Raw genomic sequence first — 115,343 nt, 5'->3', positions numbered from 1 at the left:
TTTTAGCAGTCATCGTTGGTGATTGCTAAGTCTATATGTATTATATGCAAATTAGCACTCTCGTGTCAAGAGTGCTAATAACGCTAGGCTGCCTCTGGGTTTTGCGCCGACCTTTGATCAGGTACAACGATCGCCACGGGCAGCTGCGGATAGCTTCCGTCGGGCATTTCAGCCAAAAAAGCCCGCCAGTGGATGGGTTGCGGCGCAGATACTGCAATCAGCGTATCTGGCGGTAGCACGAATTGCTGCTGTAATCTTTTAGCAAAATCGTTCCAGGTTGGCAGTACGGCACGTTCATCGTGCAGCGCCATATCGTACACTACTGCTGGCTGCTGGATCCGTGTTTGCCAGTAATGGGCTATTTGCTGCAATAGCTCGGTTTGATGTTCGGCAGCACGAACATGCACAATCGCCGGGATAATATTGCGCTCAGCCGTTGATTCAAGGCTGCCAAGTGTCGTCATGAGGCTGATTTCTGCCTGCATATCAATCTCATCGGCGGGAGCAATAATTTCAAACGATGCCGGGTCAAAACGAAACGCATCTGGCCCGTGGACAACATCGCGCTCTGGAAAATGATTAAGAAAAGCTTCCCGGCGAGCTTGGTCTTCGGCTTCGGCGGCCATAGCCAGGGCTTCGGCTTCATCAAGACGCGCCAGTAAGTCGCTGTTATCCTGCCGGAAAGGTCCTTCAGCGCTACCAATCATACCTACTCCTTTGTGACTTTCACCATACTGTGGCGAATGACATTTTTGCCGTACATGTAGCCAGCTTGAAGTTCGGCAGCAATAACTTCTTTGTCGCCTTCGCCCTCTTCGTACTGCACTGCCTCGTGCACTTCTGGGTCAAAGGGCGTGCCGGGCTTGGCTTCAATTCGCTGTAATTGTAAGGCTTCAAGATTTTTCTCAAGCTGCTTCGATAACCCAACAATACCCTGCGCCCATTTATTATCTTTTAGTTCTTTCGGTACGTGCCCGGCAGCGCGTTCGATGGTATCGATAATTGGCAGCAGCTTCATAATTGCTGTGCTTTTACCAATTTCTTTGGCAATTTCTTTTTCGCCGTCTACCCGTTTGCGGTAATTTTCAAAGTCTGCCCTTAGTCGTTGTAGATCGCCGGTGAGCTCGTCAATTTTTTCCTGTAGTTCTTGTTCTTTTTTGGTCGGCTTTGTCTTTGGCATCTGCCCTCCTTTTTTAGCTGTTATAACACTTCTTCTAGCATGGCGCCAGCATGACGTACGAGCTGCATGGTGCGGGCATAGCTTTGACGGGTTGGCCCTAAAATACCGATATAACTGCGGTCAGAAAAAGGCGACCGGAAGCGGCTAATAATCAGCGTGGCGCCCGAAGTTTTACCAATGGGGTTTTCGCTGCCAATATAGACATTTAGCGGTTCGTTTGGTGCGGCCTCGCGTAGCCATGGTTCAAGATTATCGAGTAGTGATGCCACTGCCTGCACATGCTCACCACGAGCAAATTCTGGCTGGCTGAACAGATTGCTAATGCCGCTCATATACATTTGATCGCCAATTGTCGCCAGACCCAAGTTATGGGTGAGCTCGACCAAGCTATCGACGGCGCTTCGAATTGCACGGTCAGCGCGGTCAGCATGGGTAGAGACTCGTCGCTCAATCGCTCTCGTACTGCGATCGAGCTGTGGTTGCTCTTGCTGTAAAGTCAGGCTGTTAACGTATAACCGGTAGCCCTTATCGGTGGGGACCCGCCCGGCGCTGGTGTGCGGCTGCGCAATAAAGCCCATCTCTTCAAGGCGGGCCATTTCTGCCCGAATTGTCGCCGAACTGACACCGAACAACTTTGCCAGGGTAATAGAACCGACGGGTGCGGCAATTTCGGCATATTGCTCGATTATAGCGGCCAAGATTTGCATTTGGCGTTCTGTCATATAGTCTATTTTACTGTTTTTAGCAGTCTAAAGTCAAGAGTGCTAGCAAATGATAAAGGGGCAGAGGCGAATCTTTACTACAAGAATCGCCAGCTGCCCCATGTTTTAAGATAGTCGCCGTTCATGCTTGAACTTTGGCACCTCCTTCAGCGCAGTGCGGAGTGTCCGGATAATCGCGAACCAAGCGACAACCCGAGCACAGCACTTCGCAGCCGATCGAACGCTGCCGCGGTAAACCGCCCCTTGTAGGCAGTCAAAGAACTGCTGACCTTGACCAAAAAACCGCCAAACAGCCATCCGCCCATGCGACGGACGATCCGGCAGGTGTGCAGTGGCGAGCGCAAACTCAACCACCGTGCCATAAAGGTGCGTATCGCCGTAGAATTCGTACACCTCAACGGCAAGTCGTTGTTCTGGTGTGAAATCGAGTCGCTGCTTCAACCGTGACGGCAACCCGAATGCCGAGAGCCATAGACGGTTTTGCCTTACGGCAAAGCCGTGGTCACGGAAAGTCTTCCCCATCAGCGCGTTACGTCGTATAACCTCGTTTACCGCCGCCAGCTCCACACTGGGCCAGCGCGGGAAAAGCGTAATTGCAACGCTGCGGGTTTGACCATTGTCCCTCAAAAGCGCGACCCGATTTCTTGCAGTGTGTCGCAGAACCTCCACCGACGGCGCCGTGTACGAGTCGGTGTGCAGTTCGGTCATCTTATCACCCCAATCGCGCGCGTTGTCGACGCTACCACTATAGCTGCCCTGCTCCTTGCCGTGCAAGCATAGGCAATTACATTTGCAATTGCCAAACAGTACCCCTTAACAATCCCAACCACTTCTCGTACATCTACCCCACCGTAATTTTACGAAATCTGAATGTGTACGAAATAACGCACACGGTTGGTTTTAATTATATCACGCTTATGGTTAAATCGAAAATAACTTTACTTGGATTAAGTTTGGGTAATCAGAAGCGAAGTCACCTGATGTTACTCTATTTGCATCCTGCAGGAGCATTCCGTATACTTTACGCATGAAAGATGTAGCTTCTCACCATCACCTTAACGCCATTAAGCAGTGGCTTGGAAGTGGTGCAATAAATATTTTCGGCCTTCCGTATGCCGGCAAAGACACGCATGGCCGTTCGCTGGCACAATTGTTCGACGCCCCGCTGTTGAGTGGCGGTGAGATTTTGCGTAACAGTGTTGTTTCGCCCGAGCTAAAGCGCCAACTAGATGCCGGTATGCTTGTGCCACAGGACGAATACCTAAACACCGTCACCCCATTCTTAAGCAAGGCCGAGTTCGCCGGCAAACCCCTAATCCTAAGCTCAGTTGGCCGCTGGATTGGCGAAGAAGAAGGCGTGCTGGCCGCCACCGAAGCCAGTGGCCACCCAACCAAGGCAGTGATTTACTTACACCTTGGCGAAGCCGTTATGCGGCAACGATGGACAAAGTCGCAAGCCGAAGGCGATCGCGGTGATCGCGCCGACGATGCCGAGCACGCCATCGCCACCCGTATCCAAGAATTTAACGAAAAAACCATCCCAGTGATCGAGGCTTATCGTCAAAAGGGTTTGCTTATTGAGGTAAATAGCGATGCCGCTAAAGATGAGGTGCTCGAGAATATCCTTGCTCGATTATTCTTAAAAGCTTCACAAGACTAATCGATACGCCAGGCGACCATTCTAGTAAACGCATTAGCGTTCTATCAAACCTTATTGCGATCTGCGCAATTTTCTGATACTATCAGTTAGTCCAAATCTGGTACTTCCTGCGGAGAGTGTGGCATGAAGAACGGACGACTGGTAGCCAGTGACCTGGCGATCTTTGGCGTTTTGTGTGGGTCAACTGGCTTGACTTATGAGCAAATTGCTGTAAAGAGTAAACAGCGCGAGACTGCGGTTAGGCAATTTCGTACAGAGATGAACGAAATCTTTGGCAAAAATGCTAACGCAAGCATCTACGGACTCCAGCGGCACTGTCGCCAGCTCAGCATTTGCGAAAATTGCCAGAAGGCCGTGCCCAAGCCGAGGTTTCGCTTGAAGCAGGATCATGAGCTTGTCCGTCGACTGAACGATATCGAGATCCTGTTTATCGAGCGTTATGTCAACGATCAGGCAGACAATCTACCGGAGGAGTTGGCGACTCGACTCGCCCGTCGCATCGCTGATGCCTGGATCACGGTCGCTCACAATATCGATGAACTCGAGAGTTTCTGCCATCAAAACAACCTCTTCAACCTCTTCGTAAGGTAGCTTTCCGCCCTGGCAACCGCCAGGGCGCCCTATTTTTGCTTCAACAACACGATAAACGCTTCGGCGGGAATTTCAACTTTACCGAATTTCTTGAGGCGTTTTTTACCCTCTTTTTGCTTCGCCCAAAGCTTTTTCTTGCGCGATACGTCACCGCCATACAAATGTCCAGTGACGTTCTTTTTTAAGGCCGGCACGTTTTCTCGGGCGATAACCTTACCGCCAACTGCTGCCTGTAAGCTAACCACAAATAACTGCTTCGGGATCACTTCTTTTAAGCGGGCTGTCATTTCTCGCCCCAGTCGATCGGCCTCGGTGCGGTGCACCATAACGCTTAAAGCATCGGCTCGCTCGCCGGCAATTAAGAAGTCGAGCCGCACCAGTTGATCGGCGCGGTAATCTGCTAATTCGTAATTAAAGCTACCGTAGCCACTAGTGATGCTTTTTAGTTTGTCGTAAAAGTCAGTGAGCATATTAGCCAAGGGTGCCTCAAAGCTAATCAGCGCCAGCTCGCTATCGAGGTAGGTGATGTTCTTCTGATGACCACGGCCATTGATGATTAGCTGCAGCACCCCGCCAATATAGCTTTGCGGCGTAACGATTTCGCCCTTAATCCATGGTTCGCGAATTTCAGCAATTTTCACTACATCGGGTAGTTCGGCCGCCGATTGGATAGTTATCTCCTCACCGCTAATAAGCGTAATCTGGTAGTCGGTTGATGGGTTAGTAATAATGAGCTCAATATTATGCGATCGCTCCAGGCGTTCCTTGACAATTTCCATGTGCAAAAGACCCAAGAAACCAATACGAAAGCCGTGGCCCAGTACCTGGCTGTTTTCAAAGGTATATTGCAGTGCGGCATCGTTGAGGGTGAGCTTTTCGAGTGCATCTTTAAGGGTGGGGTAATCTTCGGCGGCACTGGGAAACACACCAGCGTAGACAAATGGCTTGACTTCTTTGTAGCCGGCGAGCGGTTCAGTTGCGGGAGCCTTGGTGGTGGTGACCGTATCACCAACCCGGGCTTCCGAAACAGATTTTAGGTTAGTGACAATATAGCCGATCTCGCCAGTTTTGAGACTGCTGGTCGGGGTCATTTTTGGCCGCAAAGCGCCCACTTCAAGCGCCAATCCATTCGAGCTTGCTGCCATCATGGTAATTTCTGCACCGGTATTGAGCTGCCCGTCAATCACTCGGACGTACAAAATCACCCCGCGGTATTCATCGTAGACAGAATCAAAAATCAGCGCCCGTGTATCTTTGTTATTCTCCGACTTCGGAGCCGGCACACGCTCGAGCACTGCATCAAGCACCGCTTCAACGCCTTCGCCGGTTTTGGCACTCACCGCCAAGATTTCGCTCGGGTCGCAGCCGAGTAAATCGACGATTTCTTTGCTTACTCGGGGCACATCGGCGGCTGGCAGATCAATTTTATTTAGCACCGGAATAATAGTCAGGTTAGCTTCCATCGCCAGGTACACATTGGCTAGCGTCTGGGCCTGAATGCCCTGAGAAGCATCCACCACCAGTAACGCGCCTTCACAGGCCTGTAAGCTACGGCTGACTTCGTAGCTAAAATCAACGTGCCCAGGTGTATCAATTAAATTAAGTTGTACGCCTTTGTACTGCATGCGCACCGGCTGCAATTTAATGGTAATCCCCTTTTCGCGCTCGAGGTCCATGCTATCAAGTAATTGCGATTTCATATCGCGCTGCTCAACTGTGCCGGTCAGCTCCATTAGCCGGTCGGCTAAGGTACTTTTGCCATGATCAATATGGGCAATAATGCAAAAATTACGGATATCAGAAAGTGTGGTGCTTGTACTCATTCGAAGTTTATTGTACCGTAGATTCCTTGTTTTCGCTACTACTCGGCTTTGAAGATAAGACCAAATCAATTGGCGCTAGTCTTTTGTTGTTGGCGGCTTGGATCGATATTCCTTAAAGAAGAACTGGCGAAGCCGCGATAAGATAGGGTTTACTTCATGCAGCTTCAGTAGTCTAGAGAAGACCACGTAAGCCCCCAGGCTGATAATGCTCACCAGGGCAAACTTCGGAAAGGCCGCCAGGAAGCTTTTATCGCCTGAGTTAAGTTCAAAAATTTTTACACTAATGTATGTCACAATCGCCATCAAGCCAGTGGCAGACATCATCCGAAGCACCGCACTCACGAAATACTTATCAAACAAGTCAGGAATGCGGCGGCTCATGACATAAAACAACACCACTACCTCAATAAATGCCACAATCGACTGCGCCCAAGCCAGGCCCTGCGGCCCCATATCAAAGTGCATAGTGAATAAAATTGCCAGTAGAATATTAAGGCCAATTGTGGCAAACGAAATATACAGCGGCGTTTTGGTATCTTGTTGCGCATAAAAACTACGGGCCGCAATGTGATAAATCGACCGGAAAAGTATAGCGATCGCCAGGACGCCCAAAATACCCGCAATAACGAGTTCGCCACCATTCTTAATAAAGTGCACCAAATAGCCGCGGGTAAAGTAGGTAATAATCGCCACCGGAAGCGCCAACCAAATAATCACTCGTAGCACTGCCTGTAGCTCTTTTTTAAACAGGTCTGGGCGCCCTTGGCTCATTCGTTCGGTCATTTTAGGGAAAGCTGCAGTTGAAATTGCCACGCCAATGAGCGTTACCGGTACCATATGTAGCGTTGTGGCCTGTTGGTAGGCGCGTACGGTTCCGGCCACCATGCGCGATGCCAGGTTGGTTTCGACGATGCTGTTTAAATAATCCATACCTTGGTCGAATGAACGCGCCGGCAGCAACCGCAGCACCTGGCGGAAGCCACGATTCTTCCAGAAAATCTTAAACCGGTAATCAAAGCCAAGGCCAATCAAGCCGATGCTACTGACAATTAACTGCATAATCGAACCAAGCACCACACCGAGCGCCACGCCCATAATGCCGCCTTCAAAAATCTGGTAGCCAAAAATGGTGATGCCGTTTGAAAAGACTGTGATACCAATAATAATACCGATGTTATAAATCGTCGGTGCCAGCGCATAAAACGTAAACCGCCCCACCGCTTGCTGCATACTGGCAATCACCGAAGCAATCGCAAACAAGAAGGGATTAATCGCGATTACCCGCATCATGCTCACCGCTAAGCCCCTACCTTGTTCATCGAGCCCAGGGCCGACCACATATTGCACCAGTGGTTCAGCAAAAATCATGATTAATACACTGGTGATCAGCGTAATAATCGCCATAAAGTTAATCAGGCTGGTGCTGAGTTCCCAGGCAGATTTCTTGTTGCCATTTACTAAGCGGTTATTAAACACCGGTATAAAAGTAACGCTTAGTGCCCCTGAAACGAGCAAAAAGAACATGAAGTCAGGGATAGTAAAGGCGACCGTATAAGCATCGATCCCGACCGGATAGGTATCGAAGTAGGTGCTATTTAATAAGCGGTCCCGAAAGAGGCCAAGGAGTGCCGAAATTAAGCTCGAACTAGCCAGCAGGGCCGCCGCGAGCTGCACCGAGAGGCGCTTATTAGCCTTAGCGACGACGCTTTTGACGCGGCCCATTCGTTTTCGTTCCGGCACGTCTGTTCCTTATGCCTTAGTAAAGTTTTGCTTCTTGTGGTAATTTGGCGTCCTTCAAGAACTTCTTGACGCCTTCTTCATCAATGGTCTCTTCAACCAGCAGGGCTTCAGCCAGCGCCTTCAGTGGGCCGGGATTAGCGCGAATGACTGCTTCAGCACGACGAGCCGCTTCTTTCACAAGCGCTTCAACTTCTTGGTCGATAAGTCGGGCGGTTTCGTCTGAATATGGTCGTTCATGCACCATGCGGTCGAACATCATGCCGCCGTTGTCTTCATGGAACACTTGATCTCGGAGCTTGTCGCCCATACCTTGTTCGAGTACCATGTTGCGGGCAATTTCGGTCGCTTTGCGCAAATCGCTGCCGGCGCCGGTGGTTACTTGATCGTCGCCGTAAATCACTTTTTCGGCAACACGGCCGCCGAGCGCACGAGCCAAGATGTCTTTAAATTCAACGACGCTGGTGTAGTTACGGTCTTCAGGTGGCAAGAACCACGTGACACCGCCGGTACCACCGCGAGGGATAATCGTCACTTTATGTACTGGGTCACTATCAGGGAGTACATGGCCAACAATTGCGTGTCCAGCTTCATGATAAGCGGTGATTTCTTTGTCTTTTTCATTCATTACCTTGGTCTTACGCTCAGGACCGATAGCCACTTTTTCAAAGGCAGCCGTAACGTCATTGTTAGTGATAGTTTTACGGTTATGGCGAGCAGCGATAATTGCCGCTTCGTTAGCAATATTGGCAAGATCAGCGCCGCTACTACCGGCAGTTTTTGCGGCTAAAGCGTCAATATTGACCGATTCATCCATTGGCTTTTTCGCAAAATGCACCTTCAGAATAGCTTCGCGGTCCTTGCGTTCCGGCAAGGTAATACCAACGCGGCGATCAAAGCGACCGGGGCGAAGCAGGGCTGGGTCAAGTACATCTGCTCGGTTGGTGGCGGCAAGAACAATCACATTTGTGCCCGTTTCAAACCCGTCCATTTCTACCAAAATTTGGTTAAGGGTTTGTTCGCGTTCATCATGGCCACCGCCCATACCACTGCCGCGACGGCGCCCAACAGCGTCGATTTCGTCGATGAAAATAATCGCCGGAGCGTTTTTCTTTGCTTTAGCAAACAAGTCGCGCACACGGCTGGCACCAACACCAACAAACATCTCAACAAATTCTGAACCAGAAATACTCATGAAGGGCACCCCAGCTTCTCCGGCGACTGCCCGGGCAAGCATGGTTTTACCGGTTCCCGGAGGCCCAACGAGTAACACACCTTTAGGAATTTTGGCACCAACTGCCTGGAACTTCTTTGGGTGCTTCAAGAAGTCAACCACTTCCTGAAGGTCTTCTTTAGCTTCATTGTTACCAGCGATATCCGAAAATACTACTTTATCTTTTTCGTTGCCATACAAGCGAGCCTTACTGCGGCCAAAGCCCATAGCTTGGTTATTTTGCCCTTGGGCCTGGCGGAACATCAAGAAGAACAAGCCGCCAATCAAAAGTACCGGCAGCAATAAGGAAATAATGTTCCAAGCAGCGGTCCCAGCCGATGAGGGTTCGATGACTTTTACTTCAGCCTTGGCATCTTGACGAAGTCCTTGTTCGTAAATGCTGCTGCCGCCTTCTTTATAAGACTTTTCAGTCGGCTCTTTTTTCCCTTGCGGGGTAATTTTAATGTTATTGCCTTCAATTTCAAGCTTTGCAATTTCACCACTGTTAGCGCGGCGAATTACTTCAGAGAACGACACATCTTTTAGTTGCTGCTGAGGGGCAAAAATGCTAAGTAAGGTCAGTACAATCAGCACCAAGATCGCCCAAAACAACGTTGTACGGACAGCATTGCTTGAGGGTTTCTTTTGAGGTAGTTTTTTCATAGTAAACTATCTAGGATCCTTCCGTTTTTCAATAAGAGAAAATTTGACTCTTATAGCTTATCACGCCTGTGCGCAGCGGACAATAAAGGTTGTGCGCGTAAAAAGTAAGTGACTGCTTGGATTAATGACGAAAGTTGCATGCGCCGAGAACGTTTTCATTGCCACCGCAATCCGATGAAGCTGTGGCCGAGGCGGCGACCAGCCTAATTCGGCCTGAAATACCGCCCGAAGCAGTTCTTCTTGCACCACACCATCGGTCATAATAAACATATAGCGGGCATACTCGCCTTCACCCACCTTTGCTTGCGCCATTAAGCGGTGACTTTCTTGCTCGATTTGAGATTTTAGACCAACCTGTGATGCATGTAGCGCGAGCAGCATATTTTTTTGCTCTAAAGATAAATGGGCTAGCTTTTGACGTAGACGGTTGCGCAAATAGCGCGGCTGGTTATTAGTTTCGTCTTCGCGCCACGTAAGGTTATATTCACGGGCATAGTCTACGAGTTCCGCCTTCCAAAATTCTAACAGTGGCCGAAAAATCGCTTCACTCCTTAGAGCGGCAATACCCCGCCAACCAGTGCCGCGCACGACATTAATGGCCATAGTTTCAAGCACATCGTCGGCATGATGGGCGGTGACAATCTGGGCAGCGTGAGTTTTTGCCACTTCCTGCAAAAAATCGTAACGAGCTTTTCGGGCAATTTCTTCGCTCGCGTTAGCCCCGAGTTCAAAACGCCGTGAAATAAACGGCAGCCCCGCGCTTTTAGCGGCCGCTTCGACAAACTGTGCATCGCGATGAGAGGCCTCTCGAATGCCATGATCGACATGAGCCACAATTACTGTAACCTTCGGGGTTTGCTGTTTTTTAAAGATATCAAGCAACACCATTGAATCCACCCCGCCCGATACAGCCAGCACGTAATTCCCGGGTGGCACCGTTACGGTAATCGGCCTAGTCACCAACCACCACGCCATGCCAAAAAGCGACGTAATTACTAAAGTCTTTGCCAACCCGCCTTATGGCATCCGGGCTTGGCGCCGGGTAGTACCAAGCGGCGTCTTGGTTTTTCTGCCCATCAACCACCACCGTGTAGTAGCTGGCCTCACCCTTCCAAAAACAAGTAGTGTGCGTTTCACTTGGCGTAAAATACTCTTTTTTAATGGTAGCCGGCGGAAAGTACCAGTTGCCCTCAATAAGGATCAGTTCGCTTTTTGGTGCTTCGGCGATTAACTGCCCGTTCCATGTTGCTTTCATTATTACTCCTTCAGGGCTCATATTATAGCGCTTTTTGACAGTCCTTGCAGTAACCTTGCAGTTCAAGCTGATGGGTTTCGAGGGAAAATCCGGCTTCATCAGCCATGGCCTGGATTGTCTGTTCAAGAGCGGTGTTTTCTTTGATGGCCTGTAGCTTTCCACAGCGTAAACAGCAGATATGATGGTGGTGTGCCTGAAAAATTTCGCTTAATTCGAGCTTATACTTCCAGCCAATTGTGATCCGGTGGATCAAGCCGAGCTCTTCGTACAATGCCACTGTGCGGTACACGCTGACACGATCGATGCTGGCACCGACTTTTGCTAATAGCTGGCGCATAAACAGCGGCTCGCTGCCGTAAAGTGCCCGGAACACGGCGAGCCGCGGGGCAGTAACATTATGACGTTTCTCGCGTAAGATTTTCTCTAACAGTCGTTCGGACTCGGTGTGCATAGCAAAATAGTAGCACAAATTGCAACTAATTTGCAAAAATAGCCGCATTCATCTTTACTAAAAGCGTTTGTATATTTAATGAGAGAAAAAACTATGACCGAAACCTTAATCCGTCCAGAAATGCCTGCTCCAAATATTTTCTTTCACGAAGCTTCAGAATCGAGCAGTCACAACCACGACCATCATCACCACGAGAAAGAAGCGCACAACCTAACAATTACCGAACTAGGTTATGAAGAGAACCTCCTCGCCTTAGCTCATCGTACGGCGAAAGTCGCCATTCCGGCTGAATATCTGCCGCCCGAAGCGTATATTAAGAAGCTTGAAGAACGATTTAATTTAGGGACGCTGCGGCACCGGGTGGGCGATGCCTACCCTCAATTAACTCCAGAGCAAGATGCCGCGGTCGTGGTGCGGTTTGCAAATATTTACCGCGATATTGAGGAAGCCTACGGCCCGGAAACAAAGGCCACCCCACAATCTGAAGCGGTACACGATCATCATCACCACGACCACGATCACGACAACTGCGGCCATAACCACGGTATTGTTCATGAAAAACTCGGCCGTTTTGAAAGCTATGCTTTAAGTCGCATCGGTAGTGAACGCGCCAAGCAAATGGCTGCCGTGGCATTTCGAGCTACTTCTTTATTGTTTTGTCCGGGCGACGACATCGCTGCAATTGGCCTGCAAATTTATGGCTCGGTAAGCGGTGAGGCCCACGGCCATAACGAAGGGCAGCATCAGGCAATCTTACCCAATCAATCACGGGTAGTTTTGTCCCGAAGATCATATGTCCGCCCACCCTTACCAGATGAGCCCACTCCGCTCACACCACCAAAACCGTCGCTAAAAAGCCGCGCTACTGCGTTTATCGCTAGCAAAAAACGCACCCTTCGTAATTACCTGCTCGGCGCGCCCGCACCGCACCGTCGTCATCGCCTATAAGCTCGTGAGGTAATTCCAGGGAGTAATGTTAAGTTTTATGGCGTTTTTCTATGCTATTATTAAGCCAAGAAAGCATAAGGAAAACCATGAAACAGGCATATAACACCGCTAACCTACCAAAATTTAAAATCAAGGGAGCCATTTTTTGGCCAATCGTTCTTGTCGTTGCCCTAGCACTTCTGTGTGTACGGACCGTGGACGCTGGCGAAGTCGGCGTTATTACCCGCTTTGGCGAGGTCAGCCGCGAGGTGCAAAGTGGTTTGGCACTGAAACTACCGTGGCCGATTGAAACCATTCACTACATGGATACCCGTATTCAAAAAGAAGAACAAGACGCCAAGGCCGCCACAGCCGACCTTCAAGATGTTAGCGCGACGCTAGCCCTCAACTATGCCATTAACCGCGAAGAAGCTACCCAGTTGTATAAAGAAATTGGCCCGTTATACCAAGCTCGGGTGGTAACGCCAGCTTTGCAAGAATCTTTTAAAGCGGCTACTGCCGAATACACCGCCGTCCAGCTGCTGACAAAGCGGGCCGAGGTAAAACAAAAGACGCTAGCTAAAATTAAAGAGCGCGTGGAGCCGTATGGTATTCGGATTGAAGATGTCAGCATTGTGAACTTTAGCTTTAGCGAAGACTTCAGTCGAGCCATCGAAGCCAAGCAAGTTGCGGCTCAAGAAGCTGAGCGTGCTAAATTTAACCTCGAGCGCGCCAAGCTCGATGCCGAAGCGCAAAACGTGCAAAAGCAATCGCTTAGCCCTGGCCTGCTCCAAAAAATGGCCATCGATAAATGGGATGGTAAAATGCCGCAGTATTTAGGTGGTGGGGCAGTGTTTAATATTCCTCTGCAGCAGTAGAGCATAAAATAACCTTAAAAAGCGGTACTTCTTGAAATGAGCAAAAACACAACACCATCAAAATCAACCCAGTCCAAGCATCGTCGTACTATGATTGTCAGCCTGGCTATTTTATTAGTACTGCTTGTCGCTGGAGGGGTCTTCGCTTACCTCTATTCGCAGTCAAACAACAGGCAAAATAATGGCAATGGTACCCAAACTCCGACACCGCAACCCCAGAAAGAAACGGTAACGCGCGCCATATTCGCCAAAGAAGTCGCCAAAGAAATCAGTGGCGAACGTGAATTACCAGTCTATGAACTGTTTGTGCACGATGAAGGCAAAAATGACATTAGCCTCGGTAAATTTGGCGGCAAAGATAATGAGGTCTCTATTACTGAGGCAAAGCTGAGCCTTAAAGGCGATGCTGTGTATGTTCAAACGGCCAACAAACTGATCGCCGTTGATATCGCCACAAAAGAACAAACCGACATTTGGCAAGCACCTAGCGGCAACAAGGTTGTTACTTTTATCGAGAATACCGATGCCACCAAGCTATATGTCAGCGCCTCGCCCTATTTAGTAAATGGTTCGAGCGACAAGCACACAATTATTGATGAGATCACCCTGTCGGATAACTCTAAGAAAACATTTTTTGGGGGCCAGCACGACGATATCCGCTTTGAAGCCGTCCGGGCAGACGGTAAAATTGTCATAACTGATATCACTTATAGTGAAATGGGCCGCTACAGTGTCTTTGACCCAACAACTAAAAGCTTCACCCTGGCCACTGAAATTGGAGGCTGGACAGTGAGCCGTGATGGCACTAAAGTTGCTCTGCCAGGAAATACCGCTAACGATCCCTGCTCAATGACAGGCAAAGTTGCTACTTCGTTAAACGTTGCCGATCCGCTGACTAAAGCACCTATCTATAGTGCCCAGGCACCGAATGGCAAGCATCTGCTTCCTCTTAAACTTAGCAATACTGGCGACAAGCTCCTCGTTTCAATGTATTCGATAACAAGCGGAGCCGACTGCGACCCAAGCTACTCCGAGAAGCCAACCTATGCCGTTTATTCCAGTGCTAGCAACCCACCAACGCCAGTGGCAAGCATCTACGAAGGCCACCAGCAACTCTTCCCCGATAAACCTTACCTTGAAGCTGGTGAAGAAAATAAAACCTGTTTCTTGAAACTAAATGACAAATCAATCGCCACTCAAACCCAGTGTGATAACCCCTCTTACTTTGTTGCTATCGGTACTAAAAACATCGAGGTAGAAAGTCAATAATTTAAAGAGGGTGCCAGCGTATTGCCAGCACCCTCGTGGCTTGAGGGAGTACTTAATTTATCCTCCAAGCTTGCAACGATGGCGGGAACGACATAACGAACCGTTACATCGTTCTCGCAACTGCTATGGTCGCTTCAATCGCGCGACAACCAGCAGCACCAGTGGCAAGAACAACAGGGCGTTAGCGAGCATCGCCCACTGCACGCCCCAATTGCCGGCTCCATTCACGGCAATCACCACCACAATGTAGAGCAGCTGCCCGAGGCTTCCGCTCACAGAAAAAACCGTAGACTGCATGTCGTCTGGCGTGTGTCGCTGCACAATGGGCGCCATCACCGCTGCGTACCAGCCGCGAGCCAGCCCAAAAACAGCGTACAGGCCAATCGTCCAAAGGTTGGTCTGCCACGCAAGCGTGAGCATCGCCAGTAGGCTAGCCACTGCCGGTACCGCAAACAGTCGTGCGTCGCTCCACCGCTCGGCAACTTTGCCACCCAACCAGGCACCAATGCTCACCATCGCCAAGTTAACCGCCCAGGCAACCCCAATAACTTCGGCCGGCACTCCAGCCAGCAACAGTAGCGGTGTCAGCACCCAAATAATGGCATGGGTGATTTCACGGGCGGTGGCTGCAGCCACGATTGACCAGGCCAAATCTTTATGGCCATGAAGTGCGTACTTGGTAATTCGCGCCATATCACTGAATGCAGCACGAAGCTGACGCTTCAAGCCCTTGACCGGCGTACCGGTTTGCCGCTGGCGGCGTACTCCCACCTCTTTCACGCCCAAAGACAGTACTGCGCCCGCCAGAAAAGGCACCGCCGTAAGTAGCAGCGCCAAGCGCGGGTTCTGTGCACCGATAAACCCACCAGCAATCGCCGCCGCGCCCTCTACTATAGGGCGCCGGGCAGCAATCCATGCCGATTCTTGGCGGTAACTACGCTGCAAATGATCGCAGTAAGCTTTGAGCAGCCCGACGTCAGCACCATGGCTGAACGCAATGCCAATGCCAATAATCACTTCAGCAATGATTATTTCTGTAAAGTTACCCGCCAGTGCATAGAATATAAACCCCGATGCCACCGTTACGTCGCCAAACGCATTCGCTATTTTCCGGCTAAAACGGTCGGCTAGCCAACCAGTTGGAATATTAAACAGGAGCAGCACCAGTGTAAATATCGCCTGGCTGACACCGATCTGCCCTTGGTCAAGGCCAATGCTCGCAAAAAAGCTATTCATCACCGGCATCGAAATGATCGCCGTCGTAATGATCGCTTCGGCGCGTAGCAACTTGAGACTTTGCGCAACTGTCATGATTGTGGTTCTTTCTGCCCTTGGTTGTTATATTTGGCCTTTTAAGGCCAGCAAGACCTCCTTCGTGTTTGAGATTTAATTAAAAACCTCCTTTTTTTGAAGGAGGCTTAGCTTGTCTTAAAAGATGTTTGTTATTTAAGCATGAAGATAAGCCACCTCAGTTGTAATTGTTCGCTGCACGAGCGCGAAAAGATAGCCCATAATGGGTGTCGCGAATACTAACTGATGTGACTTATGTAAATTCATAATTTTATGATTATAACATAGAAGTATGCGTGAGCAAAATCATAGCTACCGGCGGTGTTTATCAACATTCCGGTCCAAGGATTCCTTGGAACATCGCCGACTTCTCTTAGGGCTAGGACCCTTGCCGATTCGCCTTACTGCGACTTCAGACCGAATCGCTTTACCGCTCGTTCATGCGCCTTGGCCGCTTCTTCTTCACGGTTACGAGGTTCGGCTTGGGTTTGTAGCGAAGTGAGTAGTCGCTTAGCCACCACTGCCGTTTCCTTAATTGCCTGATTAAAAGCAGGCTCGTTTACCTGCGACGGATGATGAAAGCCCGATAGCTTTCGCACAAATTGCAAAGCTGCCGCCTCTATTTCTTCGTCAGTAGCTGGTGGATCAAAATTGAATAATACTTTAATGTTTCGGCACATAGTTCCTCTTGTTGTTATGTTTTATTTAATTGTACAGGTAATCGACGTTAAGGTATGTCTGGATTAGAACATTCGTTCAAAGTAACCTCAGAATCATAGCATTTTAGTTAAAATCTTATCTCAACCAGGTGCTTTCAAAATACAGTCCTAGGTCGATTTTCGTCGACCTAGGACTTCATCGCTACCCGGCTTCGGTTGTTTCATCGTCACTTGCCAACTCGTCCGAGCCCACGATAAGATTTTGGCTATACCGCACCACCAAGAGCGCGCTTGGCCACAGATCATCTTGATCAAGTGTAGCCGTCAGTTTACCGGCTTCATCTAGCTGCCACGAAAAGGTCGCACCACGTACCCGAGAGTTCTTCGTTGCGATATAGATCTTATTCTTCATCATCCAACGATCTACCTCAAAGCGCACCCTCACATGGGTCGGCAAATTACAGACACAGAACCCCGTTGCAGCGTCTGGCACCTTTTGGCGACTGAGAATGTATTCGATCACCTTTTCACCACCTTAATGTACGTATAGTCTGGGATTATTATACCAATAAAATTGTAAGATTAACGACAAAGGCACCGCACAATTAGGTACGGTGCCTCAAGATTTTAACCGAGTGTGTTAGTTCTTCTTGTCTTGTTTTTGAGCCATTTCGGTGCCGTAATTAACCTGCAACTTCAATGTTTTGCCGTTTTTTAGGCTCAACTGCTCTTGCGGCAGACCGGTTTTGCCTTCAAAAGTTTTTGCGACAAGTAGGTTGTAGTCGCCTTCAGGCAGGGCAGCCTTGAAGATGCCTTCTTTATCGGCTCGCACCACCCGTACCTGAGTGCCTTGGGCATCAAAGACAAAAATTTTTACTGTGTCATAACTGGGTTTGTTTGGATCACAATCTTTTTGATCTTGGCAGTTGCGCTTGAAGTCAAGATCGACTTCGAATGAGGCGGTGGCCTTCATGTCAGAATCGACATAATTGCCCTTCGTGCCGGCTTGTCCCATGCGGGTTACTAAAAATGCTACAATTGCTACTAAAATTACAACGGCAACGACAATCAAAACCGTTCGCTGCTTTGAGGTATTTTTGACTTGAGGTCGTTTTGTCTCGTGCAGTTTACTCTGTTGTTCCATAATATCCCCTTATTACTTTATAGTTAGCACTTGATAGGCTTAGCCACACCGGAATAACGTCCTACGGGCTTATGCCTAAATTGTAAGAGATTCTACAATAAATAACAACGGTATGTGATAATTGAATCAAGATAACAATTAGTATCGGAGCGAAAAGGCATGGCACAAAAGCGCAATAGTGACAAAAATGATAGCTTAGTTTGGGGAATAATTTTAGTAGCCCTGGGGGTCATTTTTCTACTGCAAGAATTATTTAATATCGAGATTTTTAGCCAAATTTGGCAGTTCTGGCCAGTCGCCTTGATTGTTTTTGGGGTTATACTGATTGTTAATAACCGTCGATCTTGAGCCGAAGCGACAATATGACGATTCTGGTCACTGGCGGCGCAGGCTACATTGGGTCACATACTTCATTAGAGCTACTGCAGTCGGGTCATGAAGTAGTTATTGTAGATAATTTCTCGAACAGCCAGCCCGAGGCAGTGCGGCGTATTGAAGCGCTTACCGGAAAAACCATTCGCGTGTATAGAGGCGATGTTCAAAACAAACCACTGCTCACGCGCCTTTTTAACGATGCCTCGATCGATGCTGTGATTCACTTTGCCGGCCTCAAGGCCGTGGGCGAATCCGTGCAGCAGCCACTGCTGTATTACCAGGTCAATCTTGGGACAACTCTTGCTTTATGTGAGGTCATGCAAGCGCAAGGTGTTAAAAAGCTCCTATTTAGCTCTTCGGCAACCGTGTATGGCACCGCTCCCGGACTTCCCTGGACAGAAAACACACCTACCGGTCGGGGCATTAGTCACCCCTATGGCAAAACCAAGTATTTGATCGAACAGTTCCTAAGTGACCTCGTTGAAAGTGACCCTTCGTGGGCAGTCACGTGCCTAAGATACTTCAACCCGATTGGTGCTCACGAAAGCGGCGACATTGGCGAAGACCCGCGTGGTATTCCAAATAATTTGATGCCGTACATCACCCAAGTGGCGGTTGGAAAGCGCGACAAACTGCACATCTTTGGCGGCGACTACGACACGCCCGACGGCACGGCTATTCGCGATTACATTCATGTGGTTGATGTAGCAAAAGGTCACGTCGCAGCGCTTAAACACTTGCAAAAAGGTATGCACGCATACAATTTAGGCTCAGGAAAAGGCGTTTCGGTGCTTGAAGCCGTGCGAGCATTTGAAAAAGCCTCTGGGCGGGCCGTACCCTACGAGATCGTTGCCCGGCGTCCTGGAGACTTAGCGATGTTTTATGCTGACGCCTCCAAAGCCCAAAAAGAGCTTGGCTGGCGCACCGAAAAGAGTTTTGAAGACGCCTGTCGCGACGCTTGGCGCTGGCAATCGCAGAACCCTGACGGCTTTCGTCCCGTGCCGACTGCGCACTTAAATTCTCACTCAGAATAGTGATACAATAAGCTCATGCAGAAGTATTCAGCGGTGATAGCCGTTCGGCTCGTAATCGGCGGTATAACATTACTGGCGATTATTATGCAGGCGGTATTTCTGCAGCAGCAGGGTGTGTTGAACCTTGTAAACTATCTCAGCTATTTCACAAATTTAAGTAACGTTCTAGCGGCGACAATCTTTATTTTTAGCGCTTTCTATCTTGCAAGAAATCGCGCACCTTCACTGAAGGATGATCTTATCCGCGGAGCAGCTACCCTCTACATGATCATCACTGGCTTAGTCTATCTCACTTTGCTGATCAACGAGGACCTGGGCTTACTGATGCCGTGGGTAAATATTGTTACTCACATAATTATGCCGCTGGCGGCAATTAGCGACTGGCTGTACCGGCCGCCACGCAACTCACTACGCTCAAGCCAAATCTTTCTCTGGCTCATTTTTCCCTGCTTGTATCTTATCTATACACTGGTGCGCGGCGCTGTGGTTGGCTGGTATCCGTATCCGTTCTTAATTCCAAACGGAAACGACTACAGCGTGGTGGCGGTTTATTGCGCGGCGATTCTCGCTGCCTTTTTCGTGGTTGGCTGGTTACTGGTTTTAACTGGCAAGATGCGGCGCACCACGGCTTCACAAAAATAATTAAGGCTCGCCCGGAGCCTAACTGGCCAAACAAAAAAGTAACGAGCCCTGGGAGAATCTTGTTATACTGGTTAAATGCCTGTTCAGACTGTTGCGATTGTGCTCGGTGTTTGTCCGAAAGACAACCAATTGCCGCCTCAGGTGCACGCCTGCCTCGAACGTGCAATCGACCTATTTGATAATCACGAGGTAAACTCAATTGCGGTGCTTGGCGGCATGGGACATGCCGCCAAGCACCAGTCGCGCCCTGAGGCCGAGATGATGAAGGACTTTCTTATCTTGCACGGAGTCGCCAAGCAGCATATCATCACTCGCTCTACACCAGTGACCACCCCCGAAGCTTTGTGGGAAGTACGCAGTCTGCGTGGGCCAGCTGCCAGGTTGATTACTATTCCAGAGAAGCGCGAGCGTATTGCGTATCTGGCGCAGAAGATCGTTGGCGATATTCTGAAACTGAAGGTAGAAGCAATTGATTACATCTTGAAGCCAGGTGATCCCGATGACATTCGGCACGAAGAGTATTTGCTTTATGAAGCAAAAGCTATTCTTGGCGATATGACACCTGGTGATGGAGAAACTTTCAAACAGCGCTATTCATTCAAACATCATGTCTGGACAAGCGTGGTAGAAACGCTTCGGGCTGAAGGCAAGCTGTAATAATGGCCCTCTAGGTATTCACCTAGGGGGCCTAAACTAACGCCGCCAACACTAACCTTAGCGACGCGCTTATCAGCTAGACATCGGAATCAAGTTAAGCTGGTCGCCTGAATGCCACTCGGCCTTCGCTAATTACCCCTTCCAGTGCAGTGTCCCACGCTCCCTTCGTTATACTCTTTCCAGTTGCTTCTTGGATGCCAGTCATGACGTCCGTAATACGCGCCTTGTGGCCATGTTCGGCGCCAAGGTATTTGACAATTGCCGCTTGTGCTTCTGGATCTCATAAACGAACGGGGCATACTTCCTCCGTAGTTGTTGAATGATCTGCTTCATAATACGTGACTCTTTCAACAGCGTAAAGTGAACATTTTCTTTAAGCCGTACGGCATTCTTAATCACTCATTATGCTAAGGGTAAATGAGTATTGACTTTTAAATAAAAAGGTTCTATTATAATCTAGTCTATCCATCCCATCGAGGAGGAATCATGGGAGATTCGTTCGTTGCAGTAAATCAACTGTCGAAACTTAGCCCCGGGCAAGAGTTGCAGCGTGGTGGCGACCGTTACCAAGTGCATCGAATCGTCAACAGCGGCGTCAACTGTCTGGTGGTCGCAGGAAATACCGAACGGCAAATTTTCATTTTGCAGGTTGGTTCTCGAATCATCGAGCTTACGTTTGCGGGTACTGGCGTATGGAGCAAGGACGGCTTCCTCTACGAGCGCAAGCGTTACACATCGAAAGTGGAGGTGATCGATCTGGGGGAGGTTGCAGTCCAGGAATTCCCAACTTTCTGAGTAGTTATTCGGTCTGGTGTTGCGCACTTCCACGCTGGCATGTATACCACCAATACGTTTAGTGCTGGTACGCTCAAGTACCGAAAGTAATGTTGAGCAAAAAGATCCATTGACGATGACTTAAAATAGCAAAAGGCCTTGCTGTCAACACTCTATGCGTTGACAGCAAGGCTTAAATCATGTTCCGACTCCCAATATAAGTATGGATTCTAGTTTTCCTCAGTGCTTCATGGCAGAAATAACCGGACAGCTCACAAATACCGCAAGCTGTCCGGTTTCGGCTAAAAGTTACCGGAGTCCTTCATCCCAGTTTCGCCCTTCGTCCACATTGCGCTGAATAAAGTTCCGGGCGCTGTCGCTGTGAAAATTACCCTTAGGAATAGGAAGAAATTGAATCTTAGCGTGCCCCCGAAGGTGATGCTTGTTCTCGAAGTCTCGCACCTGCTGCAAAGTGAGACTTTCCTCATTTGGAACGACGTATAGCACTACTGTATCAGGGCAATACCATACCGCCCAGGTAAGACTTTCGTCATTCCCCAGTGCAAACGGCAACACGTCACCATCTTCAATAACTGGCCGGCGCGTTCGCGCTGCATCGAATTTCTCGTGGAGTCCTTTTGGCAACACCTCTTTCAGTACCTGGAGGTCAGCTTTCTTAACGATCAGCTTCATGGCTTCAAAGACCCAGCGAGACATTTTCAAGCCCTTCCGTGGCGTCGTAACTTTATTACCATATCGTACTTATAGCGATTTTGCCAGATAGTTTAGGCTTTATGCCTACGCCTACCCTGCCCAATTTTAAAGCACCCTCCCTTACGGAGAGGGTGCCATGACGATCGCCAAGCAATGGCTCCTGGCTATTGTGTCCAGTTTCGCGCTATTATCAAGAACACGCGTTGACTACGCCCCTAGTCCACTGCACCAAAATGATACCGATGCTTTACGCCATCAATCTCGTAGATATTGCACCACGTGGTGCTGGCGTTCGGGTGCTTCGGGCATTCTGGTCGAGGGCCGTTTCGATTCATAGTGCTAATCGTCAGAAACGTACACTCATCTGGGGTAAGCGGATTTTCAGAACACCACCAAGCTTGACCCACGAACACGTCATCCTCTTTCGGATGCCGCTTCATGATTGGCAAGTCAAAAAGCTCTTTCTTTGAGGCAACCATGACTCTCTCCTTTTGGCACCAGACGTTCCCATAGAATACACTTTTTACAATTACGTGTCAAATTGCGCATCCATCTTGGTGGCTTGTAACCCGTACGTTCCACCGTCCTGGATAGTTAACTTACAAAGGCCATTCCATGCTATGCTGTATCGTATGGCTCAATGCGCATTTGCAATAGTAAAAAGAGATGATAAAGTACTGCTGGTACAAATAGCACTGCCGTTTCGCCACGCACACTCGTGGAACTTCCCTGGTGGCGTTATTGAAGACGGCGAAGCGATCGAAGCTGGCCTTGTTCGCGAAGTATTTGAAGAATCGCGCATTCACTGCCGTATAAATCGTTACGTGATACTTTTGCCTTCCCCGCTTCAGGTGATGAAATTTTTATTTATGATGCCACCTTTATTGCCGGCGAGCTACAACCACAAGAAGAAGAGATTTTAGCAGCTCAATGGTTCACGCTTGATGAAGCGTTTGCTTTGCCTTTGGCGTACGATATTGATGCTTATTTAAGGGATCGTTTTTAATAGCCGCTCAACCAACTTCAGTTGCAGAATAGACTGGCTAAAATTTTAAGGAGCCCGTGCATTTATCGCACGGGCTCCGGCTAGCCCCCGAGAAGCAACGCACTTAAAGGGCACTATGCCCTGCGAAACGCCTCCTTTGAAACTCTGATCTTGAAGGTGTCGGGCGAATGGTAGACGAAACCCTGCCGTCCGCAAGCAACCAATACGTAATGCATCGGCAGCAGTACTGGCGACGAGATGACGAAAAGCGAGAAAATGATCAATAGCCAGAGTATCGAGAGTGCGACTGCCACGAAATTAATAAGAATCGCACCAGCACCGTCAACTTTCGCAGTACAGGGTTTTTGCGCTTCCTTGCCACAAAATGTGACCGATGTCCGAGACGTCATTATTCCTCCAGGAAAGTCACGGCGACTCTGGGATGGAGCGTTACTTATTGTAATACCATTACCCTGATTCGTCAATGCAATATCCAAATCATAGATAAGGACCAGACATAATTACCAGCTTCTTACATAAACCCTCGCTGCTCGTAATAGTTTACGTTGCCGGCTAATGTTCGAATATAAAAGAAAACTTACACTTCACCCTGCGGCCGACTAAGCGTCGCCAGCTTTGCAATACCCCACCCAATCAAAGCGTAGACAATAATTGCTACTACCGTGCTGACTTCAAAGGTAAACTGGCCATAAGTCGGCTGGTAACTAAAAATGCCGAAAAATGGAGCAGCAAAGAAACCACTCAATCCATAAATGAAGCTAACGAAGGCATTTGTATCATTAGCCGCAAGCATAAGCAGGATGAGTCGCAGTACTAATAAAGCAATGATGACGCCTGTGATATACCACACCACTCGTTTAAAGATTATCGCGCCCGGCGTACTGGTGCGCTGACTTACCGTTTCACGCTGAACGTTCGTCCCGCCCACGCGGGTGTTTGTTTCTCGCACTTCGGTTGTTTGCTTGTCTTCTTGCATACCCCTCCTTATTTATACGCGCTAGTACTTATTATAGCAGTCGTACCATAAGCCACGGTTATAAAAAGTCACCGCAATGGTGATCCTTGCTAATGCAGGAGGTGGTGCTTTGTGTGAACGCGCGCCCGCGCCATCTCCTTGCCTTCAGCGCCTTCGTAAATTATGATTTTGTCAATATTAAAAGAATCTACAGGTATGTGGTGAGACACGATTACAGTTGCTCAGTTTGTTCTTCGTATAGTAAAAACCAGTGCTTATGTTAAAATAAGGTTAGTGTTATCATAATGTAAGAGTCAAGCATAAGAATAAAGCACTTACTTCCCTATTTCCTGTATGAGCGTGCCATAAGGAGATTTCGTGGGCCTGAAAACAAATACACTCCAAACAAAAAGGTTTTCAACATTGCTGCTAGTAGGAGTCATCAGTATAACGCTTGCTTTATCAGGAGTGTTTACATCTATCGCTTCGGCCGCGAGCCTCGCCTGGCAACCCCAAACACCAGCACAGCTTGAACAGTGGAGGTCAATTACGTGGTCTCCTGAACTGAATTTATTTGTAGCCGTGGCTTCTTCTGGCACCAACCGTGTTATGACCTCACCAGACGGTATAACCTGGACACCACGCACAGCTCCGGCTGGTTTTCTCGCATGGGAAGATGTAACATGGTCGCCAGAGCTTAATCTATTTGTGGCAGTGGCAGCAGCGGTCGGCACCGATCGTGTTATGACCTCCCCTGATGGCATAGCCTGGACACAACGAACTGCTCCGGAAGGAGTGTGGCGGTCAGTGGTATGGTCGGCAGAGCTGGGTCTATTTGTAGCGGTGGCTTCCTTTGGGGCTAATAGTGTCATGACGTCTCCCGACGGTATTACGTGGACTGCCCGCGCCGTGCCACAAGATAACCAATGGTATGATGTAGCGTGGTCACCGACGCAAGGATTTGTGGCAACTGCTGTTACTGGCGCCAACCGTGTTATGACCTCGCCAGACGGTATAACCTGGACACCACGCACCCCTCCCGAAGCAAATAACTGGATAAGTGTCACTTGGTCGGCCAGTCTCGGCCGCTATGTCGCGGTTGCAGCAGTGCTCGGAACAGGCGGTACGAGTCGTGTTATGACTTCATCCGATGGCATAACCTGGACGCTAGGTTCCATAGCCGACGTAGCGTGGCAAGACGTAACGTGGTCGCCTCAGCAGGGTCGCTTTGTCGCCGTAGGATTGGGCGGCACAACGGAAACGTTGCCACATCGCTAGATGGTATCACCTGGACAAACACACCGGGCATTGGTGGTGACCAATGGGTTGCAGTAACTTACTCACCAAGCTTGGATAAATTTGCAGCCGTAGCAATTAGCGGTACCAATCGTGTTATGACGAGCACTATTTAGATATCACTACGAATGCGCTACCGAACACCCTTGTCGGCGGGGCATACTCGCAGAACCTGGCGGCAACCGGCGGCACGACACCACATACTTGGTCTGTAGTGTCTGGGTCTTTGCCACCCGGCCTAACACTCAACCCGGCAACCGGAGAAATAACCGGCATACCAACCGCTGGCGGCTCTTATTCATTTACCGTACAAGCGCAAGACAATTACGCCTATATTGATACTCAAGCACTCTCTATCCAAGTAGTGAGTGTACTGACGACCCCTGTGATGGATCCGGCCTCAGACACCGGCGCTTCAAACGCCGATAATATAACACGTGACAATACGCCGACATTTACCGGCAGCTGTACCAATGGTGAAACTATAACGCTTCATGTCGATGGCGTACCTATTACACCGACGCAAGTTTGTACTGGTGGAGCTTATGCAATTACACCAAGCAGTGCAATTGCTGACGGTAACCACACAGTTAGTGCACATTCAAGTGCCGGATTTGCAAGCCCTGGCAGTGTAAGTTTCACAGTTGATACCGTACCGCCAGCTGCTCCTGTTATTACCGGGCCTAGCAGAACTACTAGCACAACACCAGACATCACTGGTACAGGCGAACCCGATACAACAGTTGTATTAACCGACGAAAATGGCAAAGAGGTCTGCACCACCGTAGTAGATAGTTCTGGTAACTGGAAGTGTCGCATTACAGAACCATTACTTCACGGCGTACATGCTTTGCGCGCCACGCTTACGGATAGAGCAGGCAATATTTCACCTCAAAGTGCTGGCTTTACAATAACAGTTTCCTCTGCTGCGCTCGCGGATACAGGGCAGAATATAGGCATTGTAGCTGTTAGCGCCCTGGGCCTTATACTCCTCGGTGCGACCTTGTGGGCTCGTGACAAAAAGCTGGGTGTCTTCAGGGTAAATTTTTAAAAAGTAGGTAGCTAAGAACTCATAGGCAAGCTCATTACGCAATGTGCAAGTACTGTCGAATAATCAATAAAGTTCTCTTAAAGACTGCGCGCCGAGAAAACGATTCAAGTAGAGCTCTTGAATTTCCCTATTTACCATGAAAAAACGACCACCAAGGTGATCGTCTTTTCATGGTAGCAGCGACTGGGATCGAACCAGTGACCTTAGGCTTATGAGTCCTACGCTCTAACCGACTGAGCTACGCTGCCATATGTATGACAGCGCTGATTATAGCAAAAATTCGTAGCAATTTCTATAGCTGAAACAGCTCTTCTTCAAAACTCTCGAAATCTTCATCGAGGGCTGCGTCGTGACGCTCAATGAATGCCCGGAGTTCATCGTCGCTTCGCTCGCGATCCCAGCTGGCGAGACCAACGATTTCGTTTACTGTCACGGGTTCTATATCGTGTGATGTTTGCATTTTTGTTTGCCGCTTTCCTTTTTTGTTTTATAGTTACAAGTTTTACTCTGTATTATACACGCTTATGCTTAAAAGTCAATTAAATTTATAAAAATTGTATCATTAAAATGTAGAATCTCTGGACTCCGAGCAATAAAAGGGCCCTGGGGAATTACTCCCAGGGCCGCCTGTCAGCACAGATCCCAGACGATGGTCTTCTTGTCCTCCCGAATGGGCAGAATGTCAAACTCGTCCACAAGCTTGTACTGCGCCTGGTACAACGCCGCCTTCTCGCGACGACGCCGCTGCCGGTTACGACGCTGACGCTCATCACCAGCATGCCCGTGCACGTAGTTCTCGCCACCGTAGTGCCGCAGCATACGATGACAGACGCGCCCGTTACACTCGAGGTAGACCGTATCGCGCCGCCGCTCCTTCGGCAGAAGCTCGACCTCCTGGCCGAAGACCTCCCTCAAGAGCTCCATCACCTTAGCGGTGGTGGTATTGGGGCGCCGCTTCACCTGCAGGCGCACCGGCAGTCCAGACTGCGGCACCACCCGGTGCGGCAACTTGGCCTGCGCCAACTCAAGCCGGTCCTTAGTCGCCAGCGCACCATCCGACACCATAACCTCCAGCCACACCGGGCTGGTCCGGCTGGGCTTCCACTTGGAAGAGCGACCACGACGCTTGGTACAACCGTGACTCACGTACCCAGGCTCGGTCCAGTCACGCGACTGCACCTCGTAAGGCCTGGTGTTGTCCGTCCCGGACATTTCTCCGCACCTCCGTTGGCGCCGCCTACTTGGCGGCTTTAGCGGAAGTGCATACATGTAAGCATATGAGCCTCCAGTCTTTTGATCGAGCCTACGGCTAGTAGTTAAAGTAGCATAATTATTATATAAAGACAAATTCATTATAGTGGGCTAGTATTCAGGGGCTCCCTTGCATGGGAGCCCCTTGGGTAGTTACGGATTAGAGATATACCGAAAAATAGCTTCTTCTGCTTCTATAATCTTCTTAAGCGATACGATCTTCAGATTTCTATTGCCACAATCTTCACCTCTGTTATGGATTTTTAGGCAGCCGTAGCAGAAATTCTCAAGCAAGCTCTCCCCCCATTCCCATACAGCCAGCGCCTTCCCCTCTCCCCAAACTATAAAGAGATACCATTTATTATCTCTCATTTCAATTAGCTGCAGCGAGAAGGTACGCTTAATGCGGAAGGAGGTAATTTCTTTCAGACTGTCTCCGGTTTTAATCTCGTCTACTCGTATGGCATACCGATTGCACCTCGAAATGAGATTACGCATAATCCGAAAAGCAAGCACGCGTGCTGTAGGCGCTGCCATGGTGCACCCCTTCATAAAGGCAACCTTATAAACTGTATCTCTGTAGTGATCCTATTATTAGGCTAATAGGCATTTAGCGACGTTCAAGGGTCACCGAGCCATACTTCTATATTAAAACGCCCCTTGCTCGCTACGGCAAGCAAGGGGCACCTCGCGTTTAGCAAGAGGTGTACTGCTTGAGTTCCGCGAGAAGTTCGCTCGGGTTCTCAAGAATCTTTAGCATCAGCGCACGACCTGCCTGGCAAGAGCTGGCAGCATGCAACTCAAGCGTATCGTGCGCCAAGCAGAAGCCATCGACAAGATCGGGCTTCACCTGGCACACCCAGACATGCTTCGGTGCGTCTTCTGAAACAACAAGGGCATAGCAGCGATCCGGCACTACTTCAACCACATCAAAAAAAGTATTGTCGCTAAAGGCATAGGCGACAATAACTTCCTCTGGCAGCTTGCGGTCGCGTACCTGATGAACCGTTGCGCCGTTTGCCCGCCTTTCACTCACAAATTGCTCGAGAGCAATAACACATTCGTCCCTCAATGACATTACGCCACCTTTAGTAGGTTTGTGCCCATCCGTCCAACTTCAAAGCGCCAACATGGTGTTCGACAACCTCATATCCGGCACTTGTCATAGCCATCCTGACGTGATGCAAGTGATCGGGATGAATTAGCAGATTACATTCCGGTAGCTTTGCAACAAGATTTCCTGTCAGCAGTCCCTTGCCGCCGGCAACCGATTCGCCCCTGGACATCACGAAAATCTGCCAGTGTCCAGATGGCTCCTCCAGAAAGCGAAGGAAACCGTAAGGCAAGTTTGTATTCAACTGCCGTTCTTGGTTGGCACGCTGTTGGTATTGTCGCGCTTGAGCGATGTAGTTCGGGGCAATTACCCCTTGTCCCCAATCAACAGACTCTGGGCACACGAGGTGAACAGTCGCCATGTTACTCCGCCCTTCTTGAGTGGCTGTAGTATATCATAATAGCACAATTAGATAAAACGTAAGCGATCATAAGGCCTACAACAACCATAGCCACTTTGACCACAGACTCCTGTTCGTGGTATATATAAATAAGGAGTATTTTACCAAAATAAAAATGTATATCTGGCTGATTGTTGCCCTGGTTGGTTTCGCCGCGTTGCTCCATGCTGGTTTTCAGCTTGGGGTGAGCTTGTTGATGCTGTTGAGTAGTCATTCAATTGGCGCCAAACGACCAGCAACTACCACTGCTAAACTAGTGCTCGCGTATCTACTAGGTGTTGTTGTCACTACTGCTCTGCTTTTTTCTGCCCTTGGCTACTTTGCGACGCTTTTCTTTAGCGCCTACCAGCCGGCAGTAACCTGGTTGATTATAGCCGCCTTGAACGTCACAATTGGTGGGAGCGTGATGTTATTTTACTTCCGTAAGGGCACCGGCACCGAGTTATGGCTACCGCGAAAATTTGCTGAGTACCTTGTGAAGCGCGCAAAAGCCGCTAGGCAAGCCGAGGAAGCCTTTACCTTGGGCGTCATGAGCGTGCTAACAGAGATCGGGTTTATTATTGCCCCTTTAAGCGTTGCCGTCTTGGCGGTCGCGAGCTTAACTGGCTGGGAGCAGTTAGTCGGGCTTATTGGCTACGTACTCCTCGCCAGCCTGCCACTTCTCATTATTGCCGGCTTAATTGGCGCTGGCCACAAAGTTAGTGGCCTACAGCGCTGGCGCGAGCAAAACAAGCGGTTTTTACAGTATGCTGCCGGTAGTGGGTTGGTGGTATTGGGCCTGTATATTTTTATTTCTGAAGTCGTCAGCCAAGTTGCGCTTGAAGGAGTGCCTCTACTATGAATGGCGTCTACGTGTTAAAACGACACCGCCAGCACAGCGAACCGTTCGACCCGGTAAAGCTGCACCAAAGCGTGATGGCAGCCTGTTTATCGGTACGAAGCCTCGAAGGCGAAGCCCACTTAACTGCCGAACAAGTCTGCAGTAAGGTAATTGACTGGCTAGCCACCAAAACAGAAGTTACCTCAGCAGACATCCGGCGCGTGGCAGCCAAAAATTTACACATTTATCACCCTGAAGCGGCCTACTTATATGAACACCATCGAACCATAATTTAAAGGAGACACTATGGCAAAGCACTCATTCGACTACGACCTTATAGTTATCGGCAGCGGCGCTGGCGGTAGTGTAGCGGCTATGCTTGCAGCGCGTAAAGGCAAGCGAGTGGCAATTATTGAAGCCGATGCACTGGGCGGCGATGCGCCTAATTTTGGCGATGTCCCAATGAATGCCCTGCTCCACGCCGCCCGCATTTATGGTGAAGCCAAGGCTGGCCAACAGTTCGGCATTCGTTCAAACACCATAGGCTACAACTACCCTTCTGTTAAAGCTTGGAAAGACCTGGCGGTGTCTCGCGCGGGTGCTGGGGGCAGCCAGCGGTTCTATGAGGCTGAAGGTATTACGGTGTTCGAGGGCACGGCGCATTTTATTAGCCCCCACGAAATCACGGTCAACCGGCGACATATTTCGGCAGCATATTTTATCATTGCCACCGGCACCCACTGGATGACGCCACAAATTGTCGGCCTAGATAAGCTACTCCACCTGACACCGCGAACCGCTATGGAGCTTATCCGACCGCCAAAGTCTATCTTTATTATTGGCGGCGGTGCGACAGGGGTAGAATTTGCACATTTGTTTAGCACTTTCGGCAGTAAGGTGTACATCGCCGATGTCGCCCCGCGATTATTACTAAAGGAAGACGATGAAGTCAGCGAGCTTATCGAACGCGTGTTTGACACTCAAAAAGGCGTCACTACTCTTACGAGCACCCGAGTGGTAAAAGTCGCTCGCGATGGCATTATGAAACGCGTCACTTACCTGCGCGGCGACGCTGAACATTCGGTAAAAGTCGACGAAATTTTGATCGCGGCCGGCAAAGACCCTAACGTTGATATTGGCCTTGAAAACGCCGGCGTCGCCTACACACCAAAAGGCGTCGAGGTGAACGAGTATCTACAAACAAGCGTGAAGCATATTTATGCCGCCGGTGACGTGCTGGGAACACATATGTTTACCCATGTGGCACTGCTAGAAAGCCGGGTGGCGGCGCATAACCTTCTCCACCGCGACAAAGTGACGCCAAACTACAAGGCGGTGCCACGCGTCACACACACCGTGCCCGAAATTGCCTCTGTAGGCCTTAGCGAAGATGATTGCATCAAGCGCGATCTCGCAATCAACAAAGCAACCGTACCGATTAATATCATCGGCCGAGCTAACACCACCAACACTCGCGATGGCTTTGTAAAAATCATTACCGACAAAAAAGGAGTTATATTGGGCGCAACTATCGCCGCACCTTCTGCTGGCGAACTCATTCACGAACTCACCCTAGCGATTCAACACGGCCTCACCGCCCAAGACGTCGCCCTGACCATGCACGCTTTCCCTACTTGGAGCGAGGCGATTCGGGTGGCTTGTAGTAAGCTATAAACTTGACGATTTAATCTTTGAGTGTTATAATTTAATTTGGCAATAGCTTCTGCTCACCCTGAACTTGGAGTGCTAATGTTACTGATGGTAACAACGGGCGCTGGCCTCGCCGAAGTGCGGCGCAAGCTGGGCACAGACAACAAGGTCACCTTCGGTGAAGGTCACCAGTCGGTGACGTTCACAGTCGAGGGCCTGGTGGCCGTCGGCAGCGATGACCTGCCGATCGTACTACCCGGTAGTGGGGGCTGCGACAAGAGTCGCGTCTGGTACGTCTGTGGAAGCAACGAGGGCACCGTGTTCGCGCTCGCTGCCTTCAACCCGAACGGCAAGCTGCTGTGCGCGGCGGTGCTGGAAGACCAAGACGAGCTGGACCCTCGCTTCCAGCTGCACCAGCTCTTCAGAGAAGCGTGCAAGCGGCTGGTCTAGTAGCCCCACGCTCACTCCATCCCGGAGCACCGACTTTTACCTTGTCGGTGCTCCGGGATATCTTTATTTCTGTAATTAACGTCTGTAAACAAAAAAGATCCCGAAAATCTTTCGGAATCTTTCTTGGTAGCGGGGGAAGGATTTGAACCTACGACCTCGTGGTTATGAGCCACGCGAGCTAACCAGACTGCTCCACCCCGCGGTATACATTAGTTAATATAGCACTCCTAGGCTTGAAATGCAAATATTCATAGCCAGCGATGACGGTTATTCTTGCGATACTTGCAAATTACGCTATATGTTTGCTACTATGTAGCTATTACAAAGCTAGATTTGTGATTACAGGGAGATTACTACCAGAGAACGGAGACGCCATGTCCACGCGTGAAAGCCTGCTTGCCCCGCTGAGCCATCAGGAAATTATCGCCAGCCTGTGTCTTCTGGGTATCGCCGGCATCTTGGCGGTCGCTGTCAGCTATGCGGCCTACCGCTGCCGTACCCGCCGTTACTTCTACTAGTCATCCCTACAGCCCCTGGGTCAACGATAACACCCGCATCGCTTGACCCATTTTTATGACTGGCGCGTTTTCTCACTAAAAAAGAAGTTTACCCACTGCTGAAAATTACTCTGCGGCAGATGAGCTGGTGGTTTTTGCTGCTTGGCTTGGGTATCTTTTACGTTATGGTCGGGAAGTAAAATTACTTTTTCTCCAGGCTTTGCTTTATTTAAATGCTCACGAGCCGCGAGCTCGAGATATTCATTACTCTGAAGGTAACGCTGTTGAAAAGCGAGTGTTTGGGTTTCGAGATCAAGCAGTTCAACTTCTTGTTGTTTGATGGTTACTTCTTGCTGCAATATAAAGTTTCGCTGCAATGCCTGCATTGTCCCCCACACCCAACTGAGTGTCAAAAGAATAGCCGCAAGCAAGATTGCGTTTTGCAGGTTCACAAATTTTTGCAACTGTTTTATCATTTTTACTTTTGACCACCGTTAGTTCTATTGTTAATAATACGCTATCGGTCGCGGTCGTTCAACAGCGCCAGCAAAACGCCATTGGTCCAGCCAAAGCCATCCTGCAGCTCGTATTCACCGCCACTGGCGAGATTAGTGGGATCTTCGACGTCGTATTTTTCAACCAGTTTGGTGTTTAACTCGTAAGTTGCAACGTTGGTGGTGATCCAACGTTTTTTAATTTCGTCGGCAAGTTTATGGTGCCCGTAACGGCGAAGCCCAATAATGGTCGTCCATTGCAGTGGTGCCCAGCCATTAGGTGCATCCCACTGCTGGCCGCTATTTACAGGGGTAGTAACCACGCCGCCAAGCCGAAGCAGCTGTTTTTTGATGGCTTGCTGGACTTTCTCGGCTTCGTCGCTTTGCGCAATACCCACATACAACGGAAATACCCCCGCTAGCGTGATAGCGCTGGTTTGCTGGCTGGCAACAAAGTCATAATCGAAGTAAAAGCCGTGCTTCTCCGACCAGCAGTACTTCCGGATCGCTTCTGCCCGGCGTTCGGCCCGCTGCAAAAAGCGCTTCGCCAGGATACTTTGGCGCAAATAGCTGTAAGTATCGGCGATAGTTTTTTCGAGATCGTACAGTAAACAGTTAAGGTCAACCGGGATGATTTCGGTGGTATGAATAGTTTCAAGGGTTTTTCCATCACGGAACCAGCGGCTTGAATAATCCCAACCCGATTCAGCCCCGGCACGCAAATCCAGATACACCCGACTCGCACTGCGGTCGTGTGCCCGATGGGCTGTTTCGACATCTTCTTTATAAGATTCAGGCCGAGGAGTGCGTTTTTTGTCGTAATATCGGTTCAGTATGGCGCCATCTGGCATGCGGACCACCCGGTTTAAAGCCGGATCTTGTTCAGAAAGCTCCTTGGCGCCCTTCATCCAAAAGTTATATTCCTTAAGCAGATACGGTAAATAGCGCACCATCACCGACTTGCCTTTTTCTTCAGCCAGAAGTCGTACCATGGCCGCAAAAAACGGCGGCTGAGAACGGCTCAACAGATAGGTTCGACTAGCGGTAGGAATATAGCCAACTTTGCGGATGAGGAAGGCATAATTTTTAAGCATTCCCTCGATTTCGTCGTAACGACCAGCCGTAGCCAGGCCCAGCATAATAAAGTAGGTGTCCCAGTAAAACTGTTCGCTAAACCGCCCACCAGGCACGATATATGGGTAGGGCAAAGCCATTAATGAACCGCGGTTTTTGTAGGTGGTGCGGCGGAGTACGGTCCAAAGCTCATTGATGTGCTGCTCGGGTGTGTTGGCTGGATTGGCTTCAAATTCGGCTTCTGCTTGGTCGATATACTGCTGGAAATAGCGCTGAACGAATTGTTTAAGATCAAAATCTGGCCGTAGGCGTTGCACTTTATAAATTTTAAGGATCTTACGCAGCCGCGCGCTTGGCACTAGGTCTACAAAAGTTTTGCCGTCCGCGTGCACCCGGCGCAGCTGAACATCTTGAAACAATTCGCCAAGTAATTCGTCTGGCGGTGCATCGGGGCGCGTAAAACCACTGCTCACTTTGGTGAGGTGGGGCTGGAGTTTTTCTTCGAGTGTTTTCTTGAGGGGTTTCTTCTTAAAATTAAACGGAAACATATGCAGCTTCATTATACGTGTTTAGGGGTGCGGACACAAATTGAAATAACTTCGGGGTTCATTAGTAGCGCCAGCCTTCACCTTTTGCTATACTACTACTGTTATTCTTACCGCGGGGGCGTAGCTCAGTGGTTAGAGCAGTCGGCTCATAACCGATTGGTCACTGGTTCAAGTCCAGTCGCCCCCACCATGAAAAAGCACTCATTCTTATGGGTGCTTTTTCTGATGTGGGATCTTATTAGTAGCGTTATGATCCCGATTAGTTTACGATCGCCCATTAGTCTTCTATACTTAAATCATGAAACAACTCCTCTTTGGCGTTTTTGCGCACCCAGATGATGAAGCCTTTGGCCCTTCGGCAACCCTAATGAAGTGGGCGAGCCAGGGCACGGATGTGCATTTACTCTGCTTAACAGATGGTCAGGCCGGCATGAACCCAGATAACGTGCCGGATCTCGGCAAAACCCGAGCCACAGAATGGCACACAGCCGGCAAAGCTATGGGCGCTGCGAGTTTGCACCGTTTTGGGTATCAGGATGGCAGCTTAAATAACAACCTCTACCACGAGATTGCCGATAAAATCAACGCCACGATCACTCAGGTTGCGGCTGAATACAACGAACCGCTTACTATCAATTTTATGTGTTTCGATGAAAATGGCCTTACCGGACACCTTGATCATATCGCCGCAACACGCATCGCCAGCTATGTTTTCTATCGCCTAAAAGCCGAACCGCTACCGAACGTCACAATGGATAGCATCTATTACTACTGTCTATCAAAAGCGCGACAACCCGAAGTATCGACTGGCTATGTATTTATGAATGAAGGGCGAGATACCAACGACGTAACGCATATTGAAGATGTTAGAGACTGGGTAGAAAAGAAATTTGAGATTATGCGACTCCATCACTCCCAGCGAAGCGATGCCCAAGATGCCATGAAGCTTGGCCCAGCAATGCACGAAGAAGATTACTTTTACGTTCGCTCGTAAAACGCGTTTTTGCGTAGAGTTTAAGCAGCAAGATTTTTATGGTAAGCAAGCGTGAACGCAGTGCTGCCATTAGATCGTGTCGCGAGTAAGTGCGGCTCGCCGTGCTTGGCAGTATCGTATTTAACAAATTGGCGGCGCGTGAGATTAGTAGCCGCATGAGGGCGCGGGTCTTGACGACGTTTTTGCAGCCACTCGTCTAGAAAAGTATGGGCTACGGCAGTGAGCTCTGTAAATAGTGGCTGTCGCATAACCGTTTCAGATAAGGCCATGAGCTCGCGACCGTATGCCTGGCAACTGGCTTCATCCTGAAAGCCATAGCTTTCAGCCAGCGCTCCGCCAAAAGCGCCTTCAGTTGCTAGCACCTGCCCACGGCGCTGCATTTGATCGATATGTTCAACAATATGGGCGCTCAGTGGGCCCGCTTGGTCTTCCGGCAAGGCTACCAACGATTGTTCGTTTAATTCGTGGAAACGAAACTGTTCAAATAACGCTGCAGCCTCGCGTTTATATGGCTGATAGTCATCTAAGAATTCGATAAAAGGCGTTAAGCCATCCCGCTCCTGCTCTGCCGCGGCCTCGGCAACGCCACCACCAAGTTCATAATACGGTTTATCCATCAACTCAGCCGTCGTGGCTCGTGCGCCAAGCTGCGCTCGAATTCGAGAAATACGAACCGGCACCACCTCTGGTAGAATCTCGGATTGCTGTTTAACTGTGGGCGCTTCAAATTCGCTGAAATCAAGGGTTAATTGCTCTGACATATTCTTACTATAACACCCATAGAGTCGATCATCACACGCCTATTATCAAAGTGTGCCCAGAGCCAATAAACAGTGGCGTGCGCTGCGCCTGGAATTTAAAATTTCTTATTCCCAACGGAAAACTTTGAACGAAATTGCGTAAATAACCACTGCCCACACCGCGATTATGAGCAGCTCTGGCCCCAGCTGGAACAAATGCTTGCCTTCGGTAGTAATATAGCGAATACCGTCGATAATTGGAGTCAGAGGCAAATATTGCGTAACCGCCTGCAGCCACTCAGGCATCAAGAATCGCGGGAAAAACGAACCACTCAGGAACATCATCGGGAAAGCTACTAAGTTTGAAAGTGGCGCGGCTTGAATCTCATTCTTTGCCCAACCGCCAATCGCCAACCCAAATCCAAGCATTGTTACCATACCCAGCAGCATGAATATCGAGAACGACAGATAGTCGCCACGCATGGTGAAATCGAATAATAGCGCTCCGACTAAGAACATCAAAATTATCGACAGCACGCCGATCAGAACGTAATTTATCATCGTACCAAGCACCAGCTGACTGGCCCGGAGAGGTGTGGCACGTAATCGGCGCAACATACCGGCTTTTTTATCTGAAGGCAGGCCGTTAGCCAGGCCAAAGATGCCTAAACTGAGCAGTGAGAAACCAAGTAATCCCGAAAAAGTGTAGTCGAACTGCGATAAATCGGCCGTTTGCGTAGATTTTTGCTCAACGACAAATGGCTCCACTGCCCCTGTTAACTGGCGGTTGATGCCGTCGAGTACGCCTTGCATTAAAGCGCCGACCGTTTGACCGGTTTGTGCGCTTGAAGCCTCGTAGTAAACGATTAGTTTGCCCGAAGGCAATTTATTCTGCCCGGGAGTACCAAAATTCTCCGGCAGCTCAACAATACTATCAAGTTGGCCACGTCCCATAAGCTCGCGGCCCTGATCAATAGAAGTTACTTTTTGGTCAATTTCGAGACCCTTGTTCTTCTTAAGCTCGCTGACAAATTGCTTTGAAAATGGTGTTTCAGATTTGTTGATAAGCGCAACAGTAAAACTGACGTCGCCGCTATTTTTAAACAGCGACCCAAAAACAAATAAGAATAACAGCGGAAAGAGAAAAGTGAAGAACAGCGCTACCGGGTCGCGGAAGAAACGCCTAATTTGTGTAAGCGCAAATGCCCAAGTTCCTAAGAAATATCGTTTCATGCTTATTCCCTTAATGCCTTCCCTGTTAGGTCAATGAAGACGTCCTCAAGATCGGCTTGCTGGACTTCAATTTCTTTCTTAAATCCGCGGCCTAACAGAGCTTTGATGAGGTTCTTCGGACTATCGAGGGCTATTATCTGCCCGTCGTCCATAATCGCTAACCTGTCACATAAAACTTGGGCTTCTTCCATGTAGTGAGAGGTAAGAATAACGGTGATATCTTTTTTCTGGATTTTTTGAATTAATTCCCACAGATGCCGGCGTGATTGCGGGTCGAGCCCGGTGGTGGGCTCATCAAGAAATAACACTTTTGGCGTGTTAATCAAGGCAGTCGCAATACTAAAGCGTTGTTTTTGACCACCCGACAATCGTTCGACGTAGCTGTCGGCCTTTTCGACCAGCTCTACTTCCTCAAGCAGCGCTAGCGGATCAATTTTAATGCCGTAAAAGCTGGCGAACATTTTGAGCTGCTCTTTCAGGTTGACTTTGTCGTAGAATGAGGCACTTTGCAGCTGAATGCCAATAATTTCTTTAATTCTTTGCGGCTGCTCGGCCACATTAATGCCATCAAGCAACACTTCGCCGCCATCAATTGGCCGCAGTGCCTCTATCATCTCGAGTGTGGTGGTCTTTCCTGCCCCATTTGGCCCTAAAATACCAAATATTTCACCCTTTTTTACCTCAAAAGAAATACCCTTCACAACTTCGGTGCCGTTGTACGACTTCCGGAGATCCTTAACTGTTAGGATACTGTTCATGCTTATGCCAGTATAGCACAGCGCAGTCGGGCGTCAAGAAGTAAAGCGCCATCCAAAAACCCGGCCAGAGCCGGGTCATTTGGCACCTTTTTGTTTGCTACAATCGTATCATACAAAAAGCTTATGTTTCAAATTATTTTTACTTTTCTTCGTTGCGAATTTTGCGAATCGTCAAGAAACCGTTACGAGCGTTTTCAGTTACTTCGTAGCCGGCTGGAAGCTCAGTTGGCTCACCTTTAGCACCCTGTTCGGTTTTGGTGAAGAAGTAAATAGTTTGTGTTTTGTTGCCGCGCAATACCACATCTTTTTTGTGTAAGTAGTAGGTAACGCCCTTTGAGTTTGTGTGCGAGTAAGCTGCCATAAGTGTTTCTCCTCCTTTTTATTGCTTACGAGTTAACCATACTCCGGTTGAGTAAAGGTTGTCAACAAATTATACACTTTGATAGCGGCGATGCAAGAGGAACTTGAGTAAAGCCGCCGCCACAACCCGGATAATAATCGCGATTAATACCAGCAGGCAAAAGAGCACACTCAGGCCAGCTAAATCGGCCGACCACAGGGGTGAAGCAAAGGTATGGCGATAGGCATCGGCTCGGGGTAATTTTAAGCTGGAAAGCGCATCGTTACTTGCCTGTAGGGATCGCACCCGATCAATCACGCACTGTACATAATCGTTCCGGAATGACTCTGTCCCACCCTGCCAGCGTGCCCGGCACTCTACACTGGCTTTTTGGTACACCTGACTACTTGGATTACTGGCATTACTGGCGCTATCGATGACTTTATCGCGGTCGCGTTCGTAGCTATATTGCAGATACACCCCCTGCTGTAAATCGGTGTTCATGTGGCCCGACACAAAAGCTTGTAAATCGGCCAGGGCGGCCCGAATGGCTTGTTTGTCGCCGCGCTTGTCGGCCTCGACGACGGCATCTCGCCGTTCGATCATCCCCAGATTGTTGAGACGCAAAAACGTCGCCGCCAAAAAGGCTGCGATTATGAAAATTATGACCAGTTGCCAGGTTTTTACGCGACGAACTTGCCATAACCGATGAGCGAGTAATTTTTTATTACTCAATGGTTACCCCCACCGCTTTATGCATGTGCTTATTATATAAAACTTAGGCAATTGCTACTAGTAGAAGGTTTCACTGCAGATTTTTACGAGGGGGAATGACGGCGAGATAGTCTGTGTGAAATGCAGGCGTCAGTGTTTCCCACTGCAACGCAGCGAGCTGCTTGCGAGCGCAGAGTGCCTGCATTTCACAGACTATCTCGCTGTCACGAGACTCGTCCAATTACTTTCTGTTACACTAATGCTATGCACATCTACTTCTCCGGAATAAATGGCGTAGCGCTTGGCCCACTCGCTGAAATCGCCCTCGACGCTGGCCACCAAGTCAGCGGTTCCGACCAACAAACTGGCCCGATGACCACCCGCCTTGAGCGTCGCGGTGTCGCTATTTCCACCGATCAAAGTGGCACATATCTCGCCGAGCTACATCGCAAACAGCCAGTTGATTGGCTGGTGCAAACTTCGGCCCTTACTAGCGACCACCCCGAGCTCGCCTTTGCTCGCCAACACGGCATTCGCGTTTCAAAGCGCGATGAGCTATTAAAAGAAATTATTCTGCAAAAGAAACTGAAACTAATCGCTGTTGCCGGCACGCACGGCAAAACCACCACTACCGGCATGTTGGTGTGGCTTTTAAAGCAGCTTGGGCTGCCCGTTAGTTATTCCATTGGCACCACTATCAGTTTTGGCCCGAGTGGTGTTTTTACATCTGATAGCGACTATTTCATCTACGAGTGCGATGAGTTTGATCGTAACTTTTTGCAATTTCACCCTTACCTTTCGCTGATCACCTCAATTGGCTATGACCATCCTGACACTTACCCTACCGCAGACAATTACTACGAGGCATTTCACGACTTTATCGAACAAAGCAACCAAACAATCGCTTGGCAGCGTGATCTTGAAAAAATCCCCACCGCTACGATAACGGCTACTACTGGGCTCCCCGACACCACTGATGTTAGCCACCTCACCCTGGCGGGCCAACACAACCGAGACAATGGCTGGTTGGTGCTCACCGCGGCTGCAAAGTTAACAGGCAAATCAATCGCCGAGCTCACCCCGCTTTTAAACACTTTTCCTGGCACTCACCGTCGGTTTGAGAAGTTAGCCGAGAACTTATACAGCGATTACGGCCACCATCCGGTTGAGATTAAAGCTACTTTACAGATGGCCAGGGAGCTATCTGATCACGTGGTGCTGGTGTATCAGCCGCATCAAAACGTTCGCCAGCATCTCATCAGACACCAATACGAAAACAGCATGAATGCCGCCGAAATGATTTATTGGCTGCCAACTTACCTTTCGCGCGAAGATGCAAGTTTGCCGGTGTTGACTCCAGAAGAATTAAGTAACAATCTCGCCGTGCGCGAACGAGTGGTTATTTCGGACCTCGATGACAGCTTATGGCAACACATTCAAGCCGAGCGTCGTGCGGGTAGTCTGGTGCTGTGCATGGGGGCTGGCTCTATTGATGCGTGGGTGCGGCAACAATTGGCGGCAACGCCCGAACAAAACAAATAGTCAGCCCTTCACCTAAAAAGCGCTGTTCGTAGGTGGTGAGCTGTTTATACAGTGATGGCAAGTCTGATGCATGAAGATCATAGGTTAATTGGTCAATTCGCCAGCCATTTTGCACCAGTTCTTCCAGACTCCAATCGAATAAAGGATGGTTATCGGTTTTAAAATACAGTGCACCCTGTGGTGTAAGAAGCGTTTGGTAAAGTGCCAGAAATCGCCGGTGTGTCAGCCTGTGCTTGGCAGCCCGTTTTTTAGGGAACGGGTCGGGGAAGGTTACCCAAATACTGCTTAATGAATGAGCAGTGAAATCTTCCAGCAGTGCATCGGCAGGCGTGCGGACAAACCGGACATTTGTCAGCCCTTGCTCTTCGGCTTTCCGGGCGCCTTTTTGCAAGCGGTCGGCTTTGACGTCAATGGCAACGAAGCGTTTATCGGGTGTTAACTGGGCCGCCGCCACCGAAAACAAGCCCGTGCCCGCCCCAACTTCAAGCACATCGGGGGAGAAATCTGTAATCTGGCGCCAGCCTTCTGCTTCGTGAGCGAGTGGCGAGTTGTGAAACAGCGCAAAACGATATTTTTTGCGCTTGCGGGTGATAATAAACTCTTTAGGATCGATCATCGGAGTCGCACCACTGCCCCGCTTGGTTCGAGCTTTAAAATCTGCGATGGAGCGCTATCACTCACCTCGCCGCTATCGGTGTAAAAATCAATTTTATCGCCAAAATAGGCTTTGGCCGCTGCAATATTTTTAGCTGGCGGCTGTCCAGCTAAGTTTGCGCTCGGAGCTAGTAACGGCCCAGTGTGGCGCAAAAGCTCCCGCAACTCTGCATCGGCTGGCAAACGATACGCCAACGTGCCGTCAACTTTTGGCAAGTAGCCTGGGGCCGACGGTGCTGGCACCACCACACTCACTGGTCCGGGCCAGGCGGTCTTTAAAACTTCCCTCAGTTGCTCGGGAGGAATATCGAACATATCTCTTTCGTCGCTTATCAGTAAAATACAGGCTTTATTGCGCTCGCGGCCACGCACCGCATACAGCCGCTCGACCGCTGCTTCATGAAAAACCGATGTAACAATGCCGTACAAAGTATCGGTACGCAAGACGCCCACCGCCCCTGTTTTTAGGAGTTCTGTAACTTGAGGATGATTTCTATCTGTAAAATAAGTCATGTTTGTTATACTACCATTATATGAATATTGATTTTATCAGCTGGATTGATAAACGATGGTTTGTGGCGCTGGCGGTAATTGTTATCGCCTGGATAGCGCAGCACTTTGGCGGATTACTGCTTAAAAAGCTCATCGGAAAAACCGTCCGTAGCACAACACTCAATAAGCTCACCCCTGAAGATGTTCGTAAGCGACAAAATACACTTATAAGCGTACTAACCGTCACCTGGCGAATTGTGGTCTATACTATTGCCGGCTTTAGCTTATTCCGGCTCGCCTTTCCGTCGATCGATTTAACGCCTCTCCTTGCAAGCGCTGGTGTGCTCAGTATTGTTATTGGGTTTGGTGCCCAATCGATTGTGAAGGATTTTCTCGCCGGCATTTTTATCATTGCCGAAAACCAGTACCGCGTTGGCGATGTCGTCGATATCGACGGCGCCGCAGGGGTGGTAGAACGTATTACGCTTCGCTGCACGGTTGTTCGCGATATCGATGGCAACGTGCACTATTTATCAAACGGCAATATCATGCACCCGATCAACAAGACCATGGACTATAGTAAAGCATATTTCACCGTCGCTGTCCATCCTGATAGCGACGTCGACGAAGTCGTCAGAGTCATCAACGAAGTCGGCGCTTCACTGGCTCAGGAGGGTAAATGGAAAGATAAGATCATTGAACCGCCACAGTTTATGAATCTTGGTGCTTTTAATGATATCGCCCTGGAAGTAAACGTCGTTGGCACCACCAAACCCGGCACGCAATGGTCGGTAAGTAGTGAAATGAAAAAACGCTTAATCGCCGAGTTCGCACGCCAAGGCATTGAGTTATCGCAGTACTCGACTTTCAGCGTTCCGAAGCGGTAGGTCTTTTACTGTTAGCGCTAGAGCTCGAGATCTAATTTCAACCGCTGATCTTCTAGCGGTGCAACATCAAACGAGCTCAGTTGATTAAACTCGTTAATTTTCTTTTTAAGTTCTTTGGTGAACTCTTCCATTACTTTTGCTGTTAGTGCCCCCTCTGGCTTGAAGGCTGGCGACTTGTCATCTGGGCGTACTTGGCTGCGGGCCTCCTCGTACCCCGGGCGACTTAAATCAAGCTGCGAGGTCCCATCGCGAACGTACACCATGACGCTAAAAGCCGTGAGTAGCAGTGAAACAATAATCGCCCCGATAATCAGCGTAATCAGGCGATAGCGCTGCACTAAATTCGTGGCACGCGGCATCATGAGGCGGCTCCTCCGGTCTTTTTGGTAATTTCTTCAATTATCCTTTGGTACTCAGCAAGCAATCCCGAAAGCTGCTGTATATCTTTTGATAGCTGTCGCCGAAGTTCACGAGTAGCGGTTAATCGATCGTAAAAAGTCACCGGCTGATCCTGGCACTTTACCTGCAAGGTGCTCGATAACGCGTCCTCGTAGGCCGTATAGTGCCGTTTAAAATCGGCAAATGTTCGCTCGATATTAGTCGTGGCCGCTACGAGCGCTGGCGAATCTTGCAAACGATTTAAGGCCGCGCGGCTATTAAATGGTGCGATTAACTTTTCCATAATCGCCTCATACATTGACCCTCGATTAATGCGGGCCGCGGTGTCACTATATTGTAAACGCTGCATGTTCACCTGCGCCTCTAGACAGCTTTGGCGAATGGCGGTAATCTGGCGCTCGGTTAAAGTATCTTGTTGGGCAAATACTTGCGGCACGACAAACACGAGCAGCGCAGCTGCACCCGGAAGCATGATAAAAGGCAGTTTACGTAACATTGCTTGTATTATGAAGAGCCGGAGGTGCATCTGTCAAACCGAGCTTGCCGCCACTAGCCCGCGTGACAATACCTTCTTGCAGTAAAGCAGCGAGGGCTGGCTGAAACCGTTCGTCAGCTCGCACTGCACTCATGAGCTTTACCTCTGTCAGTTGCCCGGCGATCAGCTGCTTAAGAATTCGACCACGCATTTCCCGCATCGATCCTTTAAAAGTCGTTTGTTTTTTATAATGTTTGCTTTGTGATAATCGGCCACCGGCTGTTTGTTTCAAAAAGGTACCGTAATCCATAAGCGCCCAATACCATTCGCGCGGTTGCTGATGGTCGAGTACTTGGGCTGCGATGTGCCGTAATTCCTGATCAGTCACTTGTTCGGGCTGCGTTTCAAAAAAATGATGAAACAGCACGGTGCGGATATTTGTTTCAATAAACACTACTGGCTGCTCAAAAGCATAGGCTAGCACCGCCCCAGCGGTATTGGGCCCAATGCCCGGCAAGCTCACCAGCGCTTCGAATGTTTCGGGAATATTACCGCCGTGTTCGGCTACGATTTGCTGCGCCGCTTGCCACAAAAATTTCGCTCGCCGGTTGTAACCTAATCCGCTCCACGCCGTCAGTACCGTTGAAAGCGGCGCCCGCGCTAAGGCGGTAACATCTGGAAATTGGGTCACAAAGGCGTCAAATTTTGGCCGCACCCGCTCGACTTGCGTTTGCTGCAACATAATTTCGCTTGCCAATACCCAATACGGGGACGGCTGCTCGCGCCATGGCATGGAGCGCTGATTTCTGGCATAATAATCCCAGACGATTGATTGAAATTCTTGTATTTTATGGAGCGGTAAATTCATAAATATGATATAATTATACTATGCAACCTGGCCTTTTCATTGTGACGGGTCCGCCGCGAACAGGCAAGACAGAACAAAGTCGCCGTTTTCTCGAGCGTTACCCAATGGTTCAGTTGATCAGCTGTGATAAAGAGCGCAAAAAGCTCTGGGACGATCATGATAACGTACAAGAAAATTATCCTGAACTCTTCCAGATGATCTGGGACAGCCAGAATTATCCAGACGATATTTCATGGTTTGAAAATGTGGCAAATCGGCCTGGCTACGTTGAAGAGCGCCAGCGCCGCATGCACATTGCGGTGTGGCACATGAGGGTGCGCGCAAAGATTGAAGAGCAGCTCGAAGCCGGACAACCTACCTTAATTGAAGGAGTTGCTGCCTACCCGGAGTTGGTTGCCGCCCTGCCCTACACCTTCCATTACGTAGTGATGGGTACACAAGAAGGGCAAGCGGAACACATGCTCCGCCACGCCCGTGAATCATCTGATTCCCATAACTGGATGAAGACCTGGAGCGAGGAGCGCATCCGACGCTACGCCGAACTTCAGGCTGATATGAGCCGGCGCCTGCAGAAGGAAGCTGAAGCTTTTGGCTTTCCTTACATCGAAATGTCGGTGGGTAACTACACCGAACGACAGGAAGAAGCACTGGAGCTGCTTATGAGCCCGGATAGCTTTTTCCGCGGCCCGCTAACGGCACACTAACCCCTTACCCCCGCTTAGCTGCCATCGACTTGGCGGCCAAGCGGGGTTCGCTATAGCTTTTATAAGTCCCCTTTTTAAATAACAGCCGCAGCACCGTCTCGAGCGCGATACCGCCGACCACTTCACCTTCGTCGTTCACTACCAAGAAGAATCGACCACCACTCGTTGCCGCCAACTGCCCGATGCTTTCTACTGGCTGGTCGCGGTGCACATAACGCATGTCCCTATCCATCGCCTGAGCTGCGGTTGTGCCGGCCGCCGAAATGGTCATAATTTTCTCAGCGTAGAGCAAACCGACTACTTCATTTTCCTGCATAACTGCAAACACCGGCTGCCCCGTACGATACAAAGTATCCAGCGTCATCGGGCCAAGCACTTCATCAGCGCCAACCTGCGCCATGTGCACCAGTGGGGTCATGTGCGACCGTATTTTTTCTTGGTGTAACTGTAGCCGGGTGGTGATAGCGTCTTTTTCTTCGTCGGTTATGTTTCTCGCGTTTTGCGCAATATGGAGCAATTCTTCAACCGACTGCACCGCTAGTTCACGCGCCGTTGCTTTGGGCGCCCACAGGCGAGTTAACAGCCAAACCTGATGGCTGACTTGGGTGATATGCGGCTCGTACTGCTTTAGTAGCTTCTGGGACCACTGCCGCAATAGTTTTTGACGGGCTAGAAGTGGTGAAGCCAGCAAAATAACACTTACTGCCAACCAGACCGTGAGGCCACTGGCGGCCGCACTACCAAGCGCCAGCACCCAAGCGAGGCGAAGGCTGAATCTGCGCAGCGCTCGAACTTTCGGCAGCCGCTTTTCTCGCTCTACAATCGCTGCCGCTGCTGCATCGCCTGCGGCAATACGCCGCCGGAGCTCAAAAGTGCTTAAAGGATCGCTCTTTAGATCAAGCGCCTGCAGTAGTAGCGCCGCCGCACAAAAGATAAGCGCTATAAACAAAAATACTACCATTAAACCAGTCATTACCTTTATTGTAGCCGATAAAGCTAGACGTAGGCTAGAAGTTTGCTATTATTAATACAGTAAGCATAAGGAGTTACCGTGACACGGACGCGTTGGATTATATTCGCGATTATTTGTATCGTTATTTTAGGTGGCCTAGTGATTATTTCAAACAACAACCGCGTTGATGTTTCTAAGCTCAACGAAATGAAGGTGGTCGGCCCCACCGAAGTCTTAAAAGTCGGTGATCATGTTTACGGCAATGATCAGCAAAAAGTGACCCTCATCGAGTATGGTGATTTCCAGTGCCCCGGCTGTGGTTCACTGCACCCAGTTTTGAAGCCAATGATCGAAAAATATAAAGAGCAGCTCACGTTTGTTTTCCGCAACTTCCCGCTCACCAATATTCATCCAAATGCGTTAGCTGCTGCCGCCACGGCTGAAGCCGCTGGCCGGCAAGGTAAATTTTATCAGATGCACGATGCCCTGTATAACACGCAGAGCAACTGGACAAGCTTCAGCGGCGAACAGCGCACAAATTACTTCCAGAACCTAGCAAAACAACTCGGCCTTGATGAAAAGAAGTTTAAAGCCGACCTCACCCACGAAGACGTGACTACCAAAATCCGGCGCGATCAAGCTTTGGGCGGCAAAAGTAAAGTTGATAGCACACCAACCTTATTTATAAACGGCAAGCAACTGGGAGATAACGTCTTGCGTGACGCTACTCAGTTAGAAGAAACTATCAAAAAGGCCATCACCGATAGCGGCCAAAAGCTTCCTGAAGAGCCAAAAGACAAGAAAGAAGATTCTTAAAACCAAAAAAGACCCCGGTGCCTTGGGGTCTTTTTATATTTTTTAGTGAGCTATATACAGCTGCCATTCGGCCGGCACAACATCCACTTCTATTCGTTTGGCGCGCGTCGGCACCTTACGAACGGTGATTGGCATGTGTGTACTCCTTGTTTAGATTAGCGCTTCAGGGAATTCGACCTTTACAAGTTAGCTTTACCCAGAAACACAAAAGAGAGTGTAGCACTAGCTGGTGTACGAGTCAAATGATTCCCTGTTGAAATTGCTCACGCTATAAAGACGATCTTGTCTTAATAGTTGTAATCTTTACTATATTAATGAGGCGGCGGTTCTTTTTAGACTAAAACATGCGTTTCGAACGACCAATAATCACCACCAGTAATGTCACGACGACTGTCGTCCCCACTACTCCGGCAAAGGCAAGCGGCTCGTGCGCGAAAGGAATCGGCACATTCATACCAAACATACCATAAAAGACATTCGGCAAGGTAATTATCACCGTTGCGGCAGTCAAGGTCCGCATGGCCCGGTTTAGGTTGTTGTTGGTGATGGTGGCGTGAGCTTCACGGATGTTAACAATACTTTTCACTAAGTTACGGCACGATTCAATCGATTGCTCGTTATTGAGCAGCAAGTCTTCAACTATTTCTTGGTCTTGATCATAAACCGCCACGTGCTTGCTGACTAGCAGGCGCCTTAGAATTGCGTTGGTCGGCTGTAAACCCGAAAGGAACTCGTTTAACTCATCTTCAATGGTTACGAAGTCAATAAAATCTTGGTTGATTACTTCATGAGTGCGCAGACGGGTCCGAATGGCCTTTATGCGCCGACTGATGTTATTAATGTACACCTCGTATTGATCAACGATCTGCGCCAAAATCTGTAAAAGCAGCTTCATATGCTGGGTAGTAGAAAAATCTACTCTGCCGCCGGTAAACCGCTGTTTTCGCGGAAGGCTATGGAGGGCAACAGTTAATAGCGCCGTTGGGTGCAGTACAAACAATAAGGGTGCGGTGGTGAGCTCAAGGTCATCATTAACGTAGGCATAGCGTACAAAAATGTAGGTTGTATCGCCTTCGCGCTCGAGTCGCGGCATTTCGTCAACGTCAAGCGCATCGCTCATATGACCTTGGTCAAGCGAATAAAGCTCGACTAACGCGTCAATTTCGTCGGTAGTTGGGTTCTCCACACACACCCATGTACCATTGCGCGGTTTTTCGAGCACCTTTAAGTCAGCGCTGTGCACATCTTTGTAATAATAAGTGACCATCTCTCCTTGCAGTATACTTGCTACAGCACGCCGACACAAGTCGGTTATGCTTGGCGTTGGCTTTTATAATATAAGCTGCGAGCTTCGTCGCCGGTTGCGATAACCTGACCATTTGGCGCCATGGCCGTCACCACGGCAGTCCCGATAGCAATTTCGTGCTGAAACCGCAGTGCTGGTTGTTTTTCGACTATTTTTGTTGAAAAAATCCAGGCTTCGTTGCTAGACTGCTGCGTACTGCTTTCGGGTGCCGTATGCTCAATAATTTTTCCGCCCCGGGCTTCGCGACGACAAGCCGGGCAGTAAATACCGCCCTGGGCGGTGCGCTTGGCATCTACCACTCGCCCGCACTTTGGTAGTGGGCAGACCACACACTTGAGCGAATCTACCCGGTAGCCAAGCCGTTCGGCCTGTTGTTCGGTGGAAGTAACTGGCGTTGTGATGCAATCGCCGCTGTAATCTCGACCTTCAGCGCGGGCGTCGGCCCCGGCTTGCTCAAGGCTATCGACGCGCTTGCCGTGCAGCAGGTCGTCTAGCGCCGCCGCGCAGTTGTAGCGCGCATCAGCCAGACGCTGTTTTTGGGTGGCTACGTCGCGCACAGTGGCTATAATTGTCTTGACCTGCTTCATGTGGGCTTCAAAGATTTCTGGCTGCGAACGAATAAACGATAGCGCATCGGCCTCATTAAGCGCCGGCCGGCCAGCATGCCATTGGCCGCCAAGCTGCTCCTCCAGGCTGTCATCGTAACCTTGGCGCAGTGCATCCACCATTGCCTTAGAGACTGTCTGCTTACCAGTTTGTGCTTCCTGACGCACCACTTCAAGGCGCTCGTCGTTAGCGGTAAATACATGGCGCTGCTGCACAATATCTTCCGATCCAAGTCCGTCGGGAATATCGATACCAAGCCGCTGGGCCGCAGCTTGCATAGCCGCATAATTCGAGCCGTCGAGTGAAAAAGAAGTTATTGAAAAGCCGTTCGGCGTATCGGCAGCGTGTTCATAGACTCGCACCAGCATTTTCAGCCGTTCGCGGTTGTAGGCATCGATATGCGTTCGGCCATAGCGCACATCATCGGGGATGGGCGAAAACACCACCATTGTCTCGCCGGGCTGTAAGGTTTCGGCTTGGCGCACCTCTAAGATATCCTGGTAGCGTCGATTTATTTCAAAGGTCAGGTCTGGCCGAGTGGTAGCATACTCGCGAAGATCGACATAGCCTCTTATAAAAATTTCTTCGAGTTGATCGCCAAATTCGGAGTAAAGTTTGTCGTCTTTAAGTTCATAATGAAAAGTGTTCTCCATTGGTATGAATAACCGCTCAGAAAGATCAGTTTCTTCATCGAGCCGTAAACTGGCTTCGTGGCGCGCTTCAAATTCGTGAAAACGCACAAAGTCGCGCTCTTTTTGCGCAGCTACCTTCTCCCTAACATCTTCCCCTACTTCTGCCACTCTTCCATTCTCTTTTTGGCCGAGCAGCATAATCCCTCATATAAAAAGGGAGAGAATATCCTGCTCGGGAACCTCAGTATGGCAGACTGTGTCGGGCTTTCACCGTTGCGGCACAGCTCACGAATTGCACGTGATTCCAGTCTGCCTGAGGATTAACTTTTAACTTGTTTCTTTATTATAACGCTACTGGTAGTGTTTTCTATTGTGTAATTAACACTATTCAATCACGCCAGGGGTATCGGGCATATGGCGCATTGGGCGCTGCTTTACAAAGAAAGCGAGCGGTATTGCAGCAGCCATTAGCGCCGCTGAAGCGAAGAAGATACCGCGTAGTGTTTCGGCAAATGCACCGGTTACTTTATCGCCGAAAGCGGTTTGTTGCTGAACAAATTGCTGCTTCATAATCCCTTTTTGGGCGTCGGGAAGCTGCGCCTGTGCCAAGCCTTGCTCAACACCGATGATAATCCGCTCACGTGACTCGGCAGTGTTCAGCGCCAGCAAAGTGTTGGCGTCAACTTTTTCCACCATTTGGGCCGATTGCGGGTTTTGGCGCAAGGTTTGAATGTAGGCGTCGTTTTTAATTTCACCTAACTGTGCTGCGACGCCTGTTGTTAGCATGGCGCCCAGAATTGCCGTACCAAGCGTTGAACCGAGGCTACGAAACAGCTGCGAAGACGAAGTGGCCGCCCCAAGATCTTTTTGTTCAAATTCGTTTTGGATAACAATATTAATAACAGGGAATGTCAAACCGATACCGAGCCCTGCCATCGCCATGAGTAGCGCCTCTTGCAGATATGTGCTCTCGGCCGTCAGTGTCATTAGAGCGCCAATGCCGATGGTAGCAATCCCCAATCCGGCAATCAACAGTGGCTTATATTTACCCGTTTTTGCAACTAGAAGTCCCGAGGCAATGCTGCTGATTGTTAAAGCGGCAATCATCGGCAGAATCATCAGGCCGGCTTCAGTTGCCCCGGCACCAAACACCTGCTGGTTAAACTGGGTAAGGTAGAGTATCCCGCCCAAGAAAGCTGCACCCGAAAAGAGGGCAATCAACGACATTAAGTTGAAGTTACGCTTTTTAAAGAAGCTCAGCGGTAGAATTGGCTCGGCGGCTCGCCGTTCAGCCAGAATAAAGCCGATCGTCGAAATAATTGCTATCCCGAGTAGTATCAACTGAATAGCACCGCTAGTCAGGCCAGTTGCAGTAATCACATCGGCAAAAATATGTTCAGTATTTTCAACCGATAGCACCAAGGTCGCCAGCGCCAGCCCAATTAAGCCCGCACCGAGGAAATCAATTTTTGGCTTGTGGTCGTGCTTAATGCTTGGGCAGTAGACAGCAATCAGGATAAGCGAAACGATACCAATCGGTATATTAATCCACAACGTCCAGCGCCAATCGGTCGTGAGGCCAAAAATGGTATTGCCATCGGTCAAGAAGCCGCCAAGCACGGGGCCGATTACCGATGCTAAGCTAAAGATACCACCAATGATACCCTGCCACTTACCGCGTTCCTTAGCGTTAAATAAGTCACCAATAATAGTAAAAGCGTTACTCATCACAATACCGCCACCAATACCCTGCAGCGCTCTGAACCAAATTAGCTGGTCCATGCTTTGGGCAGCACCACTAAGGAATGAAGCCAGGGTGAAAATTCCCACACCAACCAATAGCGCCAGCCGTCGGCCAAAGATATCCGACATCTTACCGGCAATTGGCACTGAAATAGTGCTGGTAAGCAGATATGCGGTGATTACCCAGCTGAGGCTACTGAAGCTGTTAAATTCTTCAACAATTTTAGTGAGCGCGGTTGACATAATAGTTTGGTCGAGCGCCACCAAAAACATACCCGACATAACCGCGAGCATGACAATTACTTTTTGTCTAAAATTTATATGATGTAACATAAAGTCCTTTATTTATTACTGTCGTCAGGAGTAACAGCTTGACGCATTTTGTCTAGCTTATCGCTAAGTGCTGTCATGATGCCTCGCACACTATCTTCGGTGCAAATGCCGAGCATTTTGCCTTCTGGCCCGGTGCCGATGACAAATAGTTTATCGCCCGGCTGGATATTCATTTTTTCGCGAGCTTCAACCGGAATCACAATTTGCCCTTTAGCACCGACGGTCACCGTGCCGTAAAAATTAATGTCGTGCATCTGCGCTACTCCTGTCTCTATTTGTTATACATGTTATACAAATCATACCTGATTGTCAATCTATGCACCCGTCCGGCGATTCAGTATTTAATATCTCATGTTACAATTTAAGTACTCGGGCCCCTTACAAAGGAGGAAGTATGAAGCGTAAGCCTGGAGCAATCGGTCCCCGCCGGATTGATGTTGCAGCACCAGCGCCTCGTAATATTCCCCCGATTCCACCGGTGGAGACACCAAAGGAGAAGGTCGAACGCATTAAGCGAGCCGCGCAATGGCCTCATCGATCTTGATTAAGCCTGCGCGCTCTTAAACTGTTTTTCCTCCATAAATCGTGCTCGTGATGTGCGTCCTGTTGTTACAGGGCGCACTACTATATAATAAGAAGATATGATACAACTCACGAACGTTAGCAAAGTCTACGGCAAGGGGGCTACTGCCTTTTATGCCTTGAAAGAAATTAATCTTGAACTGCCAAAGAGTACTAGTGTGGCAATTGTTGGGCGTTCTGGTTCAGGAAAATCAACCCTGATGCACGTTATGAGCGGCCTCGACCGGCCACAAAGCGGCAGTATTGTGATTGATGGCCAAAACATTCTGCAATTTACCCCCAAGCAAATGGATGCCTTCCGTTCGCAGAAGATGGGTTTTATTTTTCAGTCATTTTTTGTGCAGGCCGATGAAACCTGCCTAACCAATGTTAGCTTACCGCTGGAGATTAGCGGAGCCAACCCGAATGACCGTAGCCGCTTAATCGAAGAAGCGCTCGCTAAAGTTGAACTCACCGACAAAAAGCAGGTGAAGGCGCGTGATCTTTCGGGCGGGCAAAAACAGCGCCTGGCGATCGCCCGGGCCATCGTGAATAGTCCTAGTATTATTTTTGCCGATGAACCGACCGGTAACCTTGATTCAACTACCGGTAAAGTAATCGAAGACTTGCTGTTTAGCTTTAATAAACAGCTCGGCTCGACACTAATTATCGTCACCCACGACCCAGAGCTCGCCGCCCGCTGCGACATGCAAGTACACCTACTTGATGGACAGATTGAAAAAATCATCCCCAGCCGGTCACCATCAACCCAAAAGCAAGGAGTAGTTACTAATGCGCTTTAATGACCTGTTAAAACGAAGTTGGCGAAATGTTTTAAAAAACAAAGTCCGCTTTATTCTAACCTCCCTTTCGCTGGCGGTTGGTGCTTTTACTATCTCTTTGACACTGGCAATTACTTCGGCAGCCAGCGAAACTTTTAATAAATCCCTCGGAGTGAATATTCAAAAAGACGTACTGCTCGTCACCGGCAAGGCAGAAGGCGTCCAGAGCGGCCTGCGCACCGAAGACGAGCAGAAAAATCTAAGCAAGAACTACCAAAACTTCACCCTAAAAGATGCCGATGTTGAAAAAATCCGCACCTTCTCGGCAGTTAAAGACGTTGAGCCAGTCTACGAAACAAACATCTCTACCCTTGTAATTGCCGAGGAGCGATTTTCGACATACGCCGTAAACCCCCTAACGCTGCAAGAACAGCCACAGCTCATAAAAGGTGATCGTCAGGATATTGGCACCGACGGTATCTTTTTGCCGGAAAGTTTTGTTGAAAAAGCCGGCTTGACCCCTGAGACTGCTATCGGCCAAAGGGTCACGGTTGGCCGTGAAGAAACGGATTTCTCAACCGGCGAAAGGACGCTGGTATCGGTCGACACCGTAATTAAGGGCATTATTAAATCTGAAGATGACCCAGCCTTCGATGAAGCATTCATTGCAATTGAAGCCAATAACGAACTAGCTAAAAAAGTCGCGGCCTACGAAGAACAGCAGGGCTTGGGCGGCGAACTTACCTATAACGTTATCAATATGCGTGTGCAATCAGATAGCGAAGCCGATGTGACCGCAGGCGTTAAAGCGCTTGAAGATGCCGGCTATAAAGTATATAGCGTTGCTAAAATGAACCAGGAGTTCCTTGATCAGATCAATATCATTCGCCTGTTCTTGTTGGGAATTGGCGGTATCGCGATTCTGGCCGCCGTCTTTGGGGTGGTCAACACTCAATACATGACCGTTTACGAACGCACCCGTGAAATTGGTATCATGAAGGCACTCGGCATGTCGCGCAGTGGTGTTTTGGGGCTGTTTTCACTGGAAGCGGCTTGGATTGGTATTGCCGGCAGTATCATTGGTATAGTACTCTCGGTTCCTGTTATCATTTGGCTGAACGCGCTGGCCGCCGGCAGTGGTTCTGGCGCGCCTGGCGCTATCGTAACCCCGCTTAATGTCCTGATTGTGATTGTATCGCTTGGCGTTATTGCCCTGCTCGCTGGCCTCTTACCAGCCCGACGTGCAGCTAAGCTTGATCCGATCGAAGCCCTTCGGACTGAATAGCATACAACTTTGCCTATTAAAAATCCCTCTCGAGATGAGAGGGATTTTTTGATACTTAACCTTAGGTTATTTTTTCGCGTCGCCGGCGGCTACTTCAGCGCTATTTTTATACTGCTGAAATTGCTCGATAGCTTTTTGGAAGGCGGCTTCGTAGCCATCGACCATCTTGTCGGTCGAGAAGCGTTCTTCAACGTGCTTACGACAGTTTTCCGGCTTGATTCGCTTGACCTTCGCGACGGCTTCGGCCATCTCAGTAACAGAATCAACAATGTAACCGGTTTTCTTATCGGCCACCACTTCCGGCACCGAGCCGCGGCGCATTGCAATCACCGGTGTACCACAAGCCATAGCCTCGGCCATGGTCAGGCCAAACGGCTCCTCCCACTGGATGGGCATCAAGAATGCCTTGGCTTTTTGGAAATACCGAACGGCAGTTTCACGCTCAACGAATCCAAGATACAGAATCTTTTCATTGAGGTGCGGTTTTACGTGTTGATCAAAGTATTCTTGCTGATCGGCGTAAATGGGCCCAAGAATCAGCAACCGGTGATCTGTTTGTTGGGCAACTTGGATTGCTTCTTTCACACCTTTTTGCTGATTAATGCGGCCTGCAAACAGCAGGTAATCGTCTTTTTCTTCGGTCAGTTCGAATACGTCGGTATCGATACCGTTGTAAACCGTTGCCACATACGGCAAATCTGGCGCCGGAATGCGCTGGTTTTCTGAAATCGACACAAAATACTGGCTCGGCGTTTGGTACATCTCAAGCACCTCACGAAACAGCGGATTAATCGGGTCGTGCAAGGTATAGATGACTGGTACATCCGGATACAAATGAACGTACGGCAAAGCCGATTCCGGGTGATGAAAGTGCAAAAGGTCAAATTCACCCTGGCGCGCCCGTTCAAACATTTCACGAACCAGGTAGGCGTCCCACATGCCCGGCACATGGTGAGAGAGCGCGTCAATATTTTTCAGTAGTCCGGCAAATTCTTCATAGTTATGGGCTAGTGGTCGGAGATTTCGTGTCTCTACCTCTGCGCGTAAATGCGTGCCATTTGGCCCAAAATAAGTTACTTCATGTCCACGTTTCGTCAGCTGTTCGCTGATAGCTACTGCAAGATCAATCGGTGCGTACACCATATCAGCAGGACGCGGCGCGGGTATGTACCCTCGAACCATCGTCGCAATCTTCATGCATCCTCCCTTGGCTTAAAGCCTATTGTGCTGCGTCTATTTTAGCACATTTTGCCCGATTATCACCGTGAAAACACCAGTCTTTAAGCATTAGTTAAGAAAGTCGTTCTGTACCGCGAGGTTATAGACGGCTGTTTCAAGCAGTTGCAAACGTGAGACTTTGCGATTGGTGATGGGTAAATAAGGGTCTTTTTCAGGCATGCCATATTCTTGTTGAACGAGCGTACCTAGATCGGAGTAGACTGCTGGTACTTTATCGGTCATAGCTTTTGGCAGTTCAATATCAGCGCTTAAGCCAGCCCGCAGGGTATCGCCATGCTTTTGTAGCACCACCACATGGCTCCCAAACACGTTGTGGTTGGGGTGAAAAGCGTGGTTGCCGCTTTCAATCGTCGCGTAATAATCGGCTACCCCTTGCTGCAACAATTGGTCGTGGCGGTGCATGGCGCCGGCATAGGTTTCTTCAATGGTTTGCGGCTGCTCAGAAACATTGGAGTTGCTTTTTATCCCGCGGACCGTGGTGCGCAAGCCTGCTTTTCTTAGGCCTCGGCTGACCGCCCGAAGCTTAATATCGCTTTCACTCGAAACAAGCACTGTAGGAAGGCGATTAAAGTAATCTATCAGGCGATCAATTTGGCCATCAAGAATAATTGGCCGACAACCGGCTATTTCAAGCGCATATGACATATCTGGAATTGGGTTTAGGAGAAAAATTTCGAGATTATCAGCGTAAGCAAAAGCCATTTCCATTAAGGTGTTGCCACCGATGTAGTTTTTTATGCCGTTTTTGTCTTTGTTAAAAATCAGCACGGCGTCTGAAGTATAGATTTTATCGAGGTGCTGCCGCATGAGCTGGTCTTTCAAGGCGTCGGCCTCGGGGGGCGTTAGCTTAGACCAATCACGGTCTTCGTTCATATCAGGCGTTTCAACCTGGAAACCTTTTGTTTTTAAATAGTCAGCGGTCGCCAACATTTCTTTGCCGTAGGTAATAGAGCCGCAGAGTGAGATTTTCATAGGCTTTATTATAGCAATATCTATCCTTATATCGTTAAGTAACAATTCATTTACAATTTTCTAGTTTTATAGTAAAATAAGCCTGTTACGTGAGTTTTGATACCCGTTATTAGAAATTGCGGGCAGGATTTTTAATAAGGGAGGATCATCCTCCTCGTCTCTTTACGCCCAAAAGGGCAACCAGAGACCGTACCTTAACAAAGGAGTGTTGATGGCACTTTTGCCCGAAGAGCGGAAGGCGCTGCTTGTTCTCGCAGCAGTTGGCCTCGCTGGCGCCGGTGTGTGGGTGCTTTACGAAGCACTCGACGACGACCGCGAACCACAAACTATCTACTGCGTTGATGACCAGAATATGGTTGTCAGCCCTGAAGGCTGTGATGACGACGGCATGGGGTACGGCGGCAGCCATACCTCGATCATTGTTGTCGATGGGCACACCAGTTACGCCCATGGCCACAAGGTAGAAGATAAAAAGATCGCCCGCAAGGTTGCCTGGAACGACAAGGCCGGTCGCGAAAGCATCGGCGTTGCACCGAATGGCAAGCCAGTTGTTGGTACGCGCATGAGCGCAGGCATCGGCAAGGGGCCAAGTGGCGGAAGCAGCGGAGGCTGACATGTGGCGCAAACACGACGCTGAGCCTCGCCAAGGGTGGCGCGCCCAGGTGCATAGCGAGGGGTTGGTCTACAACCACGCCCTCCTGCCCGATGGCAAAATGGTGGATTATTGGCGTGAAGACGCCTACTACGTCCTGTCACCTACTGAAGTTGAAGTCCTGGAAAAGGCGACGGACAGGCTGTACGGAATGTATTACGACCTCACCGAGCACCTGCTTGGTAGGTCGGATATTCGTTCTATTCTCGAGGGCTTGACGGTCCCCTACAAGGCGCTGCCTGAGATCAGGCGAAGCTGGGAAGAAGATTCGCCCAGCGTTTATGGGCGGTTCGATATCCGGTTCGCCGGCGACTGCGAGCTTTCAAAAGCTGACCCAAGCCTGCAGATTCCCAAACTGCTCGAGTTCAACGCCGATACGCCTACCACGCTTTTCGAAGCGTCAGTCGTGCAGTGGAATTGGCTGAATTTCGCCAAGCACATCGGTGAAACGCAGTGGAATAATATGCACGAGATGCTGATTGAGGCCTGGAAACGTCAAGTTGGCGTGTTCGAACGGCAAGTTAATCGCACCGTCGACTGCATCTACTTCGCCTTTTCGACCGAAGATACTTCTGGTGAAGACCTGGTTAACACCGCTTACCTAGCGGAAACAGCTGCTCAGGCTGGGTTCAAGGTTGAGCTGATTTCGGTCGAAAGCCTTGATGTCTTCGATGTCACGGGCGGCAGCTTCTTCTACATGAACAAGCAAGGTAAGGCAATCGACCTTATCTTCAAGCTGTATCCGTGGGAATGGCTAACCGATGTAAAGTACCCGCCCTACCTGAAGCATGGCACGACCTGGATCGAACCGCCGTATAAATTGCTCTGGAGTAATAAGGGCTTCTTGGCCCTGCTCTGGAAGCAGTTTGGCAACGATTCTGAGCTCAGCCAGTACCTCTTGCCCACCTTCTTCGCTGATGAGCAGCATACTCTCACGGACTTCGTGAGAAAGCCGCTACTTAGCCGCGAGGGTGCAAATATCGAAATTGTCCGTAACGGCAAAGCGGTTTTAAGCACGCCGGGCAATTACAGCAAGGGAAACTACATCGTTCAACAGTTCGCTGGGTTGCCCAATTTCCGTTCACCGTTTTCTGGCGACAATCATCACCCAATGCTCGGGGCATGGGTGGTTGACGGCGAATCGGCCGGGTTGGGCATTCGAGAGAGCCCGGGACTCGTCACCGATAACACCAGTTGTTTTGTTCCCCACGTTGTCACCCAGTAAGGAGCAGGTATGTCGACCGTAGACCTTAGTTGGGCCGATGCCGCAGCGGCTGTCAGTTTTCTACTTCAAACGGCGCTCGCCATCCTGATCGTCGGTGGCTTGTGGCTGGTACTCAACAGAATCACCAGCTTCAACGACCACCACGAGATCATGGTGCGGCGGAATTGGCCGTACCTGGTGCAGCGCTTGGGCGTGCTACTGGCACACATCATCGGTGCCACCGCCTGTTTCGACTTTTCTGGACGCATCAGCGGTGTTTTCGTCGCCTTCATGGGCCTGTTGTGGGTGACAGTGGTGCTCGTAGTTGCCTACTTGGTAATCGAACGGTACCTAGGTCGCACGCCCCGCCTGCATGATGCCCACAAGGACAACATGGGCATCAGCATCACCAAGGCAGCCGCCTTCGTGATGGTGGGGCTAATCCTGAACGGTGCGCTGAGTGGTTCGACGCCGAGCACCGAAATCGCCATTAGTGCCACCGTGACGTTCACTGCGCTCGGCCTGATCGCTGCATTCGGTGGCGTTAAGCTGCGCAACTTGCGTGAGCACCAGAACTTGCTGGCCGCGTCCCGCAGCGGCAAGTTGGCAGCCAGTTTCGAGCTGACGGGCGTACTGCTGGCTATGGGCATCCTGCTACGCAACGCCATCGCTGGTGATTTCGTCAGTTGGTCGGCTGCCTTGATCGGCTTCGGATTGACTTTCGTCATCAGCATGGTCCTGCTCTACCCGCTTCGTGCCATTAGTAACCGGGTCATCTTCCATTACTGTTCGGTGAGCGAGGCGCAACGCGAAGACGCCGAAGTTCCGGCCGCAGCGATGGCCGGCGTGCTGGTGGGTGTTGCGGTACTGGTGAGCAGTATCGTCACCCCGATCGTCAACCTCCTCAACTAGCTCAGGTACGTCGCCCCTGTTTTGTCTGTTATTTCAGGCAAGGCAGGGGCGCTTTTCATATTATTGCTTCTCTATTTTTTGAACCTGCACCACGCCAACAATATTATATATTTCATTAGCCGCCGGTGCCGTGAGCGTACCCTGCACCTTTACCTTTTGCCCAACTTCACGTAAATTGCCCACACTCGACTGATCACGGAGGGCATAGTATTTATTTTGAGCCGTTTTTAAGCCAAAAGCACATTCCATGGTTTGCATACCAGAGGTATCTTTGTGTGGTAAGCAAACAACTTCCCCGCTTAGTACCACGCGTTCCCCGGGTGGCGTCGTTCTATCTTCTTCAAAGAACGGCCGGTTAAAGGCACCGCTAATAAATAGCACTGCGGCAATACCGGCAATCACCGCGAGAATGACTGTAAGAATAACAAGATTTTTGTGTGCTGGCTGTTTCATATTTCCACCTATTTATTAAGTACTAGAATACCAATATTCAGCGCGGTTGCATAGCTCGTCCATAGCGCGTACGGCAATAATAGCCAAGCAGCCAGCCGAGAAATACCCCGAAATACCTGCATGGTTACAATAATCAAGAACAGCAGTAGCACGATGACAATCAGCGCCCAGGCCACTTGATGCGCACCGAAGAAGACAATTGGCCAAAGCGCATTACAGATCAGCTGCACTAAAAATACCCCGATCGCCAACCCCTTATTCGCCTGCTGCGTACGAGCCACGAGGTATAAGGCGATGCCTTGCAAAAGATATAGAACAGTCCATACCGGCCCAAACACCCAATTTGGCGGCGTGAACCAGGGCTTACTTAAAGCTTCGTACCAACCGGGGATAGCTGGCGAGGTAAATAAAGAGCCAATTCCAGCCGCTACAAACGGTAAAGCTAGACAACCTAGCAATAATCCGATCCGCTGCGCATCCCCTGTTGGCGAATTCATGTTCCTATTATATCATGAGCTTAAAATGAGCTCAGCAACCGAGGGGAGCCCCCAGGCTGCTGAGCTTCAATCAACCATGCTCAATGGCACACTTTTCTTTGTGCTGCGCCGCAAATGCTGGCCAACAGCTTTGACCGGCGGCATCAAGCAACATTTTGTGCTTTCCGGGCCTGAAGCCGGGAATGTAATTAGCGAAGATACACTGCAGCACCTTAATTCGCCGCTGCTCATGCGGAAATTCCTTTGGCGAACATGCGATCGCCGCGTACCGCACCTGTGGAGATTTATCGGTGCCGTATATCATCTGGCGAAGGAGGTTCAAACGCCCCATCAACGGTACCTGCGTAGGGAGAACAATTTCTTTCAGGCTCGGAAAGCTTGCCTTCAAATACAACCAGTTTTCAGGGGCAGAAGTCGACTGAGTCTCTGTAAAAATTACCTCGGCCGGCACCGAATGCGTTTTTTGGCAGTAGTCTTTCATCAACTCAGCTTCAGAAAAGCAAGCCGATTGAGAGTTTTTGAACGAGCGGGATCCGCAAAAAATCAGCGGCCAGCCGGTTCGATTATGCTCTTCGACAGCTCGATCGATACGCTGCGTAGCGAATGTATGCAGCTCACCCCCTTCATTTACCTTATAGCCAAACACGACAACAGCTTTTGTTACCCGAGAAGCATGCACCGTTATAGTATACCCTAAAATAATAGCTATTTATGAGGCCAGCCGAAGCTGCAGCGGCCACTTCGCGTGGCGCCTCACGAGTTCTGGTTAACGGAACTCAGAATGCGGATGGCGAATCCTTGAGCTTGGGTCATCACTCCAGAAAGGACAGTCGTGATGCAACAAGCGTAGCTCGTCCCATCGAGTAGTGCCGTCGGGGTTAAGGAGCTTCTGGTATTCGCCCGGCTTATACTTTCCGCCCGGAAGATGGTCCGTATAAAACGCAAAGGTGCACTTCATATCATCGAGCAGAAAGGCCTCAAGCGGAAAATCTTTATCGCTTGAAGGGAGCGCGACGTACTCCACCTTCGCCGACCGACCGTAAATCATTTCCTGAAGGAATTTAATTCGCTTCCCAAGCGTTTTTTGGGTAACAATCGTGAATCGCTTCAGGTTTGGAAACCCTGACCGCAAAAAGATCAAACTATCCGGCGTCGAGAGCGAACGCTCTTCCTTAAAGATAACTGCTGCGGGCACCTCCGGGTATGTCTCGAGGCAATACTGCTTCATGGCCGTCGCTTCCGGATATTTTTGCAGATCTTTACGCTTCAGCGGATAATACCCACAAAAAATGATATGCTTTGCTTTACCCTTTTTGTAGAGCCGGACAGCCGCGTCAATCCGTGCCTTGAGCCAATCTGAAAGTTCCCCCTTATCTCCAAGCTGTAGACCAAACACAACAATAGCGTCAGTCACCTCTTCGGAAATGATCACCAAATTAGTGTAGTGATGAGAGGTTAATTTTTTATTAACTTTACCGCAAGCCTAGGTCTTTCAGCTGCTTTTCAGGAATATCCGAAGGAGCCTCCATTAGGAGATCGCGGCTGTCGCCAGTTTTAGGGAAAGCCATGACATCACGAATGCTTGGTTCGTTTTGCAGTATCATCAGCAGCCGTTCAAGGCCCCAGGCAATGCCACCGTGTGGTGGCGCGCCAAAACTAAAGGCTTTAAGCAAGTGGCCAAAGTCGCGATCAATGTTTTCGGGTTTATGGCCAATAATTTCCAGAACTTTTCTAAGGTCGCTTGGTTTGTGGTTACGAATACTCCCCCCGCCAATTTCATACCCGTTGAGCACAATATCGTACTGAGTAGTTAAAATTTCACCAATGTTCTCTTTGTTTTTCAACCATTCACGATGCTCTGGAATAGCCGCACTGAACGGGTTATGGGTAAATGTCCACTCGCCTTCGGCACCATGATGTTCTTGCTTGTTAGTTTTTTCAAAGAAAGGAAAGTCAATAACCCAGGCGAAGGCCAGCAGATTCGGGTCGGTTTTATCTTCACGGAGGTCAGGTCGATCTGTGCCATATTTTTCCATCGCGTCTTTATATGAAATGCGCGGGAAGGGCACTTGCTGAATCCGTTTTTCTGGGTACAGCTGCTCAACTATTGCGATGAGTAACTTTTCGTTCAGCGCCATCACGTCTTCACGCTCAACAAAGCTCATTTCGAGATCCATTTGGGTGAATTCGGCTTGGCGGTCACCGCGAGTGTCTTCGTCGCGGAAACAGCGAGCAATTTGGAAATAGCGCTCGGTGCCACCTACCATCAATAGCTGTTTAAATTGCTGTGGCGATTGCGGCAGCACAAAAAACTTACCGGGGCTTAGCCGCGCCGGCACCACAAATTCGCGGGCGCCTTCAGGGGTGCCTTTGGTGAGATACGGCGTTTCGATTTCCCAAAAGCCCTGTTTGTCCAACTCGTCGCGCACTAATTTTATGACTTGATGGCGCTTTTTCAGGTTTTCCTGCATTCGAGCCGAGCGCATGTCGAGGTAGCGGTACTGCATACGGAGCTCTTCGCCAGTTTCAGCGGCTTTTTCAATTTCAAAAATTGGCGTTTCGGCTTCGTTAAGAATCTCTAGGCTTTCGACTGCTAATTCCACCACCCCAGTCGGAAGGTCGGGATTAACTTGCCGCTCACCGCGCTTTTGCACCTTACCCTTGACGGCAATCACGTATTCACTACGGAGCGTGCTGGCTTTTTCAAATAATTCTTTATCGCCGCCACCCCAAAACACGGCCTGTAGCAAACCACTGCGATCACGGATATCAATAAAAATAAGCTTGCCATGATCACGCCGAGCGTGTACCCAGCCTTTAATTTCAACAATTTCATCAATTCTAGTCGCGGTTTCTGCTGCCCAAATTCTGGCCATAACTTCCTCTTCTTTTGCAATATAGTTTATGTCATTATATCCCTGACAGCGCAACTCTACAAGTAAAGGAGGGCCTCTCTCCTACATTCATAAGAGAGAGGCCATTCAATTTTAGCTGTCGCGTGGTGCGATGATCACCACTTCGGGCGTTTCACCTCTGTTGGTCACCACCGGCTTATTGTAGAAAACTGAGTTACACCAGTTATAGATAACGTCACGAAGCTCTTCTGCGGTAGTGATCACAATATCGCCACCGACTGTTTCAATCGTTATAGCGCCATCGTGGTAATGCTTATAGTCGATAGTCATACCGCCGAGCAGTCGAGCCACCGTACGTTCAATCGCATCCTTCTGCATCTCCTCAAAGAGCACCGCTAAGCGTCCTTCCTCTGCCGAGGCTGTACTTCCAGAACATTATTGGTAATCCGACGGACTGCCCCGTACTGTTCACATTTTGCGTACACTGCTTGGTAGTAGGTCGGGAGGCTGGGGCGTTTAATCGTTTATTCGAAGCTTGCCTGAAATTGTGTTGATTTTCAGGAAATCATCATTACAAAAGACTTTATCTATAGATGCGTTGGCGCCGCTTGCGTGTGCCACGGCAGCCTCAAGAAAGCCGGCATGTTCCTTTTTTACAGAGCGCACGCTTAGCTCCTCTCCAGGCGTCTTCGACCTGTCGATTATATCAGAGGAATTCGTACCTTTCTAGCTCTTAGCGTAAAACTGTGAAAGACGTCGGTAAGATTTTGTCGTGAAGGCAAATAAGGTGACGATAAGACCTATGATGCCAGCGAGTACGAACACCAGGGCAATACCGCGGGCATTACCGCTACCGAGTAGCCAACCGAACATGTCTTTTCCAGCCGTACTATTCATAAACGGCACGATATAGGCTTCGGCGATTGGCCCGATCATAAAGGCAGTAATTGGTGCGGCAGCTGATTCGACGCTTTGTGCAAACCCAAACACGCGCCCTTGTTGCTTAAATGGCACGACTCGCTGGATAACTGTGTGTTCGGCTGCTTCGGCGGCAGGGGTAATAATCATGTAGACAAAGAAACCAACCACTACCAACCAAGCCCATTCACGGATGGTAAAGCCAATACAGACAAGCCAAGCTAGAACATTAATCAAAAGTAAGGTTTTAAGTGGGTTCTTCCCAAGGCCAAATTTCGCTAGAATCAAACCACCAATAATAAAGCCGGTACTCACTATGCCAAGCACAATCCCCCATACCTCAACTGGCATAAGGCTCAGCCCGTAAGCGTCCATCAGCGACATAAACACACCGCCAAGCAGGTTGTTGAAGGTGGCGAAGAAAATCAGCGCCAAAAGCCCAGGCACTACCCGAACCGCAGCAAGGCTGCCCTTGAAATCAATTTTCTTCCCCGCAAGCTCGGGGTCGTGGAAGATTTCTTCTTCTGGGATATCCACAAAGAAAAGATGAATCAACGCAATCGCAGTTAGCACGAAGGCAATGGCTAATGTCCAGCCCATGCCAAGTATGCCAATCGATAGACCACTAAAAACAGAGGTCACCATGAACGCTACACCCGTCACTGAGCCGACCAGGCCATTAGCCTTGGCCCTATCTTCCTTCGGTACCAACAGTGTCACCGTGGTAGAGAGTGCTATGTTTCGCATGTTTTCAACCACTGCACCAACTAGAATCACCAAGATAAAGGCCCAGAATAGCGGCGAGCTGACTACCAAAAGCTGCCCTTCAGGAACCGCCATAAACAGTAGCCCCGCAACAGCATAGGTTCCAACAGTAATAGCACTTGAAAGCAGCATGGCTTGTTTCTTTTTGTGCTTATCGACAAAAGTGCCGAACACCAAGCCACAAATAGCCACGAATAGCATGTACGAACCGCCGATAATTGAAGTAGCGATCAGCGACTTTGTTTCAAGGTATACCCAAAAAGTTAAGGCAAACCACAAAAAGCTTGTTGACACATTTGCAACAAGAGTATTAAGCAGTACTGAGTAAAATTTCTTCATTTGTTTTTTTCCAATCTATAACGTCTAGGTAGTATACCGAATTGAAGTATTTTTTTCAATAGGCATCCCCCTAGAGAAGTCCATTGCGCTTTTCCAGGTGGGCTGAACTTACCAATTGCTACAGGTGGGTTACACTCTGTCGAACACTTTTAATCCTCTCGATATGCTGGATGGTGCTGTCGCAATGCTTGACCAATCGCCTTATCGTCGCCATCTGTAAAGCTTGCAAGTGCTTGCTTGGCAACCTGCAGAGATTGCTGCTCGTGAGCTAGCTCTCTTTGATATGCCCGATCACTCAGCACTCTTTCACTAGTAATGAATGTCATTCTGTAGTCCGGTCCGTACACTTTTCCAAATAGATATTTCACTCTTAGCATGTGCTCATCAGAAGCAATCACATTAATATCTCGCCAATTACGTGGCTGGCATAGCGCCACCTTTGTAAAGTAAGCATTGCTAAGTGTATCCTTGGACAGCGTCTCTTCAATTACCGCCTCGTCAGGCACACCTAGTTCTATAGCATACCGCTTCATTGCAGCAGCTTCCGTACGCTGAGGCTGCGTTTCTAGATGGAATGACCAAGAACCAGACATAACAATTATTGGCGCTTGACCCTGTTTATAAAGCTCGACGGCTTTTTGCACTCGCGCCCGGGGATCGGGCGGTAGCGTTCCATCATGATAGATGCCGCGACCCAGCGTAATAATTACATCTGACATGTCTTTAAGTATACGCAGCCACTAGAGATTTAGCTATCGATAACAAGACTCCTCATTACCCCGCGCGCCATCTGGTGCACTGTAACGAGGCTCACCGGAGCTGGCGCCGGCTTTGGCGTACAGCTTTTCGTAGGCCGCGTAAAGTTCTTGGAATTCAAAACAAGCCGAATCATAGTCGTTCAGTGTGCGGTTTAATTCTTTGTCTTTTTGTTCAAGGGCGGTGGCATTTCTATCGTCCTGGATGATGCGCTCTTTTTCAAGCAGCTCCACGCGCCATGCCTGGTGCTGTTGGCCGACAAAGAAACCAAGGCCAGCCGAGCCCACAATCAGTAACACGGCTATGACAATTGTCAGAATAAGTGCAGATCTATTTTTAAAATTCATACTGTTACTATAGCAGTTTTTTGATAAAACTTGCACCTCACCAAGATCAGTGAGGTGCAAGCCACTTACCTGTTCATGCACCATGCAATCTTCAACTCGCCCGAACCGCCTGCCCCTATTCGAGCTTCAAGTTCGGCGCTAAAGCCAGTATTAAACATTTGTTCCGTGACCAGCGTTGCTTGCACTACAAGACAGCGCTTTTCGGGCTCAGCCCTCTTTACTTTTGCCTGAACCGAGTCTGCACTCCTTAGAACGTCAAGATCCGTGCCAGTAACGACCACTTTAGGGCGTTGAAGGTTAAAGTGTACAAAGCTACCCACGAAGATTTCCGGAGAAAGTGGCGGGTCAACACTTATTACTATTCGTGTAAGATTTCCGCTCCTCGTGGTAGCCATGGCTCCTCCTGGGTGTATACAGCTCTCAGGTGTCAAATTGGTATTTACCAGCCAGAAATAGTATGCACTATAATAGTAGTGGCGCAATACTTGCTTTTTTATTTTAAAGTTATATTATTATCTGGTTACCGAAGCCAACTGAAGGACCTGGAGGTCATCATGGCCAAGATTGGCCGCACTACTGCCTTGCGCACAGCCACGGTATTTCTGAATGCCCCTGGTGTGCTCGGTGTCGATGTCATCGGCTCGGTTGCCCGCGGGCAGAAAGGTAACGATCTTGACCTAGTGGTCGTGGTGACGCCTGTCACCTATGCCACTTACGTGCTGCGACTGCGTGAGAACGTTCCGTCAGACGCTTACGACAACAACCTTTACTTCGACCTGAAGGCAACGCGCCTACTGATTGCACTACAAGTGCTGGGCTTCGGAACGGTACACTACGGCTGGTTACTTGCCGCCACCAAGGGTGTCATGCCCGATGTACACCTGATGCCGGAAAAGTGGCAAACTCAAGCCGAAGCCATTCAGCAGCATCTGCCACACCATGACAGCGAATTCGTCAAGAACATCGCCGGTGATGCCGTCACCTTGGCTATTCACGAAAAGGAGCCCCAGCTAGGGATGCGCCTGCTTGAAGCGCGCTGGCCCTGACCGTCCGCCCCCGGCACGTAGCCGGGGGCTCAAAATTTAAATAATTACAAAGAATGCTTGCTGGCCTGCAGTTTACCGCAGGCCAGCAAGTTTAACACCACTACTTATCTGCGGGCGCTATCAGTCTAAGATCTAGTGACGAGGGAAGTACTCTTCAAGGAGCCTCTGGATCCGCTCGCCAACCATGCCGTCCCGACGATCAAGCAAAGCCAAGTTGACGATTTCCGAATTAGCCAGCTCGCTATTCTTCTTCAGCCTATCTTTAATTGCCTTCAGAACCTCATGCTGTTCGTTCACCCTAAGCCCGTAATCCAGCAGCTCAATTGCCAGTGCGAAGATACGTGGATGTGATTCGTTCACTGCCAGCTTGCATACAGCTTGCGCGACCTCAATCCCATTATGGTTCGGAAGCCGATAGACCGCCTCGATTCGGTGCAGCAACTCTTTTTCCGAGTCAGCCGTCCTGAGTTCGCGAATAACGCTTCCCGGGGCCATATCTGCGTAGCGGACCGCTAGGTCTTTCACACGTTGCTCGTCAAGCTCCATCACAGCCTCCTTGTCGTGGGCCTCTTGATTAAACAGCCTGTAGAACAATAAATCAAGCGCTATCTTTAAAAGACCAGTACCCCACCAGATATCAGCATTACGCTCGCTAGGGCTAGCTTAACAAATTTTTCGCCACGCCTTATGGCGAATTTCGTCCCAATATAGCCGCCCAGGTAATTACCGATTAGCGCTACCGAAGCATGACTCCAGACGATATACCCTTGAGGGAGTACGGTAGCAAAAACCAACAGCGCCTGAACCAGTAGCAGCACGCGCCGGGTGGCGTTCGCTTGGAGTGCGGTAAGACCCATTAGAAACATCAGCGGTAAGAAAAGCAATGTGGCGAGTCCAGTACCGAGCGAGCTAGCAAACAAAATAATAGCGTAGCTACAGTAGCCTGCGATAACCGATTTTCGGCTCCGCGTACCGGGCTGTAATGTTTTCTTATTAATAAATAGCGTCGGCGCCAGTACAATAAGCAGCACTCCGATCACCAGCTCGAAGGCATCGCTATGTACTTTTGGCAGCGCCATCATAGCCAGCAGTGTTACAGGTACCGTTATGGCGAGCAGTGGCCACAAAAATTGCTTATGCAGTAGCTGCTGGCCGCGTATCGCCATCAGCGAACTACCGCCAAGTCCGAGGCTCGCCACCGAAGCACCAGCCGCAATTTGCTGCGGTGTAAAACCAATCAGCAGGTAGTAAGGCGTCATGATAAAGCCACCTCCCCCGCCGCTCATGCCGCTAATAACACTTGAAAATAAGGCGACGACAAACGTCACCACTAATAATAGGTCCATTTTTAGTTCCTTGTTTAATGAATCTCTAGATAAGTAAGGGCAGCGCGTCGCTGACAGTAGGAACTGCCAATAGTTTTCGTATTTAGAAGATTGCGCTAGTATAACTAGCGAGATATATAGATAATATCATAACTAAATAGTAAAGTCAAATTAAAATTATGCTGAAGTAGTGCAGCGCCTTTGCCACGCTTTCATTCAGTATTTTTATACTTATCTAGCGGTATTCCGGATTGTCACTTTTAGCGTTCGTCACTTGCTCCCAGCCATCTGCGGTGTTTCCGACTGCCGGAAAGCCATCCTTATCTTTTAACAGCCTGGCGGTATGCATCAAGTTCCAGGCCATAAAGGTGACATTGCGATTGGTAAAATCGTTAGCAAAACCCACAGGTGTTTTGCCGTCACCTACTGGCTTTCCGTTCCATTCGGTGTCACCATAGCTCGGGCCTGGGCCGGCTTCACCCACCCAGCCGGCATCGGCTTGTGGTGGAATTGTGTAGCCAATGTGCTGCATCGAATACAAAATATCGCGCGACACGTGCTTCACGCCATCCTCATTGCCTGTTACTAAGCAACCGGCAGCCTTGCCGTAATAAATATACTGGCCTTTTTGGTTACGGTCGCCGCTGTAGGCGTACATTCGTTCAATCACCAGTGTCGCCACACTCGATTTTGCCCCCAGCCAAATTGGCGTACCAATTACCAAAATATCCGCAGTTTGGATTTTTTGCTGGATCTCTGGCCAATCATCGGCCTGGCCTTCTTCTTTGCCGTCTTTTATCATGCCAAAGGCAATAGCATGGTCGAGGGCGTATATTTGTTCAACACGCACCCCTTGAGCCTCCATGATATGCGCCGCTTTGTTTATAAGCAGCTGCGTGTGCGATCCCGTTTTGTCCTTTTTGATTGAGCAGTTAATAAATAGAGCCGAAAGGTCGCTGAAGTTCTTTGTTTTGTCCATACTATTCCCCTGTTGTTCACTTTCATAATACTCTTAAATGACACGGCCGACCAGCCTCTATTGACACGGGGTTAAATAATCCGTATGATTTTACGGATATCCCTACAGAGAGTGAGGCGATATGGACTTTAAGAAAGATGGCACTCGGCTTTCCGATTATAGGGTCGAGATGCAGCTCACTACACTCGACATCGGCACTGAACGCTTTCAGGGATCTTCTGCCAACTTTAACACTGAACTCGATAAGTTGCGCCGGAGGGACGAAACCAACACTGACCTACAGAACTTGTGTAAAATCCTCAGTGATCTGTTCCGATGGCAGGTAATTGACAGTTGCAGCATTAATCGCACCGATCTTGCACTTCAGCTTCGCACGGCTTGGCCCAGTGGCGAGCAACTGACTCCCGATCAGGCCCTGCTGCGCTTCACCGGTAGCTTGATCAGCAGCGTCGAAGACCACTTCGGAGAGAAATTTACTGCGGGTGAGCTTGGCCTGCCAAACGGGCCGCGCACATCTAGCCATCAGTCGATTAGCCTTTCGGCTATAAAGCTGCCAAAGCCGAAGCTGGCTAAGCTTGCGGGGCTAGTTAGAAAGGCGTTCGACGAAATCTTCGACTAAGCCCACTGGGGTGGTCGCGACGGCGGCCACCCTCACACTTTTACTAATAGAAATTATTTTGTTACTTTCCAATAACTTCTTCCAAGAATCTCTAGCGTATATCATATTACTTTCTAAATAACGTTGCCAAAACTCTATATAAAACATACAAACTAAAGACGGCGTAGGTAACGTTCAGCCCAATATCGAGCGCCGCTAGCAGCTCGGATTGCGACACCGAACGCAGTGCGGTAACTACACTTATAACTATAAGTGCGCAGAGTATAAAAACAATCAGTTGCCATAAAAATGGACTATGCAGCAAAAACGCAATCCGGTGGTTTTGCATTCGGGAAAGTTTGTCGAATAAAAAGATAGTCAGCAGTGCCACCGCTGCGCCACCTACCGCGAAAAAACCAACTGGATTGACCGAAAAATCCCTCAGCACACCCGGCTGATTTAGTAACCCATTGCCCACCAGCGCCACCACACTGACCACCGCTCCTTCTAACGTAATAAGTACGGCGTAGTACCAACTTTTTTGCCTAAGATTGTTCATTTTCGAGCCTTCCCATAGCGATAAGTAGTTGCGATTTATTGCGCTGGTACAGCTCTTTGATATCGGCGAACCAGCGGTGGGCATTTTGGCTAGTAATAGGGACGTTCCAATCTTTGAAGGCTTCGAGCTTGTTTTCAAGCAGGTTAACCGTTTCAGCCGCAAAATCGGTGACAATTTCTACATTTGCCTTGCCGAACAGCCCTAAATCTACTTGCCCAGATTCAATAGCGTTCATCAACCCTTCAGCGCTAATGAGCGGCGTGGTATCGCCACGTTTTCGGGCACCAATGAGCCGCAACTCTATTTGGCCGGGGTTGCCAAGTTGGGCGCCAGCCGCGAGTCCGGCCAGCAGATTATTCTTTTCGAATTTATTGGGAATCTTAGATACCGGCAGCCCTAACGTCAGGCTTTTAATACGCCTGGCTTCACTGAGCTTTTGGACAACATTTGGGTGCAATAACACCTCGGCCTCGAACTGGTAGCCATCGGTTTTGTAGCGCTGCTGAACGGTGTTAAGGTAGCGCATAAATTGGGCATAGCGCGGCCCACGATGGTTGTATTCAAACGATAAAATTCGGGTTTCGGGCGTGTAAATAAAGTGGGTGACTTCGGTAAATTTTTGGCCATTAGCAAGCGTGAAATCGCTGAGTTGATCGTCGCTGAGCGAGCCGGTGATCATGTGGTTGGTCCGGTAGCGCACTACTTTGCCCTCGTAATGGTCGCTGACTTTCTGGAAGTAGTTCAGGCGATACGAATCTTCATTAGAAATTTCCAAGCTTTTGTCTTCTACTGGTAGTTCAAAAATTTCTTGACAGACTTCCTCAAAAATATGCGGTCGGGCGGCAAAATTATGGTCGTGGGCCGCAATCCTGAAAAAGTGCACTTTATGCTGCGCCATGGGTTGGTCGTCCTCCAGTCACAAGGTAAGTGTTTTGGCTTGTATTCTTTTTATTGTACCATTCTATTGCCTTGGTTAAAGCCGCGCATTGGCATGCTACAATAACCGTAATTTATGAAAGAGTATAGCCCTTTCTCCTCGCTCGCTAACCGTAGCCTTGCCTACCTTAGCTTATTCGTAATTGGGGCAGTTGCAACAGAGATAATACAGAGCCTCACTTCGCGTAGTACGCCCCTCACGGGCTAGGCAATTATATTCTGCATCGCAAGGTCACCAGCCTGAAACGAACAATTATTTATGGAACGCTTACTATCCTAGGCGCGCTGATTCTGGGAGGTGTTTTTGTGTATGTATATAGCGGTAATTCTTGAGAGATTGGCTTATTTCTCTAGCTGATGCGAGGTGCTTTACCGTGTCTTTATCTGGTTAGTAGCTCCTGGACGTATGACGGAAGTTGCATATAGATAAAGCACATCGTCCAGCTAGTTCGCGCTGAGCTAAGTTTTATTGTTGCTTCAGCTAAAACCCACGCTTCTACTAGGTACTTGTTATACTTAAATAATAATTATATAATGCTTTAGTAAACACCGCCACTTTATCCGGAAGGCGAGGTCCATGACTGACAGGCATCCATGGATTGTGCTTCTGGGCTTCTTTCCGCCCATCTACGTCCTTGGTGTTATCCGGTACTGGGGAAGGAGCTGGTGCATGTGGGACGGTGGATTCTTCCCGATTTCTTCCCCACTACCGACGCTCTGGTGGCCGATTAGAATGTACCAGTACAAGAAACTGCGCACTTTCCATATGGTAAACCGTGGGTAAACCGAGCTAGACCAAAAACTAGCGCAAACGCACTGAACACCCGCGCTTTCACGGCTTACGCTCCCACCCCGATGAGTTTGACGACTTGTCGGGGTTTAACTTTTTATAATTAAAGTGCCCTGACCAACCTCTCGATTAGTCAGGGCACATACTACACCTTCGTCAGGTAGAGAAAGTGTTCCCACTCACCATCATCGAACGGCTCAAGGACGAGCTGCCAACGCTGGAGGGGGCACGGCGTGCCATTCTCTTCTCTCAAAAGAGCCAGCTGGCCTTTGTGCATCCACCCCTCAAAAGTATACCTAATTTTAACATGCTGACGCTGCTGAGAGGTATCACTGACTAGTTCGCAGTAGTGTAGTAAGTAATCCTGGCCAGGCTTAAGGTCCTCTGCGCGTTTGATTGTGCCGCTTGGACTCTGGCACGTAGTCTTATGAAGATCCGAGTCTGGCACCATGCACGGACCAATTACCTGACGCGTGTCGGCCATTTCACGCTCTCTCGTAGATGGGCTGTAGTTTTACAATTATATCATACGATTGCTATTGCACCGATCAGCTCGAAAATTAAGAGCCGCCATAGCGGTGTTATCGACTGAACTCGTTGTAAAAGTACCTTGTTTTACAACAAATTATGCTAAGATTTTAGTAAGCATTATCATTTTATAGGGTAAAAGGGTGGGATAAAATGAGTTACAGAAATCAAAAAATGCAAACTAAGAGCTCGCGCTTTCGAATGAAGTTTCTTCGGTCGCCTTTTAAACTGCTCGCTCTCATGGCAGTGGCAGCAGGCACAATAGCAACCCTAGGTAGCTCTCAGGATGCCTATGCCGCGACCTTTACGGTAACCAACACCAATGATGCTGGTGCGGGCTCGCTCCGGCAAGCATTAATTGACTCCAATGCTAACGCCGGTGTTGATACGATCACCTTCAATATTCCTGGTGCTGGTCCTCATGTTATTTCGCCGCTTACTTCTTATTCTATTACCGATAACTCTCACCTAGGTAGTGGCATGGACGGTTCTAACGCGGTCATAGTTGATGGTTGTAGCCAACCGGGCAGTGATTGTAGTAAGTTTCCACTTACTATTAAGGTTCAAGTAGATGCTGCCAATTTACCGGTAGTAGCAAATTCAGGTATTTTTAATCCGGCTGGGGTCGGCTCAACGGTGAAGGGTCTTTCTATTACCGGCGGTGCGGCTAAAGGGTATTCAGCCTTTAGTCAGATCAGGATTGCTTATAATGGACGCTTTGTGTGTCTTGGTGGCTATACGCTCCAGTCTAACTTTATTGGCATAGCTCCAGATGGCAGTGCGAATGGCAACGTCTCTGGGTTAGCGCCTTGTACAAGTGCTACGGCTGCTTACCCTACTCGTGTCGGCGGCCCTAATCCAGGGGAAGGCAATGTCATTGGTAGCAATTCAAACTTTGGCGTGGCTACAAACATACCAGTCTTTGGAGCGGGCCAAACGAATGGTTGGATAATCGAAGGGAACTACTTCGGTCTTGACCCAACCGGCACTCAGTCTCGGCCAAACAGTGGCGGTTCGGTTGTGAGTGGTGCTGATATCGCTGTATCAGGAGCGTATACACACCCGACTAGTGGCGTGAAGGGGGTCATTATCCGTAATAACAAACTGGCCAATAGCAGTAAGCACGGCATGTACCTGTATAGGTCGAGCGGTATGACAATAGAAAATAATGAAATAAAGAATAGTACAATTGCCGGCATTTATGTCTTGGGCTCAGGTATAACTACTGATGGTACGGGCAATCCACCAAATATTGTTCAAACACCCTCGGTTATCCAAAACAATACAATTGCAGGGACAACAGCAGGCCCTGGGGTCGCAGTCGTGAATTCCGGCTCGTTCATGCCAACAAGGGTAACTATCCAAAAGAACAGTATCTTTGACAATAGCGGCCTTGCCATTGATCTTAGCAATGATGACGTGACAGATAACGGTCCAGCCGGGACTTTAAGAACTGGTCCAAATAACCTGATCAATTACCCGGAAATTACTAAGCTAGCTCACGGGTCGCTTGTAGTAGACGGTACTTATGCAGGCATGCCAAACGAGACTTATACACTCGATTTTTACGCGAGCGAGACAGGTCACTCTAGCGGATACGGCTCAGGACAAACCTGGGTTGGGGCAGACACGGTCACGACTGATGCTAGTGGCAACGCCACCTTCCACTTCACACTTAGTAGCACCGTTCAACCGGACTGGGTGGTAAGTGCCACTGCAACCGATACTTTAGGGAATACTTCAGAATTTAGCAGTTCCCTGGTTATGCCCGAGACACCAACGCCTCTTGATCCCGATACCCCTCCAGGACAGCCAGCACCTCTTGATCCCGGCAGCACCCCTCCTGGAGAGCTAGCAAATACTGGGCAAAGCACCACTCTTGTTATTGTGCTAGCCAGCTTATTAATCACAGGTAGTGCAGTAGTCATGACAAAACCAGTTCGAAAGTTTTTTGGCAGAATTTAGCGAAGACACAAGAGCTTTTGGCTTCCCGAAATGCTACCTCTGTTATAGCTTGGGAACATCAGGTATATAGTATTGTAGTAGCCTGGCGCGAACGCTGTGGCAGGCTCAAAATAAAAATGCCCGAGCTAATCTAAAAGATTAGTCGGGCTAGGTGCTACGCCAGGGTCACGTAGGTCTCGTGCATGTACTTACCCTCGGCGGGACCCTTGGGAAAAGGCGCCAGTCCAAGCCACCACGCAGGCAGAGAGAACGCCGATCCATCGGCAAAGCTCATAAGGACTGCCGGATTCTTGTCTTTCCACAACTTTTCGACGGTAAAGAGAATACGCAGGTGCTCGTACTCTCCGTCGGACTGGTAGTTCAGCATATTATCTTCAGTAGGGAGAACTGGCCGACAGATATAGAGCGTGTAGTTGCCGCCAACTTCCAGCCCACCGACCTGTGTCACTTTCGCACGACTATCCGGAGCATCAACCAGCACACCGCCGGGCCGGCACATCTTAACAAAATCGCTATGCGTCACCGGAGCACTCCTTCGCTTTGACGACAATTACAAGTCCCAGTTTACCATAGCGCTACGCGAATTTAACTACTATTGTTCGGCAAAATGCGCGTAATCATTCAACGTCCAAAGACGCCAAGCAAAATCTTCTTCGAAAGCATCTTTGTATTTCAATACTGTAATTGCCGTGTTCTCTATGTGGGCGTGACGCTGAAATTGACGCATTGTTTCGGGCGTTAAGGCATTCGCTAGCGCTACCCGAGCCACCATTGCACGCAGAAAATAGCCATGGGTTACCACCGCGATAGTCGTTTCCGGGCGCGCCAATAAAAAAGCCAAGGCCGCATCGACCCGGGCAACAATGTCGTCGTAGTTTTCGCCGTCGCCGACATGCTTGCCGGGTTCGTACAGCGATGCTTCCCACTCATGCCAGGTGTTATTCGCCCGTTGATTCGTCCAGGGCTGGCCTTCTATTTCGCTTGGTTTTTTTCGTTCAACAAACAAATCTGAACTGATAATTTCCGTATGCGTGGCCTTGGCAATATATTCGGCGGTTTCTATTGCGCGCCGTAAGGGGCTCGAAACAAGAGCCTCAAAGGGTGTTTTTTCGAGCCGAGCGGCGACTACCTGCGCCTGCTGTCGGCCTTTTTCACTTAACGGTGTTTGAAGCGATTGAAAAACTGGCGAAGCGTTATCGACGCTTTGGCCGTGGCGAACGAGGTAGATGGTTTTTGGGGTCGGTTGCATTACTTAAATAATATCAGAGTTTTAAAGCGACAGGCACTACCCGCGTACCTGTCGCTCGGCAGTTATATTAGCTTAGAGGCAATACAAGGTTGGGCAGCAGCTGCGCTATCTCACCGTTCTTAAACTCGCCCCGTTCGCTGTTGAATTCATCAGTGTAAGGGCGACCCTGAATGGCGCGGACGATCGCCCGCCCGATTGTACCGTGCCCAACAACCAGAACACAGTCTGGTTTTAGCTCACGCAGCCATGCAAGCGCTTTACCTGCCCGAATTTGCAGCGCCGCAGTTGGTTCGGCGCCGGGTACGATGTCAAAGTTTTTATCCCATTTCTGCCCAATTACCTCGTTTAGCACGCCCTCACCTTCTCCCCACAACCGTTCATTAAGGAGCGATTGTGGCAGAATTTTGGCCTTGCTGTAGCCAAGTACATCGGCAATTGCTTCGGCACTCTGCCTAGTACGAATCAGCTCAGAGCAGACAATCAGATCGGGCTGCACGCTACGCCGCCTGAGAAGCTCTCCGGCTTCAGTGGCTTGACGCCAGCCTTTTGTGGTTAGTTCAGTCGTTGTTCGACTGCGGATTTTGGCGGCAAGGTCTTCACTTTCACCATGCCGGACGTAGAACAGCTGCTTCATGAGCTTCCCTTCAGCGATGGATGCCTGATTTAGTATAGATTACACAATAAAAGTAGGCAATTTTAGCACTGCCCCGAATAGTTCATAGACTATTGACATATTAAAGCTGTTGTGGTATTATATAACATAAGTAGTTAATTGCACCTTCAAAACAGAATGGGAACGACATGCACACTCTGCGGGAGCTGCGGGAAACGAACGGCCTCACCATCAACGAGCTCGCCGAGCTCACCGGCGTTGCCCCCTGTACCATCACCGGGATCGAGCGGCGCACGTCGCCCTACCGCACGCAACAGGATGTCGCGTGGCGGTTGGCTCAGCTTTTTGAGGTACCGGTGCGGAGGATTTTTGCCCCAGGCGAGGTCTCGCACCTCGGTCGCCCAGCGGGCACCGGCAAGCCCATCGGCAGCAAAGAAACCATCATCCACCACCCCGACATCATCCCAGGATCACTGTCCATCCCATTGGACGTGCGCCTGGGCCGCATCTGCCAGAAGCACTTCATCACCATGCCGCTCAACGGCAGTGGATGCCAGGACTGCAACTAACCTACTCAACACCCCGTAAGACCTTTCCCTGAAAGGCCCCTGCGGGGTCTTTCATTATCTGGCAGACTTGTTCATGGTAGTATGGACAATTAAGTTTTTTTATGATATATTAGTTGTGTCGCCCTGCTCAAAGTTCAAACAGTTTGGAGTGTTGTGAACGTCAAAATTATCGATCCTACGCAGCCTGTCGACTACCAATCGCTGAGTGTTCCAGGCAGCTATGCTTGTAGCGGCTGTGCCAAGTCGGGAATCAAGCTTTGGCGCAGTACCGGCAGCTCACTCGCAGGCATGACGCTCATCTGCATCACCTGCATCGGTAAAGTCGCCAACATTGACGTTTCCCAAGTTCGCGATGATGGCACCTGTCCGGGCCGGCATGGCACTTTTACTGATCAGATTGACTTGTACGTACCCGCAGTACCTGCCCGCGAAAACGACGGGTTCTACGGCTACACCGGCATCGATCGCCACGGATACGCCTGGTGGCGGCGCCTTCCGCTGGGCAGGTAAGTGCTTTAAGCGCCAAAAGGCGCACCCAGGGCGCCCCCGACCACCATCGGGAGCGCCCGCTTCATTCCCTTTTGGCAATTTGACCCTTTATAATTGACAGATATTATTATTTAGTTTTAAATACATTAGTCACATGCCAGAAAACACGAGGGAGCCAAAGATGGTGGCAAATCCGGAAGCTAAGCGCAGTGGCTACACGCTCACTCTGACACTGGAAGAATCTATTGGTCTTGGTATCTTCAGGGCAAATAGCCAGAACTATAGCGCTGAAATTAAGAAGCTGCAAGCTCGTGATGCAGAATTTGCGCCACTGTGCCTTGTTCTTGAGGATCTTTTCACGGCTGGTGTTATTGTCGCCTGTGAGATTAGTTACGGCCGGAAGCTTATCTTTAGGCTTTCTGAATTCGATGATAAAGGTCATAAGTTTTTGTCGGACGGTGCAATTAACAGATTCAAAGAAACCTTCCGCGCAAGCGTCAAGGAGCATGCCGAGATTGATCTTGGTCTAGATGTCACCTACGCCGACCACGGAACGCTCAAGCGACCCCGGCGAGGTTCTGGCGCTAGCAGCTTCAACCCCTGGAAGTGGCTTGAAGCCGTTCTAAAGGCACTGAAGGCGGATTGGGACTAAGAAACGGGGTGGCCGGTCATCGCTAGAGCCGGTCACCCTTTAAAATGAACTTATTTCACGTAAACTAGACGCTATTCAATAAGATAATTCACCTATTTATTTCTTGTAGATAAATACGTATCATGAGAGAGATGACCACACACCACTTACGGCTCGCTACTGAACCCTTTACTGCTATTCTTCGTGGTGATAAGACAATTGAATCCCGACTATACGACGAAAAGCGCCAAATAATTCAACTTGGCGATACCATTATTTTTACGCATCGCGCACATCCCGAGCAGACCATTGCCGTCAGGGTGGTTGGCTTACTTCGTTATCAAACCTTTTACGATTTATTTCGTCATAACCCACCCGGTAAGTTTGGCGGAATGTCACCCGCACAGTTAGAAAAACAAATTGATGAATTCTACAGTCTTGAAGAACAGCACAGATACGGCGTGGTGGGAATAGAGTTTGAGCTGCTTGCTCAATACTAACAATCAAATCATTACACATCATTCTCCCCTGTAAGCATGCTATACTAGTAACAATTTACTAATCCAGAATAAGTAGTTTACACGCCATCAGCAGACAAGGAGACAGAGAATTACAATGGGCACCGTTCAGCCCCGAACACCAAGTGGATTTCCTGAATATTTGCCTCAGGAACAGCTTGAATTTAACCGTTTGCTTGCGATTATCCGCGACACATACGAACGCTACGGCTTTTCACCAATCGATACCCCCGATTTAGAGCTTTCGGAAGTGCTGCTCACCAAAAGTGGCGGCGAAACCGAACAGCAGGTTTATCGTTTCCAAAAAGGCAGCAACGACCTCACCATGCGGTTCGACTTAACCGTGCCGTTAGCGCGCTATACCGCTCAGCATGAAGGCCAGCTGATTTTTCCTTTTCGACGCTATCACATTGGCAAGGTTCACCGTGGCGAACGGGCACAAGCTGGCCGATTCCGCGAGTTTTACCAGTGCGATATTGATATTATTGGCTCAGAAAGCCCAATTGTTGATGCTGAATTCCCGGCGGTGATTAACGAGATCTTTGAGCAGTTTAACTTTGGTGAATTTACCATTCGGATCAATAACCGCCTGGTGCTCAACGGCTTTTTTGAAGGAATTGGGCTAGCTGAAACCTCAAAAGAAGTGCTGCGCATAATTGATAAAATTGAAAAAATCTCGCGCGAGGAGTTAGTTCAGGAACTGCATAAACTAGGTCTTAGCAATGAACAAACCGAGGCCGTGCTGGACTTCACTGCTATTTCAGGCACCAATGACGAAATCTTATCGCAGCTGCAAGACATGGAAATAAGCGCTGCACAATTTAAAGACGGCCTTGCAAAGCTTACCCAAGTAGTCAAAGCGCTGCGCGTCATGCAAGTCCCTGAACGGCGGTTCCAGATTGATTTAAAAATCGCCCGTGGGTTAGATTACTACACCGGCACCGTCTATGAAACAACCCTCAACGACTACCCCGAGCTTGGCAGCGTTTGTTCGGGCGGACGATATGACAACCTTGCCAGCCACTACACCAACACCAAACTCCCGGGTGTAGGAATTTCGATTGGCTTGTCGCGGCTTTTCTACAAGCTGCGCGAGCTTGGGGTTATTAACGCTGAAACGATGAGCCCGGCAAGTATTGTGGTCATGCCGCTGAGCGAGCAGCAGGTACCAACCAGCCTAACCGTGGCACACAACTTACGAACAGCAGGTCACGCCGTTGTGCTTTACAGCGAGCCAAATGCTATTAAAAAGAAGCTGCGTTACGCTGATCGAATGGGTTTTACTTGGGCGGTTATTATTGGGGATCAGGAAGTGAGTAGTGGCACGGTCTCGCTTAAGCAACTAGCTGCGGGTACGTCAGAAGTCGTGGCTATGAACGACCTTGTCGCCAGAATTGAAGCTGAAGACTAGTCTTTTTTCAGCCGCATCTCTATGTAAACTTCTGGAAATCGAAGAAGCGCTCGGATTGCCCGAGCGCTTCTTCGATTTTTTAGTAGTGTGCTCGTAAACGCTTTACTGCGATTACGCCACTACCCACAAGTAGTAAGGCTGCAATCAAGACGCCCATTACGCTCTGGCCGGTATCTGCAAGGCCGCCAGGTGTATTCGTGCCGGTACCAGGCGTACCAGAGCCGGGAGGCGTGTCGCCGACAATTTCAGCCACCGTGACGGTTATAGCAGCTGGGTTTGACACCGCGCCATCGACATCTGCTACTAGGTAATTAACTGGGGTTGTAGTGCCGACAAACCCGGCCCCAGGGGTAAAAGTGATGGTGCCGTCGGGATTAACCTGCCAGACGCCTTCGCCAGCTACTGTTAGGGTCATAACTTCAGCATCAGTGGCCGGATCAATTAAGCGCACGCTAGCTGGATCGAGAGCCGGTCCCTCAGTAGTGTCGTTCGCCAGCACGTTAATGATGACTGGTTGACCAACTGTGACGGTTACGGTGTTATCGATTGCCGTTGGGTTGGCTAGGGCTGCAAGGCTAAATTCCGAAGTATTGTTGCTCGCATCGGTAGCGGTTGCAGACACCACTCCACCCGTAGGAAGGGTGCCAGGGAAGGTGAATTCATAAGCTACCAAGCCGCTTGCATCCGTGGTTACCGTGCCTGATCCTACGTAGGTCTGCCCTTCACCGTAGCCAGAAGCATCCGCGGCAGTATTTACGTAAAAGTCTAGATTGTAAGTTTGGTTGGCAGCGCCTTCATATGTGCCACCGACTATTACCGAACCACGAGTGACAGAGGTGATAACCGGAAAGTCAATGAAGGTATTCGGTCCTACATCGGCATCGGGTGCGCCATCGTTCGCAGTGACATCATTCGAGCCAAGATCGATCCCAAGGCCTTGGTTGTCGTGGATACTATTACCGCGAACGCTAACCGCTGTGCTTGCATCGCTGGCACTCAACCCAACCCCTACGCCAACGCCGCCGTTGGCATGTATGTGGTTTGCTTGGCCTGCGGCGATACCACCAATAGTGACATTATTACTGCTCATCAGCGATATACCATCGCTGGCATTAGTGGCGATGGTGTTGTCGTGGAGCGTTGCATTATTCACGCTGGTGCCAACAATACCGTAGTCATTATTGTTAATATCGTTGCCCGTAATGGTAAGGTTGTTCGAGCTGGTCAGCTCCAGACCATTTTGCACCGATGAAGTGACAGCGTTGTTAGTAATTTGCACAGCAGACCCGCTACTCACCGCTATACCAGCGTTCGTGTTAGAACTGGCAGTATTACCGTCAATAGTTGCATTCGAAGCCGAACCAGTAATACGGACGCCGTACTGTCCGTTATCGTTAATCTGGTTGCCTAAAACGTCGGTATTTACCGCCAGCGCACCCGTCACATTTATGCCGTTCGCTCCGTTATCAGAAATGGTATTTGCTTCTGCCGCTGCGGCACCGCCTATGGTGATATCGGGCGAATCGGTAATGAGAATACCATTTTGGGTATTACCGGTAATGGTATTGCCTGTCATGGTGACTGGCCCGACAAACTCTGGGCTGACAATTGCCCCGCGCGAGAAGGTCATGCCCTGTGTACCGTTATTACGAACGGTGTTGTTCTGCACGAGCAAATTAATGCTTTGGATTCTAAATTCCATACCAAAGCCGGTGTTGTGGGCGACCGTGTTATTCCGGACGATGGCATTGTTTGTGCCCGTAATGCTGAGACCGTTACCGTTTGGACGCGGCTGAGTGCCGGTTGGGTCAAGTCCGACAATGTTATTTTCAATTATCAGATCATCCATCGGCTGCACGGGTGAAAACCCACCACCGCTGTTTGTAATTAGGGCTGTCCCGGTGTTGCTGCTGATGACATTATTTGACACCCGATCGTTATCGCCACCAGATATACCACCGAGGCTATTTATGAGCCCGACTCCTAGAGCATTGGGTGCTGCCGTACCGTCTGGCATGAGACCGATGTAATTATACTCAGCAACTAAATTATTAGGATGCCAAAACTGACCATCCATTGCGGTACGATGGCCTCGAATCGCCGCTACTTGGGAGTTTGTAATTGATAGCCCGCGTATGGTCATGCCGCCGTCTCGGGTTCTGATTACACCGAAAACCCCTGAGTTGGTTACATTGACATTTACTCCGTTTATTTGCACTTTCAAGGTCAAGGGGAAGGCGCTACAGATTGATCCTGGTTGGCTACAGCCATCGATAATGATCGAATGGGAGGCATGGGTAGTATTCCCTAGAAGTGGTAAGGCAGTAACCGGCGTAATAACATGAGGGCCGGCGCCTGGAATATTAAAGGTGATGGTATGACTACCAGCTACCGCGTTGGCATCGGTAATCGCCTGCCTCAAGGAGCCAGCACCGGTATCGTTAGTATTAGTAACAGTAAAGGTTGCTGCGCTGGCTGGCTGGCTACTCAGCGCCGCTATGCCTAAAATTGCCATCGCGAGCCCAAGTGTGAGCCCTACGACACTCATTCGTTTTATTATTGCCGCTTTTTGCATTTGCTTTTACCTTTTTATGCCCTATTTCTTCCATTTTATGCTAATGCTTATATATTTACAACAGCTTCGGTTTTTGACGGTCTTCTGCAGCTAGTAATCGTCTGGCCTGCTATGCTAGATGCATGGCTTTTAACCATTACGCCAAAGTAAAGCGCATTCTAAAGCAACAGTCGCCAGGTTGGTACATTAAACGCATTCCCTCCCCAACCACCACCAAAGCCTTTAACGGCGAGGTCAAAACTTACCCGTATTACTACCGCCTATACGACGCCGATCATCAACCGATTAAATACGGTAAATTTCAGCAGCTCGACCGATTGGCCAAAGCTTTGCAAACTTCGGTGTCCGACTTGCCGGTACTTGATGACTACTAATGCTTGCTCGACTGTAAGTCGTGTATAAACTCATCAATCACTTCCTTGGACACCCCGGGCATGCAAATTATATGACTCCAGTTATCTTGACTTGCCAACTGAAACTTCTTGCGCACTTCTGTGGGTGGATCTGCTAACCAGATAGTCAAAGATTGCGGATTGCCGACTATCTGCGGCACTTAAAGAATAGGGCCTTCATAGTTACCCTCCAGTATTATATGAATTTATATATTGCTTATGTGTAGCAGCTAGACGCTTTACTCCCCATGAAGCCCCTTTTTCTTTCGCGCCTTTCAAAGTAATGTCGATATCACAACAGTCTCACTATAATATTATGAAATTTTAATTAACTTTATCTTAAATCTCCCGAGAGGCGACATATGCGCCATCACTTAACACCGGTATACTACTTTAATTCCTAGGTTTTATTCGGGCAAATGGTAAAACAGCAAATACCAACACAAACGCAAGACTGACGGCAAACCCGCACATAATGGAGGGAATACCGGCAATGGTTGACGGGTCTATACTATTTACTAACGTGGTCGGTACCATAAATAATGCGTAGCCAATAATCAGCATCTGCAAAGAACGTTTTACTCGTGGGGTTGCGGTTTTTGCAAGCCTTGCCGCGTAGCCAATTGCGGCCAGTAGAAGCCCATAGTAGTAAAGGGCGTACGCCCACATTGTGCCAGGGGATTGTTCAAAAATCACGTAGTTACCGAGACAAGCTTCGGTCGCGATGCTATTCGTCGCAAACAAAAAGAACCCGCTAAACCCAGCCCCTAGTAGGTAAGCCGCAAGATACGGCCAGCGTCGGACATCACCCGCCAGGCGTGCGATCAGATGAATACCTAAAGGCGGCAACAGCGTAATCGCCACATAGCCAAGTCGCGCCCATTCAGCGCTATTTAACCCCCACGCACCTTCACAAACGTTGAATTCGGCTAACTGAAAAGCGGCTAAACAGATAAGTATTGCCGACGCTAGGCGGGTAATTGAGTTCAATTTATATCGCCAAATAGTATACGCCGCTAGGCCAATTTCAATAATAAAAGTCGCCAGCATAACTGGCGGCGAGAAACAGTAGAGTTTGTTTTGTTTTAAGTATTTCATTGTGGAGTTCATTATACGACCATAGTGAGAAAAAGCTAGTTTTGGCCACTGCCTGCCCTGCCTATACCCCCTCGACTGCTAACTACCGGTCTGGAAACTATTTCTTGAAGCTGCTATAGTCGCTACGGGTTTATGGATCTCATGCTTTAAAAATGCTGATTATCAGAAAGGCATGGCTATGGCTGCCACATCGAAGGGTCGCTTGACACTCGATACGACAATCGAGGAGGAATGTACGCACTATCAGAACGCCTCCCGGGCTCAATGGCAGTATTGGTAGAGTTTGTTAAATCATCAGAAGATCTGTTTACTGAGTTGGTTGTATTGGACGAGAAACGCCTTTACGGAGAGAGTATCTGGAAGCTTTATGAGCGCTGCGGGCGCGATATTGAACGCTTCAGGTATCACGTTCGAATTGAACTCCCAATCAAGAAACGGGCAAGCTTACGATCGGCGGTCCCTACACGGATCGTTTCCCGGATAAAACATCGTTCTGGCGCAAGCGACACTTTGGCCGCCCGGGTTCGTTTTGGGCACTTGAGAATCCGCCTGAACGCGTAGACTACGATTACCCAATCGTATAAAGCTGCGACGAGGTGAATCCCCTATATGTACAGTGGATTCACCTCGCCATATTTATTAGAAATTATTAAGACTTATTAAACTATTTCTAGTGTTTACAAACCTGGATACCGTTGTCCAACCCGCTCTAAGAACTGGTTTTTATGGCCGGGTAAAAGGCTTAACGAGCGGTTGTTCAGCCCTCAACCTGACCATAGTTTTACGGACAACCAGGCGTTGTTAGTATAGCAAAGCTTACCTCCGGAACAAAGTCATTCTTCAGCTGCCGCGGGATAGGTTATATTTTCGCCATCGACAACGGCAAATGAGGTCAAGCTATGTTCTTTAGTGTTTGAAGAGTTAATAATATCAATTACGTGAATGTTTCTTACCGTTAAGGCATCGCCAATCAAGGACCGGTGGCACAGCTTCGGCACACATAATAGCGCTGGGCCGTTCTTTGCTGGCAGTAATCAGAGCAGTGATGCCTTCTTTAAAATCGTCTGTTTGCATGTAATCGGCATAGTTGCGGAAGGATTTATTGCGCCAAGCAGTATTTACTGACTGCTTTGCAGCCGGCCGTAGCCCACCCAGCTGTTTCATGTAGCGATACGTAATGCCGTGGTTGGGGAGCTGTTTTTCAAGCTCCGTTTGTTCGTACTGCGGATTATGCCGCGAGCGCGGAATAGTCCGCACATCGATGAGCTGCGTGATGCCGTGTGATTTGAGCAGCTTAACAAACTCTGCAAACGGCCGCGTCGAATGCCCAATGGTGAATAGTTGGTGCATAGTTTTATGATACCAGGGCAGAGGCCGATCCTAAATGAAATTAGTCTTTCATGACTTGATCATAACTTCGCTTTCTCAAAAAGTATCCTAGCCATTGTGCTTTCCCTGAACTAGATGATCCTTTAGGGCAAGTAACTTGGTTTTTCGCATACCTATAACAAAAATAAAAATAACTCGTTCACCACCATATCAAAATTTTAAGAAATTCGATCTTGCTAAATGCCCTGGCTCTACACGCCAAACTACCGCGGGCCATGAAAAAACCACCTTCTATGAGGTGGCCTTTTCATGGCTCCGGCGACTGGGCTCGAACCAGTGACCTATTGGTTAACAGCCAACCGCTCTACCACTGAGCTACGCCGGAATACAGTGCATATTATACCGGTAATGAGGCCGCTTGGTCAACTGGTATCTTCTTTAGTTTTAATGGTTTTTATTTGTTCGCGCCAGAAGCGTTTGACAGCGGCGATCGGCGCCAAAAGCCAATGGGTTTTATAGAGAAAAATTGCCGTTGCAACCATGCCTAGAAATAAGCTCAGAATAATTAAGCGGTACTGGCCGTTTCGGGCGTTTTCGGTGAGGTATTTTACGACATCGGGTGGAATATTATCAATAAAGCGCTGGATGCTTAGGCCATTGCGCGATGTCACCACCAGCAGCAAACCAGCCAATGCAATAAATGGCAAGAAAAATAGCACTCCCAACCCCGCCACCGCCGGCATAGCAATTGCCAAATACTGGTTAGCAATTGCCGGCGAGAAGGCCACTAACACCAATAAATACCACATCGCCGCGTCAAATATTGGCAAACGCCGCGTCAGGATACCGGTTATCGCCAAAGCTGCAACCACCAGCACGGTAGGATGAATCCACCGCACAAACTCTGGCGAAAAGATGATGTTTAGGAGCGGCGCGTTTGCAAACGACTTATACAAAAAGACATTTTGCATAATCCCCGCCTGCCCTTCCGCCCAAAATGGTACAAAACTGAGCAGGAAAACCGCCACTGGCACGCCAGCCATAAACAGCTTAATCTTAAGTGTCGCGCCGCGAATAAACAACCACAGTGGCAGCACAAAAAACAAATGCTTAATACAAAGCGACACCCCAATGAGTAGCGCGGCGTACACATGGCGACGCTGGAATTGCCTTACTGAGTCGTCCGGCATTATTGCCAGCCCTAATAGCCCCACCAGTAGCGCCAGATTGTCAAACTGGTTATGGTAGCCAGTGATGACAATCGACACAGGATTCAGAAAAAAGACTACGAACGCCGCCAGGCCAAATTTCTTCTTTAATAAAAGGGCAATGCCAATATCCGTCAGTGTCAGCACAGCCACGATGAAAAGCCGAAAAAACTCAGGATTATTAAACAGCGTAGCTAGCCAGCCAAAAAAACCCAATAAACTAAACCAAACCGGGCCGTAATTGTAGCGAGCAGTTTCGGCGTAGACATTCCCGCCGCTGAGCATAATGTCACGAACAATCGTGTAGGATTGGAAGTCGAAATTATGACCGAACTGCATAGCAATAAACCGCAGCGCGATTCCGCCCAGCAGCGTTACCCCGATAAGCGTCCAGACAAATGGCTTGCTGGGCGTAAATGGTATGAGTCGCCTAAGTTTTTCCATACACTACCTTGGTAGTATAGCTGGTTTTTATATGCAGTTCTACCTCTATGAGCTCTATAGAGTTTCGTAAAAACCGGCTTCGTGGATATTTGCTAAAAATACGAGCATAAAAATGGCTCACAAGCGAAAAAACAATAACGGCTGTTACGCCGTTATTGTTTTTTTGGTTTGACCTTTGTTATGCCTGCTTGCGCTTTCTGATATATAACCCTGTGCCAATGAGCAGGGCGGCGGCTCCAATTGGGAGAAGCAGATTCATGCCCGTATTAGGAAGTGCCGGAATTGGCGAAGGCGATACGACCGTATGGGTTGTCAAACACTCGGGCTCTTCGCCGGTAAAGCAGTTGCTAAACGGTCCGGTCACCACGTTCCTTAGCACTGCGTCCAGCGGAGCATCTTGATTTACCCGGACGGCGTATGATACCGTCACTGACTGGCCGATCGGAATGTCACCAGTATAGGTAAGTAGGTTATTGTTGCGCACTGCCAAACCTGGGCCATCAACGTTCGGGCTACCAACAAATGTGGCGTGGTTGAGCACTTGGTCGAGCTTGTCATCGAAGGTAAACGCCGTGAGATCAACCGCTCCCGTGTTACGGATAGTGACTGTATAGGTAATCGTGTCACCGGGCTTCACTTTACTACTATCTGCTGGGTTCGCTGTCTTCGTCATCTCAAAGTTCTCAATGTAGCGTGTGGTGGAACAATCCGTATCAGCAGCCGCCGCGAACGGCGCAGCCATTGCTACTGTGCAGTTTGGCGGACCACTGAGAGCGTTAACGAGCATGCCATCGTTGAAGTCGCCGGCAGCGTTTGTCGTGACGCTGTACTTGATAGTTGCAGTTTGCCCGACGTTTAGGTCGTTTGACCAGGTCAGTAGTGGCGCGGTGTAAGCTGGTGTACCGAGAGTAGCCGTGACGTCGTTATTATAGGCGGCGTCGTCGATTACTTCGGTCAGATCATCCTCGATAGCCGGTGCGTCAGCGCCGGTCAAATTAGCGGTACCGGTATTTCGAATGGTAAGGGTGTAGGTTACCGTAGCGCCGGGTTTGAGCGAGCCAGTTGGGGTTGCTTTCTTAATGCCAATCCATTCTTTTATAGGGATGATCGAGACACAGTCTGGATTAAAGTTTGGATCACTTGGGTTGGTGATAGCTGGATTTGGACACTGGCCGCCCACCACTGCGTTTCGTAGTGCGCCGTCACCGGCCGCACTGGCCGGATTTACCGTTACTGAATAGCTCACGGTCACGGTTTGTCCGACCGCTATGTTGCCGGTCCAGGTGAGGGTTGGCGCGGCGAAGGAGACTGATCCGATACCGCCAGAGTTGGCATCGTTGTTGTAGGTGGCATCGTCAAGCACGCCGCCGAGGTTGTCGCTTACCGACTTGCCGCTGAGCGGAACGCTGCCGAGATTCTCGATCGTGAGCGTGTAACCAACGGTGTCGCCAGCAGTAACAGCGCCGGTGGCGGCGGACGTTTTAATAACCTTCCAGGCTTCAATTGGGTGTATCGTGACACAATCTGGATTGTAATTCGGGTCGGCCGGGTTTGTGATGGCTGGATCCGGACAGTTCGGTGAGCCGGTGATGGCATTCCTGAGTGCGCCGTCGCCCAGGTTATCGAGGTCATTTATGGTAACCGAGTAGCTTATAGTGCTCACCTGCCCAACGTTGAGGTCGTTAGACCACGAAAGGGTTGGTGCGGCGTAGGCCGGGGTCCCGATGGTGGCAGTCTGGTCATTATTGAAAGTAGAGTCGTCGAGGGCAGCTGACAAATCGTCCGAAACAGCTGGTGCGTCGGCACCGGTCAGGTTTGCCGTACCTGTGTTCTCGACAATTATTGTGTAGTTGACTACCTGGCCAGGTAAGCGTACCGTGCCTGAGGCGGGTGTGGCGGTCTTGGTGCTTATCCACTCTTTTACAGGGATGATCGTGATACAGTCTGGATTGTAGTTTGGATCGGTTGGGTCAGTGATGGCTGGGTCGGGGCACTGGCCGCCCACCACTGCGTTTCGTAGTGCGCCGTCACCGGCCGCACTGGCCGGATTTACAGTTACCGAATAGGTCACGGTTGCTGTTTGACCGACGTTCAGGTTACCCGTCCAGGTGAGGGTTGGCACGGCATAGATGGGGACACCGATACTTGCAGCTTGGTCATTGTTGAATGTGGCGTCGTCTAATACACCACTAAGGTTGTCGCTAGTACTAATACCGCTTAGGTTGGCACTCCCAGTATTCTCAATCGTCAGAGTATAAGTGACGACATCCCCTGCTTCGACCACCCCTGTCGCATCGCTGGTTTTTACCACTGTCCAGGCTTCAATAGGAGTAATGGTCACACAGTCGGGGTTAAAGGCTGGGTCGACTGGGTCGGTGATGGCTGGGCTTGGGCAATTTGGGGAACCAGTGATGCTATTCACCATATTTCCGTTACCAAGTGCATCGGCAGCTTTGACGGTCATGGTGTAGCTGAATGTATGCGTTTCGCTAACTTGCAGATCGCCTGTCCAGCTAAGGGTTGGCGCGGCGTAACTTACTCCGGTTGCTGGCGATGGATTGTTGTTGTAGGTGGCGTCATCGAGATCATCTGTAAGGTTGTCGGCGACGCTAACACCAGTCAAATCTGTTTGGCCGGTATTTTCGACTGTTACCGAATACGTTAAGCTGTCGCCAGGCTGCGCGTTGCCGGTTGGGCTGACTGTTTTACGTGCTACCCAAGCTTCGACAGGAGTGACCGTCACGCAGTCTGGGTCATAGTCTGGATGTGCCGGGTCATAAATTGGCGGATTCGGACAGCCGGGTGCAATCAGGCCGTTCTCTAGGATACCATCACCAAGGTCTTCTGGTCCGTTCAGGGTGACAGTGTATTCGATGGTGGCGGTATCTCCGGCGCTGCCCGCCGCTGCTAGGTTGCCGGTCCAGGTTATTTGTTGACTTGTTGCGTTATAGGTAGCAGAACCAATATCGGCAGTTTCACTACCCGCATTGTAGGTGGCATCGTCGAGTACACCCGCTAAGCTATCGCCGATTATAACGCCACCTGCTGCCGCACCGCCATTGTTTGCCACGGTAAAGCGGTAGGTTACTACATCACCAGCTTTCGGATTAGTAGGGCTGACAAGCGTCTTTATACTGGTGACATTTGGTTGTGGAATTCGGACGAAACAGGCAGGATCGGAGGTTGTGGTGAGTGCCGTACAGTTACTAGCTGGGCCGGTACCGATAATGTTATTGAACAGCACTGCGTCGCCGGTAATCGGATTGTTGGTGGTGACTGTGTAGGTTATCGTCATTGTTCCACCTGGCACTAAGTCGCCTGTCCAGCTAAGGTTTGGCGCGGCATAGCTCACGCTGCCACTGGTTGCAGTCGCATCGTTGTTGTAGGTGGCGTCGTCAATCACCTGCGTCATATCATCGGTAATAGTGAGTCCGGTAAGGGGCGTTGTGCCGACATTTTCTGCCGTTATGCTGTAGGTGAAAGTTTGACCGGGAGTTAGTGGGCCGATTGGTGCCGGAGTGACCGCCTTGCGGTACTGTACCCGGGCAATTTGCACTGGATAATCCTCTACCTCACCACCGATAACCTGACCGACTGGGCTTGGGTTGGCGACTGCACCACTCAGAAGACGGAAGCGGGCAAAGGTATCGGCGGTTACCGTGCCAGCCGGGAAGATTAGCGCGTAGTCGGCAGTGCCCGAATTAGCCGGAATAGTGACGACTACCCTTTCGCTTGCTTCAAAAACACCATCTCCATTAAGGTCAATCCAACCAGCAAGCGTGGCGGGTTCGCTTGTGGTATTAGTAGCCGAAATTGTCACAGTGCTAGAAACACCTGGAGTAATAACAATTGGGCTAGCAAGGCCGTCATCGGCACTGTCGGCACCAGCATCCGCCGATACAGGGGCGGTTGACTCGAAGGTAATGTTAGAGCCGATGGTGAGGCCAGGCAGGGTGGCATGGCTTGTAGTGCCCGTCCCGTAACTTGCCGGTGCATCAGCGAAATCTCTCACGAGTTGGTCGATATCTATGGCCTGGTTATTAGTCGTGTCAATTTCAGTGATAGTGCTCGGGGCAATAATATTTACACGGTTGGTCAGATCGCCGGTCTGCCCCGCAGGAATCGCCATGGTAAGCGTATATGTGACTGTAGCGCCAACCGGCAAATCTGCCGTGGTATTAATGGCACCTGTACCGCTGGCCGCACCACAAACGCCACCGCCAGTGGGACTGCCGCAGGTCCAGCTAGCAGTTGTCACGCCTGCCGGTAAGGTATCGATGATGCTGGCGCCGGTGACTGGGTAAGGGCCATTATTTGTCGCTACAATTGTGTAAATGTTGTTCGTGCCTGGGTTGTAGGTGGCCTTATTGTCGGTCTTAGTGATGGCAAGGTCGGCACGAAGCTTCTCGTTGGTGAAGGTACAGGTGATCACTCCGCCTGGTGTCGTCGTGGCGCTCGCGGGAATAGTGAAGGTGCGGCCACTGCGTGAACCGACTGGAAAACTATTGGAAGTACAGGCTATACTTGCTAAATCCCATCCTGGTGCATCAGCTTCGGTGATTGTAACAGCTTGACCAAAGGTAGCAATGGTAAAGGCTTGGGCTCCGGCAGTAGCCGTATCACCATCTACTTGGGTCGCCGTGCCTTGAGCGGTGGTGGTAACGGCACCACTAGTTTGAGTGGTATTTGTCAGTGTAAAGTTAAATGGACCACCTACCCCGTTATTTGAGGTTTTGTTAAGGATGATAGTCGCTGGTGCTGGCGTGTTTGTCACAGTACAGGTAAACGAGGAGCTAGCGGTGATTTGCGCGGCCGTTATGGTATAGGTTGAGCCGCTGCGGCTGCCAACGGTACTACCCGAAGCATTGGTGCAGGTAAAGTTACTCAGGGTCCAATCAGCTGGTAGTGAAGCTTCAGTGATAGTTACATCAGCGGTACGGCTAGCCACCGTAAAAGGCTGCGTGCCGGCAGTGCTGGTGTTGCCGTCAACTTGAGTTGGCGTCGCAGCAGCACTGGTTGTCACTGACCCACTTGCTTGAGTGGTATTAGTGAGCGTGAAGTTGAATGGTCCGCCGCCCATGCCGTTGGTGGTTTTTGTTAGAGTTATCGTAGCTGGCAGCAGCCTGGCCGCATAATCCTCTACTTCACCACCCGCCGCGTAGCCTGTTGGTGATGGGCTGGCTACCGTACCCGAGAATAAGCGGAAGCGAGCAAAGGTGTCGGCAGTGGGCGTACCAGCTGGAAATACCACCGGATACGTGGCAGTGCCGGAATTAGCTGGGATACTTACCACAACTCGTTCGCCCGCATCAAATACGCCATTATTGTTTAAATCGAGCCAACCGGCCAAGGTTGCCGGCTGAGCGGTTGTATTAGTCACCGACACATTCACTGTGGTTGGTTGCCCAGATGTTATTTCAATTGGCCCGCTGACTGCATCTTCGTCGGCGAGGCTGGTGGTGTCATCAGCTGCCGCATCGGCCGACGGCTGACCGTTGGTTTCAGTATCCACAATCGCCCCCAAGCGGAGTCCGGCTGTGGTTGCATGGTTAGCGCCATTATTTGCCGAATCTGTCCCATAGCTACTCGGCGCATCGCCGTAGTCAATGTTTTGTGTGTCGGTAAACAAACAAGCAATATCTGAGGCAACGCGCACATTGGCACCAGGTATGGTTACCGTGCTGCCCGATAGCGTTCCGATCGTTCCAGGGTTGCCCGTCTCGGCGGCATTTCTATCGGTACATACTGCTGAACTTAAGTTCCAGCCCGTCGGTACTACCTCGCTCAGGACGATGTTCGAACCAACAGTGCCCGCAAACTGCATCGCCGATGATACTGGCGTGTTTGGCGCAGTTGTCGTCAGGCTGGTGTTCGCAACAGCCGCGCGGGTGCCGTTCACGACATTGGTTTGATTAAAAGTAAAGGTGCCGGTATTTGGACTGCTGGTTTTTTGCACAGTGATACAGCTCGGCAAGGTAAGGAGACGAATCGAACCGTTGTCGGTTGGCCAGAAGTCTGAGCCAGTAAGCGTAATCGTCCGGATCAGGTCGGTCGAATTACCAACAAGCAAACCATTTTCTGGTGGATTGAAGTTAGCGACGCTTTTCGAAATTACTCCGGTTGTATTGTTGTAGAGCAAAGTTCCATTGCCAGGCGCCATTCTCAGGTCGGCACGGTTAGCGGTCGTTCCTGTACCGGACAATGTAACAGTTATAGTTGGGTTATACGCTGCGTCGGTAGCGGCGCCGACATGAGCAATCTGTAAGGCAATCAAATTAGCCGGGATAGGCTGTGAAAAAGTGAGTGTGTAGGTAAAGGTTCTTGAATCTCGACTGCCAAAATTCCATTGACCAACGAGAGCCGTCGTGTGGTCGATACCCGCCAGGTCAACAATGGTAGCATTGCCAGCTACTCCAACCCATCCCATACTTGTGCCGTTGGCAGTAGCCGTAAATGTGTAAGGATTGTAAGCGAATGCTGTTCCAAAATTTGCGCCAACGTTTCTAACCGAACAAGCAGATGATGACGGTGGTGGACTTTGCGTGTCGACATCAGTATCAGAGTTATTATCTAGAATGCTTTCTTGAACGCCAGTTGGGGCGGTCACTGTTGCGGTATTAGACAGCGTGCCAGCATAGCTCGATGGCACCGACAAAGTCAAGGTATACATAACAGATGCGCCAACCGGCAGATCGGCAGTAGTATTGATCGCGCCTGTGCCGCTCGCTTGATCGCAGACACCACCACCTGTGGCATTGCCACAAGTCCAATTAGCGGTAGTGATGCCACTCGGGAGATTGTCAACAATAACCGCATTACTTACCGCATCAGGACCGTTGTTAGTCACAACAATTTCGTAGGTAGTATTTGCGCCAGCGCTATAGGTTGCACTGCCGTCATCTTTATTTATGGCCAGGTCCACTTCACGTGGCGCATTTGTCGCCGTACAACTAAATGATGGGCTAGCGATTAAGGCGGCACTCGGAATAGTATAGGCATTTCCCGCTAAGCTCCCTACCGTACTGCCGGCTAGGTTTGTACAGGTAAAGCTAGCTAACTTCCAGCTACTTGGCAAGGAAGATTCTGTAATCACCACATCCTGGTTAAAGTCGAGTACTTTAAAAGGCTGATTGCCCGCTACGAGCGGATCACTGTCTGCTTGTGTTGGCGTATTTGCAGCTGTGGTAGTCACGCTCGCCGTCGATACACTGGTATTTGTCAGAGTGAAATCAAATGGTCCGCCGGCAGCTCCGTCGGTTGTTTTGTACAAACTAATTATCGGCGGAGCTTGTAAGTCAGTGTCACTAGCTGAGTTATCTGTCGTATCAGGGTCAATAGTACCAGTCGCTGGTGTTACCGTAGCTGTGTTCGTCAGAGCCCCTGTACGAGTAGCTGGTATTGTGAGCGTTATTTTATAAGTAACCTGGCTACCGATTGGCAAATTTACAGTGGCGTTTAAAGCGCCCGTGCCGCTCGGGGCACCACAACTAGCGCCTAAAGTTGCATCTCCGCACGTCCAGCTGGCGGCTGTAATGCCGCTGGGAAGTGGGTCGGTAACACTCGCGTTCAAAGCTTCAAACGGTCCATTATTGCTCACCACAACATCGTAGGTTACTGTGTCACCAGGAATATATTCTGTTCGGCCATCGTCCTTAGTAATGGCGAGGTCAGCTTGGATAACATCATTAGTGAATGTACATGCAAAGTTTTCGCCTGCGGCATCGACTTCATCGGCCGGAATAGTAAAGGTAGTGCCAACTAAACTTCCGACAGGATTACCATTCGAGATACAACTAACCCCATCCAGCCTCCAGCCAGCCGGCAACGAAGACTCAGTGATCGTAATGTCTTCATTAAACGACGCCACTACGTAAGGTTGCGTGCCAGCGGTACCAGCATCTCCGTCTACCTGAACAGGACTATTAGCCGCAGTAGTGGTAGCCGTACCGTCAGTTTGAACAGTATTTACTAGCGTAAAGCCAAACGGTCCACCAAAACCATTAGTCGTCACCTTGTTTAAGGTTAACGTAGCTGGCGTCGGCGCGTTGACTACTTCGCAATCAAACGCCAAGCTAGTCGCAATTTCCGCTGCGGTGATAGTATACGTATTGCCGCTCAAACTCCCTACTATTGTGCCGTTCCTATCCGTACAAATGAAGCTCTCGAGAGTCCAGTTAGATGACGAAGCTTCAGCAATCGTCACGTCAGCGTCTGTATCACTAACAGTGAACGCTTGTACGCCTGCAGAGCCGGTGTCGCCATCAACTTGCGTCGGGCTATTGCCTTCCGTAGTCGTCACTGCCCCGGTTGTTTGCGTGGTGTTAGTCAAGGTGAAATCAAATGGTCCACCTTCTACGTCATTGGTTACTTTATTAAGCACAATCGTGGTAGGAGGGGGTGTGTCGGTATCGGTATCACTGTTATTTTCTGTGGTGGAATCAGTAATGCCCTCGGGCGGAGCAACTGTTGCGGTATTAACCAAGTTGCCCGTAAATGTCTCGGGAACGGGTACGGTAAAGGTGTAGGTAACCGACGCGCCAACCGGCAAATCAACAATTTCACTGAGTGGCCCTATGCCACTTGGTTGATCGCATATACCACCGCCAATTGCATTGCCACACATCCAACTGGCATCATCAATCCCAGCAGGCAAATCATCTGTTACCAGAGCATCTTCGACATTGAGCGGCCCATTATTACTCACGATAATCGAGTAGGTTACGTCCGTGCCAGGAGTAAATGTGGTATTTCCATCATCCTTGTTAATCGCGAGGTCTGTTGTTGGTGCATTAGTATAAGTACAGTCAAAGGCCTGCCCGCTTACTACCTGTGACCCGGGAATGGTATACGTATTGCCGCTGCGACTACCTACAGCAACGTCGCTACTATTCACGCATGTAATATCGCTAACGCTCCACCCAGCAGGAAGTGCGGATTCCGTAATCGTTACATCGGTATTCAACGTCCCAATGGTGAATGGTTGCACTCCTGCAGTACCCGAATTACCGTCAACATCTACAGACGTTCCAGCTTCAGTGGTTGTTGCGGTACCGGTTGTTTGTGTGGTATTGGTCAAAGTAAAGCCGAATGGACCACCAGCCGATCCCGTGGTGACCTTGTGCAACACGAGCGTTCCTGGCAATGTATACACCAGCGCGCCCGTTGCTCTATCGTTTGCCGTGCTGAAGTCATTGTTGGTTGCATCAGTATCACCGTCTGGAACTGTGCGGCCAAGCGCCAAACTAGCATTATAAGATCCTGGAGCAGTCGGAGAGTTGACGATAACAGGGATATTGAAGCTGACTGTGCCACCATTGGCACCTGGTGAAGCCGCGGCGGCAAGTGGCGTTGGATTAAGTACGCATGTCACAATTGTCCGAGCGGTATTTGCTGTACAGTTAGCCGGTAGTGTTGCGCCAGCCGTCCAGCCACTTGGTAGTGTTGCAACCAGCGTAAACCCGTCATTGGTGTCTGTTGCGCCAGGGCCCTTGTTCGTTGCGGTCAATCTGACAGTCTGAGATTGCCCGTACAGTGTGTAGGGTGAGGTTGGCATCGTCATGGATACAGCAATATCTGGTCGGCCGGTAATAGTCATTGAACACGCAGCATCCTGCTCGTTAGCCAGTGTGAGGCCAGTCAGGCAGTTGCCTGTTGCTACATAAGTGTTCGTGGCAATGCCGGTAGGCCGCTGGCTAATAGCGGCTCGGTAGTTAGTGCCCGGCTCTACGTATACTTCATTGGGTGCGTGAAATATATTTGTATTAGCTGCGGTAGATGCATGGGGGGTCTTACCCGCTCCCGACCAGCCGCCGGCATTAATAAGTGCTGTTCCTTGGTTTAGGTTCATCTTCCATCCGGTTCCACCAAGCGTCTTTGACCAGGCAAAATCACTAAAGAGCATTACTGATGAAAAACGGGCCTGCTCGATTGTTCCACAACGAATAGCTATCCCGTCATAGCCTTCTCCACCGCCTTGTAGTACATAGCCCGAAACTAATGTTGTCGCCGTGTTCGCACAAAATGGCCCACGATAGGTATGCGCTGCCAAATTAGTTTCACGTGCTCCAACATCCACATTGGCGCCTGTCGCAGTATTTACTCGTATCCAGTCATTGGCATTCAGAATGAGCGGACGACAGACTATCCTGATGGCTGATGTCCATTGCTCACCAGTACCTGCAAATCGATCCCATCCACCCATCTGCTGGACAGCCTGGCCTGCAGGACAGTAGCCATTCTGCACACCCCCACCCAATGCGTATGCAATGCCTGTAACCGCTGGAGTACCGGCAGCTGTTGTACGAGTCAAGGTAACGGTTGTACCATTAGTAGTAATCCGCGAACAGTACAACCCAATGTTCGTGGTCATGCCTCTGGTAGTAGAGTTAGGAGAACTAAGTGATTTATCGATATGCTTGGCACCCGTGAACACTGTTCCCGCAGGGCACGAGAATAGTGTCGTGCCGCTTCGGTTTTCACCAACGATTCCTGCGTTAGTACCCGCTGGCTGCGTACCTACCCCCCCTTGGGCTTGAACATCTACAAACTTTGTAATAAGAATGGTGCTTGAAATAATTAGCGCTATTGCAGCAAACGATAAGACAAGGCCCCAGATTCGTCTTTGACCTATTCTTAAGCCGGTTAGTTCACCATGCGAAGTGTTACGTTCTAATCGGCTCAATTTGACCTTCCCACGCATTTTTTGTTGCCCCTTTTATAGTTACACGTTTGCTATTTTTTATTAAAAGCGCATATGCTTTGATTGTAGATGACTGTATTCATTATGACAACAATTAATTTTTTCTTTACTCAAGGGTGATTTTAGTGGTCACGCTGTCTATCGCTTGACCGTCTTTCCCCTGCAAATACACCTTCAGCTCACCTTTTTTCTGAATTTGCCCGCTTGTATTAATATTTAAATTACGCGAGAAATGATTGTCTTTTCCAGGGGAAATGCTACCTAGGCCAAGTACTTTCTTATCTTCGGTGCTGACGATGTAATATAAGTTAGCATCAGCTTGTGGTTTAAATTTGCCACTAATTGAATCGCCATTCTTTAAAAGTTTATTTGCCGCCAGCTGCTGCAGTTCGATCATGCCTTTCTGGCTTTTAAGGTTTGCGTTTTGGGGTGTTGTTTGCGATTGAACTATAAAGAAGGTTATGGCGGCAACCACCACTATAAGTAGAATACCTATTATTAATATTTTTTTCTTTGGTATCGATGTAGGCCGTGACTTCACTACTTACCTCCATTTATTCTGTAATTACGTCTGTTCTGTAAAGTTTTACTGCCTATAAATCCTACTCCGCTACCTATGAGTAGCAGTGCGCCGAGTATGATTACACCAATTGCTTGACCTGTTGGCGCAAGTGGATTACTTAAGGTCGGGCCGTTAGGATCGGTGAATGTGCCATTTGCCGCTGCGTCTTCGTCGAGCTCGCCACCTTCGACCACTGTATAGGTCACCGTGGTTACGGCAGTTGTGCCGATGGTGGGCGCAGCGTAGCCGACAATTGGCTGCATGGTACTAAACTGCTGCGTGACCGAATTGTACTTGCGCCATTCCCACACACTCGTGTCGTACAATTTGTTGAGGAAGATTTTTACGGTTGCCTGCTCGCCAGCTGTGTAACAGTCGAACGAGTAATCGAATAGGCCGATTGGGTAGGTGCGTCCATCGTCGGATTTTGGTAGGCTCGATTGAGCCACGGTGGTAAAGTGCCTGGTTAATGGGCAGCTGTTCCCAATGATTTCCAGCGTGGTATAGCCACCGGTGATTGGGTTAGGAATCGAGGTGACATTTCCTTGCTCGCTATCGAGAATGCCGTCATCATTACCGTCCCCACCGTTTGGTGCGCCGTCTTCGACGGCAGCTGGAGCGGTGTCGGTATCAACAGCGACGGCGACATGCAGCGCCGGACTATCCACCGAAACATTGCCAACAGTATCCGTTTGGGTGGCAATTAGCTTGTGCTTGCCTTCTGGCAGTGGCGCACTATCGCAAGACCAATTACCAGCACTATCAACGGTAGTTTTGCATAACACGTTACCATGTTCATCCCGCACAGTCACGGTGGCACCAGCTTCTCCGGTGCCGGTTACTGTTGGGGTGGTATCAGTCAGTTCTGAATTATCTGCCGGTCCGGTAATAACTGGGGCCGGTGGCGGCGTGGTAGCAATTGTGACAGTTACGGCATTTGATGGCGGCGATGTGTTACCCGCGGCATCAGTTTGAGTTGCGGTAATTGTTCGAAGCCCGTCTGCAAGTGGTGTTGTTGGTGTGCAGGTCCACTTACCGTCGCTCCCCACCGTGATGGGGTTGCCTTCGCTACAAGTAATTGATGCGTCATCGACTTTGACTGTTACTTTTGCACCCGGCTCGCCCGTACCCGTAATGGTCGGCGTGTTATCTTTGGTAGTGGCGCCGGCCGCAGGGCCAGTGATAGCTGGGGCAGCCGGAGCGGTCGTATCGTAGGTGACTTGATTTGTTGTCCCGGTGCTTGCGGTGTTGCCGTTACCGCTCACGTCTTGTACAGCGCCCGCTGGCAATGTCATAACTGCGGTATCGCCATCGGTCATGCCCGAAATAGTCACCGTCCAGGTAGTTGGGCTATTTTGTATCACGTTAGCTACAGTGCCCGTGCTTCCTGCGATAACAAAATCACTCGCCGTTAGCGTTGCCGGATTAATTGGTTCTGTGAATGTCACGGTGAAGTCAGCGGAGTTAACATTCGTAATTGCCGCCTGCCCGGCTGCTCGGCCGATAGTAACGGCTGGTGCGGCAGTGTCGATAATAACACTGGTTGGCGCCGATTGTGGCGATACATTACCTGCAACATCAGACTGAGCGGCTGTAAAGCTGTGCGGACCTTCAGCAAGGGCCGTGGTAGCCGTGCAGCTCCAGTTGCCGCCGATGCCTACTACCGCCGTACATACTATGTTCCCTTTTTCATCTGTCACGGTTACGGTGGCGCCTATTTCACCGGTACCACTAATCGTTGGGGTGGTGTCGCTTATGCTACTGCCGTCAGCCGGCGTAGTGATGGCAGGGGCTGGCGGTGCCACCGTATCAATCGTAAAGCTCAGCGCCGGGCTTTGTGGGCTTTCAATGCCAGCAGCACTAACTTGACTGACAGTAATGGTATGCACGCCGTTAGTTTGTGCAGGTATGGTTACTGTGTAAGTGCCGGTGGTACACGGCTGACTGATAGCAAACGGCCCGTCAATGTATAGTTTAACGGTCATGCCCGGCGTACAAGCGCCGGTAAAGTCTGGGGTGGTGTCTTTGGTGATATTGTCAGTGTTGCTGACACCGGAATCGGTAGCGGCGGTCATATCGGGGGTTGCGGGGGTTGATGGCATGGTTGTGTCAATGGTGAATGGCAAAGCCGGGCTTTGTGGCGACGTAACACCAGCGACATTAGTTGCGGTAACGGTGAGACTATGAGTGCCGCTAGCTATTGGTGCGGTTGGCGTAATGGTGTATGTCCCGCCGCTACAGACTTGCGTCGGAGCAATGGTCGCACCGTTGAGGTATAGCGTAATGGTATCGCCGCTTGTACAAGTGCCGGTGAAGGTTGGTGTCGGATTACTCGTAATATTATCGGTGTTACTCGCGCCGGTATCGGTGGCAGCGGTCATATCGGGCGCAGAAAGCGCGGCCGGTGCGGTTGTCAGAATAGTAATATTTAGCGCCGGGCTGGGGCTTGATGTATTCCCTGCTGGGTCGGTAAATGTGGCGGTTATGACGTGCCCTCCTGCTGTTAGCGTGGTGGCAGTAATGACATAGGTCCCACTTGGCGGACAAGTTTGGCTGCCAACTTGTGTGCCGTCGCTGTACAGCTTGACCGTATCGCCGGGCGTACAGCTACCGGTAAAGTCTGGGGTAGTATCACTTGTAATGTTATCTGTGCTACTTGCACCCGTATCGGTTGTTGGCGTCATATCAGGCGCAGCAGTTATTGATGGCGCCACGGTATCAATTGTGATATTCACCCAATTAGATTCAACCGAAACATTCCCGGTCGCATCTTCTTGAGTGGCCTTAAAGGTATGCGGGCCATCTGCGAGCGGCGTGGTGGGCGTACATGTCCAGTTGCCGCCGCTCATGACCGCCGTACAGACGACATTATTGAGCTCATCCGTCACTGTTACCGTCGCGCCATTCTCACCTGTACCATTAACTGTTGGTGTATTGTCGTTTGTCACTGTCCAGTCGGCCGGACCGGTTATAACGGGTGGATTTGGTGGTGTATTGTCATAAGTCACACTATTATCGGTGCTGGTACTCGTAGTGTTGCCATTACCGGCGGTGTCGGTTGCTTTATTAGCGAGCAAACTAACCGTGACGGTATCGCCACTGGTCATACCAGTAACTGTTACTTCCCATGTTGTCGTATTTATCTGCGTAAAGCTGGTGACGGTACCCGTGGTGCCAGCTATCGTGAAGTCATCGGCCGTTACAGTCGCGGCCTGCATTGGTTCTGAGAAGACAACCGTGAAGGCAGCGCTATCGATATTGGTCGGATCTGGCTGACCAGTCTTTTGATTGACCGTGACAGACGGAGCGGCCGTATCTATGGTCAGGGCGTCAGTTTGGTTGTCAACTGGGTTAATAATGCTGCCAGTGGTATCGTTGACGGTAATGTTATAGCTGCCGTCCGGAAGCGTATCTGGAACGACCAGGCTCCACGTGCCACTGCTATCGCACACCACCCCTGTGTAACTATGGTTTTCCGGGCCACTAAGACCAATGGTTAAATCGTGGCCAGGAGCACATTGACCGGTGAGGGTTGGGGTGTTGTCGTTGGTAATTTGGGGCACGATATTTGGCGGTGGTACTTCGTAAAGCACGCTGTTGTCGGTGCTCGTGCTGGCAGTGTTGTCGTTACCAGCGCTGTCTTTCACTTTGCCTGCATCGAGACTGGCTGTCACTGTGGTGCCATTAGCCATGCCCTTCACTTCAACTTCCCAAGTTGTGGCATTTAGTTGTGTAAAGGCGGCTATGTACGTGCTCGTACTCGAGGGCGCGGTGCCAATGGTTAAATCGCTCGGGCTAAAGGTGCTCGGATCGATCGGCTTATCAAAGACAATCGTAAATTTAATACTATTTGATGCTGTTGGGTCAGGCTGGTCAACTTTTTGATTGACTGTTACCCCAGGGGCAGTAGTATCAATCGTAAAAGTATTTGTATTGCTTGCTGGCGAGGTGTTGCCAGCTGCATCGGTTTGAGTGGCGTACACCGTGTGATCCCCGCTGGTCATATCACCGCTTGGTGTGTATGTCCAGTTACCGCTCGCATCAGAGGTCAGACTAATAGGAGCGCCGCCATCAATTATTAAGTGTACGGTTGTATTTGGTTCAGCGGTTCCGGTAAAAGTTGGGGTCGCATCGTTTGTCGTACTCCCATTTGCTGGCGTCGTCACAACTGGTGCTGCCGGGATGGCCGTGTCAATTTTGATATCTACCTGGTTTGACGGTGACGATGTGTTGCCAGCGACATCTGTCTGGGTAGCTCTGAGGGTATGTGGACCGTCAGGAATGGCACTACTCGGCGTGCAGCTCCACACACCACCTGAAACAACTGCCGTACATAGAGTTGCTCCGTTTTCATCTGTTACAGTTACCGTGGCACCGTTTTCACCAGTACCGCTGACTGCTGGCGTGCTGTCGTTGGTGTTGGTGTTGTTTGCAGGGCTGGTAATAGCTGGCGCTGGTGGCGCAACCGTGTCAATTGTAATATTCAAACCAGAGCTTTGGGCAGAGGTGTTGCCGGCAACATCGGTTAGCTGCACCGTAACCTCGTGTGCACCATCGCTGAGTGATGTGCCTGCTGAAATTGTATACGTGCCGCCACTACATACTTGGCTGCCAACCGCACCGCCGTCAATCAGCAGTGTCACCGTATCGCCATTCGTACAGCTACCAGTGAAGTCAGGTAGGTTATTTTTGGTAATGTTATCTGCGTTACTCGACCCAGTGTCAGTTGCCGACGTCATGTCTGGCGCCGCAGGTATAGCGGGTAGGGCTGTATCGATGGTGAACGGCAGCGATGGGCTCTGCGGCGAGACGTTACCCGCTTGGTCGGTCACGGTAGCGGTGATTGTGTGATCGCCATGAGCGATCGGCGATGCCGGTGTGATCAGGTACACGCCACCCGCGCACAGTGCCGTCGGCGTGATCGCCACTCCATCAATAGAGAGCGTCACCGTCTCGCCATTGGTACAGACGCCAGTGAAATCAGGCGTTGTATCGCGCGTGATGTTATCGGTGTTGCTCGAACCGGTATCGGTCGCAGGCGTCATATCTGGAGCTGCTGGTGCTGCTGGTGGAGTGGTATCGATCGTGACATTGACTAATGAAGATTGCGGTGAGGTGTTGCCCGCCACATCGGTTTGTGTTGCTTTATAGGTGTGGTTGCCTTCAGTTTGTGGAACGGTAGGCGTACAGCTCCAACTACCACCACTGACGACCGCCGAGCAAAGTGCGACATTATTTTCATCCGTTACGGTCACCGCTGCACCATCTTCACCCGTACCCGTAACTGTTGGGGTGGTGTCGTTAGTAACTGACCCCGAAGTTGGGCTGGCAATAACTGGGGCTGGCGGCGCAATGGTGTCAATTACAATAGTGAGTCCTGAGCTTTGAGCCGACACATTACCGGCAATATCAGTACTCGTGACTGTTACTACGTGATTACCTTCTGCTAAGTTGGATAGCGGGGCTATAGTGTAGGTTCCGCCCGAACAAAGCTGCGTGCCAATCGGTGCTCCATCTATTAACAAGGTGATGCTTTCGCCTATGGTACAGCTACCGGTAAAGTCCGGTCGCGGGTTTTTAGTGATATTGTCTGAGCTGCTTATTCCAGTGTCAGTTGCCGCGGTCATATCTGGTACGTCTGGCGCTACCGGCGCGGTAGTATCGATAGTAAATGGTAAGGTGGCACTGACGAGACCACTCGAGAACTGGCTCGCGACCGTATGATTCCCGTTAGGTATGGCGGTGGTTGGCGTGATCATATAGCTGCCACTCGAGCATACCTGCACCGGGGCAACTGCCGTACCGTTAATAATCAGCGTCACCGCCTCTCCATCGATACAGGTGCCCGTGAAGGTTGGGGTGGTGTCATTGGTAATGTCATCTGCATTAGAAACGCCACTGTCAGTTGCCGGCGTCATATCGGGAGCGGGTGGGATTTCGGTGGCAAAAGTGAAGTATTGGTTACCGAGTGTCGTGTTGGCTTCCCAGTTAGTGCCGTTCAGAGTCATCGGTATTTCAGTCGCCCCAAAGCTAAAGTCGCCATCAGCATCGGTAAGCAAGTACACCAGGCCGCGTTCACCTGATAACCGAGTGGCTAATGATGAGCTATTATCTGGTGCTTGTACTTTGACGGAACCAACAGTTCCCGTCGTCGCCGCCTTAAATATTCGGCCCATCCTGAAGCGATCGGTCGGCGCACCAGTTGCTGTCCAGGTGAGCGCACCGTTATCATCGCCAAACATCAGGAATGATTTATCAGCGCTAAAGTTATTAGTATTAGCAGCATTGTCAGTGGCAATAGTGTTACCATTACCAATTGTCACGAGCCCTCCGGTATGAATAGACTTGGACTGCTTTTGATTGAGAACCGATACGTCATCGCGGCCAATACCAGTGATGCGGTGCTTGTAGGTAGCATTAGCAGTGGCGTCCCACACCTTGGTAGTGCCGTCGCTTGCCAGATAATTAAGCGGTGATGTTTGATTGAGCGTAATACCGTATTTTATGCCCAGGTATGAATCGACTTGCTGCGCCTGTGTCGCGGTCAGCGCCTTCCGATAAACGATTACTTCAGGAATCTTCCCATTAAATACCCTGTTGGTCAGGCTCTGCGAAGTCCGTCCACCTATTTCAAACAAGTTTCCGTCGGCACCAACACCACAAGAAGTCCCGACTTTTTCCTGCCGGCCATCAAGCCAAGTACTACCCCCTAGGTTGTTGTTCGCGACATAGGTACCCCGGGCAATGTGAAAACCGGCAGTCGATGAAACAGTCGCCGCCGTGCCACAGCCAGAACCATCCAGGTTGTAGGTGGCATTGCTATAATAGAGTAAGCCGCGGCCAGTGGCTGAAGTCGCCCAGCCACCATTGGTCGTAAAGATACCACTAAGTACATCGCCGGGCGTTCCTTCGGGTGTTGCTACGGAAAAGATATTTAAGTCGGGCGATGTATTCCAGTTGGCGCTGGCGTTCCCTTTAAGCGTTTTGCCTGCCGCGCCGCTAAAATCAACGCTCGGGTTAAAGTTGACCGAACCAGGCACTCTTAGAATGTCGTTTGATACCGCGATAGCCCCTGTATCCGTGGTTGAGGCGCGCGCTTGGCCAGTTACAAATTCGTTGCCACTTTTATCATTCCACTGCTGCACCTGATTACTGGCGTTAACCTGCAGGCCGTCGTCTGCCTTCAGCCACAATGCCTCGCCAAAAACGCCGCCTGGTGCTTGGCAGACCGTCGTTGTGGCAGTAACGTTATCGAGGTAAATATCGACGCTATCTGTAGCAGTTGAGGTATCGGTGTATGAAATCACCGTTGATTCACTTGAGGCGGTGAAGGTTATTGAATCGCTCACAACCGTGCCAGCGGTTGCAGAAGCAGTCGTTGTTTTGGAGGTCAGCGTAGCGGAAGTCAGCCCGTCTTTCGCCGCCGCCAGTAGCCGCATCGTACCCGCGCCACCGCCGCCACGAGTAACGCTATAACTCAGCTTATATGCACGGCCAGGAATAGTTTGGATTGTCTGACTGAACACTCCGTTTGGCGTAAGATTACCGCCATTAAATACAACTACACCAGAACCGTAACCAATATTCCCCTGCCTGTCCCAGCCGCTAAGATCAGTCGCGAACGTGCCATTAGTAATTAAGTTGGTCGTGGTATCACAGGCGATCGGTGGCGAGGCAAAAGTAAAATAACTATCATCAGCCAGATTTACGGTTGCTTGCCAGTTAGTTCCGCTTTGCGTCAGCGGCACGATCGTTGCCCCGCTGGTAAAATCACCGTCCGCATCCACCAGCAAGACCGGCGCGGCGACGGCACTCGGCAGCTTTCCTCTATCTACCAATAGCTGCACATTTCCCACATCACCGTTATTTTCTTCAACCCTCCACTCACGCTGCAGGCGGCTATAGCCGGCTGGACTATCGGTTGCAGTCAAGCCAGCCGCGGCTCCGTTATCGCTAATCGCCAAAAACTGTTTATCGTTTGTAAAGCTGTTGGTATTACTGGCGTTATCTGCTGCAGATGTGCCGTGACTTATTGCCACCATGCCCGTAGGGGCAGCCGGTTGAGATTGCTTTTGATTGAGTGCCGAGCCATCATCGCGTCCGATCACCGTAATATCGTTCTTGTACGCGCCGCTGTCGCTTGCGTCCCACGGCACAATTACTCCATCACTCGCCAAATAATCCTGCGCGGTGGTTTGGTCGAGTGACGTCCCGTATTTCATAGATGCATAGGAGTTTACTTGTTGCAGTTCTATTGCACTAAGAGTGCGGGTATAGGTGATGACCTCAGAAGTTACCGTATGGGGCATTTCCGGAATAGTATTGTCGCGTGCGCCTATACGAATGAAATCGTTGTTGAAGGTTACCGCAAGCGATGCGGTGTTCGAAAAGCCGCCATTCATATAAAAACTAAAGTTATTGGCACCACCATTACCGCGCGTAAGTGCTGCGATTCTTGGAATATTTGCGCCAGGATACGAGCCAGTTGCACCGACCGAGCCTACATTTGTCGCACCGACTGCTGGAGTGCCCGCGGCGCTAATGCTCCATACCATATCGTTGGTCTCGACACCTGGTTGTGACAAGTATGCGTCAACTGTGTTATTGCTTAATCGACTACTCACATGAAAGAACGTAAAAGGATTCGTGCCGTTGGCACCCAGATTGTTCGCGTAGTCCATTCGATCATCGACACCGTCAAACCGCAGACCAGGGTTATAGTTAATGGCATTGACATTTGAGCCTGTAATGGCTGCTGGTTGAAGACCTGCCGTCGCTTGAGAAGCGGTGTTACCGTTACCACTCGAATCTGGCCAGCTAGCGCCCGTAACCGTGCCACCATCAGCCTTTTGCCAGGTTCGTAACCCATTCACCACACCGCCCGGCGCCGCTATAAGGCTGGCGAAGGTAAAGTTATCGCCGTTATTTAGGTCAATAGTTGCTTCAAGGTTGGTGCCATTGACGGTCAGAGGAATTAAGTCATCATCGCTTGTAAATGTCGCATCGGCGCTGCGAACCAACACTGGGTTTGAGCCTTTTAATAATGAAGCTGGCACGCGAATTTTCACGGCGCCAACCGAGCCCGTTTCTTGCACCTTCCATCCGCGCGACAAGCGAGTAAGCGACGAGCCGCCAATCTTATTTGCCTGAGTTGTAGGGCCATTGTTGTGTCCCCAGACTAAGAAACTTTTATCAGCACTAAAATTATTCGTATTAGCAGCGTTGGTAGCGGCAATATCACCATGACCGATGGTGACAACGTTACCGGTGTTACTGCTGGCCGATTGTTTTTGGTTCAGCTCCGAGGCATCATCGCGGCCAATACCGGCAATATCTGTTTTGTAACTCGTATTCGCAGTCGCATCCCAAATAACTCCGCTCGCTGAATCCAGGTAATCTGTGGCGATTGTTTGATCAAGCGTTATACCGTTTCGAATGGCTAGATAACTATGGATGCGCTGCTGCTCATTGGCGGTTAGCGGCTTAAGATAGGCGATGACGTCCGAAAATTCTTCGGTGGACGTATCTGCGACACTTGTACCGCCTACATGATACGGAAAATTTTGGCCGGTGAAGCTCGAATAATTGACATCGCTCGTTACAACTTTGCCATCTTTCAAAATAGCCTGATTTATACCGGGAATCGTCTGCCCGGTAGTTGTGCTAGCATTATAGGTTTTTAGTTCAAATTTATTGAGCGTTATCGTCCCCGCTGGGACACTCAGGCGTTGAGTGGCGCTAGTCGAGCCAGCATCCCAATACACAATACTGTCGCCAAATGGCTGATAAATACCCAATCGATAGGTGCTCGCATCGGTACCTTGTTGGTGAAAATCTGGTGAACCATTACCAATGGCTGTTTTATTCGAAACAAAATAGAAATTAGCGTTACTAAACGTACCAGTGCCATCTAGCGATGTACCACTAAAAAAGGCGCCCGAGCCTGTTACAACGGTCGGGTTAAAATTGATACCATTTGTCTTTAAGGTTGGGCTTCCGGTTGCGCTGGCATTTTTGCCACTGCCACTCTGGTCTTGCCACGAAGTAACAGCGCAGCCATTTGTTGTACAGTTTGTGCCTGCGTCAGCCCGCAGCCACAATGTCGCGCCGGTCACCCCGCCTGGCGCACCGCCGATCGCCCTGGCAAGCTGCGAGCTCTGTAGAGCTACAAACACACCCAAGACTATGCAGAGCAAAAACATTCCGAGCAAAGTGAGCTGAGGAACACTTTTCGCTACCAAAGCTCCAGCAGACCAGTGCTTAGTGCTGCGGCTGTTCGCGTTAGATCTACCCCTCATAGCCCATCCTTACTGCTTTCGTGAGATTTTTTCACTATATTTATATTAAAAGCGTATATGCTTTAATTGTAGTATATTCTACAAACGACAACAAGGTTAAAGTCCTTAACTTTAAGTTAAGTTTAGTGACAATTCTTTCCATCCTCTTGTGATGTAGCTACTCTTTAGTTTATAGTCATAGCGTCCGTTTCGCCCGAATGGCAGGAGGAGTTATGTCCAAAGCCCGGAGCCCGCTTCATCCGAAGGCACTTGTGACAGATGAGCTTACGGAGGGGCGAAAAGTTATTTGGTACAATGTCTACCATGGCGTTTTCGGTACGTATGAAGTTGTCCTTGTTCCCGTAAATATTAGAGACAGGGATGCAAAGATTATCCTGCGCAATCTGAAAACTGGCACAGAGGAATCATTTTCCCCTACCAGTATGGGCGTGATCGCCACTCCCATTGGCAGCTGGAATGATGGAAACATCATTATCGACGCCAATGATAAGAGTGATCTGCCAACGAAGACTCGACCTAAGCCGAATCCTGACGACTACTTGGACTCCGGTATTTAGTTTGGACGATTGACCACCCCCTGTAGCGCTACTTTGGCGTTACAGGGGCTTATAATTTCGCGACGGCGCCATGCGCGCTTAAGTCCGCCACACCCGTACGGTCAGAAACACCATCCGCACGTTGAAGTTGGCGGCCTCCGGGCCGTCTTCTTCTTTATTTAGCCCCTAGGCCGCTAACCCCATTGAACCAAGCAGCACACTTCTCTATAATAAGAAAACCTTGTAACTGTCGCCCAAAGGAGTGCGCGGTGGAGCTTACCCCAGCAAGTGTTGAAGTATTTCAAGAAGGTCAAATCGAGGTAAAGTATCCCAAGCAGAATCGCCTTTACCGAGGACAGATCAGTAAGCTCTGGATTGACGGCGCTGAACTGATCGTAGAATATGAGTGGAAAGCAAAGGGCGAAGGGTACCCCATTACCCGAAGCTGGGTGCTGGTTCCAGCGGAAGCCTCAACGCCCGAGAAGATCTACTTCGCATGTTACACGATTAAACGCCTTGAAAAAGGTATTGTGCGCCTCACTTCCAGGCAACGCGAGATCGTATGCCTTTTTCCAAAGGGCGTCTCTCCGCTTGCTCACGGTGATGTGAAGCCCTGGTAATTCACCGCAATTCGCCCCGCAAGTAGCAGCACACTCGTGTAGGCTGCTGCGATCATTGCGGGGCCTACACTTTATTTACCTATGAGCCTGGGCGATTTGAGATTTTCTTATAACCACGGTATTATAAGAACACAACAAGGGGGTATAGGGTGTATGAAGTTAATTAGCTATGTCTTTCCGATTTATAACGAGTCAGAAAACATTGACGTGTTATACGACACCATGGCAAAACTTCTGAAAAAACACACAAAGTACCGCTACGAACTTATTTTTATAAACGACGGCAGCAGAGACGATTCGCTCGAAAAGTTGCTTGCCCTCCACAAAAAAGACAAACGTGTCAGTGTGATTGAATTTTCGCGCAACTTTGGCCACCAAATTGCCGTTAGCGCTGGCATCGACCACGCCCGCGGCGACGCGATTATCATTATGGATAGCGACATGCAAGACCCGCCTCACGTCAGCTTTGAGCTGATTGAAAAGTGGGAAGAAGGCTACGAAGTAGTCTACGCACAGCGCCGCACCCGCAAAGATACCTTGTTTAAGCGCTTGACCGCCAACGTATTTTACCGCACACTGCACCGCCTAGCAGATATTGAAATTCCTCGAAATACCGGTGATTTCCGCCTAATTGACCGCAAAGTCGCTGAAGAGCTCAAAAAATTTAAAGAACACCACCGTTTCCTGCGTGGTATGGTGAGCTTTGTCGGCTTTAAACAAACCGCCGTGCAATTCGACCGCGATGCCCGCCACGCAGGCGAAACCGGCTATCCACTTAAAAAAATGCTTAAATTCGCCGCCGATGGCATTTTTAGCTTCTCAACCGCACCGCTGAAGCTGATATCGCGGCTTGGCTATACGATCGCCCTACTTAGCTTTATTGGTGCTGTCTATGCTTTAATTATGAAGTTTTTCTTCCCACAGGTTACCGTAGAAGGCTGGACGTTTATTGTAATTTCGGTGCTGTTTATTGGCGGTGTGCAGTTAATTATGCTGGGTGTGCTGGGTAGTTACATCGGCCGTATCTATACCGAAGCCCGTCACCGCCCACTGTACATGACTCGTCAGGTATACCGCACCGATGAAGAATAGTTCGCTACTACAAAAACACCGACACTTTTTACTCTACGGGCTTATCGGCGGCTCGGGGGCGACACTCGATTTCTTGCTTTTTCTGTTGCTGTTTAACGTCTTCGGAGTTCCGGCAGCCATCGCCACCACGCTGTCTGTTTTTTGCGGCATCACCAATAACTTTATACTGAATGCGGTGTTTAATTTCAAAACCCGCGATCATTTGCTTGTTCGATATGGCTTCTTTTTAAGTGTGGGGATTTTTGGGTTACTGCTTAGTATTATAGTAATTGCGCTTGGCAGTGCCATTGGCATACACCCAAACATTTCAAAGCTTATTTCAATTCCACTGGTAGTGGTTTTGCAGTACTTTTTAAATAAGCATTTATCGTTTCAAAATTCGCCACACAAGCTGTTATCTCAGATTAAAACCCGTTTTACCAAGAAAGGAACAAGCGAATGAGCGACAAACAATCGGTAGTAATTATTGGCGGTGGCTACACTGGCCTGGTGGCAGCCCTCCGACTTGCCCAAGCGGGCAAAAAGGTAACTATTTTAGAAAAAGGCGCCGTTTTAGGCGGGCTCGCCAGCGATTTCACCATCGAAAGCGCGTCGATTGAGCGAGCATACCATCATCTATTTAAAACCGATACGCATATTATTAATCTCGCTCAAGAGCTCGGAATTGGCGATAAACTGCTCTGGCACGATAGTTCGGTGTCGTTATATTACAACCACCAACTCTACCCTTTTAAGGGCGCCCTCGATTTAATTAAGTTTAGCCCGCTATCTTTTTGGAACCGGATTCGGGCTGGGTTGGTGGTGCTTTATTTGCAGCGGACCAACAACTGGCAAAAATTCCAGCACATCACCGCTTACGACTGGATGAAAAAGGCTGCCGGCGATCAAGTGACCGAAGTGATTTGGGAACCACTTTTAAAGGGAAAATTTGACACCTTTTACAATAAAGTATCGATGGCCTGGCTGTGGGCGCGGGTGCACATTCGGGCGCAATCGCGCGAGGCGGACGGCGAAAAACTAGGCTACTTTGAAGGCGGCTTTCAAACCTTTACCAACGCGCTAGTCGCCAAGCTGAAAGAACTTGGCGTAACGATTCACACCAGCGCCGACATTTCTGGTATCTCTTCAAAGGACAATCAGGTGGTAATTTCATTTGCCGATGGCACAACCAAAAACTTCGAAGATTGCATTGCCACCGTACCTTCGCACGTATTTGCCAAACTAATTGAAAAGGCCAATGTCGACCAAACCTACTTAACACAGTTGCACAGTATTAATTATCTGGGCGCTCGCCTGCTCATTTTTTCGTCTGAACAAGATATTAGCCCGTACTACTGGCATAATATCAACGATCTTGAACTGCCGTTCTTGGTATTTATTCATCACACCAAACTAATAGACAAGCGTTATTACAATGGTAAATATGTTTACTACATCGCAACTTACGTCCCGCACGATCACCAGTTATTCACCTGCGACGATTTGGAGCTTGAAGGGTTATGGTTCGGCTCGCTTAAAAAGATTTTTCCTGCCTTCGACACTGGCCAGATTCGTGAAAGGCACTTTTTCCGCTTTGCCAATGCCCAACACATTGTAGATACCGACTACGCAAGCAAAATTCCTGCTAATATCACGCCGCTCCCGCATGTATATTTATCTAACTTTTCGCAAATCTACCCCGAAGATCGCGGCACTAACTATGCTGTTCGCGAGGGGGAGAAGATTGCTAAGTTGGTGCAAAATTCGTAGTTGTGCCTAAGTAGTGCGCATTCTCCATCTTTTGGATGAGGTATAATAACAACTTATGAAACATTACAACTACATCTTACTTGATTGGGACGGTAACCTTGCGCAAACCTTGAACGTCTGGCTTGATGCGCTAGATATTGTGCTGCAGAAACGAGGCTTTACTTTCACTCGCGAGCAACTCATGAAAGCGACCGGCGGCGTATCGGTGTTTCTGGCAACACATACTTCACTACCTGAAACTGAAGGAGAAGGAGTTTTACTTGAAGCAATTGAGATAGTTAAGGAACACTTGCCGCAGGTCGAATTGTACCCGGATGCGTTTGAGGTGCTGCACGACTTACAGAAAGCCGGGAAACACTTGGCCCTGGTAACTTCTTCAACACGAGCAATTGTACTGCCTGTTCTACAGCGGTTCGGGCTTGATATTTTATTTGAAGCGATTGTTTGTTTTGATGATGTCACGCAGCCAAAACCCCATCCCGAGCCACTCCAAAAGGCGTTAAAGCTCATGGGCGGCACTGAGGCCGAGGCAATCATGATTGGCGATACCAGCAGTGATATTAAAGCTGCCGAGAATGCCGGGGTTGATTCAGTATTATTCTATCCGCTTGAGCACCAGCAGCTATATAGCCTTGAGGCCCTACTAGCGCACAAGCCAACTTATGTAGTCAGTGATTTCCGGGAAGTGACCAAAATCGCGACTGGTGAATATGTCGCTGCCGTAAAGCCTAATCCGCCGACCAAAAAGTAATAAAAATGTCTCGACCTTGGCGGACACATCCGCCTTGGTCGAGACAGGTCTTGCAAAACTAACGCCACGAAGCCTTGTGGAGCAAGTTCTCCACCCTCCCCCGGCTCATGGTCGCATAGTCCCCATCAAACACAACCGCAAATACCAGTACCCCTCGCGAAGGGAATCGCCAGATATACAGCCGGTCAGCAGTGGCTCCACCTCGCGGACCGTTCTGGCTATTATGGAAATTGCAACCCTTCAGGATCTGGATCTGCGCCCTTTCCCCGCCGAAATCTACTTCGCCCGCACTTTCCAGGTGCCCGAACATCATATCATTATGGAGTTTGGGCGAATAGCAATCAAAACCACGGGCTTTATCGTTCGGATCACCGTACGGCTCCATATTCTCGGGGCCGCTTGTGTTCACCACAACGATCACATCGCAAGACGGCGGCAGGTCGTGGCTGTTGCATGGTGCTTCAAACAACACCGTCCGCGACCTGGTGGCAAGTTCCGGGTTCCTCGAAACCTCCCATTCCGGCTCGAGTGGCAGCAGCATGCCATAAATGTCCGTCGTGGGGACAGATGGCTTCAGGCTGGCCATGTACTGCTCAAGGCTGGCCTTTACTTCCTGCTGCACCTCGGGATGATTCACCAGACGTCCGTGTTCGCACGGCGCATCCGAAATTAGCGGCAGCACCACAAAGCCAGTGCAGCTAATCACCTTAGCGCCGTCGCCGCGGCCGGTGTTCGTAGAAGCAGCCAGTGCCGACGGAACCCTCACCATCGTGTCGGAGTCGAGCGACTCACCCGTCAGGGTTACCGGACCAATCTGCATCTGCGGCGTAACGTTACCAGCAATTGCCTTCACCGTCACACTGCCCGGAAGCGGCGGTAGCTCTTTCAGCTCCTTCGAACCCACGCTCAAGCCACCAAAGGCAAGCGCGGAAGCACAATTGGACTGATTAATCAGCTCCCGGTACACCAGCCCCAAGAGGAAAGCATTCTGGCAATAAGCCCGAATTGCAGCGGTGACCACATTGCCCAACTCGCTACCCTTAAACGGCGTGGCAATGGTGACCATGTGGTCCACTTTATCTGGTACCTGAGCCGCTGCGTACTGCGCCGCCAAGCCGCCCATTGAATGGGCAACAATAGCTACCTTGCCTGGTCCGCCATTCTGCTTTGAAGCATCGGCCAGGCACGAGATAGTGGCGGCAAGCTTGGGACCAATGTTCTCGTTGGTTACCCAGAGGCCAGCGTGTGGCGAGTAATCGAAAGGCACTGCATGCATACCTTTGCTCTTCATAGTACTGAGAGCCGAGCTTGGGTTAGAAACATCCCCCCAAACATCCTCATTTCCTAGAAATCCATGAGCAAAAAGCACAGGCAGCTCTTTCTGCATTCCATTAGTATATTGCGCGCAGTCTACTGGACTTGCAGCAAGTGCGCCATTTTCCTGAACCGTGACAATCAGGCTAATAGTGAAAAGTGTAGATGCAACCAGTTTGCGCATAAGTGACACTTCAGCCTCCAGAAGTCCAATTACTCCGAAGATACTTCAGCCAGCGAACGTTGAAGCCTACAACGCCACCTCCTGTTAGGTTCACCCCTCATGGGGTTGTCGAAACTATAGCATAAGGTGCCTTGTCCTACAAGTATGCTATGATGTTGCCATGGCACTCTCCGCAGCAGATAAAAGATTTTACTCAGTACTGGCAGCGATAGCTGTGTTATTGGTGGGTTGGGCAATATGGTTACAGATTATGCCTCATCCTTTGGGGGATAAGTTGGAGTATGTAGGGAAAGAGGA

114 protein-coding genes and 4 tRNA genes are annotated in these 115,343 nt (G+C 49.8%); 46 read left to right on the top strand and 72 right to left on the bottom strand.

The features are described from left to right. Window positions 1-83: 83 nt before the first annotated feature. The 4 genes from VD907_00590 to VD907_00575 all read right to left on the bottom strand — a co-directional run bounded on the left by VD907_00590 (window position 84) and on the right by VD907_00575 (window position 2,610). Window positions 84-707 carry a hypothetical protein gene (locus VD907_00590; GenBank protein HYG83359.1) on the bottom strand — a complete coding sequence of 208 codons (624 nt, stop codon included), beginning with the start codon at window positions 705-707 and terminating at the stop codon, window positions 84-86. A gap of 2 nt (window positions 708-709) precedes the next feature. Further along, window positions 710-1,180 carry a nucleotide exchange factor GrpE gene (locus tag VD907_00585; GenBank protein ID HYG83358.1) on the bottom strand — a complete coding sequence of 157 codons (471 nt, stop codon included), beginning with the start codon at window positions 1,178-1,180 and terminating at the stop codon, window positions 710-712. Window positions 1,181-1,200: 20 nt separating this feature from the next. Next, the gene (locus VD907_00580; protein ID HYG83357.1) at window positions 1,201-1,902 is read right to left on the bottom strand and encodes a transcriptional regulator; all 702 of its coding nucleotides are present in this window, start codon (window positions 1,900-1,902) and stop codon (window positions 1,201-1,203) included. 105 nt (window positions 1,903-2,007) lie between these two features. Further along, entirely contained in the window at window positions 2,008-2,610 is a 603-nt protein-coding gene (locus tag VD907_00575) for a hypothetical protein (GenBank protein ID HYG83356.1), read from the bottom strand. Between the two features lie 319 nt (window positions 2,611-2,929). Here VD907_00575 and VD907_00570 point away from each other — a divergent pair, with 319 nt between their 5' ends. Beyond that, window positions 2,930-3,562 carry a nucleoside monophosphate kinase gene (locus VD907_00570; protein HYG83355.1) on the top strand — a complete coding sequence of 211 codons (633 nt, stop codon included), beginning with the start codon at window positions 2,930-2,932 and terminating at the stop codon, window positions 3,560-3,562. A 123-nt stretch (window positions 3,563-3,685) separates the two neighbouring features. After that, window positions 3,686-4,153, top strand: coding sequence for a hypothetical protein (locus VD907_00565; GenBank protein HYG83354.1), 468 nt, complete (start codon window positions 3,686-3,688; stop codon window positions 4,151-4,153). A gap of 29 nt (window positions 4,154-4,182) precedes the next feature. On the opposite strand, the gene lepA is transcribed toward VD907_00565, so the two are convergent. The 6 genes from lepA to VD907_00535 form a co-directional block, all read right to left on the bottom strand. Then, window positions 4,183-5,976: a translation elongation factor 4 gene (gene lepA, locus VD907_00560; GenBank protein ID HYG83353.1), complete on the bottom strand. Its 1,794-nt coding sequence runs from the start codon at window positions 5,974-5,976 to the stop codon at window positions 4,183-4,185. A 75-nt stretch (window positions 5,977-6,051) separates the two neighbouring features. After that, window positions 6,052-7,716 carry a murein biosynthesis integral membrane protein MurJ gene (gene murJ, locus VD907_00555; GenBank protein HYG83352.1) on the bottom strand — a complete coding sequence of 555 codons (1,665 nt, stop codon included), beginning with the start codon at window positions 7,714-7,716 and terminating at the stop codon, window positions 6,052-6,054. A 16-nt stretch (window positions 7,717-7,732) separates the two neighbouring features. Then, window positions 7,733-9,589: an ATP-dependent zinc metalloprotease FtsH gene (ftsH, locus tag VD907_00550; protein HYG83351.1), complete on the bottom strand. Its 1,857-nt coding sequence runs from the start codon at window positions 9,587-9,589 to the stop codon at window positions 7,733-7,735. A gap of 60 nt (window positions 9,590-9,649) precedes the next feature. Then, complete coding sequence (gene tilS / locus VD907_00545; protein ID HYG83350.1) at window positions 9,650-10,600, bottom strand: tRNA lysidine(34) synthetase TilS; 951 nt, start codon at window positions 10,598-10,600, stop codon at window positions 9,650-9,652. Then, the gene (locus VD907_00540; protein ID HYG83349.1) at window positions 10,542-10,847 is read right to left on the bottom strand and encodes a DUF427 domain-containing protein; all 306 of its coding nucleotides are present in this window, start codon (window positions 10,845-10,847) and stop codon (window positions 10,542-10,544) included. Before VD907_00540 ends, tilS begins: the two co-directional genes overlap by 59 nt. Window positions 10,848-10,866: 19 nt before the next feature. After that, window positions 10,867-11,295, bottom strand: coding sequence for a transcriptional repressor (locus VD907_00535; GenBank protein ID HYG83348.1), 429 nt, complete (start codon window positions 11,293-11,295; stop codon window positions 10,867-10,869). Between the two features lie 93 nt (window positions 11,296-11,388). Here VD907_00535 and VD907_00530 point away from each other — a divergent pair, with 93 nt between their 5' ends. From VD907_00530 to VD907_00520, 3 genes are all read left to right on the top strand, one after another. Next, complete coding sequence (locus VD907_00530; GenBank protein HYG83347.1) at window positions 11,389-12,243, top strand: hypothetical protein; 855 nt, start codon at window positions 11,389-11,391, stop codon at window positions 12,241-12,243. Window positions 12,244-12,329: 86 nt separating this feature from the next. Next, the gene (locus VD907_00525; protein ID HYG83346.1) at window positions 12,330-13,100 is read left to right on the top strand and encodes a prohibitin family protein; all 771 of its coding nucleotides are present in this window, start codon (window positions 12,330-12,332) and stop codon (window positions 13,098-13,100) included. A gap of 36 nt (window positions 13,101-13,136) precedes the next feature. Then, window positions 13,137-14,369, top strand: a complete 1,233-nt coding sequence (locus tag VD907_00520) for a hypothetical protein (GenBank protein ID HYG83345.1) — start codon at window positions 13,137-13,139, stop codon at window positions 14,367-14,369. Between the two features lie 123 nt (window positions 14,370-14,492). On the opposite strand, the gene VD907_00515 is transcribed toward VD907_00520, so the two are convergent. The 4 genes from VD907_00515 to VD907_00500 all read right to left on the bottom strand — a co-directional run bounded on the left by VD907_00515 (window position 14,493) and on the right by VD907_00500 (window position 17,462). Next, window positions 14,493-15,680, bottom strand: a complete 1,188-nt coding sequence (locus tag VD907_00515) for an MFS transporter (GenBank protein HYG83344.1) — start codon at window positions 15,678-15,680, stop codon at window positions 14,493-14,495. 380 nt (window positions 15,681-16,060) lie between these two features. Beyond that, on the bottom strand, window positions 16,061-16,339 hold the full coding sequence (locus VD907_00510; GenBank protein HYG83343.1) for a DUF2277 domain-containing protein: 279 nt from the start codon (window positions 16,337-16,339) through the stop codon (window positions 16,061-16,063). A 181-nt stretch (window positions 16,340-16,520) separates the two neighbouring features. Further along, on the bottom strand, window positions 16,521-16,841 hold the full coding sequence (locus VD907_00505; protein ID HYG83342.1) for a hypothetical protein: 321 nt from the start codon (window positions 16,839-16,841) through the stop codon (window positions 16,521-16,523). Window positions 16,842-16,958: 117 nt separating this feature from the next. Continuing rightward, window positions 16,959-17,462: a hypothetical protein gene (locus VD907_00500; protein HYG83341.1), complete on the bottom strand. Its 504-nt coding sequence runs from the start codon at window positions 17,460-17,462 to the stop codon at window positions 16,959-16,961. Window positions 17,463-17,621: 159 nt separating this feature from the next. Between VD907_00500 and VD907_00495 the strand changes: the two genes are divergently transcribed. The 5 genes from VD907_00495 (at window position 17,622) to VD907_00475 (ending at window position 20,965) form a co-directional block, all read left to right on the top strand. After that, on the top strand, window positions 17,622-17,810 hold the full coding sequence (locus VD907_00495) for a DUF5668 domain-containing protein (protein ID HYG83340.1): 189 nt from the start codon (window positions 17,622-17,624) through the stop codon (window positions 17,808-17,810). A 14-nt stretch (window positions 17,811-17,824) separates the two neighbouring features. Further along, window positions 17,825-18,871, top strand: a complete 1,047-nt coding sequence (gene galE / locus VD907_00490; protein HYG83339.1) for a UDP-glucose 4-epimerase GalE — start codon at window positions 17,825-17,827, stop codon at window positions 18,869-18,871. Window positions 18,872-18,886: 15 nt separating this feature from the next. Then, on the top strand, window positions 18,887-19,513 hold the full coding sequence (locus VD907_00485) for a Pr6Pr family membrane protein (protein HYG83338.1): 627 nt from the start codon (window positions 18,887-18,889) through the stop codon (window positions 19,511-19,513). Window positions 19,514-19,588: 75 nt separating this feature from the next. Then, on the top strand, window positions 19,589-20,170 hold the full coding sequence (locus VD907_00480) for an ElyC/SanA/YdcF family protein (GenBank protein HYG83337.1): 582 nt from the start codon (window positions 19,589-19,591) through the stop codon (window positions 20,168-20,170). Window positions 20,171-20,656: 486 nt separating this feature from the next. After that, a complete protein-coding gene (locus tag VD907_00475; GenBank protein ID HYG83336.1) occupies window positions 20,657-20,965 on the top strand; it encodes a hypothetical protein in 309 nt (102 codons plus the stop codon). A gap of 288 nt (window positions 20,966-21,253) precedes the next feature. Here VD907_00475 and VD907_00470 read toward each other — a convergent pair whose 3' ends face one another. Next, entirely contained in the window at window positions 21,254-21,661 is a 408-nt protein-coding gene (locus tag VD907_00470) for a hypothetical protein (GenBank protein ID HYG83335.1), read from the bottom strand. A gap of 212 nt (window positions 21,662-21,873) precedes the next feature. Next, on the bottom strand, window positions 21,874-22,137 hold the full coding sequence (locus VD907_00465) for a hypothetical protein (protein HYG83334.1): 264 nt from the start codon (window positions 22,135-22,137) through the stop codon (window positions 21,874-21,876). A gap of 153 nt (window positions 22,138-22,290) precedes the next feature. Between VD907_00465 and VD907_00460 the strand changes: the two genes are divergently transcribed. Further along, window positions 22,291-22,581: an NUDIX domain-containing protein gene (locus tag VD907_00460; GenBank protein ID HYG83333.1), complete on the top strand. Its 291-nt coding sequence runs from the start codon at window positions 22,291-22,293 to the stop codon at window positions 22,579-22,581. Window positions 22,582-23,241: 660 nt separating this feature from the next. On the opposite strand, the gene VD907_00455 is transcribed toward VD907_00460, so the two are convergent. Next, window positions 23,242-23,640 (bottom strand): YggT family protein, encoded by a 399-nt coding sequence (locus VD907_00455; GenBank protein HYG83332.1) that lies wholly within the window; start codon window positions 23,638-23,640, stop codon window positions 23,242-23,244. A 357-nt stretch (window positions 23,641-23,997) separates the two neighbouring features. Between VD907_00455 and VD907_00450 the strand changes: the two genes are divergently transcribed. Continuing rightward, entirely contained in the window at window positions 23,998-24,897 is a 900-nt protein-coding gene (locus tag VD907_00450; GenBank protein ID HYG83331.1) for a hypothetical protein, read from the top strand. Window positions 24,898-25,033: 136 nt separating this feature from the next. Continuing rightward, window positions 25,034-25,966: an Ig-like domain-containing protein gene (locus VD907_00445; protein HYG83330.1), complete on the top strand. Its 933-nt coding sequence runs from the start codon at window positions 25,034-25,036 to the stop codon at window positions 25,964-25,966. Between the two features lie 171 nt (window positions 25,967-26,137). On the opposite strand, the gene VD907_00440 is transcribed toward VD907_00445, so the two are convergent. From VD907_00440 to VD907_00415, 6 genes are all read right to left on the bottom strand, one after another. Next, window positions 26,138-26,214, bottom strand: a tRNA-Met gene (locus tag VD907_00440). Window positions 26,215-26,258: 44 nt separating this feature from the next. After that, window positions 26,259-26,426, bottom strand: a complete 168-nt coding sequence (locus tag VD907_00435; protein HYG83329.1) for a hypothetical protein — start codon at window positions 26,424-26,426, stop codon at window positions 26,259-26,261. A gap of 170 nt (window positions 26,427-26,596) precedes the next feature. Beyond that, window positions 26,597-27,031 carry a hypothetical protein gene (locus tag VD907_00430; protein HYG83328.1) on the bottom strand — a complete coding sequence of 145 codons (435 nt, stop codon included), beginning with the start codon at window positions 27,029-27,031 and terminating at the stop codon, window positions 26,597-26,599. 339 nt (window positions 27,032-27,370) lie between these two features. Further along, window positions 27,371-27,754 carry a hypothetical protein gene (locus VD907_00425; GenBank protein ID HYG83327.1) on the bottom strand — a complete coding sequence of 128 codons (384 nt, stop codon included), beginning with the start codon at window positions 27,752-27,754 and terminating at the stop codon, window positions 27,371-27,373. A gap of 157 nt (window positions 27,755-27,911) precedes the next feature. Beyond that, window positions 27,912-28,295: a hypothetical protein gene (locus VD907_00420; protein ID HYG83326.1), complete on the bottom strand. Its 384-nt coding sequence runs from the start codon at window positions 28,293-28,295 to the stop codon at window positions 27,912-27,914. Between the two features lie 10 nt (window positions 28,296-28,305). After that, a complete protein-coding gene (locus tag VD907_00415; GenBank protein HYG83325.1) occupies window positions 28,306-28,692 on the bottom strand; it encodes a hypothetical protein in 387 nt (128 codons plus the stop codon). A gap of 154 nt (window positions 28,693-28,846) precedes the next feature. Here VD907_00415 and VD907_00410 point away from each other — a divergent pair, with 154 nt between their 5' ends. The 4 genes from VD907_00410 (at window position 28,847) to VD907_00395 (ending at window position 31,651) form a co-directional block, all read left to right on the top strand. Continuing rightward, window positions 28,847-29,572 (top strand): hypothetical protein, encoded by a 726-nt coding sequence (locus VD907_00410; GenBank protein HYG83324.1) that lies wholly within the window; start codon window positions 28,847-28,849, stop codon window positions 29,570-29,572. Next, window positions 29,569-29,847 carry an ATP cone domain-containing protein gene (locus VD907_00405; GenBank protein ID HYG83323.1) on the top strand — a complete coding sequence of 93 codons (279 nt, stop codon included), beginning with the start codon at window positions 29,569-29,571 and terminating at the stop codon, window positions 29,845-29,847. The genes VD907_00410 and VD907_00405 overlap by 4 nt, the downstream gene beginning before the upstream one ends. Window positions 29,848-29,857: 10 nt before the next feature. Next, a complete protein-coding gene (locus VD907_00400; GenBank protein HYG83322.1) occupies window positions 29,858-31,225 on the top strand; it encodes an NAD(P)/FAD-dependent oxidoreductase in 1,368 nt (455 codons plus the stop codon). A gap of 75 nt (window positions 31,226-31,300) precedes the next feature. Next, window positions 31,301-31,651: a hypothetical protein gene (locus VD907_00395; protein ID HYG83321.1), complete on the top strand. Its 351-nt coding sequence runs from the start codon at window positions 31,301-31,303 to the stop codon at window positions 31,649-31,651. A gap of 124 nt (window positions 31,652-31,775) precedes the next feature. On the opposite strand, the gene VD907_00390 is transcribed toward VD907_00395, so the two are convergent. Continuing rightward, window positions 31,776-31,853: transfer RNA gene (locus VD907_00390), tRNA-Met, on the bottom strand. Between the two features lie 172 nt (window positions 31,854-32,025). Here VD907_00390 and VD907_00385 point away from each other — a divergent pair. Further along, window positions 32,026-32,169 (top strand): hypothetical protein, encoded by a 144-nt coding sequence (locus VD907_00385; GenBank protein HYG83320.1) that lies wholly within the window; start codon window positions 32,026-32,028, stop codon window positions 32,167-32,169. 53 nt (window positions 32,170-32,222) lie between these two features. Here the strand turns inward: VD907_00385 and VD907_00380 are convergent, their stop codons facing one another. Beyond that, window positions 32,223-32,624 (bottom strand): septum formation initiator family protein, encoded by a 402-nt coding sequence (locus tag VD907_00380; GenBank protein ID HYG83319.1) that lies wholly within the window; start codon window positions 32,622-32,624, stop codon window positions 32,223-32,225. 41 nt (window positions 32,625-32,665) lie between these two features. Continuing rightward, window positions 32,666-34,264: an alpha,alpha-trehalase TreF gene (gene treF / locus VD907_00375; GenBank protein ID HYG83318.1), complete on the bottom strand. Its 1,599-nt coding sequence runs from the start codon at window positions 34,262-34,264 to the stop codon at window positions 32,666-32,668. Window positions 34,265-34,378: 114 nt separating this feature from the next. Here treF and VD907_00370 point away from each other — a divergent pair. Then, window positions 34,379-34,454 (top strand) — tRNA-Ile (locus tag VD907_00370). A 108-nt stretch (window positions 34,455-34,562) separates the two neighbouring features. Then, complete coding sequence (locus tag VD907_00365) at window positions 34,563-35,258, top strand: PIG-L family deacetylase (protein HYG83317.1); 696 nt, start codon at window positions 34,563-34,565, stop codon at window positions 35,256-35,258. 20 nt (window positions 35,259-35,278) lie between these two features. Here the strand turns inward: VD907_00365 and VD907_00360 are convergent, their stop codons facing one another. The 5 genes from VD907_00360 to VD907_00340 form a co-directional block, all read right to left on the bottom strand. Next, window positions 35,279-36,019: a hypothetical protein gene (locus tag VD907_00360; protein HYG83316.1), complete on the bottom strand. Its 741-nt coding sequence runs from the start codon at window positions 36,017-36,019 to the stop codon at window positions 35,279-35,281. Window positions 36,020-36,124: 105 nt separating this feature from the next. Further along, window positions 36,125-37,231, bottom strand: coding sequence for an ABC transporter permease (locus VD907_00355; protein ID HYG83315.1), 1,107 nt, complete (start codon window positions 37,229-37,231; stop codon window positions 36,125-36,127). A gap of 2 nt (window positions 37,232-37,233) precedes the next feature. Next, on the bottom strand, window positions 37,234-37,995 hold the full coding sequence (locus VD907_00350) for an ABC transporter ATP-binding protein (protein HYG83314.1): 762 nt from the start codon (window positions 37,993-37,995) through the stop codon (window positions 37,234-37,236). 133 nt (window positions 37,996-38,128) lie between these two features. Continuing rightward, window positions 38,129-38,350, bottom strand: a complete 222-nt coding sequence (locus tag VD907_00345; GenBank protein HYG83313.1) for a hypothetical protein — start codon at window positions 38,348-38,350, stop codon at window positions 38,129-38,131. A 69-nt stretch (window positions 38,351-38,419) separates the two neighbouring features. After that, the gene (locus tag VD907_00340; GenBank protein ID HYG83312.1) at window positions 38,420-39,064 is read right to left on the bottom strand and encodes a hypothetical protein; all 645 of its coding nucleotides are present in this window, start codon (window positions 39,062-39,064) and stop codon (window positions 38,420-38,422) included. A gap of 243 nt (window positions 39,065-39,307) precedes the next feature. On the opposite strand from VD907_00340, the gene VD907_00335 reads away from it, so the two are divergent. Beyond that, a complete protein-coding gene (locus tag VD907_00335) occupies window positions 39,308-40,585 on the top strand; it encodes a Mur ligase domain-containing protein (GenBank protein ID HYG83311.1) in 1,278 nt (425 codons plus the stop codon). On the opposite strand, the gene trmB is transcribed toward VD907_00335, so the two are convergent. Together trmB and VD907_00325 are read right to left on the bottom strand one after the other, a co-directional pair. After that, window positions 40,530-41,201 (bottom strand): tRNA (guanosine(46)-N7)-methyltransferase TrmB, encoded by a 672-nt coding sequence (gene trmB, locus VD907_00330; protein HYG83310.1) that lies wholly within the window; start codon window positions 41,199-41,201, stop codon window positions 40,530-40,532. The genes VD907_00335 and trmB overlap by 56 nt on opposite strands. After that, window positions 41,198-41,752, bottom strand: a complete 555-nt coding sequence (locus VD907_00325) for an L-threonylcarbamoyladenylate synthase (protein HYG83309.1) — start codon at window positions 41,750-41,752, stop codon at window positions 41,198-41,200. Before VD907_00325 ends, trmB begins: the two co-directional genes overlap by 4 nt. 20 nt (window positions 41,753-41,772) lie before the next feature. Here VD907_00325 and VD907_00320 point away from each other — a divergent pair, with 20 nt between their 5' ends. Continuing rightward, on the top strand, window positions 41,773-42,618 hold the full coding sequence (locus tag VD907_00320) for a mechanosensitive ion channel domain-containing protein (GenBank protein ID HYG83308.1): 846 nt from the start codon (window positions 41,773-41,775) through the stop codon (window positions 42,616-42,618). A 17-nt stretch (window positions 42,619-42,635) separates the two neighbouring features. Here VD907_00320 and VD907_00315 read toward each other — a convergent pair whose 3' ends face one another. The 3 genes from VD907_00315 to VD907_00305 are packed head-to-tail and all read right to left on the bottom strand — an operon-like array spanning window position 42,636 to window position 44,360. Continuing rightward, window positions 42,636-42,980: a hypothetical protein gene (locus VD907_00315; GenBank protein HYG83307.1), complete on the bottom strand. Its 345-nt coding sequence runs from the start codon at window positions 42,978-42,980 to the stop codon at window positions 42,636-42,638. Further along, window positions 42,977-43,489 (bottom strand): hypothetical protein, encoded by a 513-nt coding sequence (locus VD907_00310; GenBank protein ID HYG83306.1) that lies wholly within the window; start codon window positions 43,487-43,489, stop codon window positions 42,977-42,979. Before VD907_00310 ends, VD907_00315 begins: the two co-directional genes overlap by 4 nt. Window positions 43,490-43,502: 13 nt before the next feature. After that, window positions 43,503-44,360, bottom strand: a complete 858-nt coding sequence (locus VD907_00305) for an A/G-specific adenine glycosylase (protein ID HYG83305.1) — start codon at window positions 44,358-44,360, stop codon at window positions 43,503-43,505. 20 nt (window positions 44,361-44,380) lie between these two features. Between VD907_00305 and VD907_00300 the strand changes: the two genes are divergently transcribed. Then, window positions 44,381-45,064 carry a hypothetical protein gene (locus VD907_00300; GenBank protein HYG83304.1) on the top strand — a complete coding sequence of 228 codons (684 nt, stop codon included), beginning with the start codon at window positions 44,381-44,383 and terminating at the stop codon, window positions 45,062-45,064. Between the two features lie 4 nt (window positions 45,065-45,068). On the opposite strand, the gene VD907_00295 is transcribed toward VD907_00300, so the two are convergent. Next, entirely contained in the window at window positions 45,069-46,037 is a 969-nt protein-coding gene (locus VD907_00295; protein HYG83303.1) for a hypothetical protein, read from the bottom strand. Between the two features lie 78 nt (window positions 46,038-46,115). Between VD907_00295 and VD907_00290 the strand changes: the two genes are divergently transcribed. Then, the gene (locus VD907_00290) at window positions 46,116-46,832 is read left to right on the top strand and encodes a thioredoxin domain-containing protein (GenBank protein ID HYG83302.1); all 717 of its coding nucleotides are present in this window, start codon (window positions 46,116-46,118) and stop codon (window positions 46,830-46,832) included. Window positions 46,833-47,169: 337 nt separating this feature from the next. Here the strand turns inward: VD907_00290 and VD907_00285 are convergent, their stop codons facing one another. The 4 genes from VD907_00285 to VD907_00270 all read right to left on the bottom strand — a co-directional run bounded on the left by VD907_00285 (window position 47,170) and on the right by VD907_00270 (window position 51,706). Next, complete coding sequence (locus tag VD907_00285; GenBank protein HYG83301.1) at window positions 47,170-48,099, bottom strand: magnesium transporter CorA family protein; 930 nt, start codon at window positions 48,097-48,099, stop codon at window positions 47,170-47,172. A gap of 44 nt (window positions 48,100-48,143) precedes the next feature. Continuing rightward, window positions 48,144-49,544: a hypothetical protein gene (locus VD907_00280; GenBank protein ID HYG83300.1), complete on the bottom strand. Its 1,401-nt coding sequence runs from the start codon at window positions 49,542-49,544 to the stop codon at window positions 48,144-48,146. Between the two features lie 216 nt (window positions 49,545-49,760). Beyond that, the gene (locus VD907_00275) at window positions 49,761-51,452 is read right to left on the bottom strand and encodes an MDR family MFS transporter (GenBank protein ID HYG83299.1); all 1,692 of its coding nucleotides are present in this window, start codon (window positions 51,450-51,452) and stop codon (window positions 49,761-49,763) included. An 8-nt stretch (window positions 51,453-51,460) separates the two neighbouring features. Then, window positions 51,461-51,706: an AbrB/MazE/SpoVT family DNA-binding domain-containing protein gene (locus VD907_00270; protein ID HYG83298.1), complete on the bottom strand. Its 246-nt coding sequence runs from the start codon at window positions 51,704-51,706 to the stop codon at window positions 51,461-51,463. A gap of 140 nt (window positions 51,707-51,846) precedes the next feature. Between VD907_00270 and VD907_00265 the strand changes: the two genes are divergently transcribed. The 3 genes from VD907_00265 (at window position 51,847) to VD907_00255 (ending at window position 54,080) form a co-directional block, all read left to right on the top strand. Next, the gene (locus VD907_00265) at window positions 51,847-51,996 is read left to right on the top strand and encodes a hypothetical protein (GenBank protein ID HYG83297.1); all 150 of its coding nucleotides are present in this window, start codon (window positions 51,847-51,849) and stop codon (window positions 51,994-51,996) included. A gap of 97 nt (window positions 51,997-52,093) precedes the next feature. Then, on the top strand, window positions 52,094-52,816 hold the full coding sequence (locus tag VD907_00260; GenBank protein HYG83296.1) for an ABC transporter ATP-binding protein: 723 nt from the start codon (window positions 52,094-52,096) through the stop codon (window positions 52,814-52,816). Then, window positions 52,806-54,080 (top strand): ABC transporter permease, encoded by a 1,275-nt coding sequence (locus VD907_00255; GenBank protein ID HYG83295.1) that lies wholly within the window; start codon window positions 52,806-52,808, stop codon window positions 54,078-54,080. Before VD907_00260 ends, VD907_00255 begins: the two co-directional genes overlap by 11 nt. A gap of 66 nt (window positions 54,081-54,146) precedes the next feature. Here the strand turns inward: VD907_00255 and VD907_00250 are convergent, their stop codons facing one another. Both VD907_00250 and VD907_00245 read right to left on the bottom strand, forming a co-directional pair. Beyond that, window positions 54,147-55,277 (bottom strand): glycosyltransferase family 4 protein, encoded by a 1,131-nt coding sequence (locus VD907_00250; protein ID HYG83294.1) that lies wholly within the window; start codon window positions 55,275-55,277, stop codon window positions 54,147-54,149. Window positions 55,278-55,367: 90 nt separating this feature from the next. Further along, complete coding sequence (locus tag VD907_00245) at window positions 55,368-56,291, bottom strand: DUF84 family protein (GenBank protein ID HYG83293.1); 924 nt, start codon at window positions 56,289-56,291, stop codon at window positions 55,368-55,370. A gap of 211 nt (window positions 56,292-56,502) precedes the next feature. Here VD907_00245 and VD907_00240 point away from each other — a divergent pair, with 211 nt between their 5' ends. The 3 genes from VD907_00240 to VD907_00230 are packed head-to-tail and all read left to right on the top strand — an operon-like array spanning window position 56,503 to window position 59,059. Further along, window positions 56,503-56,904 carry a hypothetical protein gene (locus VD907_00240; protein ID HYG83292.1) on the top strand — a complete coding sequence of 134 codons (402 nt, stop codon included), beginning with the start codon at window positions 56,503-56,505 and terminating at the stop codon, window positions 56,902-56,904. A gap of 1 nt (window position 56,905) precedes the next feature. Then, window positions 56,906-58,168: a glutathionylspermidine synthase family protein gene (locus VD907_00235; protein ID HYG83291.1), complete on the top strand. Its 1,263-nt coding sequence runs from the start codon at window positions 56,906-56,908 to the stop codon at window positions 58,166-58,168. A gap of 9 nt (window positions 58,169-58,177) precedes the next feature. Continuing rightward, window positions 58,178-59,059, top strand: coding sequence for a hypothetical protein (locus tag VD907_00230; GenBank protein ID HYG83290.1), 882 nt, complete (start codon window positions 58,178-58,180; stop codon window positions 59,057-59,059). Window positions 59,060-59,119: 60 nt separating this feature from the next. On the opposite strand, the gene VD907_00225 is transcribed toward VD907_00230, so the two are convergent. From VD907_00225 to VD907_00175, 11 genes are all read right to left on the bottom strand, one after another. Continuing rightward, window positions 59,120-59,512 (bottom strand): hypothetical protein, encoded by a 393-nt coding sequence (locus VD907_00225; protein HYG83289.1) that lies wholly within the window; start codon window positions 59,510-59,512, stop codon window positions 59,120-59,122. Window positions 59,513-59,520: 8 nt separating this feature from the next. Then, on the bottom strand, window positions 59,521-60,009 hold the full coding sequence (locus VD907_00220; protein HYG83288.1) for a TspO/MBR family protein: 489 nt from the start codon (window positions 60,007-60,009) through the stop codon (window positions 59,521-59,523). Between the two features lie 70 nt (window positions 60,010-60,079). Beyond that, entirely contained in the window at window positions 60,080-60,688 is a 609-nt protein-coding gene (locus VD907_00215; protein ID HYG83287.1) for a YdcF family protein, read from the bottom strand. A gap of 87 nt (window positions 60,689-60,775) precedes the next feature. Continuing rightward, window positions 60,776-61,441, bottom strand: a complete 666-nt coding sequence (locus tag VD907_00210; GenBank protein HYG83286.1) for a YdcF family protein — start codon at window positions 61,439-61,441, stop codon at window positions 60,776-60,778. A gap of 40 nt (window positions 61,442-61,481) precedes the next feature. Next, a complete protein-coding gene (gene aspS / locus VD907_00205) occupies window positions 61,482-62,885 on the bottom strand; it encodes an aspartate--tRNA ligase (GenBank protein ID HYG83285.1) in 1,404 nt (467 codons plus the stop codon). A 111-nt stretch (window positions 62,886-62,996) separates the two neighbouring features. Then, window positions 62,997-63,242, bottom strand: coding sequence for a hypothetical protein (locus VD907_00200; protein ID HYG83284.1), 246 nt, complete (start codon window positions 63,240-63,242; stop codon window positions 62,997-62,999). 138 nt (window positions 63,243-63,380) lie between these two features. Then, window positions 63,381-63,530, bottom strand: a complete 150-nt coding sequence (locus VD907_00195) for a hypothetical protein (GenBank protein ID HYG83283.1) — start codon at window positions 63,528-63,530, stop codon at window positions 63,381-63,383. Between the two features lie 60 nt (window positions 63,531-63,590). Then, window positions 63,591-64,886, bottom strand: a complete 1,296-nt coding sequence (locus tag VD907_00190) for an MFS transporter (protein HYG83282.1) — start codon at window positions 64,884-64,886, stop codon at window positions 63,591-63,593. A gap of 149 nt (window positions 64,887-65,035) precedes the next feature. Next, complete coding sequence (locus VD907_00185) at window positions 65,036-65,605, bottom strand: YdcF family protein (protein ID HYG83281.1); 570 nt, start codon at window positions 65,603-65,605, stop codon at window positions 65,036-65,038. Between the two features lie 33 nt (window positions 65,606-65,638). Continuing rightward, complete coding sequence (locus VD907_00180; protein ID HYG83280.1) at window positions 65,639-65,989, bottom strand: hypothetical protein; 351 nt, start codon at window positions 65,987-65,989, stop codon at window positions 65,639-65,641. 65 nt (window positions 65,990-66,054) lie between these two features. Continuing rightward, a complete protein-coding gene (locus VD907_00175) occupies window positions 66,055-66,384 on the bottom strand; it encodes a hypothetical protein (GenBank protein ID HYG83279.1) in 330 nt (109 codons plus the stop codon). Between the two features lie 159 nt (window positions 66,385-66,543). Here VD907_00175 and VD907_00170 point away from each other — a divergent pair, with 159 nt between their 5' ends. Beyond that, window positions 66,544-67,035: a hypothetical protein gene (locus tag VD907_00170; protein ID HYG83278.1), complete on the top strand. Its 492-nt coding sequence runs from the start codon at window positions 66,544-66,546 to the stop codon at window positions 67,033-67,035. 132 nt (window positions 67,036-67,167) lie between these two features. On the opposite strand, the gene VD907_00165 is transcribed toward VD907_00170, so the two are convergent. The 3 genes from VD907_00165 to VD907_00155 form a co-directional block, all read right to left on the bottom strand. Next, entirely contained in the window at window positions 67,168-67,581 is a 414-nt protein-coding gene (locus VD907_00165; protein ID HYG83277.1) for a hypothetical protein, read from the bottom strand. Window positions 67,582-67,646: 65 nt separating this feature from the next. Continuing rightward, the gene (locus VD907_00160; protein ID HYG83276.1) at window positions 67,647-68,381 is read right to left on the bottom strand and encodes a sulfite exporter TauE/SafE family protein; all 735 of its coding nucleotides are present in this window, start codon (window positions 68,379-68,381) and stop codon (window positions 67,647-67,649) included. Between the two features lie 214 nt (window positions 68,382-68,595). Further along, window positions 68,596-69,339: a flavodoxin family protein gene (locus VD907_00155; protein HYG83275.1), complete on the bottom strand. Its 744-nt coding sequence runs from the start codon at window positions 69,337-69,339 to the stop codon at window positions 68,596-68,598. Window positions 69,340-69,460: 121 nt separating this feature from the next. On the opposite strand from VD907_00155, the gene VD907_00150 reads away from it, so the two are divergent. Further along, a complete protein-coding gene (locus tag VD907_00150; protein ID HYG83274.1) occupies window positions 69,461-69,958 on the top strand; it encodes a hypothetical protein in 498 nt (165 codons plus the stop codon). 106 nt (window positions 69,959-70,064) lie between these two features. On the opposite strand, the gene VD907_00145 is transcribed toward VD907_00150, so the two are convergent. Both VD907_00145 and VD907_00140 read right to left on the bottom strand, forming a co-directional pair. After that, window positions 70,065-70,496, bottom strand: a complete 432-nt coding sequence (locus VD907_00145; protein ID HYG83273.1) for a hypothetical protein — start codon at window positions 70,494-70,496, stop codon at window positions 70,065-70,067. Then, complete coding sequence (locus tag VD907_00140; protein ID HYG83272.1) at window positions 70,483-71,394, bottom strand: hypothetical protein; 912 nt, start codon at window positions 71,392-71,394, stop codon at window positions 70,483-70,485. Before VD907_00140 ends, VD907_00145 begins: the two co-directional genes overlap by 14 nt. A 615-nt stretch (window positions 71,395-72,009) precedes the next feature. On the opposite strand from VD907_00140, the gene VD907_00135 reads away from it, so the two are divergent. Continuing rightward, a complete protein-coding gene (locus tag VD907_00135) occupies window positions 72,010-72,216 on the top strand; it encodes a hypothetical protein (protein ID HYG83271.1) in 207 nt (68 codons plus the stop codon). Window positions 72,217-72,367: 151 nt separating this feature from the next. On the opposite strand, the gene VD907_00130 is transcribed toward VD907_00135, so the two are convergent. Then, entirely contained in the window at window positions 72,368-72,706 is a 339-nt protein-coding gene (locus VD907_00130) for a hypothetical protein (GenBank protein ID HYG83270.1), read from the bottom strand. Between the two features lie 284 nt (window positions 72,707-72,990). Here VD907_00130 and VD907_00125 point away from each other — a divergent pair, with 284 nt between their 5' ends. Next, window positions 72,991-74,715 (top strand): right-handed parallel beta-helix repeat-containing protein, encoded by a 1,725-nt coding sequence (locus tag VD907_00125; protein HYG83269.1) that lies wholly within the window; start codon window positions 72,991-72,993, stop codon window positions 74,713-74,715. A gap of 154 nt (window positions 74,716-74,869) precedes the next feature. Here VD907_00125 and VD907_00120 read toward each other — a convergent pair whose 3' ends face one another. The 3 genes from VD907_00120 to VD907_00110 form a co-directional block, all read right to left on the bottom strand. After that, window positions 74,870-75,238: a hypothetical protein gene (locus VD907_00120; protein HYG83268.1), complete on the bottom strand. Its 369-nt coding sequence runs from the start codon at window positions 75,236-75,238 to the stop codon at window positions 74,870-74,872. A gap of 69 nt (window positions 75,239-75,307) precedes the next feature. Beyond that, the gene (locus VD907_00115) at window positions 75,308-75,964 is read right to left on the bottom strand and encodes a histidine phosphatase family protein (protein HYG83267.1); all 657 of its coding nucleotides are present in this window, start codon (window positions 75,962-75,964) and stop codon (window positions 75,308-75,310) included. A 67-nt stretch (window positions 75,965-76,031) separates the two neighbouring features. After that, window positions 76,032-76,598: a histidine phosphatase family protein gene (locus VD907_00110; GenBank protein HYG83266.1), complete on the bottom strand. Its 567-nt coding sequence runs from the start codon at window positions 76,596-76,598 to the stop codon at window positions 76,032-76,034. A gap of 167 nt (window positions 76,599-76,765) precedes the next feature. Here VD907_00110 and VD907_00105 point away from each other — a divergent pair, with 167 nt between their 5' ends. From VD907_00105 to hisS, 5 genes are all read left to right on the top strand, one after another. Further along, window positions 76,766-77,146, top strand: coding sequence for a helix-turn-helix transcriptional regulator (locus VD907_00105; protein HYG83265.1), 381 nt, complete (start codon window positions 76,766-76,768; stop codon window positions 77,144-77,146). Window positions 77,147-77,299: 153 nt separating this feature from the next. Next, on the top strand, window positions 77,300-77,656 hold the full coding sequence (locus VD907_00100) for a hypothetical protein (protein ID HYG83264.1): 357 nt from the start codon (window positions 77,300-77,302) through the stop codon (window positions 77,654-77,656). Between the two features lie 160 nt (window positions 77,657-77,816). Beyond that, on the top strand, window positions 77,817-78,287 hold the full coding sequence (locus tag VD907_00095; GenBank protein HYG83263.1) for a hypothetical protein: 471 nt from the start codon (window positions 77,817-77,819) through the stop codon (window positions 78,285-78,287). A 131-nt stretch (window positions 78,288-78,418) separates the two neighbouring features. Continuing rightward, window positions 78,419-78,766 (top strand): ASCH domain-containing protein, encoded by a 348-nt coding sequence (locus tag VD907_00090; protein ID HYG83262.1) that lies wholly within the window; start codon window positions 78,419-78,421, stop codon window positions 78,764-78,766. Window positions 78,767-78,881: 115 nt separating this feature from the next. Then, entirely contained in the window at window positions 78,882-80,195 is a 1,314-nt protein-coding gene (gene hisS / locus VD907_00085; GenBank protein ID HYG83261.1) for a histidine--tRNA ligase, read from the top strand. A 79-nt stretch (window positions 80,196-80,274) separates the two neighbouring features. Here hisS and VD907_00080 read toward each other — a convergent pair whose 3' ends face one another. Beyond that, window positions 80,275-82,770, bottom strand: a complete 2,496-nt coding sequence (locus VD907_00080; protein ID HYG83260.1) for a right-handed parallel beta-helix repeat-containing protein — start codon at window positions 82,768-82,770, stop codon at window positions 80,275-80,277. A gap of 122 nt (window positions 82,771-82,892) precedes the next feature. Between VD907_00080 and VD907_00075 the strand changes: the two genes are divergently transcribed. Next, entirely contained in the window at window positions 82,893-83,144 is a 252-nt protein-coding gene (locus VD907_00075; GenBank protein HYG83259.1) for a hypothetical protein, read from the top strand. A 411-nt stretch (window positions 83,145-83,555) separates the two neighbouring features. Here the strand turns inward: VD907_00075 and VD907_00070 are convergent, their stop codons facing one another. The 7 genes from VD907_00070 to VD907_00040 all read right to left on the bottom strand — a co-directional run bounded on the left by VD907_00070 (window position 83,556) and on the right by VD907_00040 (window position 108,677). After that, window positions 83,556-84,260, bottom strand: coding sequence for a histidine kinase N-terminal 7TM domain-containing protein (locus VD907_00070; protein ID HYG83258.1), 705 nt, complete (start codon window positions 84,258-84,260; stop codon window positions 83,556-83,558). 930 nt (window positions 84,261-85,190) lie between these two features. Next, entirely contained in the window at window positions 85,191-85,610 is a 420-nt protein-coding gene (locus tag VD907_00065; GenBank protein ID HYG83257.1) for a DUF488 domain-containing protein, read from the bottom strand. Between the two features lie 289 nt (window positions 85,611-85,899). After that, window positions 85,900-85,974, bottom strand: a tRNA-Asn gene (locus VD907_00060). 37 nt (window positions 85,975-86,011) lie between these two features. Beyond that, a complete protein-coding gene (locus VD907_00055; GenBank protein HYG83256.1) occupies window positions 86,012-87,241 on the bottom strand; it encodes a hypothetical protein in 1,230 nt (409 codons plus the stop codon). Between the two features lie 178 nt (window positions 87,242-87,419). After that, entirely contained in the window at window positions 87,420-97,940 is a 10,521-nt protein-coding gene (locus tag VD907_00050) for a GEVED domain-containing protein (GenBank protein HYG83255.1), read from the bottom strand. 106 nt (window positions 97,941-98,046) lie between these two features. Beyond that, entirely contained in the window at window positions 98,047-98,481 is a 435-nt protein-coding gene (locus tag VD907_00045) for a hypothetical protein (GenBank protein ID HYG83254.1), read from the bottom strand. Further along, on the bottom strand, window positions 98,481-108,677 hold the full coding sequence (locus VD907_00040; GenBank protein ID HYG83253.1) for an Ig-like domain-containing protein: 10,197 nt from the start codon (window positions 108,675-108,677) through the stop codon (window positions 98,481-98,483). The genes VD907_00045 and VD907_00040 overlap by 1 nt, the downstream gene beginning before the upstream one ends. A gap of 335 nt (window positions 108,678-109,012) precedes the next feature. Here VD907_00040 and VD907_00035 point away from each other — a divergent pair, with 335 nt between their 5' ends. The 6 genes from VD907_00035 (at window position 109,013) to VD907_00010 (ending at window position 113,548) form a co-directional block, all read left to right on the top strand. Continuing rightward, a complete protein-coding gene (locus VD907_00035) occupies window positions 109,013-109,357 on the top strand; it encodes a hypothetical protein (protein HYG83252.1) in 345 nt (114 codons plus the stop codon). Window positions 109,358-109,605: 248 nt separating this feature from the next. Continuing rightward, on the top strand, window positions 109,606-109,956 hold the full coding sequence (locus VD907_00030) for a hypothetical protein (protein HYG83251.1): 351 nt from the start codon (window positions 109,606-109,608) through the stop codon (window positions 109,954-109,956). A 153-nt stretch (window positions 109,957-110,109) separates the two neighbouring features. Next, window positions 110,110-111,048: a glycosyltransferase family 2 protein gene (locus VD907_00025; GenBank protein HYG83250.1), complete on the top strand. Its 939-nt coding sequence runs from the start codon at window positions 110,110-110,112 to the stop codon at window positions 111,046-111,048. Beyond that, window positions 111,038-111,490, top strand: a complete 453-nt coding sequence (locus tag VD907_00020; GenBank protein HYG83249.1) for a GtrA family protein — start codon at window positions 111,038-111,040, stop codon at window positions 111,488-111,490. The genes VD907_00025 and VD907_00020 overlap by 11 nt, the downstream gene beginning before the upstream one ends. Beyond that, window positions 111,487-112,797 (top strand): NAD(P)/FAD-dependent oxidoreductase, encoded by a 1,311-nt coding sequence (locus tag VD907_00015; protein ID HYG83248.1) that lies wholly within the window; start codon window positions 111,487-111,489, stop codon window positions 112,795-112,797. Before VD907_00020 ends, VD907_00015 begins: the two co-directional genes overlap by 4 nt. Before the next feature lie 55 nt (window positions 112,798-112,852). Further along, window positions 112,853-113,548, top strand: coding sequence for an HAD family hydrolase (locus VD907_00010; protein ID HYG83247.1), 696 nt, complete (start codon window positions 112,853-112,855; stop codon window positions 113,546-113,548). A 58-nt stretch (window positions 113,549-113,606) separates the two neighbouring features. Here the strand turns inward: VD907_00010 and VD907_00005 are convergent, their stop codons facing one another. Continuing rightward, on the bottom strand, window positions 113,607-115,046 hold the full coding sequence (locus VD907_00005; GenBank protein ID HYG83246.1) for an alpha/beta fold hydrolase: 1,440 nt from the start codon (window positions 115,044-115,046) through the stop codon (window positions 113,607-113,609). Between the last annotated feature and the right edge of the window lie 297 nt (window positions 115,047-115,343).

This window comes from Verrucomicrobiia bacterium, assembly GCA_035629335.1.
GTDB lineage: Bacteria > Patescibacteriota > Saccharimonadia > Saccharimonadales > Saccharimonadaceae > DASUUR01.
This window is presented reverse-complemented; position numbering and strand designations above follow the sequence as displayed.

Excerpts from the sequence above, each read along its gene's own strand:
- VD907_00590 (HYG83359.1), bottom strand. The coding sequence starts at position 707 with ATGATTGGTAGCGCTGAAGGACCTTTCCGGCAGGATAACAGCGACTTA.
- VD907_00585 (HYG83358.1), bottom strand. The coding sequence starts at position 1,180 with ATGCCAAAGACAAAGCCGACCAAAAAAGAACAAGAACTACAGGAAAAA.
- VD907_00580 (HYG83357.1), bottom strand. The coding sequence starts at position 1,902 with ATGACAGAACGCCAAATGCAAATCTTGGCCGCTATAATCGAGCAATAT.
- VD907_00575 (HYG83356.1), bottom strand. The coding sequence starts at position 2,610 with ATGACCGAACTGCACACCGACTCGTACACGGCGCCGTCGGTGGAGGTT.
- VD907_00570 (HYG83355.1), top strand. The coding sequence starts at position 2,930 with ATGAAAGATGTAGCTTCTCACCATCACCTTAACGCCATTAAGCAGTGG.
- VD907_00565 (HYG83354.1), top strand. The coding sequence starts at position 3,686 with ATGAAGAACGGACGACTGGTAGCCAGTGACCTGGCGATCTTTGGCGTT.
- lepA (HYG83353.1), bottom strand. The coding sequence starts at position 5,976 with ATGAGTACAAGCACCACACTTTCTGATATCCGTAATTTTTGCATTATT.
- ftsH (HYG83351.1), bottom strand. The coding sequence starts at position 9,589 with ATGAAAAAACTACCTCAAAAGAAACCCTCAAGCAATGCTGTCCGTACA.
- VD907_00535 (HYG83348.1), bottom strand. The coding sequence starts at position 11,295 with ATGCACACCGAGTCCGAACGACTGTTAGAGAAAATCTTACGCGAGAAA.
- VD907_00530 (HYG83347.1), top strand. The coding sequence starts at position 11,389 with ATGACCGAAACCTTAATCCGTCCAGAAATGCCTGCTCCAAATATTTTC.
- VD907_00525 (HYG83346.1), top strand. The coding sequence starts at position 12,330 with ATGAAACAGGCATATAACACCGCTAACCTACCAAAATTTAAAATCAAG.
- VD907_00520 (HYG83345.1), top strand. The coding sequence starts at position 13,137 with ATGAGCAAAAACACAACACCATCAAAATCAACCCAGTCCAAGCATCGT.
- VD907_00515 (HYG83344.1), bottom strand. The coding sequence starts at position 15,680 with ATGACAGTTGCGCAAAGTCTCAAGTTGCTACGCGCCGAAGCGATCATT.
- VD907_00510 (HYG83343.1), bottom strand. The coding sequence starts at position 16,339 with ATGTGCCGAAACATTAAAGTATTATTCAATTTTGATCCACCAGCTACT.
- VD907_00500 (HYG83341.1), bottom strand. The coding sequence starts at position 17,462 with ATGGAACAACAGAGTAAACTGCACGAGACAAAACGACCTCAAGTCAAA.
- VD907_00495 (HYG83340.1), top strand. The coding sequence starts at position 17,622 with ATGGCACAAAAGCGCAATAGTGACAAAAATGATAGCTTAGTTTGGGGA.
- galE (HYG83339.1), top strand. The coding sequence starts at position 17,825 with ATGACGATTCTGGTCACTGGCGGCGCAGGCTACATTGGGTCACATACT.
- VD907_00485 (HYG83338.1), top strand. The coding sequence starts at position 18,887 with ATGCAGAAGTATTCAGCGGTGATAGCCGTTCGGCTCGTAATCGGCGGT.
- VD907_00480 (HYG83337.1), top strand. The coding sequence starts at position 19,589 with ATGCCTGTTCAGACTGTTGCGATTGTGCTCGGTGTTTGTCCGAAAGAC.
- VD907_00475 (HYG83336.1), top strand. The coding sequence starts at position 20,657 with ATGGGAGATTCGTTCGTTGCAGTAAATCAACTGTCGAAACTTAGCCCC.
- VD907_00470 (HYG83335.1), bottom strand. The coding sequence starts at position 21,661 with ATGTCTCGCTGGGTCTTTGAAGCCATGAAGCTGATCGTTAAGAAAGCT.
- VD907_00465 (HYG83334.1), bottom strand. The coding sequence starts at position 22,137 with ATGGTTGCCTCAAAGAAAGAGCTTTTTGACTTGCCAATCATGAAGCGG.
- VD907_00460 (HYG83333.1), top strand. The coding sequence starts at position 22,291 with ATGGCTCAATGCGCATTTGCAATAGTAAAAAGAGATGATAAAGTACTG.
- VD907_00455 (HYG83332.1), bottom strand. The coding sequence starts at position 23,640 with ATGCAAGAAGACAAGCAAACAACCGAAGTGCGAGAAACAAACACCCGC.
- VD907_00435 (HYG83329.1), bottom strand. The coding sequence starts at position 26,426 with ATGCAAACATCACACGATATAGAACCCGTGACAGTAAACGAAATCGTT.
- VD907_00430 (HYG83328.1), bottom strand. The coding sequence starts at position 27,031 with ATGGTGTCGGATGGTGCGCTGGCGACTAAGGACCGGCTTGAGTTGGCG.
- VD907_00425 (HYG83327.1), bottom strand. The coding sequence starts at position 27,754 with ATGGCAGCGCCTACAGCACGCGTGCTTGCTTTTCGGATTATGCGTAAT.
- VD907_00420 (HYG83326.1), bottom strand. The coding sequence starts at position 28,295 with ATGTCATTGAGGGACGAATGTGTTATTGCTCTCGAGCAATTTGTGAGT.
- VD907_00415 (HYG83325.1), bottom strand. The coding sequence starts at position 28,692 with ATGGCGACTGTTCACCTCGTGTGCCCAGAGTCTGTTGATTGGGGACAA.
- VD907_00410 (HYG83324.1), top strand. The coding sequence starts at position 28,847 with ATGTATATCTGGCTGATTGTTGCCCTGGTTGGTTTCGCCGCGTTGCTC.
- VD907_00405 (HYG83323.1), top strand. The coding sequence starts at position 29,569 with ATGAATGGCGTCTACGTGTTAAAACGACACCGCCAGCACAGCGAACCG.
- VD907_00400 (HYG83322.1), top strand. The coding sequence starts at position 29,858 with ATGGCAAAGCACTCATTCGACTACGACCTTATAGTTATCGGCAGCGGC.
- VD907_00395 (HYG83321.1), top strand. The coding sequence starts at position 31,301 with ATGTTACTGATGGTAACAACGGGCGCTGGCCTCGCCGAAGTGCGGCGC.
- VD907_00385 (HYG83320.1), top strand. The coding sequence starts at position 32,026 with ATGTCCACGCGTGAAAGCCTGCTTGCCCCGCTGAGCCATCAGGAAATT.
- VD907_00380 (HYG83319.1), bottom strand. The coding sequence starts at position 32,624 with ATGATAAAACAGTTGCAAAAATTTGTGAACCTGCAAAACGCAATCTTG.
- treF (HYG83318.1), bottom strand. The coding sequence starts at position 34,264 with ATGTTTCCGTTTAATTTTAAGAAGAAACCCCTCAAGAAAACACTCGAA.
- VD907_00365 (HYG83317.1), top strand. The coding sequence starts at position 34,563 with ATGAAACAACTCCTCTTTGGCGTTTTTGCGCACCCAGATGATGAAGCC.
- VD907_00360 (HYG83316.1), bottom strand. The coding sequence starts at position 36,019 with ATGTCAGAGCAATTAACCCTTGATTTCAGCGAATTTGAAGCGCCCACA.
- VD907_00355 (HYG83315.1), bottom strand. The coding sequence starts at position 37,231 with ATGAAACGATATTTCTTAGGAACTTGGGCATTTGCGCTTACACAAATT.
- VD907_00345 (HYG83313.1), bottom strand. The coding sequence starts at position 38,350 with ATGGCAGCTTACTCGCACACAAACTCAAAGGGCGTTACCTACTACTTA.
- VD907_00335 (HYG83311.1), top strand. The coding sequence starts at position 39,308 with ATGCACATCTACTTCTCCGGAATAAATGGCGTAGCGCTTGGCCCACTC.
- trmB (HYG83310.1), bottom strand. The coding sequence starts at position 41,201 with ATGATCGATCCTAAAGAGTTTATTATCACCCGCAAGCGCAAAAAATAT.
- VD907_00325 (HYG83309.1), bottom strand. The coding sequence starts at position 41,752 with ATGACTTATTTTACAGATAGAAATCATCCTCAAGTTACAGAACTCCTA.
- VD907_00320 (HYG83308.1), top strand. The coding sequence starts at position 41,773 with ATGAATATTGATTTTATCAGCTGGATTGATAAACGATGGTTTGTGGCG.
- VD907_00315 (HYG83307.1), bottom strand. The coding sequence starts at position 42,980 with ATGATGCCGCGTGCCACGAATTTAGTGCAGCGCTATCGCCTGATTACG.
- VD907_00310 (HYG83306.1), bottom strand. The coding sequence starts at position 43,489 with ATGCTTCCGGGTGCAGCTGCGCTGCTCGTGTTTGTCGTGCCGCAAGTA.
- VD907_00305 (HYG83305.1), bottom strand. The coding sequence starts at position 44,360 with ATGAATTTACCGCTCCATAAAATACAAGAATTTCAATCAATCGTCTGG.
- VD907_00300 (HYG83304.1), top strand. The coding sequence starts at position 44,381 with ATGCAACCTGGCCTTTTCATTGTGACGGGTCCGCCGCGAACAGGCAAG.
- VD907_00295 (HYG83303.1), bottom strand. The coding sequence starts at position 46,037 with ATGACTGGTTTAATGGTAGTATTTTTGTTTATAGCGCTTATCTTTTGT.
- VD907_00285 (HYG83301.1), bottom strand. The coding sequence starts at position 48,099 with ATGGTCACTTATTATTACAAAGATGTGCACAGCGCTGACTTAAAGGTG.
- VD907_00275 (HYG83299.1), bottom strand. The coding sequence starts at position 51,452 with ATGTTACATCATATAAATTTTAGACAAAAAGTAATTGTCATGCTCGCG.
- VD907_00270 (HYG83298.1), bottom strand. The coding sequence starts at position 51,706 with ATGCACGACATTAATTTTTACGGCACGGTGACCGTCGGTGCTAAAGGG.
- VD907_00265 (HYG83297.1), top strand. The coding sequence starts at position 51,847 with ATGAAGCGTAAGCCTGGAGCAATCGGTCCCCGCCGGATTGATGTTGCA.
- VD907_00260 (HYG83296.1), top strand. The coding sequence starts at position 52,094 with ATGATACAACTCACGAACGTTAGCAAAGTCTACGGCAAGGGGGCTACT.
- VD907_00255 (HYG83295.1), top strand. The coding sequence starts at position 52,806 with ATGCGCTTTAATGACCTGTTAAAACGAAGTTGGCGAAATGTTTTAAAA.
- VD907_00250 (HYG83294.1), bottom strand. The coding sequence starts at position 55,277 with ATGAAGATTGCGACGATGGTTCGAGGGTACATACCCGCGCCGCGTCCT.
- VD907_00245 (HYG83293.1), bottom strand. The coding sequence starts at position 56,291 with ATGAAAATCTCACTCTGCGGCTCTATTACCTACGGCAAAGAAATGTTG.
- VD907_00240 (HYG83292.1), top strand. The coding sequence starts at position 56,503 with ATGGCACTTTTGCCCGAAGAGCGGAAGGCGCTGCTTGTTCTCGCAGCA.
- VD907_00235 (HYG83291.1), top strand. The coding sequence starts at position 56,906 with ATGTGGCGCAAACACGACGCTGAGCCTCGCCAAGGGTGGCGCGCCCAG.
- VD907_00230 (HYG83290.1), top strand. The coding sequence starts at position 58,178 with ATGTCGACCGTAGACCTTAGTTGGGCCGATGCCGCAGCGGCTGTCAGT.
- VD907_00225 (HYG83289.1), bottom strand. The coding sequence starts at position 59,512 with ATGAAACAGCCAGCACACAAAAATCTTGTTATTCTTACAGTCATTCTC.
- VD907_00220 (HYG83288.1), bottom strand. The coding sequence starts at position 60,009 with ATGAATTCGCCAACAGGGGATGCGCAGCGGATCGGATTATTGCTAGGT.
- aspS (HYG83285.1), bottom strand. The coding sequence starts at position 62,885 with ATGGCCAGAATTTGGGCAGCAGAAACCGCGACTAGAATTGATGAAATT.
- VD907_00200 (HYG83284.1), bottom strand. The coding sequence starts at position 63,242 with ATGCAGAAGGATGCGATTGAACGTACGGTGGCTCGACTGCTCGGCGGT.
- VD907_00190 (HYG83282.1), bottom strand. The coding sequence starts at position 64,886 with ATGAAGAAATTTTACTCAGTACTGCTTAATACTCTTGTTGCAAATGTG.
- VD907_00185 (HYG83281.1), bottom strand. The coding sequence starts at position 65,605 with ATGTCAGATGTAATTATTACGCTGGGTCGCGGCATCTATCATGATGGA.
- VD907_00180 (HYG83280.1), bottom strand. The coding sequence starts at position 65,989 with ATGAATTTTAAAAATAGATCTGCACTTATTCTGACAATTGTCATAGCC.
- VD907_00175 (HYG83279.1), bottom strand. The coding sequence starts at position 66,384 with ATGGCTACCACGAGGAGCGGAAATCTTACACGAATAGTAATAAGTGTT.
- VD907_00170 (HYG83278.1), top strand. The coding sequence starts at position 66,544 with ATGGCCAAGATTGGCCGCACTACTGCCTTGCGCACAGCCACGGTATTT.
- VD907_00165 (HYG83277.1), bottom strand. The coding sequence starts at position 67,581 with ATGGAGCTTGACGAGCAACGTGTGAAAGACCTAGCGGTCCGCTACGCA.
- VD907_00160 (HYG83276.1), bottom strand. The coding sequence starts at position 68,381 with ATGGACCTATTATTAGTGGTGACGTTTGTCGTCGCCTTATTTTCAAGT.
- VD907_00155 (HYG83275.1), bottom strand. The coding sequence starts at position 69,339 with ATGGACAAAACAAAGAACTTCAGCGACCTTTCGGCTCTATTTATTAAC.
- VD907_00150 (HYG83274.1), top strand. The coding sequence starts at position 69,461 with ATGGACTTTAAGAAAGATGGCACTCGGCTTTCCGATTATAGGGTCGAG.
- VD907_00145 (HYG83273.1), bottom strand. The coding sequence starts at position 70,496 with ATGAACAATCTTAGGCAAAAAAGTTGGTACTACGCCGTACTTATTACG.
- VD907_00140 (HYG83272.1), bottom strand. The coding sequence starts at position 71,394 with ATGGCGCAGCATAAAGTGCACTTTTTCAGGATTGCGGCCCACGACCAT.
- VD907_00135 (HYG83271.1), top strand. The coding sequence starts at position 72,010 with ATGACTGACAGGCATCCATGGATTGTGCTTCTGGGCTTCTTTCCGCCC.
- VD907_00130 (HYG83270.1), bottom strand. The coding sequence starts at position 72,706 with ATGGCCGACACGCGTCAGGTAATTGGTCCGTGCATGGTGCCAGACTCG.
- VD907_00125 (HYG83269.1), top strand. The coding sequence starts at position 72,991 with ATGGCAGTGGCAGCAGGCACAATAGCAACCCTAGGTAGCTCTCAGGAT.
- VD907_00115 (HYG83267.1), bottom strand. The coding sequence starts at position 75,964 with ATGCAACCGACCCCAAAAACCATCTACCTCGTTCGCCACGGCCAAAGC.
- VD907_00110 (HYG83266.1), bottom strand. The coding sequence starts at position 76,598 with ATGAAGCAGCTGTTCTACGTCCGGCATGGTGAAAGTGAAGACCTTGCC.
- VD907_00105 (HYG83265.1), top strand. The coding sequence starts at position 76,766 with ATGCACACTCTGCGGGAGCTGCGGGAAACGAACGGCCTCACCATCAAC.
- VD907_00095 (HYG83263.1), top strand. The coding sequence starts at position 77,817 with ATGGTGGCAAATCCGGAAGCTAAGCGCAGTGGCTACACGCTCACTCTG.
- VD907_00090 (HYG83262.1), top strand. The coding sequence starts at position 78,419 with ATGACCACACACCACTTACGGCTCGCTACTGAACCCTTTACTGCTATT.
- hisS (HYG83261.1), top strand. The coding sequence starts at position 78,882 with ATGGGCACCGTTCAGCCCCGAACACCAAGTGGATTTCCTGAATATTTG.
- VD907_00080 (HYG83260.1), bottom strand. The coding sequence starts at position 82,770 with ATGCAAAAAGCGGCAATAATAAAACGAATGAGTGTCGTAGGGCTCACA.
- VD907_00075 (HYG83259.1), top strand. The coding sequence starts at position 82,893 with ATGGCTTTTAACCATTACGCCAAAGTAAAGCGCATTCTAAAGCAACAG.
- VD907_00070 (HYG83258.1), bottom strand. The coding sequence starts at position 84,260 with ATGAAATACTTAAAACAAAACAAACTCTACTGTTTCTCGCCGCCAGTT.
- VD907_00065 (HYG83257.1), bottom strand. The coding sequence starts at position 85,610 with ATGCACCAACTATTCACCATTGGGCATTCGACGCGGCCGTTTGCAGAG.
- VD907_00055 (HYG83256.1), bottom strand. The coding sequence starts at position 87,241 with ATGGAAAAACTTAGGCGACTCATACCATTTACGCCCAGCAAGCCATTT.
- VD907_00050 (HYG83255.1), bottom strand. The coding sequence starts at position 97,940 with ATGCGTGGGAAGGTCAAATTGAGCCGATTAGAACGTAACACTTCGCAT.
- VD907_00035 (HYG83252.1), top strand. The coding sequence starts at position 109,013 with ATGTCCAAAGCCCGGAGCCCGCTTCATCCGAAGGCACTTGTGACAGAT.
- VD907_00025 (HYG83250.1), top strand. The coding sequence starts at position 110,110 with ATGAAGTTAATTAGCTATGTCTTTCCGATTTATAACGAGTCAGAAAAC.
- VD907_00020 (HYG83249.1), top strand. The coding sequence starts at position 111,038 with ATGAAGAATAGTTCGCTACTACAAAAACACCGACACTTTTTACTCTAC.
- VD907_00015 (HYG83248.1), top strand. The coding sequence starts at position 111,487 with ATGAGCGACAAACAATCGGTAGTAATTATTGGCGGTGGCTACACTGGC.
- VD907_00010 (HYG83247.1), top strand. The coding sequence starts at position 112,853 with ATGAAACATTACAACTACATCTTACTTGATTGGGACGGTAACCTTGCG.
- VD907_00005 (HYG83246.1), bottom strand. The coding sequence starts at position 115,046 with ATGCGCAAACTGGTTGCATCTACACTTTTCACTATTAGCCTGATTGTC.